Genomic DNA, 112,936 nt, shown 5'->3' on the forward strand with positions numbered 1-112,936 from the left:
GGGCGCCGCCCACGTGCAGAACGTCAATGCGTATCACAGCCGTTTGCGGCAATGGCTGGGGCCGTTTCACGGCGTAGCGACGCGCTACCTGCCAAATTATCTGGGGTGGCGCTGGATACTCGACGCCAGGCGCATCCGCTCGCCAGAAACGTTATTGAGAGCAACGCTGGGCGCGTTCCCACATCTGACGGTGACATAGCCTTTTTTATGCGCGAAACGGACTGTGTTCGTTCAACTCGTCGAGGTAGGCATCGATGCCGCCCCGTTCGCGTTCAAGGAAGCGCTGCACGGCGTCGGCAAAGGCCGGGTGCGCCAGCCAGTGGGCGGACCACGTCTTTTGCGGCAGGAAGCCGCGCGCCATCTTGTGCTCGCCCTGGGCGCCCCCTTCGAAGGTGGCGATGCCATTGGCGATGCAAAATTCCAGCGGCTGGTAGTATGCCGTCTCGAAATGCAGACAGGGCACGTGCTCGAGCGCGCCCCAGTAGCGGCCATATAACGTGTCTGCCGTGTGTATCACCAGCGAGGCGGCAATGGCCCGCTCTTCGCGCTCGGCGATCACCAACAAGATGTTCTGCGGCATGCTGGTGCCCAGGCGCTGGAAGAAGTCCAGCGACAGATAGGGCGAGGAGCGGTGTTCCGCATAGGTATTGCTGTAGCAGCGGTGGAACAGTTTCCAGTCCGCGTCCGTGGCGTTCGCTCCGCGCACCTGGCGCATGGTGACGCTCGCTTCCCGCACCTTGCGCCGCTCGGCGCGGATATTCTTGCGCTTCTTGTGTTCCAGGGTAGAGAGGAATTGCTCGAAATCCGTGTAGCCGGGATTGAGCCAGTGAAACTGCACGCCACTACGCATCAGGTAACCAGCTTGCTCCAGTTGGCACGCTTCGCTTTCTGGCGGGAACAGGATGTGGCAGGACGATACTTCGGCCGCTTGCTGCTGCGCCTGCAGAAAGGCCAGCAGGGCAGCGCGCGCCTCGCCATCGCGGGCCAGCAGGCGCGTGCCGCTGACGGGTGTAAACGGTATCGCGGACAGCAGTTTCGGGTAATATTCAAGGCCATGTTGCCGATAGGCGTCGGCCCAGGCCCAGTCGAACACGTATTCGCCATACGAGTGCATTTTGAGGTACAGGGGCAGGGCGGCGGCCAAGGTTTCGCCTTGCCACAGCACCAGGTAATTGGGCTGCCAGCCCGTGTCCGCGCTGGCGCAGCCGGACTCGTGCAGCGCGTGCAAGAAGGCGTAGGAAAGGAAGGGATTGGCCTCCGCCTGGCTTGCCAGCAGTTCAGACCAGGCCGCTTCGCCAATTTCAGCCAGGGTAGTGACGATAGCCGTGCGATAATTCATTGTTGTAGTGTGCATTCATCACTCTCGGGGCGCCGCCACCGGCCTGCGCGCCCCTGTCTTGTTTAATAGAACGAAAATATCCATCATCATCATGACAGTCAAAGTCGCAATTGCTCAAATGAATAGTACGGTCGGCGATCTGGCCGGCAACCGTGCCAAGATCTTCGATCTTTCCCGCCGCGCCTTTGAAGCGGGCGCCGATATCGTGCTCACGCCGGAACTGTCGCTGGTCGGCTATCCACCCGAGGACTTATTGCTGCGCAATGCATTCTACGCAAAAACGCAGGAAGCGTTTGCGGGACTGGCTGCCGACCTGGCCCAGTTCAAGGATCTGCACGTGGTGGTGGGCTTGCCCCTGCAAGACGAGAAGGGCGTGCGCCACAACGCCGCCTCCGTGCTGCTGAACGGCGAAGTACTGGGCACCTACCGCAAGCACGACTTGCCGAACACGACCGTGTTCGATGAAAAGCGTTACTTCACGTCGTCGGACCAGGCTTTCGTGTTTGGCGTGAAAGGTGTGCGTTTCGGCATCAATATCTGCGAAGACACGTGGTTCGAGCATGCGCCGATGCGCGCCCGCGCGGCCGGCGCGCAAGTGCTGCTGGTGCCGAACGGCTCGCCCTACCACATGAACAAGCAGCATCTGCGCTATGACACCATGCGCAGGAACGTCAGCGCGCAAGGCATGGCCCTGGTCTACGCCAACCTCGTCGGCGGCCAGGATGAACTGATTTTCGACGGCGACTCCTTCGTGATGGATGCGGCCGGCACGATGTGCGCCCAGCTGCGTCACTTCGAGGAAGACTTGCAACTGGTCGAATTCGACGGCGCCACGCCCGTGCCGCAGCCGCTGGCCGCGCCGTTGACGACCGAGGCGCAGGTGTACCAGGCGCTGGTGCTGGGCGTGCGCGACTATATCGGCAAGAACGGTTTCCCTGGCGTGCTGATCGGCATGTCGGGCGGCGTCGATTCCGCCCTGACCCTGGCGATTGCCGTCGATGCGCTGGGCGCCGACAAGGTGCGCGCCGTCATGATGCCATCGCAATTTACGGCCGATATCTCGTGGATCGATTCGCGCGACATGGTAAAACGCCTCAATGTGCGCTACGATGAAATTCCGATCAAGCACACCTTCGATGCCTTCCGCGCCACCCTGGCTGACGAGTTCGCCGGACTGGCGGAAGACGCGACGGAAGAAAACATCCAGGCGCGTATCCGCGGCACCTTGCTGATGGCCCTGTCGAACAAGCATGGCAGCATCGTGCTAACGACGGGCAACAAGAGCGAGATGGCGGTCGGTTATTGCACTTTGTACGGCGACATGGCGGGCGGCTTTGCCGTGATCAAGGATATCGCCAAGACCCTCGTCTACCGGCTGTGCGCGTACCGCAACAGCGTGTCGGACGTGATACCCGAGCGCATCCTGACGCGCGGACCGTCGGCTGAATTGCGCGCCGACCAGCTGGACCAGGATTCCTTGCCGCCATACGACGTACTCGACGGCATCATGCAGCTGTACATGGAAGAAAACCGGCCGATCGCCGAGATTATCGAGGCTGGCTACCCGCCGGCCGACGTGGCGAAAATCACGCGCCTGATCAAGATCAATGAATACAAGCGGCGCCAGTCGCCGGTAGGCATCCGCGTCACGCACCGTGGCTTTGGCCGCGACTGGCGCTACCCGATCACGTCGAAGTTTTACGAATAAGCAGCCATCTGTCCACAATCTAACAATTTTAAGGAGTAGCCATGAAACAGATTACCGCCATCATCAAACCATTCAAGCTCGACGAAGTGCGCGAAGCGCTGGCCGACGTGAACGTGACGGGCTTGACCGTGACGGAAGTGAAGGGCTTTGGCCGCCAGAAGGGCCATACCGAGCTGTACCGTGGTGCCGAGTACGTGGTCGACTTCCTGCCGAAGGTCAAAGTCGAAGTGGTGGTGGACGACAGCGTGTCGGAACTGGTGGTCGACGCCATCATCAAGGCAGCCCGCACAGGCAAGATCGGCGATGGCAAGATTTTCGTGCGCGATGTGGAGCAGGTGATCCGCATCCGTACGGGTGAAACCGGCCCGGACGCGGTGTAAGTCTGGCCAACAATGGTGTCGGATTACGGTCCTCCGGACCTGATCCGACCTACGCGTAGCAATGGGTGTCGTGCCGTAGGTCGGCTTAGCGCGCCAGCGCGTAAGCCGACATGCGCCGCCAACAACGTTGCCGGTTGACGTATCAGCGCCCCAGCCGCATATCGAATTTCCAGCAAATCAGGCGCAGAATCGTGATGCCGCTGGCGCTGGTCCACAGCGCGAAGTCGTGCTCGGCGCCGAAGTGCATCTGCAGCAGATAAGCCCAGCAGCCGAAGAACGCGCAGATTGCGTACGGTTTGCCGTCGCGAAATACCATCGGCACTTCGTTGCAGACGATGTCGCGCATCACGCCGCCAAAAATCCCCGTAATCACCCCCATCATCGACGCGATGAAGAGCGGCATGCCGGCGCGCGTCGCTTCGGCCACGCCCGCGATGGCGAACATGCCCAGGCCGATGGCGTCGGCGATGACGATCAGGCGTTCCGAGACGATTTGGCGCAAGTGCTGGATCAAGGGCGCGGCCGTCAGGGCTAGCACGAAGATGAGAATCGCGTATTCCTGGTGCGAGACCCAGAACAATGGCCGCTTGTCGAGCAGGATGTCGCGCAAAGTGCCCCCGCCAAATGCCGTGATGAAGGCCACCACGAACACGCCGACCAGGTCCATGCGCTTGCGGCGCGCTTCGATGAAGCCGGAAAACGCGCCCACCAGGATGGCGATGACCTCAATGATCTTGATCAGCGAGCCAGGCGGCAATTGGGGTGGCATCATGGGTGGAGCGCGTGAACGAGACGCTAAGCAGGAAATAATTGTCACAGGTTAACATGACACGGCCCCGAATGGTGACAAACGGGGCCGTGCGCATGAGCTAACTTGTTACTGAATTGTAATTTCTTGCTGCGGTGCTCAGCGGATGGGCTGCAGGGCGGAAGAAAGCAATACGACCAGCGCGCCATCGCCCCCTTCAGAGCGGCGCGCCTGGCAAAAGGCGATGACTTCATCCTTTTGCACGAGCCAGCTGTGCACCATCGATTTCAAGACCGGTTCCTGGCCTTTCGAGCCGAAACCCTTGCCGTGGATCACGCGCACGCAGCGCAGCTTGCGCCGCGTCGCCTGGTTCAAAAAGGCGCCGATGCCGTCGCGCGCCTCGTCGCGGCGCAAGCCGTGCAAGTCCAGCTCATCCTGGATGGGCCAGTGGCCCTTGCGCATCTTTTTCACCACGTCCGCTCCCACGCCGGGGCGGGCGTAGTTCAGGGCCGGATCGTTTTCCAGGTAATGGTCGACTTCGAACAAATCCGACAGCGACTCGCGCAGCACGGCCGCATCGTCCTCTTCCGGAGACAACTTGCGCGCCGGCTGCTGGGCCGCCATGGCGCCCGCCTTGGGCAGGCTGGGCACGTAGCGGTCCGACTCGGGCAGGCGCTTGACGCCGCCGATGCTGGCCTTGAACAGATTGCTCTCCACGGCCTGCACCTTGACCTGCTGGGCGCGCTCCGCTTCAGCCTGGGCGCGCGCGTCGGCCTGCTCCTTGAGCTGCTTGCTGACCGCTTTCAGGTCGGCAAAGTCTTTCATCGACGCCATGCGACGCTTACTCCTGGCCTTCCAGGTAGCGCTGGGCGTCCAGTGCTGCCATGCAACCCGTGCCGGCGCTGGTGATGGCCTGGCGGTAGATATGGTCTTGCACGTCGCCGGCGGCAAACACGCCCGGTGCGCTGGTGGCGGTGGCCATGCCTTCCAAGCCCGTCTTGGTCTTGATGTAGCCGTTGTGCATGTCCAGCTGGCCTTCGAAGATGCCCGTGTTCGGCTTGTGGCCGATGGCGATGAACACGCCATGCACGCTCAAGGCTTCGACCTTGCCGTCGATGGTCGACTTGATGTTCAGACCCGTCACGCCGCCTTCGTTGCCCGTCACTTCGTCCAGAGTGTGGTTATATTTCAACACAATCTTGCCTTCGGCAACCTTGGCGTTCAGGCGGTCGATCAGGATCGCTTCCGCGCGGAACTTGTCGCGGCGGTGGATCAGCGTGACTTTATTGGCGATGTTCGACAGGTACAGCGCTTCTTCGACGGCCGTGTTGCCACCGCCGACGACGGCCACTTCCTGGTTGCGGTAGAAGAAACCATCGCAGGTGGCGCAGGCGGACACTCCCTTGCCCATGAATTCCGCTTCCGATGGCAGGCCCAGGTATTGCGCGGATGCGCCCGTGGCGATGATCAGCGTGTCGCACGTGTATTCGTGGCTGTCGCCCTTCAGGCGGATCGGCTTTTCATTGAGGAACGTCGTGTGGATGTGGTCAAACACGATTTCCGTATTGAAACGCTCGGCGTGCTGCAGCAAGCGCTGCATCAGGTCCGGGCCTTGCACGCCCATCGGGTCGCCAGGCCAGTTTTCCACGTCGGTGGTGGTCATCAACTGGCCGCCTTGTTCCACGCCGGTGACCAGCATCGGGTTCAGGTTGGCGCGGGCGGCGTAGACGGCGGCGCTGTAGCCGGCTGGGCCGGAGCCGAGGATCAAAACGCGGGCGTGTTTGGTAGTGGTCATGGGAGGCTTCTCTATGAGTGGGGTCTATCCGAATTGGGGGCATACGCGCGAAGAACAAGGGCGTATTGCGCTTGCGCAAGCAATCCACGATTATAGACCAAGCCGCCTGTAGCGACGAATCGTGGGGCCGTCCGGGGCATATATGGCTTAGAATACTTCCTTATTATGGGAAATTCCCTTTCAGAAACATTTTTCACCTTGCAGCGCTTCCCAGAATGACTAAACCAGCCCAGGCCAATCAAAATAGCTACACCCGAAAACCGGTCGAACGCCGCCCGCTGCCCAACCGGCTGGTGCGGCTGCTGTCCGAGGCGCGCTGGTTCGCGCTGGCCGCGTTTGCCTTGTATTTCGTGCTGATCCTGGCCAGCTTCAACAAGCTCGACCCCGGCTGGTCGCACGCCACCAATGTCGACAAGGTGGCCAACCTGGGCGGCAAGCTCGGCGCGACCTTTTCCGATTTGCTGCTGTATATCTTCGGCTTTTCCGCCTGGTGGTGGTGCGTGTGGCTGCTGCGCACGGTATGGCATGGCTATCGCCGCCTGAGTAAGCGCTTCCTGCTGGAAGAGGAAGAGGTGGAGCGCGAGCACCATGTCGAGATGCTGATTCGCATCGTCGGCTTCTCCATCATGCTGATCGGCAGCATGGGACTCGAATACTTGCGCATGGCAAAAAGCTTGCACGTGCAGCTGCCGCGTGATCCGGGCGGCGTGCTGGGCCAGCTGGTCGGGCACTCGGCCCACGTGGCCTTTGGCTTTACGGGCGCGACCTTGCTGCTGTTGCTGCTGTTCGGCCTGGGTTTCAGCTTGTTCTTCCACGTATCCTGGCTGCAAGTGGCCGAACGCATCGGTGGCGCCATCGAAGACGCCGTCAACTGGTTCGTACTGCGCTACCAGGACCGCGAAGACCGCCGCCAGGGCGAAGTGGCCGCCGTGCGCCGCGACGAAGTGGTGGTCATCGAGCGGGCCAAGCATGTAGAGAAACATGTGGCCGCGCCGCCCGTGAAGATTGAACCGCAGGTGGTGACGGTGGTGAAATCGGAGCGCGTGGAAAAGGAGCGCCAGGCCCATTTGTTCGAGAACCTGGGCGATGGCAAGCTGCCGCCGCTGTCTTTGCTCGATGAAGCGCCGCCCGTGGTGGAAACCGTCTCCGTGGAAACCTTGGAATTCACGAGCCGCCTGATCGAAAAGAAATTGTCGGACTTTGGCGTCGATGCCAAGGTAGTGGCCGCTTACCCCGGCCCCGTCGTCACGCGCTATGAAATCGAGCCGGCCACGGGTGTCAAAGGTAGCCAGATCGTGGGCCTGGCGCGCGACCTGGCCCGTTCACTGTCGCTGACTTCCATCCGCGTGGTGGAAACCATTCCAGGCAAGAATTACATGGCGCTGGAACTGCCGAACACCAAGCGCCAGATCGTGCGCCTGACGGAAATCCTCGGTTCCAAGGTCTACAACGATGGCGTCTCCAGCCTGACGATTGCGCTGGGCAAGGATATCGCGGGTAAACCCGTCGTGGCCGATCTGGCAAAGATGCCCCACTTGCTGGTGGCCGGTACGACCGGTTCCGGTAAATCCGTGGGCATCAATGCGACGATTTTGTCGCTGCTGTACAAATCCGACCCACTCGACGTACGGCTGATTTTGATCGATCCGAAGATGCTGGAAATGTCCGTCTACGAAGGCATTCCGCACTTGCTGGCGCCCGTCGTCACCGACATGCGCCAGGCCGGCCACGCGCTGAACTGGGCCGTGAACGAGATGGAACGCCGCTACAAGCTGATGAGCAAGATGGGCGTGCGTAACCTGGCTGGCTACAACGCGAAGATTGCCGACGCGAAAAAGCGTGAAGAACACATCCCGAATCCGTTCAGCCTGACGCCGGATTCGCCGGAGCCGCTGGAAAAACTGCCGACCATCGTCATCATCATCGACGAGCTGGCCGACTTGATGATGGTGGTGGGTAAAAAAGTCGAGGAATTGATCGCACGTATCGCGCAAAAGGCGCGCGCCGCCGGTCTGCACTTGATTCTGGCCACGCAGCGCCCATCTGTAGACGTGATCACGGGCTTGATCAAGGCGAACATCCCGACGCGTATCGCCTTCCAGGTATCGTCGAAGATCGACTCGCGCACCATTCTCGACCAGATGGGCGCGGAAACCCTGCTGGGTATGGGCGACATGCTGTACATGCCGCCCGGCACCGGTTTGCCGATGCGCGTGCACGGCGCGTTCGTGTCCGATGAAGAAGTCCACCGCGTTGTCAGCCATCTGAAGCTGCAGGGCGAACCGAATTACATCGAGGGCATCCTCGAAGGCGGCACCCTGGAAGGCGACGGCGCCGAAGGCGGCGTGCCTGGCGAGGGCGGCGGCGAGGCCGATGCCCTGTACGACCAGGCGGTGGCGGTGGTGCTGAAAAACCGCCGCGCCTCGATTTCGCTGGTGCAGCGTCATTTGCGCATCGGCTACAACCGCGCCGCCCGTCTGCTCGAGCAGATGGAGCAGAGCGGGGTGGTATCAACCATGCAATCCAATGGCAACCGGGAAATCCTGGTGCCGGCGGCCAGTAGTGAACAAGGGTAAATAGAATGAAGAACACGACTTTCGCAGCAAAAATGATGATCGGCGCGGCCAGCGTTGCCTGCAGCCTGCTGTTCGCGGCCAGTGCCTCGGCCAGTGCGCTCGAGCAATTCAAGAGCTTTGCGGCCGGCACCAAGTCGGCCAAGGGCGAGTTCGTGCAGCGCCAGGTCAAGAAGGCGGACGCCAAGGCGGGAGCCAGCGGCAAGGCCAAAGTGTCGACGCCGGCCAGCGGCACGTTCGAGTTTGCCCGCCCAGGCAAGTTCATCTGGACCTATCTGAAGCCGTACGAGCAGCTGCTGCAAGCCGATGGCGACAAGCTGTACATCTACGACAAGGACTTGAGCCAGGTGACGGTCAAGAAACTGGGCGACGCGCTCGGTTCCTCGCCAGCAGCCATCCTGTTCGGCAGCAATGACCTGGAAAAGAATTTTACGTTGGCCGAAGCGGGCACGCGCGATGGCCTGGAATGGCTGAAAGCGACGCCGAAAGCCAAGGATACGACGTTCGATGAAATCACCATCGGCTTGCGCAATGGCGTGCCGGAAGCGATGGAGTTGCGCGATTCGTTCGGCCAGACGTCGGTACTGGCGTTCAAGAACTTCCAGAAGAATCCCGCCTTATCTGCCGATCACTTTAAATTTGTCATGCCCAAGGGCGCCGACGTCATCAACAATTAAGACTGTCGCGCCTTGCGTATGAGCCGGCCTCGCAGCAATGCGGGGCCTTTGCATTCTTATTAGGTAACTCAATATGGCGGATCTCTTTTCCACCGCACCGCGCCAGCCCTTGGCCGAAGCCTTGCGGCCAGCCACCCTGAACGAAGTCATCGGCCAGACGCATCTGCTGGGCGTGGGCAAGCCGCTGCGCCTCGCGTTCGAGGCGGGCAAGGCCCATTCGATGATCTTATGGGGGCCGCCCGGCGTGGGCAAGACGACCCTGGCGCGCCTGATGGCCAATGCCTTCGACAGCGAGTTCATCGCCCTGTCGGCCGTGTTCGCGGGTGTAAAAGATATCCGCGCAGCCATGGACCAGGCACGCCATAGCCTCGACCAGTTCGGCAAGCACACTTTATTGTTCGTCGACGAAATCCACAGGTTCAACAAATCGCAGCAGGACGCCTTGCTGCCCTTCGTCGAATCTGGCCTGGTGACGTTCATCGGCGCCACCACGGAAAACCCCAGCTTCGAAGTCAATTCGGCACTGCTGTCGCGCGCGCAAGTGTATGTGTTGAAATCGCTTAACGAAGACGAGATGAAGCAGTTGCTGGCCAAGGCGCAGTCCACGGCCCTGACGCACTTGAGCTTTGATGAGGCGGCCGCCGATACTCTGATCGGCTATGCGGACGGCGATGCGCGGCGTTTCCTGAATTTGCTGGAACAGGCCGAGACGGCCGCCAGCTCGACGGGTACGACCAAGATCGACGCGGCCTTCGTCGACAATGCGCTGACCCTCAATTCGCGCCGCTTCGACAAGGGTGGCGACAATTTCTATGACCAGATTTCCGCGCTGCATAAATCCGTGCGTGGCTCCAACCCCGATGCTGCCCTGTACTGGTTTTGCCGCATGATCGACGGCGGCGCCGACCCCCGCTATTTGTCGCGGCGCATCGTACGCATGGCCTGGGAAGACATCGGCCTGGCCGACCCGCGTGCCCTGACCATGGTCAATGATGCGGCCGAAACGTATGAACGCTTGGGTTCGCCCGAAGGCGAACTGGCCCTGGGCCAGGCGGTCATCTACCTGGCGATTGCAGCGAAAAGCAATGCCGGCTACAACGCGTTCAATACGGCGATGGCGTTTGTCAAGAAAGACAAGTCGAAGGAAGTGCCCGTGCACTTGCGCAATGCACCGACGAAGCTGATGAAGGAACTCGGCTACGGCCATGCCTACCGCTACGCGCACGACGAGCCGGACGCGTACGCGGCCGGTGAAACCTATTTCCCGGACGGCATGGCCGAACCGGGCTGGTACCAGCCCGTGCCGCGCGGTCTGGAAAGCAAGATCGCCGATAAATTGGCGTGGCTGCGCGAGCTGGACAGAAAAGCAGGAAAACCAGCGGGCAAGGGCTGAGGTTACAGCCCCAGCAGGGTAAAACCGTCATCCTGCGGCGCATAGCCGACCAGCTGGCGCGTCGCCGCAATCGACAGCCGCTTGTAGCGGTTGTCCGACACCCCATGCACGACGTGGTAGCCGGCCGGCACGTCCGCCGTCACGCAGCGGGCCAGCAGTTGCACCACGTCACGCTCGCTGATGAAGGCGGCGATGTCGCGTGCGCTGTGCTGTTGACCTGGCGCAAAGTTGGCCACGTTGGCGATGCGCACGGCGATCGCCGTCATGCCGTGCTGGTGCGCAAAGGCCGAGGCCACGCCTTCACCGAAGGCCTTGCTGGCGCCATACATGTTCGCGGGGCGCGCCGGCATGCTTTCCTGTACTTGCACGTCCAGCGGGTAACCCTCGATGGCTTGCGCGCTGCTGGCAAGCACCACCCTTTTCACTCCCTGTTCCTGTGCCGCGCGGAAGATGTTGTGCGTGCCGACGATGTTCGGCTGCAGCAATTGCGCATCGAAATCGGCGCCGACGTGCGGCACGCCGGCCAGGTGCAGCACCACGTCGACGCCGGCGCAGGCGGCCAGGCAGGCGGCATAGTCGGCGACGTCGAGCTTGATGGATGGGCAGGGTGCTTCGGCCAGCTTGCCTGTGTGCAGGTCGGCCAGGCGCAGGGAGAATTCCCCGTGCCGGCGCTTCCAGAAAGCGGTGCCGATGATGCCGGCGGCGCCCGTGACGAGGACGCACAGTGGAGCTTGATGTAGTGTTGCTTGACTCATGTATTCCTTGTGAGCAGTGTGTGAGGCAGTGCCAGGTTCAGCCAGCGCAGCAGGGTGGGACGCGGGGCGGCCGTCCCATGCACACGGATGTGTCCGCTACCCACGGCTTCGACGAGCACCAGGCCGTCGTTCGGTATCGTGTAGCGTTCGCCGCTGCGCAGCACGCAATCCTCGAACTGGGCGTAGGCCGTGACCCACGCCGTGCCGGACAGGCATTCGATGACCCTGGCGTGCGCTTTTTCCAGGCGCAAAGGCCGTTCGCTGCGTAATTCGTGGTCGGTATGCATGGCATCGCTCCTGTTGTGCTGACAGGAACAGCTTAGGCGCTTGCCGCGAACCATGACAGATGCAGGAAAACGAAATTGTGATGCATACAGTGTCCTTTGTCGTACACTGTGCTTGTCAAAAAACTTGGCAACTGTATCTGTGCCGGCCACGCGCGCGAGCCGCATACTGAAGGGATGAACATGAGCGCGCATTTGAATCTGTACGAGCACCTGGCCAACGAACTGGGCGCCTTGATCGACTCGCGCGTGTTCGCGCCCGGCGACCGCCTGCCATCGATCCGCCACCTGGCGCAGCAAAAGCGCATTTCCGTCAGCACGGTGATGCAAGCCTTGCGCCTGATGGAAGACCGGGCGCAAGTCGATGCGCGGCCCCAGTCCGGCTATTTCGTGCGCCACCGCGCGCCGCGCCGCCCGTGCAGCGCGGACGCCCAGCATTTGAAGGAGCCGGCCTTTGTCGGCATCAACAACCTGTTGATGCGCGTGCTGAAGGAAAACGAGGCGCCCGATATCGTGCAGCTGGGCACGGCCTGGCCGCCCGACGAGATACTGCCCATCAAGCGCATGCAGCGCACCATCAGCGCCGTGGCGCGGCGCGAGCCCGCTTTATTGAGCAAGGTCAGCTGTTACGACGTCAGCGAAAGCAATTTCCTGCGCCAGGTGACGCGCCGCGCGCTGGACTGGGGCAAGCTGGACCCGCACGAGATCGTCGTGACGAATTCCTGCACGGAAGCGATCAGCCTGTGCCTGCGCGCCGTCGCCAAGCCCGGCGACACGATTGCCATCGAGTCGGCCACGTATTTCGTGCTGCTGCAGATGATCGAAAGCCTGGGCATGAAGGCGCTGGAAATTCCCACCGACCCGAAGACGGGACCGTCGCTCGACGCGCTGGAGCTTGCCTTGCGCGCCGGTCTCGTGCAAGCGTGTTTGTTCGTGCCGAACGCCAACAACCCGCTCGGTTGCGTCATGCCGGAAGAAAACAAGAAGCGGCTGGCGGGGCTGCTGTCGGAATTCAATATTCCGCTGGTGGAAGACGATGTATATGGCGACCTGTGCTTTGCCCCGCAGCGGCCGTGGCCCGTGAAAGCCTACGATACGAGCGGCAATGTGCTGCTGTGCTCCTCGTTTTCCAAGGCGATTACCCCTGCGTCGCGCGTCGGCTACGTGCTGGCCGGCCGCTTCGCGCAGGAAGTGGCTTTGCTGAAAACCGTGTCGAGCGGCGCCACCAGCCATTTCTTCCAGGCCGTGCTGGCCGACTTTCTGGAGGGCAGCAGCTACGACCAGCAACTGCGCAAGATGCGGCGCACCCTGGTGCAGCGCATCGCCCGCATGTCCGACGCCGTGGCTGCCAGCTTTCCGGCCGACTGCATGCTGTCCGAGCCGCAGGGCGGTTTCGTGCTGTGGGTGCAGATGCCGCCGCAAATCGATGCGCTGGCCCTGCACGGCCAGGCTATCGCGGACGGCGTGGCGTACATGCCGGGCCAGTTGTTCTCGGCCTCGGGCAAGTTCGGCAATTATCTGCGCCTCAATTGCGGCAATCCGTGGACGCCGCGCATCGAGCAGGCTATAAGCCGCCTTGGTCGCCTGGTCAAGGAAGCCTTGTAACTATTCTCCACGTTTCAGTCCCCGTTTTTCACCGTTCGCTCCCTGTTTTTCGCCGCTGGTCGCAAGCCGGTGGCCTTGTTTGTGGCCGTTGGCTAAAGTACCACCATACCAGCAGCAGTCAACCACACAAACCAACCAGGAGTCACATCATGAAAGCACTGAAAAACATGGAAATCACCTTTGTCGCCGCCGCCATCATCGCCATCGGCGCCAGCTTCGCCACCGCCGGCGCGAACACCGTGGAAGTGAGCGCCACCTCCACCGTGATTGCCCAAGCCGCCGACAGCACGATGCCTGTCGTCACCGTCAGCGCCCGCCGCCTGACCGCTGCCGAAAAAGCCGCCTTTATCTAAGCGCTGGATGTAAAGCGGGCGCGAGTGTCCAGCCATGCCGCCATGACGATGGTCGGCCATGTGCAAAACTCATAAAGAACTGAACGGGTCTTGGTACAATGAGTGCTTTCGATACATCGGCACCGCCATCCACCCATGATAGATATCCAACTTCTCCGTAAAGACATCGCCACCGTCGCAGAACGCCTGGCGACGCGCAAATTCCAGCTCGACGTGGCAGGTTTTACCGCCCTTGAAGCCGAACGCAAGGCGATCCAGACGCGCACCGAAGAGCTGCAGGGCAAGCGCAATGCGCTGTCCAAGCAAATCGGCATGCTGAAAGGCAAGGGGGAAGACACCTCGGCCGTGATGGCGCAAGTGGCCGGCCTGGGCGATGAGCTGAAAGCCGATGAAGCGGCCTTGACCGTGGTGCAAGCCAAGCTGAGCGACTTCATCATGGCCGTGCCGAATTTGCCACACGAATCGTCGCCTGTGGGCACGGACGAGTCGGGCAACGTGGAAGTGCGCAAGGTCGGAACGCCGCGCACCTTCGATTTCGAAGTCAAGGATCACGTCGATGTGGGCGGCCCGCTGGGCCTCGATTTCGAAGTGGCCACCAAGCTGACCGGTTCGCGCTTTTCCGTCATGAAGGGCGGCATCGCCCGTCTGCACCGCGCGCTGGCGCAATTCATGCTCAACACGCACGTGGACGAGCACGGCTACACGGAATGCTATACGCCGTACATGGTCAATGCCGATTCCTTGCGCGGCACGGGCCAGCTGCCGAAATTCGAAGCTGATCTGTTCTCGGTGAAAAAAGGCGGCGCGGAAGGCGAGGGCGAGACCTTCTACCTGATCCCGACGTCGGAAGTATCGCTGACGAATATCGCGCGCGATGAAATCCTCGCGCTCGACCAGTTGCCGCTGAAAATGACGGCCCATACGCCATGCTTCCGTTCGGAAGCGGGCAGCTATGGCCGCGACACGCGCGGCATGATCCGCCAGCACCAGTTCGATAAAGTCGAAATGGTGCAAGTGGTGCATCCGGACACCTCGTACCAGGTGCTCGATGAAATGGTCGGCCACGCGGAAACGATTCTGCAACGCCTGGGCCTGCCATACCGCGTGATGTCGCTGTGCACGGGCGACATGGGTTTTGGCGCCACCAAGACCTTCGACCTGGAAGTGTGGCTGCCGGCGCAAAACACCTATCGCGAAATCTCGTCCCTGTCGAACTGCGAAGCCTTCCAGTCCCGCCGCATGCAGGCGCGTTTCCGCAACGCCGCCGGCAAGCCGGAACTGGCGCATACCCTGAACGGTTCCGGCCTGGCAGTGGGCCGCACTCTGGTGGCCGTGCTGGAAAACTACCAGCAAGCGGACGGCAGCGTCGAGATCCCGGCCGTGCTGCGCCCGTACATGGGCGGCCTGACGCATCTGAAGGCCTAAAATAGTCCTTTTCTTTTCGCTGCGGGCTGCTATAATCTTGCCTTCTCGCAGCAATGCGGGAAAGACCGCAGCAAATGGAGAGGTGGCAGAGTGGTCGAATGTACTTGACTCGAAATCAAGCGTACGTTAAATCGTACCGTGGGTTCGAATCCCACCCTCTCCGCCAGAACAAATAGAGAAAGCTCCCGCAAGGGAGCTTTTTTTATTTGTGGCGGCGGAAAGGAGTACGCCCCCTGCGGGGCGTACGCGTGGGATTCGAAGACGAGCGCGTACTTGCGCGAGGCTCCCCGAATCGTCAAATTGGGTTTGGTTCTAAATGCCAGCCCTCAGTTGCAAATCACCAATAAACCCCTACCCAACCCAACAACACCCATGCTAAAATAGCGCCTCGTTCAAACCGGCACGCCAGTTTGAATGAATAGACCGCAGTAAACGGAGAGGTGGCAGAGTGGTCGAATGTACTTGACTCGAAATCAAGCGTACGTTAAATCGTACCGTGGGTTCGAATCCCACCCTCTCCGCCAGAATACATAAGAGAAGCTCCCGCAAGGGAGCTTTTTTTATTAGTGATGCAAAAAAGCCTGCGACGTATCAATGCAGGTAGAAAAACCGCCCAAAGCGCGCAGCGCAAGGCGTTTTTTCCTCCATTCAGCTTTGAATGCCAGCACCCCCACCAACGCAAGCTAGTGCACCAGCCGCGCCACCGCAAACGCCACACCTGCCAGCGCAATCATCGTCCCCACGCACGACAGGATGACAGTCGACTTCGCCTCAGCCACATCAGATCTGGTCGCATAATTGGAGCGCACCACCGCCAAGTCCAGTTTCAAGCTGCTGACATCCGTCGTGAGGACAGTGACATCCGTTTTCAGGCCGGCGACATCCGTTTTCAGGTCTGCCACATCCACCTTGAGGCCAGCCACATCCGTTTTCAGACCGGCCACATCCACCTTGATGCCAGCCACATCCACCTTCAAATCAGCAACATCCAGTTTCACACCAGCCATGTCTTTTGCCAGTGTATTGACCTGCTCGTCCATGGTGCAATCCTCCATGCTTTTCACTCGATGCTCCTCGCATTTTTCACCCCTGTCAAACAGTGTCCCGAGGGTATCGTGCATGGCCTTGCTATTCCTCGCCAAGCGTTGCGCCAGTGCCATCGCGCGTTGCAGGTCGGCCATTCCTTCGCCCTGTAGCTGGTCTGTTGCAGTCTGCAATTCGGCAGCGATTTGTTCGCTGAGGCTGGCGGCAACCTGCAGCCATGCATTGATCTTGCGCTGGCGTGTCTGTCGCTCCAGCGCGTCAGGCCGCAGCCACGGATCGCTCAGATTGTGCATGCTATTCATGCTGCGTCCTCTTCAGCTTCGGCCGATGCCGATGCCGTCCACGCTACCCCTCGCCGTCGCCACCCACCTTGACCCCGCTCAGCCTATGGTAATCTACCCCCTCCCATCCCGACCCCACCAATAAAAGCAATGAGCCGATTCTGGAGCAACATCGTCAGCGAGCTGACCCCCTATATCCCTGGCGAGCAACCGAAACTGCCCGACCTGGTCAAACTCAACACCAACGAAAACCCCTACGGCCCATCGCCGCAAGTCCTGGCCGCGCTGCGCGAAGCTAGTAACGACAGCCTGCGCCTCTACCCCGATCCCACGGCCAGCGAACTGAAGCAAACCCTGGCCGGCTACCACGGCCTGAACAGCGCGCAGGTGTTCGTCGGCAACGGTTCCGACGAAGTGCTGGCGCTGGCCTTCATGGCCTTGCTCAAGCACGATGCACCGCTGCTGTTTCCGGACATCAGCTACAGTTTCTACCCCGTGTATTGCAAGCTGTACGGTATCGATTACCGCACGGTAGCGCTCGACGATGCCATGCGCATCCGCCCGCAAGACTATCAGGAGCCGTGCGGCGCCATCATCTTCCCGAATCCCAACGCGCCGACGGGTGTGGACTTGCCGCTGGCCGATGTGGAAACCTTGCTGCGCGACCATCCTGACGCCGTGGTGGTGGTCGATGAAGCGTATGTGGATTTCGGCGGCGAGAGCGCCGTGACCCTGGTCGAACGGTATCCGAACTTGCTGGTGGTGCAGACGTTCTCGAAATCGCGCTCGCTGGCCGGCTTGCGCGTCGGCTGTGCCTTCGGGCATCCTGATCTGATCGAGGCACTGGAAAGGGTGAAGAACAGTTTCAACTCGTATCCGCTGGATCGGCTGGCGCTGGCCGGTGCCGTTGCGTCGCTGCACGACGAAGCGTATTTCCAGCAGACGCGCCAGGCCGTGATTGCCAGCCGCGAACAGCTGACGGCGGATCTGGCGGCGCTGGGTTTCGAGGTGCTGCCGTCGGTGGCCAACTTTGTCTTTGCGCGCCACCCGCAGCATGATGCGGCGCAACTGGCGGCGGGCCTGCGCGCCCGTTCCGTGATCGTGCGCCATTTCAATGCACCGCGTATCAATCAGTATTTGCGCATCAGCATCGGCAACGTGGGCGAGTGCGCGGCCTTGATGGCGGCCTTGCGCGAGATATTGTCGTGATGGCAGGCCTGATACGGCTGCCGGCAGCCGTATCAGGTGCCACTTTGCTTACTGCTGGCTGGACCGGCGGCGGCGCGCCATGAAGCCCAGCAAGCCCAGGCCGCCCAGCAGCATGCCGTAGGTGGCTGGCTCCGGTACGGCCGACACGGACAGATTATTGATGGTCGGCCAGATGCCGATCTGTCCGGCCGTGCTGACGGCCAGGTCCGAGAAGGCGCCCGTCGACAGGAAGCCGACAAACGATGCCTGTGTCGGCAATACCAGTTCGTAGGTGAGCAGCTCGCCCAGCGCATTGCGCGCGGTCAGCGTGATGCTCTGGGCACTGGCATATTCGCCGGAAAAGTTCGATCCGAAGAAGAATCCCCCCACACCGCGTACGGCACTGGAAAAGTTGGAGAACACCACGCTGTCGTCACGGTTATTGGTGCTCAGCCAATTGTCGCTGCCCGTGCCTGCGCCGTACAGGATGGGCGAGACGCCAACGCTGCTTGCCGTGTAGGCATAGCTGCCGGCGCTGCGGAACAGCGGACCATCGAGTGCATCGATGGGCAAATCATCAAAGGTATCGACGCCGGTATTGCCGGCCGCTGCCAGATAGGCGGACTGGCTGGTAAAGACCGTGATGTCGGCGTGTGCGGCGCTGGCGGCGAACAGCAGGGCGGCGGCGCTGATGATTTTCATGCGGGTAAGTGAGGTTTGCAAGATCGACTCCTTAACGAGGGTTGGGAAAAGGATGCGGCAAAAAGTTTCCTTATTTGTAATGCCAGTTCAATGTAATATTAAATAGAAAAAAATACAACATAAATTATTTATGATAATTTTGATCTTGCATATGTAAATCGCTGATGTTTGCCAATTGCTAATGCCTGGCGGTCTGAGTTGGCGCCTGGCGGCACGATGCTGCTGGCGCGGGACATTTGTGCAACAATAATCGGATTCACACATCGACAGGACGGACAATATGGCAAAAGTGGCATTCATCGGTTTGGGCGTCATGGGTTTCCCTATGGCAGGCCATCTGGCGGCGGGCGGGCACGACGTCACCGTGTACAACCGCAATCCGGCCCGCGCGGCCGCTTGGCTGGAGCAATACAAGGGCAGCAGCGCCGCCACGCCGGCCGCCGCCGCTGCGGGCGCCGAGTTCGTCTTCACCTGCATCGGCAACGATAACGACCTGTATCAAGTGATCCTGGAAGAGGGCGGCCTGCTGTCCGCCATGGCGCCGGGCAGCATCCTGATCGACCACACGACGGCTTCCGCCGAAGCGGCGCGCACCATCCACGCGGCGGCAAAAGAAAAGGGCGTGTTCTTCCTCGACGCACCCGTGTCCGGCGGCCAGGCGGGCGCGGAAAACGGCAAGCTGACCGTGATGGTGGGTGGCGACGCGGAAGCGTACGCGCGCGCCGAGCCCGTCATCGCGCTGTTCTCGCGCGCCGTCACCTATATGGGCGCCTCCGGTTCCGGCCAGCTCACAAAAATGGTCAACCAGATCTGCATCGCCGGTCTCGTGCAAGCCTTGAGCGAAGGCATCGCCTTTGCGGAAAACGCGGGTCTCGATGCGGCGCTGGTGGTCGACGTGATTTCCAAGGGCGCGGCGCAGTCGTGGCAGCTGGAAAACCGGGGCAAGACCATGATCGAACGCAAGTTCGACTTCGGTTTCGCCGTCGACCTGATGCGCAAGGACCTCGGTATCTGCCTCGCCGAAGCCAAGCGCAACGGCAGCGACCTGCCCGTGACGACCTTGACGGACCAGTTCTATGGCGAAGTGCAGCAGGCGGGCGGTAACCGTTACGACACGTCCAGCCTGATTACCCGCCTGAACAAAAAGTAAAATTTAACTCGTCAGTAGCGAGCGGCGCGTCCCTGCAAAGGGCCGCGCCGTTTGTCGTTTACGGTGCTGACATCATTAAAACGTCAGTTTCCGGAACATCCGGTTTCGATTTTCATGGAAAAGCATGGACTTCGCTAGCTCATCGTGTATTATTAAAAAACGAGATGAAATGTCCCAATTTTTAAAACATTATGAGCGGACCCGCATGAAAACCAACTCCTCAGCGATAACACGCGTTGTCGACAAGAATATCCCCTACCTGTCTTCCGCCGTTGCCATCTGGCGTCCCCGCGCCGTGCTGCGCAGCTGGCCCGGCGTGGCCATCGCACTGGTGATCGCCCTGTCGGCCACCTTTATTTCCAGCAATTACGGCGGCCCGCAACTGCTGTACGCGCTGTTCTTCGGCCTGGCTTTTCACTTCCTCGCGTCGGACCCCACCTGCAAGCCCGGCATCGAGTTCTGCAGCAAGGTGCTGCTGCGCACGGGCGTGGCCCTGCTGGGCGCGCGCATCACCTTCAACCAGATCGCCTCGGTCGGTGTGACGCCGTTATTGATCGTTGTCGGCGGCCTGGTGGCCACTTTGGGCTTTGGCTATCTGCTGGCCAGGTGGCTGAAACGCCCCATCACGGAAGGGATATTGTCCGGCGGCTCGGTCGCCATCTGCGGCGCGTCGGCCGCGCTGGCCATTTCCGCCGTGCTGCCGCAAACCAAGGAAAACGAAAAATTCACCCTGCTGACGGTGGTCGGCGTGACGACCTTGTCCACCCTGGCCATGATCGTCTACCCGCTGCTGGTCAAGCTGCTGGGTTTTGACCCGACCGAGGCGGGCGTGTTTATCGGCGGCACCATCCATGACGTGGCGCAAGTGGTGGGCGCCGGCTACCTGGTCAGCAACCATACGGGCGACGTCGCCACCTTCGTCAAACTGACGCGCGTGGCTTGCCTCGTGCCTGTCGTGCTGGGCCTGTCGATCATGTTCAAGCGCAAGGAAGGCAAGAGCGAAGTCGACGCGCCGCCGCTCGTGCCCTTTTTCCTGATCGGCTTTGTCTGGCTCGTCATTACCAACAGCCTGGGCCTGATTCCGCAGGAAGTGAATGGCTGGATCAACAATGCCTCGCGCGCCTGCCTCGTCATCGCCATTGCCGCGCTGGGCGTCAAAACGTCGTTCCAGTCGCTGGCCTCGCTGGGCTGGCGCCCCGTGATCATGCTGGTGATGGAAACCGTGTGGATCGCCGCCTTCGTTGCCATCGCCGTCCTGCTGACCCGTTAAGCGAGCCGAGCCCGCCATGAAGATCCTTGTCCTCGGCGCCGGCGTGGTCGGCACGGCATCGGCCTGGTACTTGCGCCAGGCGGGCCACGACGTGCGCGTGCTCGAGCGCCAGGCGGGCGCCGCGCAGGAAACGAGCTTCGGCAATGGCGGGCAGATTTCCGTCTCGCACGCGGAGCCGTGGGCCAATCCCGCCACCCTGTGCAAGGTCGTGCGCTGGCTGGGCAAGGACGATGCGCCGTTGCTGTTCCGTCCCCGCCTCGATACGCTGCAATGGCAGTGGGCGCTGCATTATCTGCGCGAATGTCTGCCATCGCGGGTGTCGCGCAATATGCGCCAGATCGTCGTGCTGGCCGAGTACAGCCGCCAGAGTCTGCAAGCCCTCCGGCGCGAAACGGGCATAGCCTATGACCACCTCGAGCGGGGGATATTGCATTTCTATACGGACCAGCAGGAGTTCAATAAATCGCAGTCGGGCGCCGCGCTCTTGCGCGAACTGGGCTGCCCGCGCAACACCGTCAGCGCCGATGAAGTGGTCCGGCTGGAACCGGCCCTGCGCCACGCGCGCAGCCAGATCGTCGGCGGCGATTTCACGGCCAGCGACGAGTCCGGCGACGTGCATTTGTTTACCACGGCCTTGGCGGCCCGCGCGGCCGCGGCCGGCGTCGATTTTCAGTACGGCACGACGGTGACGCGCTTGCTGGCGGACGGCGAACGCATCACGGGCGTGGAATGCATCGATGCGCGAGGGAGGCATCGCCTTGAGCATGCGGACGCCGTGGTGGTGGCCATGGGCAGCTTTTCCGCGCCCTTGCTGCAGCCGCTCGGCATCCGCCTGATGCTGTATCCGGGCAAAGGTTATTCCGCCACATATCCGATACGTGACCCCGCCAGCGCACCGTCCGTGTCGCTGACGGACGATGGCCACAAACTGGTGTTTTCGCGCCTGGGCGAGCGCCTGCGCGTGGCTGGCACGTGCGAGCTGAGCGGCTACACGCGCGAATTGAACCCCGTGCGTTGCGCCGCCATCACGCGCAGAGTGCAGGCGCTGTTCCCTGACGCCTGCGATTACAGCGACCCCGTCTACTGGGCCGGCTTGCGTCCCCTGACGCCATCGAACATGCCGTACATCGGCACCACACGCTACCGCCAGCTGTTCCTCAACACGGGCCACGGCACCCTGGGCTGGACCATGGGCTGCGGCGCGGGCAGGGCGATCGCCGACCTTGTGTCGGGGCGGCGGCCGGAAGTCGATTTTGCGTTTTGCGGGCAACGTTTGGCACCGCAGTCTGCGGCAGAGGCATTCCGGGGTCAGACCCGCCGGGTCTGACCCCAGCTTTAACTTAGGAGAGCACCACGATGAGAGACGACGCCACCCCCAGCCAACCACCGGCCGGGCTGACCCTGGCCGGCACCACTTACCAGTCGCGCCTGCTGGTGGGCACGGGTAAATACAAGGATTTCGAGGAGACGCGCCTAGCCATCGAAGAGAGCGGCGCCGAGATCGTCACCGTCACCATACGGCGTGTGAATATCGGCCAGGAAAAGGGCGAGCCGAACTTGCTCGATTTCATACCGCCATCGAAATACACGATCTTGCCCAACACGGGCGGCTGCTACAACGCGCGCGACGCCGTCTATACCTTGCAGCTGGCGCGCGAGCTGCTGGGCGGGCACCAGCTGTGCAAGCTGGAAGTGCTCGGCGATGAAAAGACCCTGTTCCCGAACATGCCGGAAACATTGAAGGCGGCGCAGGAACTGGTGCGCGACGGCTTCCAGGTGATGGTGTATTGCAGCGACGACCCCATCCAGGCGCGCATGCTGGAAGACATCGGCTGCATCGCCGTCATGCCGCTGGCGTCCCTGATTGGCTCGGGCATGGGCATTCTGAATCCGTGGAATCTATCGCTGATCATCGAGCAAGCCAGGGTCCCCGTGCTGGTCGACGCCGGTGTCGGCACGGCGTCGGACGCGGCCATCGCCATGGAACTCGGTTGCGACGGCATCCTGATGAATACCGCCATCGCGGCGGCGCGCGAACCGGTACGCATGGCGCGCGCCATGAAACTGGCAGTGCAGGGCGGACGCGAGGCCTATCTGGCCGGACGCATGCCCCGGAGAGCAGGCGTCATGAGCGCCTCGCCGTCGTCGCCGATGGCCGGGCTGATCGCCTGAGCCCGATTTGTAGCAAGGCAGTTGATGATTGTTTCAAGCGTTTATAAAAACCACAATACCTGGAGATGACATGAAACACACACTCGTAGCGGCAGCCATCCTGGCCTCCTCCTTCGCCGGCAGCGCCAGCGCCCAATCGTCCGTCACCGTGTACGGCTTGCTCGACGCGGGCCTGACGTCCGAACACGGCGGCGCGGAAGGCTCCGTCACCAAGCTGGCTACCGGCGTGCAATCGGGCAGCCGCATCGGCTTCAAGGGCACGGAAGACCTGGGCAACAACCTGAAAGCCAATTTCGTGCTGGAAAATGGCCTCGACGTGGATACGGGCGCCAACCGCCAGGGCGCCCTGTTCGGGCGCAAGGCTTACGTGGGCCTGTCGGGCGGCTTCGGCGCCGTGAACCTGGGCTTGCAGCACAACCCGCTGTTTACCGCGCTGGACAATATCGACCCCTTCGAGACGGGCATGACGGGCGCCTCGATCAACCTGATGAGCGTGGCCAGCCTGCGCACGAAAAACTCGATCATGTACGAGACACCCAAGGTGAACGGCTTGTCGGCCGCCATCATGTATGGCCTCGGCGAAAAGCCGGACAGCAATACCCTGGGCCGCACCATCGACTTTTCCATCGACTACGCGAATGGCCCGCTGGTATTGACCCTGGCGCACGACAACCGCAAGGACACGCCGCTGAACACGGCCAAGGTCACCTTGCTGGGCGGCACCTACGACTTCGGCCCCGCCAAGCTGCACGCCGCGTATGAAACGGACAAGGATGACGCGGGCACGGATTTCCGCAGCTACATGCTGGGCGCGTCGGCCCCCGTGGGCGCGGCGGGCAGCGTGATGGCGTCCTACATCAAGAAGGATGACCGCACGAATGCGCGCCGCGGCGGGCGCCAGCTGGCCATCGGCTACACCTATGCCTTGTCCAAGCGCACGAATCTGTACACCTCGTACGGGCGCATCAACAACGATGGCGCTGGCACCAATTTTGTCGGCGACGCATCGAGCGGCGGCAGCGTGCCCTTGCTTGGGCATAACTCGAGCGCCTTTACGGCCGGCATGCGTTTGAAGTTCTAAGACGCGGCGCAGGACGAAGCAATGGCGGGCTGTCTGTTGCGGACAGCCCGCCATTGTTGTTTCAGGGGTGGCTCAAAGTCACGGATTCCGGATTCAGGAATGAAACAGTCCGATTTTTCATGAATTTTCATTGACAGCGCATTTCGCAACCGTTAAATTGAACACGTATTTCAAATATCGGAACAAAATATACCGATTTTTTATAAAACCGTAAGGAGACTGAGCCATGACCGATTTGTCCGACCAAAAAGCCGCCGCAGCCGCGATACCTGTTGGCCCGCAAAAAATGACGCCTTCCGAAGCGTTCGTGGAAACCCTGGCCGCCAATGGCGTGACCGACATGTTCGGCATCATGGGCTCGGCCTTCATGGACCCGATGGACATTTTTGCGCCCGCCGGCATCCGCCTGATTCCTGTCGTGCACGAGCAGGGCGCCGGCCACATGGCCGACGGTTACGCCCGCGTCTCGGGCCGCCATGGCGTCGTCATCGGCCAGAACGGTCCCGGCATCAGTAATTGCGTGACAGCCATCGCCGCCGCCTACTGGGCGCATACCCCGGTCGTCATCATCACGCCGGAAACCGGCACCATGAGCATGGGCCTGGGCGGCTTCCAGGAAGCGAACCAGTTGCCGATGTTCGAGGAATTCACCAAGTATCAGGGCCACGTCACCAACCCTGCCCGCATGGCGGAATTCACGGGCCGCTGCTTTGACCGCGCGATGTCGGAAATGGGCCCGACGCAACTGAACATCCCGCGCGACTATTTCTATGGCGAAATCAAGGCCGAAATTCCAAAGCCGAACCGCCTGGACCGTGGCGCCGGCGGCGAACAAAGTCTCAATGACGCGGCCGAGCTGCTGGCGAAAGCCAAGTTCCCCGTCATCATTTCGGGCGGCGGCGTCGTCATGGGTGAAGCCATCGAGGAGTGCAAGGCGCTGGCCGAGCGCCTCGGTGCCCCCGTCGTCAACAGCTACCTGCACAACGACTCCTTCCCCGCCAGCCATCCGCTGTGGTGCGGTCCGCTCGGTTATCAAGGTTCGAAAGCTGCCATGAAACTGATCGCCAAGGCCGACGTCGTCGTCGCTTTGGGCTCGCGCCTGGGCCCGTTCGGCACCTTGCCGCAGCACGGCATGGATTACTGGCCGAAGAACGCCAAGATCATCCAGATCGATGCGGACAACAAGATGCTGGGCCTGGTCAAGAAAATCTCTGTGGGTATCTGCGGCGACGCCAAGGCAGCCGCGAAAGCCATCCTGGCTCGCCTCGATGGCAAGGCACTCGACTGCGACGCCACGCGCGACGAGCGCTACGCCACCGTGCAAGCGGAAAAGGCGGCGTGGGAAGAGGAGCTGACGAACTGGACGCACGAAAAAGATGCGTACAGCCTGGACATGATCGAAGAGCAAAAGAAAGAGCCGGGCAACTACCTGCACCCGCGCCAGGTGCTGCGCGAGCTGGAAAAAGCCATGCCGGAAGACGTGATGGTGTCGACCGACATCGGCAACATCAATTCGGTGGCCAACAGCTATCTGCGCTTTGAAAAGCCGCGCAGCTTCTTTGCGGCGATGAGCTTTGGCAACTGCGGCTATGCGTTCCCGACCATCATCGGCGCCAAGGTGGCCGCGCCGCACCGTCCGGCCGTGTCGTATGCGGGCGATGGCGCCTGGGGCATGAGCCTGATGGAAACGATGACCTGCGTGCGCCACAACATTCCCGTCACGGCCGTGGTGTTCCATAACCGCCAGTGGGGCGCGGAAAAGAAAAACCAGGTCGATTTCTACAACCGCCGCTTCGTTGCCGGTGAGCTCGACAACCAGAGCTTCGCGGAAATCGCGCGGGCCATGGGCGCCGAAGGCATCACGGTCGACAAGCTGGAAGACGTGGGCCCGGCCTTGAAAAAGGCGATCGACATGCAGATGAATGAAGGCAAGACGACCATCATCGAAATCATGTGCACGCGCGAGCTGGGCGACCCGTTCCGTCGCGATGCGCTGAGCAAGCCTGTGCGGCATTTGGATAAATATAAAGATTACGTTTGATTGCTTGAGCCAGCGGCAAAAAGCTGGGGTCAGACCCGGCGGGTCTGACCCCGGAATTTAGCCTCGATCCGGCGTAATCCGACACCACCCTGACCGATCCTTGTATGACCCCGGCCATGCCGGGTTTTATGTGCCGGAACCATGCCTCATGCTTCCATGGTTCCGGCATTTTTTTACCGAATTGGAGTCGCCATGAAAGCCCTGCACCGCATCATCGCGCAAGCCCGCGCCGTGCCGAAACATATCGTCTTGTGCGAGGGCGGCGATGCGCGCGTGCTGCAGGCGGCCGCGCGTGCCGCTGCCGAAGGCCTGGCGCACATCACCATCGTCGGCAATCCCGCCGCCATCCTGGCCCTGGCGCAGGAATACGCGCTGGACCTGGACGCCGTGCGCCTGGTCGACCCGGCCGAGTCCAGCGAGTCGGAACATTACGCCCAGCAATTGTTCGTGTTGCGCCAGGCCAAGGGCATGACGGTGGAGCAGGCGAGGAAAGCCGTGCAAGAACCGCTGTGCTACGCCAACCTGATGGTGCGCCTGGGCGACGCGGATGGCTGCGTGGCGGGAGCCGTGCACACGACGGCCGACGTGGTGCGCAGCGCCATCCAGATCATCGGCGTCGACCCGGCTTTCAAGCTGGTGTCGAGCTTTTTCCTGATGATGCTGTGCGAACCTTTTCACAGCCTCAAGGGCGGTTTCATCTTTTCCGACTGCGCCCTCGTTGTTGATCCGAAAGCCGAGGAATTGGCCGACATCGCCATGGCGGCCGCCGACAGCGCCCAAGCCTTGCTGATGGAAGAGCCGCGCGTGGCCATGCTGTCGTTTTCCACCAGCGGCAGCGCCCACCACGCGGCCGTCGACAAGGTGCATGCGGCAACAGACCGGGTCAAGGCCCAGCGTCCGCTGCTCGCCATCGATGGCGACGTGCAGCTCGATGCGGCCATCGTGGCCGAGATTTCCCAGCGCAAGGTCAAGGATTCCGTCGTCAACGGCCGCGCGAACGTGCTGGTGTTCCCGAACCTCGACGCGGGCAATATCGGCTACAAGCTGGCCGAACGCATGGGCGGCGCCGTCGCCATCGGCCCCTTGCTGCAAGGCTTGAAGAAGCCCGCCAACGATTTGTCGCGCGGCTGCAGCGCCGACGATGTCTATAACGTGATTGCGGTCACGTCCGTGCAGGCTCAGGGTGGGCGCTGAGTTGTTCAGCTGGCCCGTGCTGGCGCTGCTGGGCGTGGTGGCGGCGGGCACGTATTTCCAGACCGTCACGGGCTTTGGCCTGGGCATGATCGTCATGGGCGTGGCCAGCGGCCTGGGCCTGGCGCCCGTGCCGGCGCTGGCGGCCCTCGTCAGCCTGCTGTCCCTGGCCAATTGCCTCGTGGCCTTGCTGGGCGCCTTGCACCACCTGGACTGGCGCGCCATCCGCGCCGCCAGCATCGGCTTGCTGCCGGCCATGGCGGCCGGCGTCTTGCTGCTCGGCTACCTGGACCAGGCGTATGCGCCGCTGCTGCACCTGTTGCTGGGCGGGGCCATCGTGTATGGCGGCGTCAGCATTTTGCTGCAAGCGCCGCCTGGCCCCGGCGCGGCCGACAAGCGAAGCTTCTTCATCAGCGGCGTGTGCGGCGGCCTGTTCTCGGGCCTGTTTTCGCTGGCCGGACCACCGCTCGTGTACCAGTTCTACCGCCAGGAAATGAGCTTGAAGACCATCCGCTACAGCCTGATCTTTTTATTTGCCATCAGTGCGGGCGGGCGCTCGCTGATGGCGGGCAGCCAGGGCCAGCTCGACACGAAAGTGCTGCTGCTGTGTGCGCTGGCCCTGCCCGTGGGCGTGCTGGCCACGATGGCCGGCAAGCGCTACCCGCCGCCGATCGCCCAGCGCGGTATGCGCCGCATCGCGTTTGCCGTGCTGACCGCCATCGGTCTTTCCCTGATGGCGGCGGCCGTGCCGCAATTGCTCGGCTAATCTCCAAGCGTGCGGCGCTTGCAAAATAGTCAAACTGCCGTTATATTCCCCGTTCTTTCTAGAACCTCTTCCTTATTGGAGCCAAAAGTGCCTCGCTACTTCGCCATCACCTGCTAACGCTGACGAAATGCTCTTTGCAGCATCGTTCGGCGCGTTGACGCCCCCGATTGCTGCGGCACTGCTTTTGCTCTTCCCGTACACGTATCCGAGACCCTGGTCTTGATCGTCCACGCCCGAACACGTCGTCAGCACCCCTGACCCTGTATGGACACGCCCCGGTGAACGCGGCGTGGGACGCTATGTTTTTACAATCTTTACCCTTATTCAAATACCCGCGCACGCCGCACCTGGAAGGCTCGCGCCTGCAGGATGGCGACGACGGTTCCGACCAGATGCCCCTGAAAAAGCTGGCCGGCCAGTATGTCGTCATCGAGGAGAAAATCGATGGCGCCAACTCCGCCGTGTCGTTCAGCGATGCGGGCGAGGTGCTGCTGCAGTCGCGCGGCCACTACCTGGCGGGCGGCGGCAGCGAACGCCAGTTCAACCTGTTGAAACCGTGGGCGCATGCGCATGAACACGCCTTGCTGTCCATGCTGGAAGACCAGTATGTGCTGTTTGGCGAATGGTCGTACAGCAAGCATTCCGTGTTTTACGACCGCTTGCCCCATTACTTCAACGAGTTCGACGTGTATTGCCGCCGCAGCCAGATGTTTTTGTCGACGGCGCGCCGCCACGCCATACTGGCCGGCTCACCCGTGCTGTCCGTCCCCGTGCTGTATGCGGGGTTGATGCCAGCCACGCCGAAGCAGCTGTGGCAGCTGCTGCGCCATTCGCTGGCCAAGTCCAGTCTGTGGCGCGACGCTTTTGAACACGCCGTGGCGCGCGAGCGCCTGCCGCTGGACCTGTGCTGGAAGCAGACGGACAAGTCCGACCACGCGGAAGGCCTATATCTGAAGGTGGAAGACGACGAGCAGGTGCTGGCCCGCTACAAGCTGGTGCGCCATGACTTCACGCAAACCATCCTCGACAGCGGTTCGCACCACAGCACGCGGCCCTTGATCCCCAACCAGCTGGCCGAGGGCGTCGACCTGTACGCGCCGCAGCCGCTCGTCACGTGGGAAAGCCTGGGCTTGCATACCTGCCGTTCGCTCGACGAACTGGCAGCTTTCTCAAGGAGTACAAAATGATGAACTGGAAAACCCTGCAGCAACTGGTGCCGCCAGCGGGCCAGTCGCCCGATTTCAACGCCTGCCTGGCCGCCTTCCCGCAGCTGGAACTGGCGAAGACGACGCCGCAAAACCCCGTCTATCACGCGGAAGGCGATGTGTGGACGCATACGATGATGGTGGTGGAGTCCTTGCTGGCCATGCCCGACTACCAGCAAGCCACGCGCGCGGAACAGGAAATCGTGTTTCTTGCCGCCTTGCTGCACGACGTGGCCAAGTGCAGCACCACGGTGATCGACCCGGTGACGGGGGCCATCGGCCAGCCCGGCCACTCGCGCAAGGGCGCCCTCGATGCGCGCATCGCCTTGTGGGATTGCGACGTGCCGTTTGCCGCGCGCGAGGAGATCTGCCGCCTGATCAATGTGCACCAGGTGCCGTTCTTTGCGCTGGAAACGTCGCGGCGCGGCGTCACGCCCGAGTTCACCGTACGCGAACTGTCGTGGCAAGTCGATATCCGCTTGCTGGCCATGCTGGCCGAGGCCGATATCCGCGGACGTATCTGCCCCGATCCGCAGCGCATTCTGGACGCCATCGAGCTGTTCCGCGAACTGGCGCGCGAGGAAGGATGCTATGGCCAGCGGCGCGCTTTCGTTGACGATCACACGCGCGTCAAATATTTTCGCGGCGCCGAGGCGCATCCCGATTATTCCCTGTTCCAGGAGCCGGGTTCGCACGTGATCGTCATGTCGGGCTTGCCCGCGTCGGGCAAGAACACGTGGGTGGACAAGCACCATCCGCGCCTGCCCGTCGTGTCGTTTGACGATGCGCGCACGGCCCTGGGCTTGAAGCATGGCAAGAACGAGGGGCAGGTAGGCGACTATGCGGAAGAGCGGGCGCGCGAATTGTTGCGCAAGGGCGAACCGTTCGTGTGGAATGCCACGCATCTGTCCAAGCTGATGCGCGAAAAGACGCTCAACCTGCTGTACAAATACCACGCGCAGGTGGAGCTCGTGTACTTGGAGCAGCCGCGCAAGGAATTACTGCGGCGCAACGGCCAGCGCGACACGTCGCTGAGTAACAAAAAGCTGCAGGGCATGCTGTGGAACTGGGAAATCCCGCTGCCGATGGAAGCGCACACGGTGCGCTACGAGGTGGGCTGAAGGCTTAACGTTTGCGGCCACCAAGCAACTGCGCGATCTCGCTGAACAGCTCATTGTTCAGCGAGGCGGGCAGGGTGGTAGCCAGGCTGCGGCTGTAGTAGGCGCCCAGGTCCAGGCCCAGGCCCAGCCCGCAAATCTCGATGGCGCCCTGCGCTTCGCGGCGCGCCACCACTTGTTTCAGATGTTGCGCGAGGTAAAACTCGTCGTTGGCGAGATTCGTGGCCGTATCCATCGGGCAACCGTCGGACACGACGAGCAGGATGCGCCGCCGTTCCGGGCGCGCCAGCATGCGCGTGCACGCCCAGTCCACGGCTTCGCCATCGACGCCTTCGCGGTACAAGTCCGCTTTCAGCAGGGCGGCGATATCGGGCCGCGCGCGGCGCCAGCGCGTGTCGCCATCCTTGAAGACCATGTGCACAAGTTCATTCAAGCGGCCTGGATTCGCCGGCGAGCGGGCGCGCATCCAGTCGCGCTTGGCTCTTCCCCCGTTCCACGCGCCCGTCGTAAAGCCCAGCAACTCCGTGGCAACGCCGGCCTGGTCCAGTGCGCGCAGCACAATGTCGAGCAGCACGGCCACGGATTCCGCATGCGTCTTCATGGAGCCGGAGCAATCGACGAGAAAGGTGACGAGGCAATCAGCTTGCGGCAGGAATTGTTCCTTGCGAAACAGCCTGCGCTCGGATGGCGAGCAGATCAGTTGCGCCAGGCGGCGGCCATCGATATATCCTTCTTCTTCGCCAAACGACCAGCCGTCGCGCTCGGGCACGGCCAGCAATTGCGTGAACCGTCGGGCCAGGCGGGCCGTGTTGATACCCAGGCTGGCGATGCGGGCATCCATGCGTTCGCGGTATTCGAGCAGCAGGGCGCGGCGCACGAGTTCGCCCGCTTTTTCTTCGCGGTCGTACGCCGTGGAATAGGCACGGTAGCCGCCATCGCCATCGCTGAAGGCGCGGCTCTCGCCCAACGGGGCGGCATCGGGCAGGTTGTCGTTATCGCTGTCGAAATCGAGCAGCAGCTTGAACGCGGCCTGCGCCTTGGCGTCGCCCGCATCGTCCTCGCCGCCATCGCGCGCGGCCTGAGCGTCTTTCAGCATGGCGTCGACAGCGTGGCTGATGGCCAGCGCATGGCGCGCAAAGGCGGCCTGGTCGGTGCGGTGGCGGCGCAATCCTGCCAGGTCGCCGCTCAATTGCGACGACACCGACCAGCGTGTCGCTTCAATAAAATCTTCCGTCTTTTCCAGTACGGGCCTGGCCGTCAGACGCGACCAGCACATCTGGAATACCGTGTACAGCAGCAAGCCCGAAGCGCCCTCGGCCAGGCCGGAATCGTAGAACGCGTGCGACCAGGCCGTGAAACGGTGGCGCAGGTTGCCGATCACGCCAGCGTGCTGCTCGGGCGCCAGGGTTTCCACCCTTAACTGTTCCAGCAATTCAAACACGAGCCGCGCCACGGGTTCGAGCGGGCAGAAGGACTTGTGCAGGGCCGCATCCGTATGCAGCAGGCGCAGGGCCACGCTGTCGGCCGCGCCGCGCAAGGATGGCAAATCCTGCAGCGCCGCATCGGACTGCAGATGGGCCGCGTGGATGGGCAGGGGACGGTGGCCGTCGTGCAGGCGCCGGCCCCGGTAGCGTATCGAGGGAGCAGCGCTGAGGGCGCGGATGGCGCCCGCGCACAGCTCATCCGTTTCCTGCTGCTCGCGCGTGTAGGCGGCAGGCGCCGTCGTTTCGGCACTCATGCCTGGCTCGCCAGCAATTCCTCATTGAAGCAGCGCTGGTAATACTCGGCCACCATGGGCCGCTCGGCCTCGTCGCATTTGTTGAGGAAGGACAGGCGGAAGGCCAGCGCCGGGTCGCGGAAGATCTGGCAGTTTTCCGCCCAGGTAATGACGGTCCTTGGCGACATCAGACAAGCCAGGTCGCCCGCCGCATAGCCGTGGCGCGTGAGGCTGGCCACGGCCACCATGGCGGCGGCCAGCTGGCGGCCTGCCTCGTCGTTCATGGCGGGGACACGCGCCAGCACGATCTGCGTCTCTTCCGCCTGCGGCAGATAGTTCAAGGTGGCAACGATGTTCCAGCGGTCGATTTGCGCGTGATTGAGCACTTGCGTGCCGTGGTACATGCCGTTCAAGTTGCCCAGGCCAACCGTGTTCGAGGTGGCGAACAGACGGAAGTGAGGATGGGGCGTGATAACCCGGTTCTGGTCGAGCAGGGTGAACTTGCCGTCGCGCTCGAGGATGCGCTGGATGACGAACATCACGTCGGGGCGGCCCGCGTCGTACTCGTCGAAGATCAGGGCCACGGGCCGTTGCAGGGACCAGGGCACGATGCCTTCCTGGAATTCCGTGACTTGCTGCTGTTCACGCAGCACGATGGCGTCCTTGCCGACCAGATCCAGGCGGCTGATGTGGCCATCGAGGTTGACCCGCACGCAAGGCCAGTTCAGGCGCGCCGCCACCTGCTCGATATGCGTGGACTTGCCCGTGCCGTGCAAGCCCTGCACCATCACGCGGCGGTTGTGGGTGAAGCCGGCGAGGATTGCCAGGGTCACATCCTTGTTGAAGCGGTAGGCGGGATCGATGTCGGGCACGTGCGGATCGCGTTCCGTGAAGACGGGCACGAGCAGGTCGCTGTCGATATCGAACAGGCTGCGCACGGACTGCAAGGTTTGCGCCGCTGCGGCGGGGGGATGTTGGCGTGAATCTGGCACCTTGTTCTCCTGTGAAACCGCAGCATGGGCGCTACGGCGGTTATGAATGACCGGTTTGCAATGCGTCGTCGTCCCCGCCCGTCGTCGGCATGGTTTCCGATTCGATGGCGGCCAGGGCTTGCGCGGCGCGTTGCAGTGCTGGCAAGAAATGTAAAGCCTTGTCGTGCGTCAAACGGATGATGGGCGCCTGGATGGCCACGGCCAAGTTCGAGCGGCCGTTCGGGTTCGGCACCAGCACAGCCACGCACAGCAGGCCGGGCAGGAATTCCTCGTCGTCCAGCGCATAGCCGTTGCGGCGCACCAGTTCCAGTTCGCGCTCGAGCTTGACGGGGTCCGTTTCCGTCTTGTCCGTAAAGCGCGTCAATTCCATATGGCCCAGCAGGCGGCGCCGTTGCACGGGCGTCATTTGCGCCAGGAACAGCTTGCCGCTCGACGAGCAGTGGGCCGGCACGCGCGAACCGGGATGCAGGTAGAAGCGCAGCGGGGCCGCCGTTTCCACGCGGTCCAGGTACACCACTTCGCTGCCGCTGAAGGCCGTCAGGTTGCAGCTTTCGCCCACTTCCTCGACCAGCTGGCGCAAGACCATGCGGCGGGCGCCATGGAACGTGTTGTTAATCAAGAGGTTCGACGCCAGGCGGCGCAGGCGCACGCCCGTGCTGTAGTGGCGGCCATCGCTTTCGCGCTGCAGCACGCCCACGCTTTCCAGCTGTTGCAGCATGCGGTGCAGAGTGGGCTTGGGCAAGCCCGTTTCTTCCACCAGCGCTTGCAGCGACAGCAACTGGTCTTTTTCGGCAATCACTTCCAGCAAAGCAAACAAACGCATCGTGGGCGTGTCGCCTTCCAGTTTTTCCGGCTCAAGTTTTGGGGATGAAATCATGTCCATGGTGGCCTCGGTTGTCTGTCTGAGTGTTATTTCATTTTCGAACTCAAATTGTACCGTTTCCTCGAAATTCTGTTTGACTTTTGATTACCAAACGCTTAAATTGAATTGTATATCAAATTTCGGAACAAAATATACCGTTTTTTGATAAATAAGTTACCCACTACACTGCAGTTCATTACAACAGACCAGGAGACACCCATGAATGACATGACCGACCAAAAAGCCGCCGCCGCAGCGGCCATCCCCACCGGCCCGCAAAAGATGACGCCTTCCGAAGCGTTCGTGGAAACCCTGGCCGCCAATGGCGTGACCGACATGTTCGGCATCATGGGCTCGGCCTTCATGGACCCGATGGATATCTTCGCCCCGGCCGGCATCCGCTTGATTCCCGTCGTGCACGAGCAGGGCGCCGGCCACATGGCCGACGGTTACGCCCGCGTCTCTGGCCGCCATGGCGTCGTCATCGGCCAGAACGGCCCCGGCATCAGTAATTGCGTGACAGCCATCGCCGCCGCCTACTGGGCGCACACGCCTGTCGTCATCATTACGCCGGAAACTGGCACCATGAGCATGGGCCTGGGCGGCTTCCAGGAAGCGAACCAGTTGCCGATGTTCGAGGAATTCACCAAGTATCAGGGCCACGTGACCAATCCCGCCCGCATGGCGGAATTCACGGGCCGCTGCTTTGACCGCGCCATGTCCGAAATGGGTCCGACGCAACTGAACATCCCGCGCGACTATTTCTATGGCGAAATCAAAGCGGAAATCCCGAAACCTAACCGCTTGGACCGTGGCGCCGGCGGCGAACAAAGCCTCAACGATGCGGCCGAACTGCTGGCGAAAGCCAAGTTTCCCGTCATCATCTCGGGCGGCGGCGTCGTCATGGGCGAAGCGATCGAAGAGTGCAAGGCCCTGGCCGAGCGCCTGGGTGCCCCCGTCGTCAACAGCTATCTGCACAACGACTCCTTCCCCGCCAGCCATCCGCTGTGGTGCGGCCCGCTCGGTTATCAAGGTTCGAAAGCGGCCATGAAACTGATCGCCAAGGCCGACGTCGTCGTCGCTTTGGGTTCGCGCCTGGGCCCGTTCGGCACCTTGCCGCAGCACGGCATGGATTACTGGCCAAAGAACGCCAAGATCATCCAGATCGATGCGGACAACAAGATGCTGGGCCTGGTCAAAAAGATTTCGGTCGGCATCTGCGGCGACGCCAAGGCGGCCGCGAAAGCCATCCTGTCCCGCCTGGACGGCAAGAGCCTCGACTGCGACGCGACGCGCGACGAGCGCTACGCCACCGTGCAAGCGGAAAAATCGGCATGGGAAGAGGAGCTGACGAACTGGACGCACGAAAAAGATGCGTACAGCCTGGACATGATCGAAGAGCAAAAGAAAGAGCCGGGCAACTACCTGCACCCGCGCCAGGTCTTGCGCGAACTGGAAAAAGCCATGCCGGAAGACGTGATGGTGTCGACCGACATCGGCAACATCAACTCGGTGGCGAACAGCTATCTGCGCTTTGAAAAGCCGCGCAGCTTCTTTGCGGCGATGAGCTTTGGCAACTGCGGCTATGCGTTCCCGACCATCATCGGCGCCAAGGTGGCCGCGCCGCACCGTCCGGCCGTGTCGTATGCGGGCGATGGCGCCTGGGGCATGAGCCTGATGGAAACGATGACCTGCGTGCGCCACAACATTCCCGTCACGGCCGTCGTGTTCCACAACCGCCAGTGGGGCGCGGAAAAGAAAAACCAGGTCGATTTCTACAACCGCCGCTTCGTTGCCGGTGAACTCGACAACCAGAGTTTCGCCGAGATCGCGCGCGCCATGGGTGCCGAAGGCATCACGGTCGACAAGCTGGAAGACGTGGGCCCGGCCTTGAAAAAGGCGATCGACATGCAGATGAATGAAGGCAAGACCACCATCATTGAAATCATGTGCACGCGCGAGCTGGGCGACCCGTTCCGCCGCGATGCGCTGAGCAAACCTGTGCGGCATCTGGATAAATATAAAGATTACGTTTGATTGCTTGAGCCAGCGGCAAAAAGCTGGGGTCAGACCCGGCGGGTCTGACCCCGGAATTTGCGACTTTGGTGTTGTGACGAAATTCTCACACATTGTCACGGAAGTATCATAATTTCACTAAAGAATACAAGGCGTCCCGTTTTTTGAATTATTTGATTTGACAAGCCCATGCTTAAGGCTTAAATTCAATAAAAGACAAAAAACGGAACGTAGCGTATCAAAAACGATTTACGGAGACCACCATGAACCACCCTGTACCGCACACCGACGCCGTCACCACTGATTTCCTGCAAGCGTTCGGCGATGCCTGGAACCGCCACGATATCGAGGCCCTGATGGCCGCCATGGCCGACGATTGCGAATTCCACGCCGTGGCCGGGCCTGATCTGCTGGGCAAAAGCTTCATCGGCCGCGACGCCGTGCGCGCCGGCTTCGAGCTGGCCTGGAAAACCTTCCCCGACGCCGCCTGGCTGAATCCAGAACACTTTGTCAGCGGCGAGCGCGGCGTGACGGAATCGACGTTTGCCGGCACCAAGGCGGACGGCACGCGCATCGAAGCGCGCATGGTCGACATCTTCACTTTCCGCGACGGCAAGATCGCCGTGAAGAATGCCTTCCGCAAGGATCGCCCACCGGTCGCTACCGGCAACAAAGCCTGAGCCAGCACGTTCACCGGGAATGATCATGAACAAACCTGTCGACACCCCATCTGACGTACTGGGCACCAGCACCGCCGCCCGCACGTCCTACGATCCCGCCTACGATCCGCTGGTGGCCCAGCGCCCCGGCCATGGCAATGCCTACGCGCCCACCTACTGGATCGGCACGGCCGGCGAGCCGCCCGCCGACGACGGCCCCATCACGCATGACATCGACGTCGACGTGGCCATCATCGGTTCCGGTTTCACGGGCCTGTCCTGCGCCATCTTCCTTGCCCAGGAACACGGCATCAAGGCGACCGTGCTGGAAGCGAACCGGGTCAGCTGGGGCTGCAGCACGCGCAACGGCGGCCAGGCGCAATGCACGACGGGCCGCCTGAAGCGCTCGCAGTGGATAGACCGCTACGGCATGGACACGGCCCTGAAACTGCACGCGGAAGTGTGCGACGCGATGGAAACGTTCAAGAAGATCACGGCCGACATCGATTGCGACCCGCAGCCGGGCGGCCACCTGTATATCGCCCACAAGGCGAAAGCCATGCCCGCGCTGGAAAAAGAAGCCAAGATCATGCGCGAGATCTTCAAGTACGACGCACGCATCCTCGACGCCGACACCGTCAAGCGCGAATTCGTCGACGACAAGGAAGCGGCCGGCGCGCTGCACGAGCCGGAAGGCATCGGCATCCACGCAGGCAAGCTGGCGTTCGGCTACCTGCGCAAGGCCCGTGCGCTGGGCGCCAAGGTGCATCCGTCCAGCCCCGTGATGGGCTGGGAAACGCGCAACGGCGTGCATTATCTGCAAACGCCGGGCGGCGTGGTGCGTGCCCGTTCCGTGGCCGTGGCCACGGGCGGCTACACCTCGCCCCACTTGCATCCGCAAGTGAAGAACCGCCTGCTGCCGATTCTGTCGAACTCGCTCGTCACGCGTCCGTTGACGCCGGCGGAAATCGAGGCGTGCAACTTCCGCACCCACCAAGTGATTACGGATACGCGCATCCTGCGCCACTACTACCGCTTGATGCCGGACAACCGCGTGCAGATCGGCAGCCGCAGCGCCATCACGGGCGCCGACGCGCCGGACGACAAGTACAAACAGTTTTTGATCAACGATCTGCACCGCAAGTTCCCCGCGCTGACCGGCATCGCCATCGATTATTCGTGGTGGGGCTGGGTCGACGTCAGCCACGACATGATGCCGCGCATCGTGCAACCGGATCCGAAGCAATCGATCTTCTATTCGCTCGGTTACGGCGGCAACGGCGTCATGTATTCGGCGCAGGCGGGCCGGCGCATGGCCGAACGCATCGCGGGCAAGGCCAGCGACACGGGCTTGCCGATCTTCAATTCGAAACTGCCGTACCCGAACATGATGGAACTGGTCGAGTCGCAAGCGTTCGCCCCGTTCCGCCGCCTGGGCCAGCGCTTCCTGTACCGCTGGTATCACTTGAAAGATGAAGTTTTCTAAAAGCAGCACTGCAGTTCAAGTCGTCGCATGAGCTGGCATAGACCGGCCAGCGACGCCATCCGCAAGGATGTTATTGCCCGAACGTTCACACATAACAATAACTTGGAGTGAGACATGAACACTAATACGAGCAAAACAGGTTTTTCAACGATGCGCCGCGCCGTCCTCGGCACCCTGGTGCTGGGTGCCGCCCTGGCTTCCAGCGGTACCGCCTTCGCGCAAAGCAAGGAAGTGACGATTGCCTATCAGGAAATCAACGGTCCCTTCCTGGTGGCGATCGCCAGCGGCGAAGTGGAAAAAACCACCGGCTATAAAATTAACTGGCGCAAGTTCGACTCGGGCGCCAAGGTAGCCACCGGCATGGCGTCCGGCGACGTGCAGATCGGCGTCATCGGCTCCAGTCCCTTGACGGCGGCCGTCAGCCGCGGCGTCGACCTGCAGCTGTTCTGGATCATCGACGACATCAATGAAGCGGAAGCGATGGTGGCCCGCAATGGCGCCGGCATCACCAAGCCGACGGACTTGCGCGGCAAGAAAATCGCCGTGCCTTTCGTTTCCACCACGCACTTCCACACCATGTTCGCGCTCGAAACGTGGGGCATCAAGCCCACGGAAGTGAAATTGCTCAACATGCAGCCGAACCAGATCGCTGCCGCCTGGGAGCGCGGCGACATCGATGCGGCCTTCGTGTGGGACCCGGCCTTGAGCAAGCTCAAGCAAAACGGCAAGGTGCTCGTCACGTCCGGCGAATTGAGCAAGAAGGGCAAGGCCACGTTTGACGGCATGGCCGTCGAGCGCGCCTGGGGCGAAGCGAACGCCGACTTCATGGCCAAGTTCGTCAAGGTGATGGCCGCCGCCGACGCCGACTACCGCGCCAATCCGAAGGCGTGGACCATCGATTCCCCGCAAGTGAAAGCCAACGTCAAGCATTCGGGCGCGGCCGCCAAGGACGTGGCCGCTTCCGTGGCCCTGTACGCCTACCCATCGCTGCAGGAGCAGGCGTCGCCAGCCTGGCTCGGCGGCGGCGCCAAGGGCGGCGTGGCGCAAGCCTTGCTGGCCACGGCGCAATTTTTGAAGGGCGAAGGCAAGATCGACACCCTGGCAACAGATTACGCCAAGTATGTGACACCCAGGTATGCACAGGCCGCCGGCCTGCTGAAGTAAACGTTGTGCGATGGCGCGCCTGCGGGCGCGCTGACTGAACAGAATGCGTTGAACTGAAGTGACTACACCTATGCGGGGCACATGATGGAAAATCTCTACGTCAAGGATGTCAGCGTGATTTATCCGGGCAAGACGGCCGGTGAACGCGTACATGCCTTAAATAATATCAATCTCACCATCAATAGCGGCGACTTCGTCGTCGCGCTCGGTGCCTCGGGCTGCGGCAAGACCACCTTGCTGAGCCTGATGGCGGGCTTTATCGCCCCATCCAAGGGCGAGATCATGTTGGGCAGCAACAAGGTGGAAGGGCCGGGTGCCGACCGTGGCGTCGTGTTCCAGAAACATGCCTTGCTGCCATGGCTGAACGTGATGGAAAACGTGGAATTCGGCTTGAAGCTGCAAGGCGTGCCGAAAGCCGTGCGGCGCGAACAGGCGGCAAAAAACCTCGCGCTGGTCGGCTTGAAGGACTTTCACGACAATATGATTTATCAGTTGTCGGGCGGAATGCAGCAAAGGGTGGGCATCGCCCGCGCCCTGACCAGCAATCCCGCCATGCTGCTGATGGATGAGCCGATGGCCGCGCTCGATGCGCTGACCCGCGAAACCATCCAGGAGTTGCTGCTCGATATCTGGGCCAAATCCAGCACCATGTTTTTCTTCATTACCCACAGCGTCGACGAGGCCCTGTTCCTGGCGAACCGGCTGATCGTCATGTCGCCCCGTCCGGGCCGCATCACGCACACGTATGAACTCGATTTCAACAAGCGCTTCCTCGAATGCCGCGATGCGCGCGCCGTGAAATCGAGCCCGGACTTCATCAAGATGCGCGAAACGGTGCTCAACATCATTTATGGCGACGAGCGCGCTGTCAATAAAGAGCTGGAGGTGTCCCATGCATAGCCCATCCGCCGTGGGATTTCCTCCCGCTGCCGCCAAGCGCGCCGGCTTCTTTGGCCGCCTGTTCGCTCCCCGCTGCGCCATGCCCGGCGAAGCGTTCGGCGCGCCGGGGCAGGGCAATTCCAGCCGCATCGCTACAGTCACCGTCATCGCTGTATTGCTGTTGTGGTTTGGCGTGACGGCCAGCGGCATGGTCAAGCCGCTGTTCCTGCCGTCGCCGCAAGCCGTCTATGAAAAGTTCATCATGGCGGCCACCACCGGTTTCGGCGGCGCCACCCTGTGGGAACACACTGTCGCCAGTCTGGTGCGTGTGTTCGGCGCCTTCGGCCTGGCGTGCCTGTTCGCCATTCCCATCGGCGTGATGATGGGCGTCAACCGCGTGGCACGCGGTATCTTCGATCCCTTGATCGAGTTCTACCGCCCGCTGCCGCCGCTCGCTTACTTGCCACTGGTCATCATCTGGTTCGGCATCGGCGAGTTTTCGAAGGTCTACCTGATCTTCCTGGCCATCTTCGCACCGATGGCCATCGCGGCCCGCGCCGGCGTCAGCTCCGTGTCGCTGGAGCAAATCCACGCGGCGTACTCGATGGGCGCCACGCGTTTCCAGGTCATCGTGCACGTGATTTTGCGGGCCGCGATTCCGGAAATCCTCACCGGCATGCGTATCGGCATCGGCGTGGGCTGGACCACCCTGGTGGCCGGCGAAATGGTGGCGGCCACGCGCGGCCTCGGCTACATGGTGCTCAGCGCTTCCGAGTTCCTGGCCAGCGATGTGGTGATCATGGGCATTATCGTGATCGGCTTCTTCGCTTTCCTGTTTGATTTGATGATGCGTTACCTCGAACGTACCCTCGTGCCATGGAAGGGCAAGGTGTAAGACGTTCTTGGGAGTGGCGCGCACGCCACAAGTGTTGCCGCCGCTCCCATTTTTTTAACCAGTAATAACCCAGCAATACCCCGTACTTACTCTCCAGCGCGCTTGCCCCTTGGCGACCGCGCCGGGCCGCTGCATTTCCAGATTGACTTATGGCATGCAGCCAACCAGACTGATTTGATGATGTATCGATGCTGCTTGACGGTGTGCCTAAATAAAAAAAGCCGCGCGGCAGAAACATGCCGCAGCAGGCCAGGGCGCACCGAGCTTCAGATATTACTAGGAGACACAAATGATTAGCGAATCGCATAACAGTACCGGCTTGCAGCACTCGCTGAAGCAACGCCACATGAGCATGATCGCCATTGGCGGCGTGATCGGCGCCGGCCTCTTTGTCGGCAGCGGCGTCATCGCCAAGGCCGCCGGCCCGGCCGCCATCCTGTCCTTCCTGCTCACGGGCGGCCTGGTCGTCCTGATCATGCGCATGCTGGGCGAGCTGGCTTCGTCCTTGCCCGTGGTCGGCTCCTTTTACGAATATGCGCGCCTGGCCTTCGACGATAAGCCGAAGGTCTCGAAATTCCTCGGCTTCATGAGCGGCTGGATGTACTGGTATTTCTGGGTCGTCGTCGTGGCACTGGAAGCCATCGCCGGCGCCAAGCTCGTCAACTTCTGGCTGCCCGACGTGCCGTCATGGTCGATCAGCCTGGTGCTGCTCGTCTCGATGACCATCCTTAACCTGTTCTCCGTGAAAGCGTTCGGCGAATTCGAATTCTGGTTCGCTTCGATCAAGGTGGTCGCCATCATCGTCTTCCTGTTCGTCGGCGCCCTGTTCATCACGGGCAGCTTGCCCAACAGCATCCCGACCCTGGGCTTTTTGACGAGCAACGGCGGCTTCATGCCCCACGGCTGGGGACCGGTGCTCAGTGGCGCCGTCGCCGCCACGGCCTTTTATTCGGGCGCCGAGATCGTCACCATCGCCGCCGCCGAAACGTCGGACCCGGCCAAGGCCATCGCCCGCGCCACCAATTCCGTCATCACGCGCGTGCTGATGTTCTATGTCGGTTCCATGTTTGTTGTCGTGTGCATCGTACCCTGGGATTCGCCGGCCATCGCCACGCCCTTCGTCAGCGCCCTGACCGTCATGAACATCCCGTACGCGGCCCACATCATGAACGCCATCATTTTGACGGCCGTGCTGTCAGCCCTCAATTCCAGCCTGTACGCCTCGTCGCGCATGATCTTTGCACTGACGCGCCGCGGCGATGCCCCGACGGGCCTGGTCAAGCTGAGCAAGAACGGCGTGCCGATCCGCGCCATTTTGTTCAGCACCTTGTTCGCCTATTTCGCCATTGCCGTATCGTATGTGTCGGCCGACCTCGTGTTCCCCTTCATCGTCAATTCCTACGGCATCCTGATCCTGTTCGTCTACCTGCTCATTGCGATATCTCAATTGCGTTTGCGCCGCCGCTTGGAACGCGAATGCCCGGAACGCATCAAGGTGCGCATGTGGCTGTTCCCCTACCTGACGTATTTCACCATCATCGCCATGCTGGTGATCCTCGGCGCCATGAGCGTGTCGTCCGATACGGAGCAGCGCGTGTCGTTCTGGTTCGGCCTGTTGAGCGTGGTCATCATGAGCGTCATGTACTACATCAAGAAGCTCGTCAATGATGATCGCAACGGCGACAACGAAGCCAAAGTGGAGCTCAAACATGTCTGACACGACCTTGTTGCCCGCAGGCCGGCGCCGCTTCCTGCGCACGACGGCTGCCCTGGGCGCCGCTGCCGTGGCGGGGCCGGCCTTGGCGGAGTCCGCTTCAGTGACTTTGCCGTTTGAAAATGGCGAGCGCGAACTGGTGGCTTTCCCGCAAAAGCGTCCGCTGATCCTGCTGACCAGCCGTCCGCCCCAGTTGGAAACGCCGTTCAGCGTCTTCAGCGAAGGCGCGATCACGCCCAACGATGCGTTCTTCGTGCGCTACCACTGGAGCGGCTTGCCCGCCAGCATAGACGGCGGCAGCTACCGCCTTCGCATCGGCGGCCTCGTGAAGACGCCTTTGGAACTGTCGCTGGCCGAACTGAAGCAGCTGGCCGATCCGGTCGACGTGGTGGCTGTCACGCAATGTTCGGGCAACAGCCGCGGTTTCTTTACGCCGCGCGCCAACGGCGGGCAGCTGGGCAATGGCGCCATGGGCAATGCCCGCTGGACGGGCATCCCACTGAAAACCGTGCTGGAAAAGGCCGGTATCGCGGCCAGCGCCGTGCAGGTCGCATTCAATGGCCTGGAAACGCCGCCCGTGGGCGATGGTCCCGATTTTCAAAAAGCCTTGTCCGTCGAGCACATCATGGCTGGCGACGTCATGCTGGCCTGGGCCATGAATGGCGAGGACATTCCTTTCCTCAACGGCTACCCGCTGCGCCTGATCGTGCCGGGCTTCTATGGCACCTACTGGGTCAAGCACCTGAGCGACATCACGGTGCTCGACAAACCGTTCGACGGCTTCTGGATGAGTACGGGCTACCGCATTCCCGACAATGGCTCCGGCTTCATCGAGCCTGGTACGCCCGTGGGCAAGACGACGCCGATCAGCCGCCTCAACGTGCGCTCCTTCATCACCAGCGTGCACGATGGCGCGCAAGTGAAGGCGGGGCGCGACCTGGCCCTGCGCGGCATCGCTTTTGACGGCGGCCAGGGCATCAGCGAGGTAGCTGTATCGGTGGACGGTGGCCAGACGTGGCAGGAAGCGAAGCTGGGCAAGGACCTGGGACGTTTTTCGTTCCGCGAGTGGACGATGGTCATGAAGGCGCCACGCAAGGGCAAGCACGTGCTGATGGTGCGCGCCGTCAACCGCATCGGCCAGAGCCAGCCCATGAAAGCCCTGTGGAATCCCATGGGTTATATGCGCAACGTGGTGGAAGCCACGCGCATCCAGGCAGTCTGAGGAGAACCATATGAAGATCTTGTTTGCCGCGCTGGCACTGTCGGCGGCGGGCGGCGCGTGTGCGCTGGAAATCCATTTGCCGCCGGAAACGGCGACCTACAAAGCCAGCGAATTGCCCGGCTACCAGCTGGTGCAACGCAACTGCATGACGTGCCACGCGGCCCAGTATGCATCGAGCCAGCCGCCCGCTTCGCCGCGCGCCTACTGGGAAGCGACCGTCAAGAAGATGAAAAAGCCGTTTGGCGCCCAGTTTGACGACGCGGACGTGCCGGCCATGGTCGATTACCTGGTGAAAACCTATGGCGTCGAGCGGGGCGCCGCAGCAACGGGCGCGGCCGTCGCCAAACCCGTGGCAGCCGCTGTCCCGGCCGCCAGCGGCAAGGATGTCAAGACCTTGCTGGCGGCGAACGGCTGCATGGCTTGCCACGCGCTTGACCAGAAAGTGGTCGGTCCCGGCTTTGCGGAAGTGGCGGCCAGCTACAAGGGCAAGGATGGGGTCGCCACCGTGGCGGCCAACATCCGCAGTGGCGGCACCGGCAAATGGGGTCCCGTACCCATGCCGCCGTTCAGCCAGCTCAGTGCAGCCGATGCGGCGGCCCTGGCGAGGTACGTGCTGAACCGATAAGTTCGTCCCGGACGCGCGGCAACCCGTAATACCACTTGCCGCCACCCATACTGCGCGGTATTGCCCGCTGCCATTGCGCAGCGGGCTTTTTTTTACCTGTCCCATTCGCCGCCGCATCGCTTGCCAATATAGCGGTCAATAGCACTGGTACTGTAAAAAACACCGTTATATAAAACCACTTGACTACCAATTTGGGGCGTCGCATTCTCTGTGCAGAAAGCCGATGCTTCGCTGTGCTTTCTTTACGTACAACATAAAAAGCTACTTCGATAGTTTTCGTATAACGTTCAGGAGACATTGTGAAGACACGGCAAATTAGCCGGCTGGCCTCGCCTTTGATGGCTGGCCTGCTGGGCAGCGCGCTGCTCGCTTGCGGCGGCAATTCCACCACCGAACCCCCATCGACCCTGCTGGCCGCCACGGCCGCCAGCGACAGTTGCGTGGCCTGGAGCGCCGCTGCCGTCTACACGGCCGGCCAGTGCGCCGTCTATGACGGCAAGGTGTACCGCGCCAAATGGTGGGTGCAGGGCACGGCGCCGAACAACGACCAGTGGGGGCCGTGGAGCCTCGATAGCAGCACGCCCACCCCGACGCCGACCCCGACTCCTACGCCTACTCCAACACCCACGCCAACGCCGACACCAACGCCAGGCGTGCCTACCAAGGCCCAGGCCGAAGCGAACGAGGCGGCGCTGACGAACAACGATTTCTTCCGCAAGGTCAAGGCGTCGATCCGCACCCTGGGCAATGCGGCCGTCGAGGCCGTGCAGCCTGGCCTGGCCAGCAATCCGCTCAACGTCAAGCGGGTCGAGCGCCTGTTGCCGGCGGCGAAGTGGGACTACTATTTTGCCGCGCGCGACGCCAGCTATACGTATCAACGTTTCCTGCAAGCAGTGGCCAAGTTCCCCGCCGTGTGCGACGACTACAGCGATGGGCGCAATGCGGACGCCATCTGCCGCCACAGCCTCGCCACCATGTTCGCCCACTTCGTGCAGGAAACGGGCGACCATAACGCCAGCAGCCCGCTGCCGCAATGGCGCCAGGGCTTGAAGTATTTGCGCGAACTGGGCTGCGACGAGACGGGCGCCGGCTGCGGCTACAACGTCGAGTGCGCCGACCCCGTCTTCAACAAGGTGTGGACCTGCGGCAAAAATGCCGACGGCAGCTTCAAGAAATATTTCGGCCGCGGCGCCAAGCAGCTGTCGTACAACTACAACTACGGTCCCTTCTCGCAAGCCATGCATGACGGCGACCAGTCCGTGCTGCTGAAGAATCCGGACCTGGTGGCCTCGACCTGGCTGAACCTGGCGTCGGCCACGTTCTTCTTTGTCTATCCGCAACCGCCGAAACCGTCGATGCTGCACGTGCTTGACGGCACGTGGGTGCCGAACGCGGCCGATACGACGGCGGGCGCCGGCAATAACTTCGCCACCACCATCATGATCATCAACGCCGAATGCGGGCAGGGCACGGAAAAACAGGCCGCGCAAAACCGCATCGATTACTACAAGCAGTTTGCCGCCGACATGGGCTGGGATTATTCCGGCGAACAATTGTCTTGCGCCAACATGCAGCGCTTCACCCCGGCCAGTTCCGCTTCCTACAACATCTATTGGGAAAAAAACTGGAGCGCCGGTGGCGAGAACCAATGCCAGCTGGTCAGCTATCAAACCCCGTACAGCGCATTGCTGGCCGGGAACTACGTGAAATGCGTGGAAGCCAACTGGAATGTGAAGTTGCAGTAGCAGTAAAGGCAGGACCAGCCAGCCAGGGATAACAGTTGACAAGAGCCCCTCGAGGGGCCTGCAACAGCTCTCGATGTAAAACCATAACGGAGACCAATACAACATGAAATCGAATGCATTATTGATGGCCCTGCTCAGCAGCGTGCTCGTCGCTTGCGGAGGCGGCGGCCAGGACGGTACGACCGCCACCCCGAACACCTTGCTCGCCGCCGTCGAAGCGTGCGCCGTCTGGGATGCCGCCACCGTCTACACGGGCGGCCAGTGCGTGCTTTACCAGGGTGTCACCTACAAGGCCAAGTGGTGGACGCAGGGCAATGTCCCCAGCGCCACCGATCAGTGGGGCCCCTGGGCCGTGATGGATACGACGCCAACGCCAACGCCGACACCAACCCCGACGCCAACCCCGACCCCGACACCAACGCCGACACCAACGCCGACACCAACGCCGACACCGACACCGACACCAACGCCAACACCGACGCCAACACCGACGCCCACGCCCACGGCTTGCCGTCCGGACGGCCTGATTTCGGCCGTGCCGAATGTGCCGTATTGCAAGGTGTACGACGCGAATGGCCGCGAAGTGCTGAGCAATGGCTTGAACCGGCGCATCGTCGGCTACTTTGCCAGCTGGCGCACGGGCGTCGATGGCAGCCCAACGTATCTGGTAAATAACCTGCCGTGGGACAAGATCACTCATTTGAACTATGCGTTCGCCACCGTCGATCCGGCCACGTCAAAAATCGCCATCGGCAGCGGCGCGGCCAATCCCGATACGGGCTTGACGTGGCCAAACGTACCGGCCGCGGCCATGGACCCGTCCTTGCCGTACAAGGGCCACTTCAACTTGCTGTCGCAATACAAGAAGAAGTATCCAGGCGTGAAACTGATGATTTCCGTGGGTGGCTGGGCCGGCAGCGGCGGCTTCTATACGGCCACGACGAACGCGGACGGCAGCATCAACACGGCCGGCATCAATACCCTGGCCGATTCCATGGTGGCCTTCGTGCGCCAGTACAACTTCTTCGATGGCGTCGACGTCGATTACGAACACCCGACCACCAACAATGAAGCGGGTAATCCGAACGACTTCGCCGTCTCGAAGCCGCGCCTGGCCGGCTTGATGACGAGCTACAACCTGCTGCTGAAAGTGCTGCGTCAGAAGCTCGACGAAGCGGCCGTGCAAGACAATAAATACTATCTGCTGACCATCGCCGGCTCCGCCTCGGGCTGGGTCTTGCGTGGCGAGGAAAACATGTCGGGATTAAAATATCTCGATTATGCCAGCCTGATGAGCTACGACTTGCACGGCGCATGGAACCAGTACGTGGGACCGAACGCGGCGCTGTTTGACGACGGCAACGATGGCGAACTGCGGGCCGGCAATGCCTATCAGTTCCAGAACATCGGCTACCTGAACACGGACTGGGCTTACCGCTACTACCGGGGCGCCATGCAGGCGGGACGCATCAATATCGGCGTGCCGTTCTACACGCGGGGCTGGAAGGATGTGACGGGCGGCACCAACGGCCTGTGGGGCACGACGCCGCTGATCAGTTCCACGGTCACCTGCGCCGGCACCAAGACCTGCGGCACGGGCGCAACGGGCATCGACAACGTGTGGTTCGATCTTGATTCCCAGGGCAAACCAACGCCGGGCGGCGGCAATCCGATCTGGCATGCGCTGAACTTGCAGAATGGTATCGTGCCGAGCTACCTGGACGCCTATAAAGTCACGGACAAGGCGCTGGTGGGCACCTATGTGCCGCATTACAGCAGCACCATGGTGGCGCCGTGGCTGTGGAATGCAACCAAGAAAGTGTTCATTTCCACGGAAACCACGCAGTCGATCGCGGCCAAGGCCCAGTACATCGTCAACAACAATATCGGCGGCGTGATGATCTGGGAAATGGCGGGCGACTATGCCTGGGATGCCACGCGCAATGGCGGCAAGGGCGAGTATTTCATGGGCACCACTCTGACAGATGTGCTGTACCAGGCCTTCCGCACGGCTGGCGCGTATGGCAACAAGCGCGCCGAAATCGCCATGCCGGGCACGGCGGCCAACGTCAGCATCACCCTCGGCGGCTGGAAGCTGGGCGACAGCAACTTCCCCATCAATCCCGTGATGACGGTGAAGAACAACACGGCCACGACCTTGCCGGGCGGTACCGTGGTGGAGTTCGACTATCCCGTGTCGGCGCCATCGGACATGAGCGACCAGTCCGGCTTCGGCTTGACGGTCATCAACGCCGGCTACACGGGGCCGAACAATATCGGCGGCTTCACGAAGAACTACAACCGGGCCCGCTTCGCGATTCCCGCCTGGCAATCGCTGGCGCCGGGCGGCTCCGTGGCGCTGACCTTGAACTACCGCCTGCCGATCTCGGGACCGGCCAACTATACGGTTACCGTGGGCGGCACCAAGTACGCGCTGACGCAGGAGTACCCGGAATTGCCGGTGGCCTTGCCGTAATGATCGACGCGGCAGGGTAAACAGAAAAGGGCGGAACCGAAGTTCCGCCCTTTTTTCGGGGTCAGACCCGTTGGGTCTGACCCCAGCCTTTGCTTCTGGGTTGTTTCAGCTTAAAACCAAGTTTCAACTTGGAAACCATACGAGGTGCCGCTCGTATTGTTGTTGTAGATCGGGCCGCCGTTGTTCGACGCATTGACCGAGGCGGTGGCCGCGTCGTTCCATTTGCCGTACGTCACGAAAGCGCGCAGTTCAGGACGCGACCACAGGCCAGGACCTGCCGAGATCGTCGGTGCGATGGTCAGCTTGGTCAAGCGCTTGGCTGGCTGGCCGCCCGATTGCGTCACGCGGTCCGTGCCCAGTTCGCCCACCAGCTTGAAGTTGTTGGTGAACGCGTACACAGGACGCACGCCGACCGAGGTCCAGGTCGAGGAACCGGTAGCATTCGACTCGTCTTTTTGCCACAGGGCGACAAATTCCATGCCGAAGTTGGCCATCGGCTGGATCGCCATGTCATTGAAGACGCGCGTGCGCTTGCGGTCCGAACCGAAACCGGTGTCGCCCGAAGCGCCGAACTGGCCGTTGCCGGCACCGCCGACACCAGGACCGACGCCGTACTGCACGCCGAAGGTGTTGCCGCCGCCGAAGACTTTCGCTTGACGGTGGAATGCCGACAGCTGCCAGCCATTGTGCTTTTGGCCATAAGCGTCGTTGTCCTTGCCTTCGCCGATGATGTAGGTCGCGGCCAGGTCCAGGGTGCCGTTTTCATTGACGGGAATCTCGCCGTAGATGAAGTTCTGGCGCACGGCAGACTTGGTGCTGACGACGCCGGTCGGCGACACGGTGTTGACGTCGTTGTCCTTGAAGAAGGCATACGAGAATTTACCCGGGCCCGCAGGAATGCGGTCCAGGCCGGCGCCCGTGCCGTTCATGTTGATGTATTGCAGATCCAGCATGTGGATGTCAGGACGGTAGTAGAAGCGTTTACCGACCCAGGCCGTGCCGCCGTTCAGGAAATCGAGTCCCTGCGCTTCGACATAGGCTTTGACGATGCCCAGTTTGTTGTCGCCGAAATCCGAGTTTGGCGCGTAAGCGTTGACCCAGATGGTGGCCAGGAAGTTCACGCCGCCGGACTGGGCAACGGACTTGGTGTAGCCGAATTCCGTGTAGGCGTCGCACTCATTGCCCAGACGATATTTCATGGTGTTGCCACCGAGGCCGAAGCAGCCTTGCGAACCGCCGTCGCCCGACGTGTTGCTGCCGGCGCCAGCGCGCAGGTAGCCGTGGAAGCCTTCGGAGTCGGATGGGTACATCGGGTCGGCCATGGCGGAAGCGCTGGCGATGGCCAGCAGCAGGGCAGGTAAAGTTTTCAATGCAGTGCGATTCATGCGGTCTCCAGAAGAATGTTGGTGGTAGCGGTGATGCCCAGGAAGGCGGCCACCGCACACGGTCTAATGCCGAAAACCAAGTCTAGCAGCGCTTTTTTGACCACCCTGATACAAAACGTGCAAGTACTGATACTTTCTTTCAGAGTGTTGTTTTTGCTACATATCGATACTCTTGCGCATGATGGGCTTGCAAAAGAGTATCGAATTGCGGTTTTGGAGTATCAGAAAGTATCAAAGGCCGGTGCTACATTGTGGTCGTGGTGCCAAGTAATCGGGCATTGCCAACGACAAAAAACACTGGAGACACACAATGAAACGTTCCGCCATTGCCGCGCTGATCGCCGGCTGCCTCAGCTCGTCCGCTTTTGCCGCCACCGACCTGGTCATCGCGACCGTCAACAACGGCCACATGATCGAAATGCAAAAGCTCGGCAAGTTCTTCGAGCAAGCCAATCCCGACATCAAGCTCAAATGGGTGACCCTGGAAGAGGGCGTCTTGCGCCAGCGCATGACCACCGATATCGCCACCAAAGGCGGCCAGTTCGACGTGATGACCATCGGCCTGTATGAAACACCCATCTGGGGCAAGAAAAACTGGCTGATCCCCATCAAGCCGGACGCCAAATACGATATCGACGACTTGCTGCCCGCCATCCGCGAAGGCCTGTCCGGCGACGGCAAGCTGTACGCGTCGCCGTTCTATGGCGAAAGCTCGATGATCATGTACCGCAGCGACCTCGTCAAAAAGGCGGGCGTGACGATCGAGGACCGTCCGTCCTGGAACCAGCTGCGCGACGTGGCGGCCAAGCTGCACGATCCTGCCAACGGCGTGTACGGCATCTGCCTGCGCGGCAAGCCGGGCTGGGGCGATAACATGGCGCTGATCACCACCATGGCCAATTCCTACGGCGGCCAGCTGTTCGACATGAAATGGAAGCCGCAATTTACCAGCAAGCCGTGGAAGGACGCGGTCACCATGTATGTCGACCTGATGAAGAAATACGGCCCGCCGGGTGCGGCCGCCAACAGCTTCAATGAAAACCTGGCCCTGTTCAACCAGGGCAAGTGCGGCATCTGGATCGACGCGACGATTGCCGCCTCCTTCATCACGGACCCCAAGCAAAGCAAGGTGGCCGACAAGGTGGCGTTCGCCCAGTCGCCCGTGGGCGTGACGGAGCGGGGCGCCAACTGGCTGTGGATCTGGTCGCTGGCCATTCCTTCGAGCTCGAAGCACCCAAGTGAAGCGCAGCGCTTCATCAACTGGGCCACGTCGCCCGACTACGTGAAACTGGTGGCCAAGGAAACGAGCTGGGCCAACGTGCCGACGGGCACGCGCAAGTCGACGTATGCGAGCCCCGAGTTCCAGAAAGTGGCGAAATTTGCCGCCGCCGAAGGCAAGGCGCTGGCCACCACGCGCGCCGTGCAAAGCACCTTGCCGCCATCGCCATATGTAGGCGTGCAATTCGCATCGATTCCCGAATTCCAGGTGATCGGCGTGGCGGCCGGCCAGCAGATGGCGGCAGCGCTGCTGGGCAAGGTGACGGTGGACCAGGCGCTGGAGTTGTCGCAGCAGACGGCGGAAAGAGAAATGCGCAAGGGCGGCTACTACAAATAACGCAGCGTCCTTGTCGAGTAGTTTGCTTACCCCAACGGCGTAAAGCAGGGGTCAGACCCGCCGGGTCTGACCCCAGATTTCCCCTTGCCCCAAGAGAACACTATGAAACGCATTATCCCCCGGACTTTGCTGACGCCGGCCGTGCTTGCCGTCTCCGTCATTTCCGTGATCCCGCTGCTGATCACCTTGTATTACGCGTTCGTGCGCTATTCCATGCTCGATCCGAGCGGCCATCCTTTCCATGGCCTCGCCAATTTCCACTTTTTCTTTACCGATGCCTCGTTCCTGCCGGCCTTGCAGAACACGTTCACCCTGCTGTTTTCCGTCATGCTGATCACGGTGGTGCTGGGCACGGCGCTGGGGCTGCTGATCAATGAAGCGTTCCCCGGGCGCGCCATCGTGCGCGTGCTCCTGATTTCACCTTTCCTCATCATGCCGGCCGTGAATGCCCTGATGTGGAAGAACATGCTGCTCAATCCGATCTACGGCCTGTTCGCACAAATCAGTATTTTCTTTGGCGCCACGCCCGTCGACTGGCTGTCGGCCCACCCGCTGTTTTCCATCATCATGATGGTCTCGTGGCAATGGCTGCCGTTTGCCTGCCTGATCTTCATGACGGCCCTGCAATCGATGGACCGCGAGCAGCTGGAAGCGGCGCGCATGGATGGCGCCACGTATCTGCAGCAGTTGCGCTACCTCTATATCCCCCACCTGGGCCGCGCCGTCTCGGTGGTGCTGATGATCGAGATGATTTTCCTGCTGTCGATCTTTGCGGAAATCTTTACCACGACGGGCGGCGGTCCCGGCTTCGACACGACCACCATCACCTTCATGATCTATCAGCAGGCGCTGCTGTCGTATGACGTCGGAGCGGCCTCGGCCGGCGCCCTGTTCGCCGTGCTCATCGCCAACATCGCCGCCTTCTTCCTGATGCGCGTCATCGGCAAGAATCTGTCGAAATAAGGAGACCTTGATGCATAGCAAACTCAATTTGTATGGCCGCACAGCCGCCGCCTGGCTGTTCGCGCTGCTGCTGTTCTTTCCCATCTTCTGGCTGGGCCTGATGGCCTTCAAGACGGAAGGGCAAGCCATTTCCACACCGCCGCTGCTGTTCTTCACACCGACCCTGGACAGCTTCCGCGAAGTGCTGGCGCGCGACAATTACTTCGGCTACGCGTCGAACTCGCTGTTTACCAGCGTGCTGTCGACGGCCATTGGCCTCTTGATCGCCATTCCGGCAGCGTATTCGATGGCTTTCTTTCCCACGAGCGGCACCATCGGCTTGCTGAAATTCATGCTCAGCTCGCGCTACATGCCCGGCGTGGGCGCCCTGATGCCGATCTATATCTGCTACCAGTACTTCGGCCTGCTCGATACGCGCATCGGCCTGACCATCATGTTCATGCTGATGAATTTGCCCATCATGATCTGGCTGCTGTACACGAGCATGAAGGAGCTGCCGCGCGAAATCCTCGAAGCGTCGCGCATGGATGGCGCCACCGTGTGGGATGAATTCCGCCACGTCGTGCTGCCCTTGTCCGTGGGCGGCATCGCGTCCACGGCGCTGGTCTGCATGGTGTGGTCGTGGAATGAATCGTTCTGGTCGCTGAACCTGGGCGCGTCCAACGCGGGCACCCTGGCCTGGCTCATCGCCTCGTATTCGAGCCCGGAAGGCCTGTTCTGGGCCAAATTGTCGGCCGCTTCGCTGATGGCGATTGCGCCCATCATGGCGCTGGGCTGGTTCTGCCAAAAACAACTGGTCCAGGGGATGACCTTCGGCGCAGTCAAATAAACTACAGAATAGAGACACAATCATGGCTTACCTTCAACTGAGCAATATCGAAAAATTCTTTGGCGAGCACCGCGCCATCAAGGGCATCGACCTGGAAATCCAACAGGGCGAGTTCGTCGTCTTCGTCGGGCCGTCCGGCTGCGGCAAGTCCACCTTGCTGCGCCTGATCGCGGGCCTGGAGCCGATCGACGGCGGCAAGCTGTCGCTCGACGGGCGCGACATCACGGCCTTGCCATCGTCGAAGCGCGACCTGGCGATGGTCTTTCAATCGTATGCGCTGTATCCGCACATGACGGTGTTCCAGAACATGTCGTTCGCGCTGAAACTGGCTGGCGTCGATCCCGCCATCATCCGCGAGAAAGTCGACAAGGCGGCCACCATCCTCGATCTGGGGAAATACCTGGAGCGTACGCCGAAGGAACTGTCGGGCGGCCAGCGCCAGCGGGTGGCCATCGGCCGCGCCATCGTGCGCGATCCGAAAGTGTTTTTGTTCGATGAACCGCTGTCGAACCTCGATGCGGCACTGCGCGTGCAGACGCGCATCGAGATCGCCAAGCTGCACCGCGAACTGGGCGCCACCACGATTTATGTGACCCACGACCAGGTCGAAGCGATGACCCTGGCCGACCGGGTCGTGGTGCTGCGCGACGGGCAGATCGAGCAGCATGGCTCGCCATTGGAACTGTATGACCGCCCCGCCAACCGCTTTGTCGCGCAATTCATCGGCACGCCCAGCATGAACGTGGTGCCGGCCGATGCGGCGCCTCAGTTGCTGGCGCAAGCGGGCAGCGCGGCGCAGGCGGACGGTTTTGTCGGCATCCGCCCCGAGCACGTGCACCTGGGCGCGGCGCAGCCGGGCAGCGTGCCCGTCACCGTCGACCTGGTGGAGTCCTTGGGCGTGGAAACCCTGACCTATGTGCGCCTGCCGAACAACGTGCAGGTGGTGTCGCGCGGCGCCGAGCGCAGCAGCCTGCAGCCGGGCCAGCAGACGCATCTGACGTTCGAGCCGGGCTTCGTCCATTATTTTGACCGCGCCGGCAAGACCTATGCGGCGGCGAAAGGAGCGCTGTAATGGAATCGATCGCATTGAACCAGGCGAACCTGGCCAAGCTGCCAGGGAACGTGGCCGTGCCCGCATACGTGCGCGAGACGCTCGTGCCCAGCATCGTGCATATCGGCGTGGGCGGTTTTTTCCGCGCCCACCAGGCCGTCTACCTCGACGATTTGCTGGCCTTGCCCGGCAACGTGGAATGGGGATACTGCGGCGTGGGCTTGCTGGCGATTGATGCGGCCATGCGCGACGCCATGCGGTCGCAGGATGGCTTGTACACGGTGGTCGAGCGCAGCGCGGCGGGCGATTCTGCCCGCGTCATCGGCTGCGTCGGCGAATACCTGTATGCGCCCGACGACCCGCAAGCCGTGCTGGAAAAGCTGGCAGACCCCGGCACGCGCATCGTCGCGCTGACCATCACCGAGGGCGGTTATTATGTGAACCAGGGCACGGGCGAATTCGATGCGGCCCACCCCGACATCGTGCATGAACTGGCGCATCCGGAATCGCCGCGCTGCTCGTTCGGCTACCTGGCCACCGCGCTGGCCTTGCGCCACCAGCGGGGACTGGCGCCGTTTACCATCATGTCCTGCGATAACCTGCAAAACAATGGCGACGTGACGCGCAAGATGCTGCTGGCTTTTGTCGCCCTGCGCGACCTTGAGCTGGCGCGCTGGCTGGCCACCGATGGCAGCTTCCCCAACAGCATGGTCGACCGCATCACGCCGGCCACCACCGATGAACACCGGGCACTCGTGCGCGGGAGCTTCGGCATCATCGACGCCTGGCCCGTCGTGTGCGAGCCATTCCGCCAGTGGGTCATCGAAGACGAATTCCCGCAGGGCCGGCCGGCTTGGGAAAAGGTGGGTGCGCAGATGACGCACGACGTGCTGCCGTATGAAAAGATGAAGCTGCGCCTCTTGAATGCCAGCCACCAGGCACTGTGCTACATCGGCATGCAGCTCGGTTACACGTTTGCGCACGAAGCGATGAACGATCCTGGCATCCGCGAACTGGTGCGGCGCATGATGGATGACGAGGTGACGCCGCTGCTGGATGAAGTGGAAGGCATCGAACTGGCCCGCTATAAAGATACGCTGATCGAGCGCTTTTCGAATCCGGCCGTGCGCGACCAGCTGGCGCGCATCGGCACGGAAGGTTCCGCGCGTATCCCGAAATTCGTGCTGCCCTCCGTGCGCGAAGCGCTGGCGCAGGGCGGCGCCATCAAGCTGCTGGCGTTTACCGTGGCGTGCTGGTTCCGCTACCTGGAAGGCCATGATGAGCAGGGGCGCGACATGCCCTTGAACGACCCGTATGCGGTGCGTCTGCGCGCGCTGGCGCTGCAGGGCGGCGCGGACGCCGCGGCGCTGCTGTCCCTGCGCGAGCTGTTCGGCGACTTGAGCGACACGCCAGCGTTTGCGCAGGCGGTGGCGCAAGCGCTGGCCAGCCTGTATGGACTGGGTGCGCGCGGGGCGCTGGAACAGATCGTCGCCTGACGGGGAGGGCGCGCCATGCCACGCAAGGCCGATGCCACACTGCCGCAGATGGAGCTGGAACAGCAGCGCGACGCCACGCCCGGCTTCGAGCCGAAAGGCAGTTTCGGCTTCATCCGCTACCTCGAGCACGGCTTTCCGAATGCGCTGGTGCGCTGGCATTACCATGACGAGTACGAACTGCACCTGATCGTCGAGAGCAGCGGCAAGGTCTTTGTCGGCGACTATATCGGCCAGTTCACGCCTGGCCACCTGGTGCTGACGGGGCCGCGCGTGCCGCACAACTGGGTCTCGCTCGACACGCCGCCCGAAGGCGTGGCCTTGCGCGACATGGTGGTCCAGTTTTCGCATGCGCCGCTGGCGTCGATGGCCGCCGCCATTCCCGAATTGAAGGATGTTTTCCCGCTGCTGCAGCGCGCCTTGCACGGCGTGGAATTCTTTGGGGTCAGCGAGCAATCGCTGCGGCGCTTCCGGCGCATCCGCGACAGCAGCGGCCTGCCGCGCTTCATCGAATTTCTGACCTTGCTGGGCGAGCTGGCGCAGACCAGCGACTACCAGCTGCTGTCGACGGTGCCCATGCAGTCGAGCGATGACGACGTGGCCCTGGCGCGCATCAGTTCCGCCATCAACTTCATCGTGCACAATTACAGCAGCCAGTTCTCGCTGAAGCAGCTGGCCGAGCAGGTGGACATGCCCGAGCGGACGTTTTCGCGCTTCTTTCGCCACGCCACGGGCAACAGCTTCACAGACTTCGTCAACCGCCTGCGCATCAACAAGGCGTGCCAGCTGCTGATGGAGACGGAGCGCTATGTCAGCAACATCTGCTACGAGGCGGGGTTCAATAACGTGGCCAATTTCAACCGCCGCTTCCTGGAATTGAAGGGCATGACGCCGAAGGAATTTCGCCAGCAGGCGCTGGGCCGCTTTGGCGAGTGACGCTTTTTGAGGTACATTGGATGGCACAGGCGGGGACAGCCTGGGAGAGACAAGCATGGAATACCGATGGCAGAAGGACAGCGAGCGCAAGGCGCCCGAACTGGAACGCGAAAGCTACGACGGCATCATCAATTACCTGGAACATGGTTATCCCAGCTCGCGCGTGCGCTGGCACTGCCATGAAGAGTATGAGCTGCACCTGATCGTCGCCACCAGCGGGCGCTTGTTCGTGGGCGACTATATCGGCGAGTTTTCACCGGGCCACCTGGTGCTGACGGGACCGCGCCTGCCGCACAACTGGATATCCAACGTGATGCCGGAAGGCGGCGTGGCCCTGCGCGACATGATCGTGCAATTCGCCCATGCGCCGCTGGCCGGCGCCGCGCGCGTCATTCCCGAATTGCGCGAGCTGCTGCCGCTGCTCGAGCGCTCCAGCTATGGCGTGGAGTTTTTCGACATGGGCCACGAGGCCGAACAGCATCTGGCGCGCATCCGCGCCACGCACGGCGCCGAGCGCTTCGCCGAATTCGTGCAATTAATGAGCAAGCTGGCGCGCACGGCCAACTACCGCTTGCTGTCGAGCGCCTCCTTGCGTTCCTACGACGATGACGCCACCCTGGCCAAGGTCAATGCCGTCCTCAACTACATCACGGACAATTACCGCGAGCCGATTTCGGCGGAAATGCTGGCCGAGCAGGTGGGCATGTCGCTGAGTAAATTCTCGCGCTTCTTCCGCAAGGCGACGGGCAACAGCTTCACGGATTTCATGAACCGCCTGCGCATCAACAAGGCTTGCCAGCTGCTGATGGATACGGATCAATACGTATCGAATGTCTGCTACGACGTGGGTTTCCAGAACGTGGCCAATTTCAACCGGCGCTTTTTGCAGGTGAAGGGCGTCACGCCGAAGGAATTCCGGCGCCAGGCCGATGGGCGCTTTGGCGGCATCGGCGGACCTGTTGCTGATACGCCACCGCCGTAACGGCTGTCATGGGCTTGTCACTTTGAGCAGTTATCCTCCACGGCTTCAATCCCACCCTAGCCGAGGAATGCATGAAGACTGCCGTAACGTCCACCCCGAAACTGACCCTGCTGGCCATCGCCGCCGGCCTGGCCCTGGCCGCCTGTGGCGGCAGCGACAGCCACAATGAGCCGGCCAAGCCCGTGGCGCAGACGGGAGTGTTCCTCGACGGCGCGGTGGAAGGGCTCGATTACGTGGCCGGCAGCGCGGCCAAGGCCAGCACCAATGCCAAGGGCGAGTTCATTTGCAACCCGGGCGATACGGTCGCCTTCAGCGTGGGCGGCCTGGCCCTGGGTTCGGCCCCATGCGGCCCCGTCGTCACGCCGCTGGCGCTGGCCGCCAGCACCAACGTGGGGGACGACAAGGTCGTCAACCGCCTGCTGGCGCTGCAATTGCTGGACGAGGACAGCGATCCGTCGAACGGCATCAAATTGACGGCGGAAGTGAAGGCCGCGCTGGCCGGCAAGACCTTGGACTTTGCCGCCGTTCCGGCCGTCTTCAACGCGGCCCTGTCCGCGCATCTGGCGGCCGTGGGCGCGAAGTTCGCCGGCCGCACGGTCGATGCAGAACGCCGCGCCCTCGTGCGCGAGCATTTCGAAGACACCCTGGCCTCGAAAGCGGGCGCGCCCGTCAACGAGGCGCTGACGCAAGCCAACCCGGTCGGCGAAGTGAAAGTGACCGTGACGCGCTACCAGATCCAGGCGGACAGCAAGTTCTACGTGCCGTACGAAGGCGCGAACGCCAAGATCAAGGGCGAATTCCCGAACGGCTTTTTGCCATCGTATGGTTCGGGCCTGGCCTATAAGGGCAAGAATGCGGCGGGCGACCTGGAATTCTATGGCTTGACGGACCGCGGTCCGAACGGCGACGGCCCGCTGGTGCCCGATCCATCGGGCAAGGGTACGATCGGCAGCAAGATCTTCCCGTCGCCGAGCTTCACGCCTTCGTTCGGCGTGCTCACGGTGGGCAAGAACGGCGCCGTGCTGTCGTCGAGCACACCGATCAAGGTATCGGCCACCGTCAACAGCTCGGGCTTGCCCGTGCCCGTGGGCGCCGTCGGCAATTCGGCCGAGATTCCCGTCATGGATGCGATGAAGTTCGACGCGGCAGGCAAGGCTGTCTTCAATGCGGGCGGTCTCGATTCGGAGTCCATCGTCGTCGATGCCAAGCGCAACGCGCTGTGGGTGTCCGACGAATACGGCCCGTTCATCGTCAGGATTGATGCGGCCACGGGCATCATCCAGGCCAAGTACGAGCCGGGCAAGGGCTTGCCGGCGCTGTTCGCCAAGCGCCGCGCCAACCGCGGCATGGAAGGCATGACGCTCGATACGAGCAACGACAAGCTGTATGCGTTCCTGCAAAGCCCTCTGTCCGACGGTACTGCGCCGTATTCGGTGACGAAGAAGAATGAACAGGTCGAGCGTTTCGCCCGCTTCACGCGCTGGATCGAATTCGACCCGGTGACGGGCACCAGCGGCAAGATGTATGCGTATCCGCTCAATGCAGCCGACTACCAGGATGGCCGCACGGGCAATGCCAAGCTGGGCGACATGGTGGCGCTGGGCGGCGGCAAATTCCTCGTCATCGAGCAGGGCGCCGCGCCATCGGGCAAGGTGTTCAATAAACTGATGCTGGTCGAACTGAAGGGCGCCACGGACATCGCGGCCGCCGCCTTCAACGCGGCGACGTCGGACCTGGAAAAAAGCAGCATGGGCGGCGCGGCCGTCAATGGCGCCGACTGGACGGCCGTCACGCCGTTGAAAAAAACCATGTTGCTGGACTTGAACGCCATCGGCTGGGCGGCGGAGAAGGCCGAAGGCCTGACCCTGATCGACGACTCCACCATTGCGCTGGCCAACGACAATGACTTCGGCCTGAAAACCAAGGTCTTTGACGCGAATGGCGTGGAAGTCGATGGCGCCGACGTGACCAAGTGCACGGTCGATGCGAACGGCACCATTATCACCAGCAGCGCGGCCGGCTGCAACGCCGCCAACACCATCCGCGTGGCGCGCGGCAACGACCGCGAGCGTCCAAGCCGCTTGTGGATCGTGAAGTTTGCCAAGGCGCTTAATACGTATTGATGTGCTGCTGTGTCGGATTACGCGGCGCTGCGCGCCGCTAATCCGACCTACATGATAAAAAGCCGCGCGGTGCATCTCTGCATCGCGCGGCTTTTTTACGTAGGTCGGATTAGGCGGGGCCGCCGAGGCCGAAGGCCGTAATCCGACATGTATCCGTTTACTTCTTGGTGTAGGTATTCAACCAATCCAAAACGGTGTGATGCCACAGCAGCGAATTGGCCGGTTTCAGTACCCAGTGGTTTTCGTCCGGGAAGACCAGCAGCTTGCTCGGGATGCCCTGGCGCTGCAGCGCCGTGAAGGTGCCCAGGCCTTGCGCGGTGGGGATGCGGAAATCGAGGTCGCCCTGGACCACCAGCATCGGCGTCTTCCAGTTTTTCACGAAGTTCACGGGATTGAACTGCTCGTGTTTGGCCGGTGCGTCGTAGTACGGGCCGCCGTTTTCCCATTCCGTGAACCACAGTTCTTCCGTCGCGTACGCCATGCCGCGGTTGTCGAACACGCCGTCGTGGTTGACCAGGCACTTGAAGCCGTCCGGCCAGTTACCGGCGATCCAGTTCATCATGTAGCCGCCGTACGACGCGCCCAGCGCGCAGCTGCGCTCGCGGTCCAGCCACGGGAATTTCTTGGTGGCCGCTTCCAGGCCCTTCTGCAAGTCGACCAGCGGCTTGCCGCCCCAGTCGCCGCTGATGGAGTCCGTGAACTTCTGGCCATAGCCGGTCGAACCGTGGAAGTCGATGAAGACGGTGGCGTAGCCGGCGCCCGCATACACTTGCGGATTCCAGCGGTAGCTCCAGCTGTTGCCGAAGCTGCCTTGCGGGCCGCCGTGAACGAGGAAAGCGATTGGATATTTTTCACCGGCCTTGGCATTCCACGGTTTCATGACGTGGCCGTAGACGGTCTCGCCATTCGCGCCGGCGAACGAGAACTGTTCATATTCGCCGAAACGCACGTCGGCCAGGGCTGCCGCATTCTGTTTCGTCAGCTGCACCATCGGTGCGTTTTCCGACTTGGCGTCAAGCTTGCGCGTGTACAGCTGCGCGCCCGAAGCCAGGTTGGCCTGCGCCAGCACGATGGTGTTGCCGCGTACGTCGAAGTCGCCCACGGCGCCCTTGCCCGTCAGCGCTGCGACCTTGCCGCTGGCCGCGTCGATGTGGAACAGACGGTGCTGGCCCACGTCATCGGCGGAAACGAGGAAGGCCTTGCTATCCGGCGTCCAGCGGAAGTCGGCCACGGAACGGTCCCAGTCGTCGGCCACGGTGCGCTTCTTGCCGGTCGCAACATCCATCAGCACCAGATGAAAACGGTCCGCTTCGAAGCCCGGCTTGGTCATGGCGACATAGGCCAGGGTGCGGCCATCGGGTGACCAGGTGGCTTTCGCGTCCCAGGCCGGATTGTCGGCCGTGAGGTTGCGCGGCGCCTGGCCGCCGGCGGCGGGAATCGTGTAGACGTCGAAGTTGGTCGACCACGATTCCGTGCGGCCGGCCACGCGCACGGAGAAGGCCACGGTCTTGCCGTCCGGGCTGAAGTGGTATTCCCCGTTGTCGCCGAACGGTTTCGATGGCGCGTCGCCATCGAGGGTGCCGCTCAGGCTGACGGGTGCGGCGCTGACCTTGCCGGTCGAATCGATCGGCGCCGAGTACAGCGCGTTGCGGCGGCCATCGGCCCAGGTATCCCAGTGGCGCACGAACATCTGGTCGTAGACCATGCCGCTCGCCTTGTTCTTGGCTTTGTCATCGAGGCGCTTTTTCGTGCAGGCGAGGTCCGCGCAATCGAGGAAGACGCCCATGCTGAAGGCCAGGCGGTCGCCCTGCGGCGACAAACGGTAGCTGTCGACGTCCAGCGCCAGGTCGGTGACCTTGGCCGCTTCGCCGCCGTTCAGGGGCAGCTGCCACACTTGCGATGAGCCGGAACGGCCGGAGAGGAAGTAGATGGCGTCGCCGTTCGGCGACCATTGCGGGTCGCTGGCGCTGGCATCGCCGCGCGTGAGCTGGCGTGGCGCCGCGTTCGGCGCGCGCAGGTCGATCATCCACAGCTGCGTGTTGCCACGGTTTTTGTCCAGGTTGGTGGTGCGCACCGTGTAGACGACGCGCGTGGCGTCCGGCGACAGCACGGGGCTGCCCACGCGTTCCATGGCCACCATGTCTTCCACGGTGAAACCGCGCGGCGCGGCCAATGCCGGCACGGCGGCAGTGGTGGCCATGGCGGCACTGAATGCTCCCAAGAGCAGCAGACGTAAACTCATTCAAACTCCCGTTTTATATTGCGACGTTATCGATATGGTATTGACGTGGCCGGCTGTACCGCCGGCAGCCCGACATCATAGCAATAAAGACGCGCCTGCTGCGGGAGTTGACCGCCGGTTAGCCGGCCTTTGCTGCCAGTTGGTCGAGCGCCACGTGGCCGAGGAAACCGCCGCGGCTGGCGGCCGGCAAGCCGTCTTCGATGGCGTGGGCAAAGCGGATGCCGGGGTCTTGTTCCAGCGCGGCCAGCACGCGCGCCGTGTTCGGATAATCGGCCAGGCTGGCCAGTTGCAGCGGTTCGGCCCAGCGCGCCGTGGCGGCCAGGTAGGCGTCGGCGATGGTGGGCGCGGCATCGGAGGCGAGCCATGCGCGGCCCTCGAGCAGGCGCTCCAGGTGGGCCAGGCTTTTGTTCACCTTCTCGACGGCCATCTCGCGCCAGACGGCCGCGCGCGCATCGTCCGGTGACGCGCGCGCGGCCTGGAAGGCGGGCATGAAGGCCGCGTGAAACGTCGTGTGCAAAAAGGACAGCACGCTGTTCAGGCGGTCGTAGTCTGGCGTGCCTTGCGCAAAGCCCAGGCCGCTGCCTGGTGCGCGGGCGGCCAGGTGCAGCAGGATCGCCATGCTTTCCAGCAGCGGCGTGCCCGTGTGCGTGAGCAGGGCCGGCGTCTGGCTCAGCGGATTGATGGCGAGAAAGGCCGGATGCTGCTTGCTGGCCGGGTCGCGCGCTTCCACGCGGGCCAGACGATACGGCAAGCCGCTCCATTCGAGGGCGGCGATGGCGGCAAACGAGCAGCCGAACGGCACGCTGTAGATCAGGGTGGTTTCCAAGTCAAACTCCGATGAGGTGAGGGAAGAGCAGTCTAATCGCGATGGTTACTATTTGGAAGAAGGCAGAATAATGTGGTATAGGTACATTTTTTATACCAGGTTGGAAGCGAACCATGAAAGACAATGTCTCCGGCTGCGCCGTGGAAGAAGCGATGCGCTTGCTGGGCGGGCGCTGGCGGGTGGTGCTGCTCAGCTATCTGATGGCGGGGCCGAAGCGCTTCAGCGAAATCCGCCGCGCCGTGCCGAATATCTCGCAGCGCATGCTGACCCTAGACTTGCGCGCGCTGGAAGAAGCGGGCTTGCTGACGCGCACGATCTACGCGGAAGTGCCCGTCAAGGTGGAATACCGGCTGACGGACGAGGGCTTGCGTCTGCGCGAACTGGTCGAGATGCTGCGGGCCATCGGCTTGCGCCTGCGCGGACAGGCGGACGCGGGCGGGGCCTTTCTCGCGCCCGATGCAGTGGATAATTCTCTATAGAAACAGCTGTTTTTATGCAAAGTGCTAGACTGCCGGCCTTAGCTCACTACACTCGATACCCATGCGCCTGACTTCCATCGCCCTGACCGCCGCCGCCCTGTTCGCCGCCCTGCCGGCCCATGCCGCCACCATGCCCACGCTCGACCAAATTCACGCCGCCGTGCAGGCAGGCGTAGCCAAGACACAAGCGAAGACGCAGTCGAGCATGCCGTTCGTCATCAAGGTCACCAGCCTGGCCGGCTGCCAGGACTCGCAGGAAGTGCCGGGCGAAGTGGTGTGCCTGGTGGGGATGAGCGCCGGCATGCGCGATGCCTTTAATGTACTGCCTCTGCGTAAAGAGGGCGATACCTGGGTCGGCGTCGAGCGCAAGAACGCCAAGTTCACGGGGCCGTCGCCGGCCGAGGCGCAAGCGATGATACGCGCGTGGGCCAAGGAAGAAGTGGCGCGCAATCCGGAAGCGGCCAAGGACGTGCAGATGCAGGAAGCGCAAAGCACCATGCAGGTCAAGGCCGTTAACGAATGCGACGTCAAGCGCAAGACGGGCTACCTCGTGTGCGATACGGAATTGAGCGTGCCGAGCCGTCCGGAAGCCATCAAGACGGAACTGACCTTCATGCTCGAGAGCGGCAACTGGCGCTACGTGCCCCGTTAAACGTTTTTCCTCCGGGACAGCCACGCTGTTCCGGCATCATTCCCGCCATCACCCGCAGCCACGCCGCCGTCTGCAATATTTGCAGATCCACAAGGCAATCTCCTCCGTGAAAATTGCCGATTTAAATTAATAATTAAATATTAAAATTAATGTATCGGTGCAGATTGCAGCCGGCATGCTGCCGTGCCGCATTTGACCGTTCCCCCGTGCCAGCAAGGGCTACAGCCAAGGATCCGACCATGCGACTCAATCTTCCCGTCAGCGATACCGAAATCAATTTGAGTGATAGCGAGACCATCGTCTCGACTACCGACTTGCAAGGCAATATCACCTATGCCAACCCGTATTTCATCGCCGTCAGCGGTTACAGCGCGGAAGAATTGATCGGTGCGCCGCAAAACATCCTCCGGCATCCGGACATGCCGGTCGAGGCGTTCGCCGATTTCTGGGCCACCATCCGCTCGGGGCGCTCGTGGAGCGGCATGGTGAAAAACCGCTGCAAGAACGGCGATTATTACTGGGTGCTGGCGAACGTGACGCCCGTGGTCGAGGATGGCGTGGCTGTCGGCTACATGTCCGTGCGCACCAAGCCCACGCGCCAGCAGGTGGCGCAGGCATCCGCCCTGTACGCGCGCATCAGGGCGGGGCAGGCAGATGGCATTGTCATCAGCCAGGGCGCGGCCGTGCGCACGGGCTGGCTGGCCAGGCTGGCGAGCTTGCGCGACCTGCCGCTGGGCAAGCGCATCGGCTGGAATCTGGGCTTGCTGAGCCTGGTATTGCTGCTGCAGCTGGCGTGGAATGCGGGCGTGCTGCCGGCCGGCGCGGGCGGCTGGCTGACGGGCCTGTCCGTGCTGGCCTTGGGCGCAACCCTGTATTTCTGGCACAGCTTGCACCGCGCCGTGCTGCAACCGTTGCAGCAGGCGCGCCAGGCCTGTGACGTGATGGCGGGCGGCGACCTGACGGGCGAGCTCGACACGACACGGCGCGACGAGATGGGGCAGCTGCTGCGTTCCTTGCGCCAGCTGCGCGTGAATTTGCACTCCATCGTTGGCGACGTGCGCGGCAATTTCCTGCGCATCAGCATGGCCAGCCAGGAAATCGCCGCCGGCAATATGGACTTGTCGGGCCGCACGGAAGCGCAGGCGTCGGCCCTGCAGCAGACGGCGTCGAGCATGGAGCAGCTGGCGGCCACGGTGCAGCAAAACAGCGGCAACGCCGTGCAAGCGAGCGACATGGCGGGCAAAGTCCACGGCCTGGCCGGGCGCGGCGGCGAACTCGTCGGCCAGATGGTGAGCATGATGGCGGACATTAACGCTTCATCGAAGAAAATCGGCGACATTACGGGCATTATCGAAGGCATTGCCTTCCAGACGAATATCCTCGCTTTGAACGCGGCCGTGGAAGCGGCGCGCGCGGGCGACCAGGGTCGCGGCTTTGCCGTCGTGGCGGGCGAAGTGCGCAGCCTGGCGCACCGCAGCGCGGCGGCCGCCACGGAAATCAAGCAATTGATCACGGCGTCTTTGGCGCAGGTGGAGGCGGGCGCGAAGCTGGCGCAGCAGGCGGGCGCGAGCAGCGCCGAAATGCTGGGCGCCGTGCAGGGCGTGCACGGCATCATGGAAGAGATCGCCTCGGCTTCGCGCGAGCAAAGCCACGGCATCGGCCAGGTCAACATGGCCGTCACGCAGATGGATGAAGTGACGCAGCAGAACGCGGCGCTGGTTGAGGAATCGGCGGCCGCTTCGGCGTCGCTGCAAGACCAGACCCTGCAGCTGGAGCAGGCGATGGCCCTGTTCAAACTGGAGCGGCGGCGCGGCGGCCCGGCCACGCCTGTACGACCAGCCGAGCGCCGCCGCGCTACAGCAGACGCTCTGACAGCGCCTTGAAGGCAACCTCGGGCACGAGAAAGGCAAACGGGGTTGACAGGGGCGGCAGCTGGCCCAGCAAGCCGCAGTCGGCGCGCAAGGCCGTCAGCGCCTGCACTTGATCCACATCGACGGGCAAGTCGATTTCACCGAAGACCAGCTTGCCGTTGCGCGGCACGTGCGCGATGGCCGCATCCTGGCAGGCGAGGAAGGCGACGGCATCGTGCCAGTTGCCGAACGGCGCTTGCCAGTCGGCATCGAGGCCATGCTCCGCCATGATGTCCGCCTGCATATCGAGCAGTGGGGCGCTGCCGACACCGGGCGTGATCGTGCAGCGCGCCTGCGTGGCAGTGACTTCCAGCGCCATGTTGTCGGCCAGGTGGCTCGGCAGGATGTCGCTGAACAGCCGCGTGCCCAGCGCATGGGGCAAGCTGTCCATGATATTTTTCAAGAAATACACGCAGGGCACGGCCGGCGCGCCCGCTGGCGTGTGGTCCAGGTACAAGCGCCAGTTGCTTTGCAGCGGAGACGGCAGCAGCTTGCGTAAGGGACCGAGCAGGGCCGGGCCGAAATGCCCGTGGCGGTAGGTCAGCACCGTGAATGGCGTCTTGCCATCGCGCTGCCACAGGGTCACGCCGGCGGGCAGCAGCCGCTGCGCGGCAGCGGCATCGACCAGCCAGCTCACGTAGACGACGTCGCGCACGTCGCTGTGCAAGGTCAGGAAGGGCAGGCGTGACATGACGGCCTGGCGCACCTTGGCAAAGCGCGTGCAATTGGCGAGCGCGGCAAAGAGCCGCCCCGGCCAGCCCGCGCGCGGGTGGCGGTAAGTGTTGTCTTGCAATTGGGGACTTTCAGATGCGGTGATGCAGGCGGACGGCGCCGCCTGCCGGAGACGCTGCGTGTTTACTGCATATGCCAGCCGTGGCTGACGACAATCGATTGGCCGCTCAAGGCCGTCGACGGGAATGCCGCCAGGAAGACGGCCGTTTGCGCCACGTCTTGCGTGGTGGTGAATTCGCCGTCGATGGTGTCTTTCAGCATCACTTTCTTGATCACGTCTTCTTCGCTGATGTTCAGCTGGGCCGCCTGTTCGGGGATTTGCTTGTCGACCAGCGGCGTGCGCACGAAGCCCGGGCAGATGACGTTGGCGCGGATGCCGTCCTTCGCGCCTTCCTTGGCCACCACCTTGGCCAGGCCCAGCAAGCCGTGCTTGGCGGCCACGTAGGCGCTCTTGAACGGCGAGCCTTCGTGCGAGTGCACGGAACCCATGTAGATGATGGCGCCGCCGCGGCCGGCCTTGATCATTTCGCGCATGCAGGCGCGCGTGGTGAGGAAGGCGCCGTCCATGTGAATGGCCAGCATCTTTTTCCATTGGTCGAACGGGTAGTCGACGACGGGGCTGATGATCTGGATACCCGCATTGCTGATCAGGATATCGATGCCGCCGAAGTGGGCCACGGCATCGGCCACGCCCTTGTCGACCTGTTCTTCGCTCGAGACATCCATGGCGACGGCAAACGCCTGGCCGCCCGACTGCTTGATTTCCTCGGCCGTCTTGCTGGCCGCTTCCAGGACCAGGTCGGCGATGACGACCTTGGCGCCCTGTTTTGCGTATTCGATGGCCATTTCCTTGCCGATGCCACTGGCGGCGCCGGTAATCAGTGCGACTTTGTCTTTGAGTTGCATATTAATCCTTTGCATTGCGGGTTGGAGTGATCGTGGAAAATCTGACTTTGCCAGTATAGCGAGAAAACGCGGTGTACATGCCCCGCGCACGTCTATGGGGCTTGCTGCCTGTCAAGGATTTCCTGCAGCCGCCAGGCGCCGGGATTGGTGCCCGCCCAGGTGCGAAACGCGTGGTTGAACGCGCTTTGTTCCTGGTAGCCGAGCAGGAAGGCGATGTCGACCAGCGATAAATGCGGCTCGCGCAGATAGTCGCGTGCCAGGCCGTACCTGGCCTGGTCCAGCAGGGCCTGGAAGCTGGTGCCGGCGTCGGCCAGCTTGCGCTGCAAGGTGCGCGGCGTCATCGCCAGCGCGGCGGCAACGGTCGCCAGCCGCGCAGAACCCTGGCGCAAGCCTGCCACGATGGCCGCGTGCACTTGCGCGTCGATGGCGCCGCCGGTGTCCGTTTCAGCCTCGCGCTGCGCCAGCAACTGTTCCGCATGCTGGCACAGCACGGGGTAGAGGCTGACGTCGGCGTTCGGCACGGGCCAGTCCAGCAATTGCGCGTCGAAAGTGGCCGTGTTGGCACCCGCGCCAAAGGCGGGCAGGCTGCCCAGCACGCGCACGTATTCGTCGCGGTGGGCCGCGTGGCGCAGCAAGTCGCCGCCGCCATCGTGGGTGAATGCCAGTTTGGCCGGCGGCAGCGGCATGCCGGCCAGCCAGTCGCCGCTGACACGGATGCCGGCAAAGACGCTGTCGACCAGGTGCCGGCTGGCGCCCGGGTAGTTGCTGGTCCAGCGGTAGTGCGCGACGGCGCCATCGCGCTGCAGGGCCGACTGGCCCAGGTCGTGCGCCAGCCGTTCATAGCGGGCCGTCTGTTCCAGCACCTGGCCCACGTTGCTGCAGCTGAGTAAAATCAAGCCATAGGCGCTGTACGTGCCCATGCGCACCCGCTGGCCCACGTGCAGGCCGAAATGCGCATCGCCCGCCAGCATCGCGCCCGCATCGAGCAGGCGCACGTAGTCGCGCGCGGCCAGGCCGGGCGTGGACGCTTCCAGGCTGTGCGGCGCCACGCCGGCCGCTTGCGCCAGGGTGACGCCATCGATGCCGTGCGCGCCGGCCGCTTCGAGCAGCGGCAGCAGATAGGCGCCGGCGACCCGGCCGTCAGTGCTTGTCATGATGGAACAATGCGATTGTCATGAAAAACCAATACCCTTCGTCTGTGGCGGCATATGCTATTGATCTAGCAAGAAAATCAGGCAAGAACAGTATAGCAAGCCGCCGTGGCGCGCAACTGGCCGAATATAGGGGATGTCGATGCAACGCTGGAATGGCTGGGGAGACGAGAGCATCACGTATGCGCTGAGCGGGGACGCGCTGGCGTTTTTGCGCGAGCGCCTGGGGCCTGGCAGCGGCATCGTCGATGCCACCTTCGACGACGCCTGCGCGCAAGTACCCGCTTCGCGCCTGGCGCCGCATCCGCTGATCGACACCCAGCCTGCCACGCGCGTGCGCCATGCGCTCGGCCAAAGCCTGCCCGACTGGTTCAAATTGCGCCATGGCCGCATCGGCGCGGTGCCCGATGGCGTGGCCTTTCCCGACAGCGCGCTGCAGGTGCGCCAGCTGCTCGCGTATGCGCGCCAGGCCTGCGTGGCCGTCATCCCGCACGGCGGCGGCACCAGCGTGGCCGGGCATTTGACGGTAGCGGCGGGACCGCGCCCGGTGCTGTCGGTCAGCCTCGCGCGCCTGCGCGCGCTGGGCCACCTGGACCGCGAAGCGCAGCTGGCCACGTTCGGCGCCGGCGTGTATGGCCCCGACCTGGAAGCGCAGCTGCGCGCGCACGGCTATACCCTGGGCCACTATCCGCAGTCGTTCGAGTATTCGACCCTGGGCGGCTGGATCGCCACGCGCTCGTCGGGCCAGCAATCGTTGCGCTATGGCCGTATCGAGCAGCTGTTCGCGGGCGGCGAAGTGGAAACGCCGGCCGGCACCTTGCGCATCCCCACGTTTCCCGCGTCGGCGGCCGGCATCGACCTGCGCGAAATGGTGCTCGGCTCCGAAGGGCGGCTGGGTATCCTGACGCAGGCGACGGTGCGCGTCTCGCCGCTGCCGCCATACGAGGCGTTCCATGCCGTGTTTTTCGCGGACTGGGGCCAGGCGCAGGCGGCCGTGCGGGCGCTGGCCCAGTCGCGCCTGCCCTTGTGCATGCTGCGCCTGTCGAACGCCCTGGAAACGCAAACCATGCTGACCCTGGCCGGACACAAGAAACTGGTGGGACTGCTGGAACGTTATTTGTCGCTGCGCGGCTGCGGCGACGGCAAGTGCATGCTGATGCTGGGCGTCAGCGGAGAGGAAAAACTGGCCCGTGCGGCCCTGCGCGGCGCGCTGGCGCTGGCGCGGCGGCACGGCGGCGTGCACGTGGGACGCCACATGGGCGACAAGTGGAAGCAGGGGCGTTTTCGCAACGTTTACCTGCGCAACGGCGCGTGGGAGCATGGCTATGTGATCGACACGGTGGAAACGGCCGTCGACTGGCCCCGCGTGGCACTGATGATGGCGGCGCTCGAGCAGGCGGGTGTCAATGCGCTGGCCGCGCATGGCGAGCAGGTGCACGCGTACACGCATCTGTCGCACGTATACGCGCAGGGCGCCAGTGTCTACACCACCTATGTGTACCGGCTGGCGTCCACCTTTGAAGAAAACATGGCGCGCTGGCGTGCGCTGAAAGACGCGGCCGGTGCCGCCATCGTCGCCAACGGCGGCACCATCAGCCACCAGCACGGCGTGGGCACGGACCACGCGCCGTGGCTGGCGGCGGAAAAGGGAGAGCTGGGCATCGCCGCCATGCGCGCGCTGCTGCGCCAGTTCGATCCGCAAGGCATGATGAATCCGGGCAAACTGCTGCCTGACACGGGCAGCGGATTGTGAACAGGGACGATTTGCCCGGCCTCCTGGCGCGCGAGTGGGACGTGCTGATCGTCGGCGGCGGCATCACGGGCGCCGGCATCTTGCTGGAAGCGGCGCGGCGCGGTTTGACGGCGCTGCTGGTGGAGCAGCGCGATTTCGCCTGGGGCACCTCGAGCCGTTCCTCGAAGCTCGTGCATGGCGGCTTGCGCTACCTGAAGCAGGGCCAGTTCGCGCTGACGCGCGAATCGGTGCACGAGCGGCAAACCTTGCTGACGGATGCGGCCGGGCTGGTCGAGCCGCAAGGCTTTGCCTTTGGCGATTACACGGGCAGGAAGCCGGGGCGGCGCCAGTTCATGCTGGGGCTGGCCATCTACGACGTGATGGCGGGCCGGCGCGCGCGCCGCTATGTCGATGCGGCGGATTTCGCCATGCTGGCGCCGCACATCCGACGCGACGGCCTGCAGGGCGGCATGCTGTACCAGGACGCCAAGACGGACGATGCGCGCCTGGTACTGCGCGTACTGCAGGAAGCGCGCCGCCATGGCGGCGTGGCCGTCAATTACCTGGGCGTGGCGTCCTTGCTGCGCGACGGTGGCAAGGTCGCCGGCGCCACCTTGACCGATGCGCTCGATGGCAGGGCATTCACCGTGCGTGCGCGCCTGGTGATCAGCGCCACGGGCGCCTGGGCCGACGCCTTGCGGGGCCAGGTGGGAGAAACGCCAAAACTGCGGCCCCTGCGCGGCAGCCATCTGCTGCTGCCCGCCTGGCGGCTGCCGCTGGCGCAAGCCGTCAGCCTGATGCACCCGCACGATGGCCGCCCTGTGTTTGCGTATCCGTGGGAGGGCGTGACGCTGGTGGGCACCACCGATGTCGACCACGGCGCCAGCCTGGACGTGGAGCCGGCCATCACGCGCGGCGAACTTGCGTATCTGCTGGCCGCCTTGCAGTGGCAGTTCCCGCAACTGGCGCTGGGCGAAGGCGATGTGCTGGCCACGTTTGCCGGCGTGCGTCCCGTGATCGGCAGCGGCCAGCTTGACCCGTCGAAGGAAGCGCGCGAACATGCGCTATGGCTGGAAAACGGCTTGCTGACGGTGGCGGGCGGCAAGCTGACGACGTTTCGCGTGATCGCCCTCGACGCATTGCGCCGCGCCGCGCCGCTGCTGCCGGGCTGGCAGGCGGAGCTGCGCCCCTTGCCGATTTTCGATGCCACGCCGCCGTTGTCGGGCAAGGCCCTGGCGCTCGATGGCGAGCAGCGCGAACGGCTGCTGGGCCGTCATGGCGCGGGGGCGCAGGCGCTGTGCGATGCGGCGCAGGACGGCGAGCTGGCGCCGATTCCCGGCACGCAGACGCTGTGGGCGCAGCTGCGCTGGGGCGCGCGCATGGAAGACGTGCAGCACCTGGACGACTTGCTGCTGCGGCGCACGCGCCTCGGTTTGCAGCTGGCCGGCGGCGCGCTTGCTATCATGCCGCGCCTGCGCGCCATCTGCCAGCGTGAACTGGGCTGGGACGACGCGCGCTGGGAAGAAGAGCAGCAGCGCTACCTGGCCCTGTGGCGCCGCCATTACAGCGTGCCGCAGGGTGAATGAAAACCATAAAAAAGGAGAGCATCATCGAGACCATCCTGTTTGGCCAGTCCCTGGAACTGGGCGACGCGCGCATCACCTACGACAGCCTGTCGCCGCTGGACTTGCGCCAGAGCGTGGACGTCCTCCTCGACGACCTGGGCGAAGACCTGCTGCAAATCACGTGCGCGAATGGCGACATCGTCGACGTGGGCTGGTATCCGGCATGGAACGAACAGGGGCGCTTGCGCGTAGTGGCAGTGCGCGGGCAGGACTGGGAAGCGCCTGTCTTCAGCGCGCTGCCGGAAAAAGATCCGCAAGCGCTGCTGCAGGCGCTGCGCGCTGCGCTGGCCAGCCTGGCATAAGCCATGGCCAGCGCAGCCGGCCCCGGGCCGTACATTCTCGCCATCGACAATGGCACGCAAAGCGTGCGCGCGCTGCTGTTCGACCGCGATGGCAATCTGGCGGCAAAGGCGCAAGTGTTCCTCGAAGCGTACTATTCCGATCACCCCGGCTGGGCCGAGCATGACGCCGACGGCTACTGGCAAGCCGTGTGCGCAGCGTGCCAGCAGCTGTGGCGCGGCACGGACATCAATAAATCCTTGGTGGCCGGCGTGGCCGTGACGACGCAGCGCGGCACGGTCGTCAACGTGGATGAAGAGGGCCAGCCCTTGCGGTCCGCCATCACGTGGCTGGACCAGCGCAGCACGCGCGACATTCCCCCGCTGGCGCCATGGTGGCGCGCCGCCTTCCGGGCCACGCGCCTCGATGGCACGATTAGCTACTTCCGCCGGGAGGCCGAGATCAACTGGATCAGCGCGCACCAGCCCGACATCTGGCGCCGCACGCACAAATTCCTGCTGCTGTCGGGCTTTTTGAACCACCGCCTTTGCGGGTGCTACGTCGATTCGACGGGCTCGCAAGTGGCGTACATCCCGTTCGACTACAAGCGCCACGCGTGGGCCGGGCGCTTCGACTGGAAGTGGCAGGCGCTGGCAATTCAACGCTCGATGCTGCCGGAACTGGTGGCGCCGGGCACGCGCATGGGCGCCATCACGGCATCGGCCGCCGCGGCGACGGGCATCCCCGAGGGCACGCCGCTGCTGGCGGCGGCCGCCGACAAGGCCTGCGAAGTGCTGGGTGCCGGCTGCGTCGAACCGCACGTGGCCTGTCTGAGTTACGGCACCACGGCCACCATCAACACGACCAACCGCAAGTACGTGGAAGTGACGCGCTTCATTCCGCCGTATCCGGCGGCCATGCCGGGCGCCTACAGCACGGAAGTGCAGATCTTCCGCGGCTACTGGATGGTCAACTGGTTCAAGGAGCAGTTCGGCGACCGCGAACGGGCGGCGGCGGCCGAAGATGGCACGGGCTTGTCCGCCGAAGCGCTTTTCGACCGCCTGGTCGACGCCGTGCCGCCCGGCTCCATGGGCCTGATGCTGCAGCCGTACTGGAGTCCCGGCATCAAGGTGCCGGGCCCGGAAGCGAAGGGCGCCATGATCGGTTTTGGCGACGTGCACACGCGCGCGCACATCTACCGCGCCATTCTCGAAGGCCTCGCGTATGCGCTGCGCGAAGGCAAGGAGCGCATCGAGCGGCGCAGCGGCATCGCGATCACGGAGCTGCGCATCGCGGGCGGTGGTTCGCAAAGCGACGCCGCCATGCAGCTGACGGCCGACATCTTCGGCTTGCCGGCCGCGCGCGCCCACGTGTATGAAAGTTCGGGCCTGGGCGCGGCCATCGCCGCCAGCGTGGGTCTGGGCTGGCACGCGGATTTCCCCGCCGCCGTGCAGGCGATGACGCGCAAGGGCAAGGTATTCCAGCCCCATCCCGAGCACCGCAAGATCTACGAGCAGCTGTATCGGCGCGTGTACCAGAAGATGTATGCGCGGCTGCAGCCCCTGTACCGCGAGATCGCCGACATCACCGGCTATCCGGAATAGCTAGTTATTAAATCGTATTGCGAATCATTCGCATCCGATATATGATGTGTTCCGCATTTCACTAAGGCAACTTATCCCGGTGACTGCAGTGCGCCGCCGGCCATGCGCCGGCGGCGTTTCCGCGCGGGCAGAGTTCCGCCGCAACGCTTCCTTCAACGCCGCCGCTTGATCGTGCACAGCTGTCCTCTGCCCCTGCATTTTTTCATTCCACAAGCATCGAGCAGCAAGCAAACCCAGGCAAGGATAGCGATGAAGAGCAGCAGCAAACAACGATTGACCCCGCTGGCCGCCGCGCTGGCGCTGGCATTGGGTGGCGCGCACGGCCACGCGTGGGCGGCGGCGATGGCCGACAAGATCGAGAAGGCCGACGCCGTGCAGATGCCCGCCATCAGCGTGTTCGGCGACGCCATCAGCGCCGGCACGGCCGGACGCTCGTACATCAACAGCGCCGACATCGAACGCCAGCAGGCCGACAATGTCGCGTCCTTGCTCGACACCTTGCCCGGCGTGGACCTGGCCGGTACGGCCCGCCCCAGCGGACAAAGTTTGAATATCTGGGGCTTCAATAAAGTGCAGGACGTGAAAGTCATCCTCGATGGCGTGCCCAAGGGCTTCGAGAAATACCGCCAGGGTTCCATCTTCATCGAGCCGGAACTGATCAAGCAGATCGAAGTGAACAAGGGCGCGCATACGAGCTTGTATGGCAATGGCGGTTTCGGCGGCGTCATCACGGTCGAGACCAAGGATGCGCAGGACTTGCTGGAAGGCGGCGAGAAAGTGGGCGCCATGCTCAAGTATTCGCGCCACTCGAACAATGGGGAAAACGACGCTACCGTGGCCGTCTACGGCCGCACGGAAGATGGCCGCTTCGATGCCATGGCCTTCACGACGCAGCGCAAGTCCGACGATTTGCGCAAACCCGATGGCAAGCCATTCCGCTTTTCCGCCATCGACGCGCCATCGAGCCTGGCCAAGCTGAATATCCGGCTGACGCCGGAGCAGCTCTTGACCCTGACGGCCATGAAGAGCGGAAGCTCGGGCTGGGGCCCGTTTGCCGCCATGGGCGAGGACGTGCCCACGCCGACCGAGGCGGAAATCAAAAAATATGGACTGGAAGAGGCGTGGCAGCGCAAGGCCGTGTACCGCGACCAGGACGACGATACGTATTCCGTGAAGTGGCAGTACGCGCCGCAAAATAATCGATGGATCAAGCTGACGGCCAGCGCCGGCTATTCGCACACGGACCAGCATGACAAGCGTTTGCCATCGGCGTCGCTCGGTTCCTACCTGGGGTCCCTGGGCAACGAGAGCTGGGCTTCGTACGTGGACCGCATCGCGGAAGTGCGCAACGAAAGCGTGTTTACGACTGGCGCCGTGTCGCACGTGCTGCTGACGGGCTTGCAATGGCACAAGAACGTGCGCGACACTCTGATGTACTACCCGTCGTCGACGGCGCTGAAGGACCCCAGCTACAACTACGGCTACTTCCAGCCCTACTACATGCCGGCCGGGCGCCAGGAAACCACGGGCCTGTATCTGCAGGATGCGATGACGTATGGCGACGTGACGGTGACGGCGGCGCTGCGCCACGACAGAGTCGTTTCCGAGGGCGTGCCGAACAAGGCGTCGCGCTACAACAGCCCGCTGGCGGCGGCTGGCCACGACTTCAGCGAAAAGGCGCACGAAGACTGGTCGCCGCGCCTGGGCCTGTTCTGGAAGGCATCCAGCACGCTGGCCTTGTTCGGCGACTTGAGCCGCACCTGGCGCGCGCCGACGATCGACGAGATGTATTCGAATGAATATTATGTGTCGTCCAGGCTCGGTTCATCGACGCCGGGTACCAGCCGCGACCTGGCCGTCGAACGGGTGACGGCCGTGCGCACGGGCGTCATGCTGCATCGGCAAAACGTGTTCATGGAACGCGACGACGTGCAGCTGCGCCTGACGGCGTACCAGAACCGCGTCAGCGACAATATCGGTCCGCGCCTGGGTATCCTGATCGAAGGCTATGTGCCGGGATCGGGCAAGGTGCCGCCGGCCCTGTCGTCCTACCGCAACCTGGCCGGTTTCCGCACGCAGGGCGTGGAGGTCGAGTCCTATTACAACTCGCCGCGCCTGTTTGCCAGCGCCTCGCTGTCGAAGCAGCGCGGCACGCGCACCGGTTCCCAGCGCGACCCGTGGGGCCAGGACGAACCCGTGTCGACCATCGCGCCCGATAAGTTGATGGCGGGCCTGGGTTGGCGCATGCCCGACCTTGGCGCCAGCATCGGCTGGCAGGGACGTTTCGTGGCGAAGCAGGAGCGCGTCTTGCCGGTGGGGAGTGTCTACCGCCTGCCGCCATCGAAAGGCTATGCGCTGCATACCGTGTTTGCGTCGTGGATTGGCCGGCAAGGCATGTGGCGCGGCACGGAGGTGCGGTTGACGGTTGATAATGTTTTCAACCGCAATTACATGCCCTACCTGAGCGAAGCCGTTACCGGCGTGGGGAGGAATGCGAAGTTGAGTGTGTCTAGAAAATTCTGATTACTTCTGAAAATGGCGGGCCGGAGACGCGGGCCTGAGAAAATGCCGATGGCGGCGTTGCAGCTTCCTTGCCGTACATTCGTACTGTCTGCGTCGCTGCGCCTTGCCCTCGACATTTTTCAGGCCCGCTTGGCCCCGGGGTGCCTTTGCGTGGGACGTGGGCCTACTCTTTGTTTGCCGCATGTCTTGCTAAGCTTTAACGCAGTACGATCGCCTTGACCGTTTCCCAGGCCGTGCTGCCCGAGTGCGTGGCGCGGACCTGGTTGCGGCCCGCTTCCTTGGCCACGTACAGGGCGCGGTCGGCGGCGACGAACAGGGCTTCGCGGTCGTCCAGCTGGTGCGGGCGGATGGTGGCCACGCCGATGCTGACGGTGATCCATGGCGACGTGCTTGACCGCGGATGCGGCAGTTGCAGCGCTTCGATGCTGGCGCGGATGGCCTCGGCCAGGTGCAGGGCGCTGTCGGCATCCGTGTCGGCGAACAGCAAGACGAATTCCTCGCCGCCGTAGCGGGCCGCCAGGTCGCCGGAGCGGCTGGCGTGGGCGGCGATCGCCTGCGCCACCTGCTGCAGGCAGAGGTCGCCGGCCGGGTGGCCCAGGCTGTCGTTGTACAGCTTGAAGTGGTCGACGTCGAGCACCACCAGCGACAGGGCACCGCCGCCGCGCACGGCGCGCTGCCATTCTTTTTCCAGGAAGCTGTCGAAATGCCGGCGGTTGGCGATCTGCGTCAGCGGGTCGAGATAGGCGGCGCGCTGCAGCGCGTCTTCCGACTGCTTGTGGTGCGTGATGTCGTGCAGCAGGCCGATATACAGGGGCTGGCGCAGATACATGGGCGTCAAGGTCAGGTCCATGCTCAGCGCCGCGCCGTTGCGGTGGCGGATCGCCACTTCGCGCGTGCCGTGGTTGTGCGCCTTTTCCGGATTGGCCGCGTGCATGGCGAAATAATCGAGGTATTCCTGCGTCACGAGGGGGCTGAGCAGCTCGCCGATGAAGCGCCCGGCCAGTTCGTTTTCTCGGTAGCCCAGGTACTGGTCGCAGGCCGGATTGGTGTACTGGATGCGGCCATCGGCCTCGATGATCAGCAAGCCCTCGGCCATGTTGTTGACGATGGTGCGCAGGCGCTCGGCCTGTTCCTGCTGGGTTTCATTGTTACTGCGGATTTTCAGCTGGGCGCGCACGCGCGCACACACTTCGGCCATGCGCAGCGGCTTGCTGATGTAGTCGACGGCGCCGCAGTCGAGACCGGCCACCACGTCTTCCGTTTCCGTCTTGGCGCTCATGAAGATGACGGGGATGCGCTGCGTCAGCGGATGCTGCTTGAGGCGGCGGCACGTTTCGATGCCGTCCATGTCCGGCATCAGCACGTCGAGCAGGATCAGGTCGGGCTGGGCGCGCTGGGCGATCGCCAGCGCCCGCTCGCCGGACGTGGCGACATAGGTTTGATAACCCTGTTCGCTCATCAGCTTGCGCAGCAGCTCAAGGTTGGCCGGCGCATCGTCGACAATCAAAATGGCGGCTTCATGCCGCTGGGAATGCTCCACACTGCCTGGACTCATTGCTTCCGGCCTTCTCGATGTACTCTGCGCTGCCTGCGTTTGCTGCATATTCGGTGATGCTGACCGGGTTCAAATCTGATACAGCCGTCAAATCATACCGCCTCGCCATTTTTTTGGGTGAAAAAATCGATGTTACGCGAGCAATGAAAGTATTATTTTTATGATATTTTTAAAAATAAATACACGCAATTGCTATCATGAAAGCGGTTTTTAGGCGGAAAAGACGCGTGCCCCTGGTGCAGGGGCAGCGGGGGACACGTCCCGCGTCAGGCGGGGCGTGGAGAATGCAATTACATTTTTGCGGCGATCAGTTTGCCCAGGATGGCGATGCCTTCGCGGATGCGTTCCGGCGGTACTGTCACGAACGACAGGCGCAGAGTGTGCGTGTCGGGCGTGTTCGCGTAGAACGGCGCGCCCGGTACGAAGGCGACCTTGTTGGCGATGGCTTCATCGAGCAGTTTCATCGCGTCGATGTGTTTCGGCAGGGTGACCCAGATGAACATGCCGCCTTCCGGCTTGGTCCACGTGACGCCGGCCGGGAAGTGTTCTTCCAGCGCCGACAGCATGGCCTGGCACTGGTTGCCGTACAAGCTGCGGATGCTGGGGATGTGCCGGTCCAGGAAGCCATCCTTGATCACTTCATGCACGACCATCTGCGTCAGCTGCGAGGTGTGCAGGTCGGCCGCCTGCTTGGCCAGTTCCAGGCGGCGTACGAGCGGCATCGGCGCCACCACGTAGCCGAGGCGGATGCCGGGCGTGAGCACTTTCGAGAACGAGCCCATGTAGATGACGCCGTCCGGATTCATGTTGATCATCTTCGGATACGGCTCGCCGCTGTAGCTGAGGGCGCCGTACGGATCATCCTCGATCAGCGGCAGGCCGTGGCGGGCGCAGGTTTCCACCAGCTCCACGCGGCGCGCCACGGACAGGCTGCGGCCCGTCGGGTTCTGGAAGTTCGGCAGCGCATACAACAGGCGGGCACCATCGGCGACGGGGTTGATCGACGACGGCACCAGGCCTTCGTCATCGGTATCGACGGAAACGAATTCGGGACGGTAGACGGAGAACGCTTGCAGGGCGCCCAGGTAGCTGGGGGTTTCCACCAACACTTTGCTGCCTTCGTCGATCAGGACCTTGCCCAGCAAGTCCAGCGCCTGCTGCGAGCCGGACGTCATCAGCACCTGTTCCGGCAGGATGGTGCTGCCATTGCTCGACAGCGAGTCGGCGATCCACTGGCGCAGCGGCAGGTAGCCGTCGGTCGGGCCGTATTGCAGGGCCACCTTGCCATTGTTCGACAGGACCTTGTCGAAGGCGATCTTCATTTCTTCCACGGGGAAGGTGGCGGGCGAGGGCAGGCCGCCGGCAAACGAGATGATCTCGGGACGCTGCGTGATCTTCAGGATTTCGCGGATGAACGAGCTTTGCAGCTGTTCCGCGCGTTCGGCAAAGCGCCATTGGATCGGATTCGGATTTTCAATTTTCATACGAGTCTCACAGAAGATGCCGAGCTGCGCTGGCTGGATTTGTTGGCCCGCTTGTGGCGGTGCGTTCGCAAGCGGCGCCGGATAGGCGCCGCCATGGTGCTGCGGTATTGTACGGCTTGCACGCCGCCGTGCCCATGTGCACGCGCAACGGCGTTGCAAATGGGCGTCAAGAAACCTTACTTCAGCTTGCGCCCGATGGTCACCACGGCGATCACGGCGCCGGCAAACAGCAGGCTTTCGCCCGTCAATGGCTCGTTCAGCAGCACGGCGGCACCCAGCAAGGTAAGGAAGGGTTGCAGCAGCTGCGTCTGCCCCACACGGGCCACGCCCCCCAGCGCCATGCCCCGGTACCAGAAAAAGAAGGCGATAAACATGGAAAACACGGAGATGTAGGCAAAACCCAGCCAGGCCGCGCCGCTGGCCTGCGCCATCAGCGCGCGCTGGGGCCACGCGTTCCATAGGACCACGGGCAAGACAAAAGGCACGGCCAGCAGCAGCGCCCAGCAAATCACATGCTGGCCCGGCATGGCTTGCGCCAGGCGCCCGCCTTCCGCATAGCCGAGTGCGGCGAGCAGCACGGCGGCAAAGATCAGCCAGTCGGCCAGGTGGAAGCTGCCGCCGCCCTGGCGCAGCGCGAACGCCACCACCAGCGCCGTGCCGAGCAGGGCCATCAGCCAGAATCCCGGGGAAGGGCGCTCCTTGCCGCGCAGTACGGCAAACACGGCAGTGGCCAGCGGCAAAATACCCACCAGCACGGCGCCGTGCGAGGCGGGCAGGCTGCGCATGGCGATCGACGTCAGCCACGGAAAACCCACCACGCAGCCCAGCGACACCAGGGCCAGCGGCAGCCATTGTTTGCGGCGCGGCAGCGGTGCGCGCTGCTGCCACAGCCACAGGCCGGCCAGGCAGGCGGCGACTAGGGCGCGGCCCAGGGCGACAAAGGTGGGATCGAGTTCGGCCACGGCCAGGCGCGTAAAGGGCAGGGTCAGGCTGAAGAGGGTGACGGCGATCAAGCCCAGCAGCAGGCCTTTGCGGTCGGCGCCGAGGCGCAGGTAATGGCTGGGGGAGGGTGTGGCGTGCGATGGCATGGCTGTCCTGGTGCGGGTGGTGTGGAATAAAGGCGGGCAGATGTGGATGAATGCGCCCGGTACTGCTATCCTAGGGCGCAATAGCAATACAGTACAAATACACTTTTACGCATAATTCCACATACTGTGATGGTCATATGAGCAATACACTCGCCTCTCCGTCCCTGCCTTTGCTGTCGCGCGCCTCGGGCGAAACCCTGATCGACCAGATCGCGCGCTCGCTGGCGGCGCGCATCGATGACAAGCTGCTGCGCGGTGGCGTACGCATGCCGTCGATCCGCCAGTGCGCGGCCGGCCTGGACGTGTCGTGCGCCACGGTGGTGGGCAGCTACGACAAGCTGGTGGCGCGCGGCTACCTGGAATCGCGGCGCGGCGCCGGCTTTTTCGTGCGCGAGCGCTCGCCCCTGAACACGCCGGCGGCGCCCGCTGGCGCGCAGGAAGCAGCGGCGCAGCCGATGGACGTGGTGTGGCTGATCCGTAACATGTTCCGCCAGACGCCGGCCATTCCCGCGCCCGGCATCGGCATGTTGCCCGCCGAGTGGCTCGATGGCGACCTCGTGGCGCGCGCCTTGCGCGAAGTCAGCCGCCAGCCCGGCAGTTTGTTGCTCGGCTATGGCATGCCGCAAGGTTTCTTGCCGCTGCGCCAGCAATTGCAGCTGAAGCTGGCGGGGCTGGAAATCGCCTGCCCGCCCGAACAGATCGTCACCACGGTGGGCGTGATGCAGGCGCTGGACCTGGTGGCGCGCGAGTTTGCCCGCCCCGGCGACACCATTTTCGTCGACGATCCCGCGTACTGGCTGATGTTCGGCGCCTTTGCCGCCATGGGCGTGAATGTCATCGGCATCCCGCGCCTCGGCGACGGCCCCGATATCGCCGTGCTGGCCGAGCTGGCGGCCCTGCACCGTCCGAAGCTGTACGTGATCAACTCGGTGCTGCACAACCCCAGCTCGACGTCGCTGTCGGCGGCCAAGGCATTCCAGGTGCTGCGTCTGGCCGAACAGCACGATTTCCTCATCGTCGAGGATGACATCTATTGCGACATGCACCCGGGTGGCGCGGTGCAGCCGGCCACGCGCCTGGCCGCGCTGGACCAGCTGCGCCGCGTGATTTACCTGGGCGGCTTTTCCAAGAGCCTGGCGGCGAACCTGCGCGTGGGCTTCATCGCCACATCAAATGAGCGGGCGCAGCGCCTGGCCGACCGCAAGATGCTGGCGACCCTCACCACCAGCGACATCGGCGAAAGGGTCGTGTATAAAATCCTCTCGCAGGGGCTGTACCGCAAGCATGTGGAGCGCCTGCGCGCGCGGCTCGACAAGGTGCGCGAGGGTACGTATCGCAAGGTCGAACAGGCAGGCTTGCGCTTCGATCCCGCGCCGGCCGGCATGTTCGTGTGGGCCGATGCGGGCTGCGACACGAATGTATTGGCCGAAAAGGCGCTGGCCGAGGGGCTGGTGCTGGCGCCGGGCAGCCTGTTCTCGCCGCGCCAGCTGCCGTCGACCCGCATGCGCCTGAACCTGGCCACGGTGCAGGACGAGCGGGTGTGGGCGTTTTTCGCCCGCGCGCTGGGTTAGAGGCGACTTTCGGCAGCCGCTCTTGAAATCGCTGGCACCATCCCCAACTCCGTAGAATCCGTCCCATCCACAAGACTATGAGGTAAAAATGGCTGTCTCCGAAAAGCAAACCCTGGGTTTTCAGACCGAAGTGAAGCAAATGCTGCACCTGATGATCCATTCCCTGTACTCGAACAAGGAAATCTTCCTGCGCGAATTGATTTCGAACGCGTCCGACGCGGCCGACAAATTGCGCTTTGAAGCGATCGATAACGACGCTCTGTACGGCAACGATCACGAATTGAAGATCAAGGTCAGCTTCGACAAGGATGCGCGCACCATCACCATTTCCGACAACGGCATCGGCATGACCCGCGACGAGGCGATCTCGCACCTGGGTACCATCGCCAAGTCGGGCACCAAGGAATTCTTCGGCAAGCTGTCGGGCGACCAGCAGCAGGATGCGGCCCTGATCGGCCAGTTCGGCGTGGGCTTCTATTCGGGCTTCATCGTCGCCGACAAGATCACCGTCGAAACGCGCCGCGCCGGCGTGGACGCCTCCGAGGGCGTGCGCTGGGAGTCGGCCGGCGAAGGCGATTACAGCATCGAGACCATCGAAAAAACGGGCCGTGGCACGGACATCATCCTGCACCTGCGCGAAGGCGAGGACGAACTGCTGTCGAGCTGGAAGATCAAATCCATCATCCGCAAATATTCGGACCATATCTCGCTGCCGATCGTGATGCAGAAAGAAGAGTGGGACGAAGAGAAAAAAGAAACCGTCCTGAAAGACGAATTCGAAACCGTCAACCAGGCCAGCGCCCTGTGGGCTCGCAACAAGGCCGACATCACGCCGGAACAGTACGACGAATTCTACAAGCACGTGTCGCACGACTTCCAGTCGCCGCTCACGCACACGCATAACCGCGTGGAAGGCCGCAGCGAATACACGCAGCTGCTGTACATCCCGGCCAAGGCACCGTTCGACATGTGGGACCGCAACAAGCGCGGCGGCATCAAGCTGTACGTCAAGCGCGTCTTCATCATGGACGATGCCGAGCAGCTGATGCCGACCTATTTGCGCTTCGTGCGCGGGGTGATCGACTCGGCCGACCTGCCGCTGAACGTGTCGCGTGAAATCCTGCAGGAGTCGCGCGACGTCAAGGTCATCCGCGAAGGCTCGACCAAGCGCGTGCTGGGCATGCTGGAAGAACTGGCGAACGCGGACGAGCAGGACAAGAAGGACAAGTACGCCGTCTTCTGGAAGGAATTCGGCCAGGTGCTGAAAGAAGGCATCGGCGAAGACGCGGCCAACAAGGAACGCCTGGCCAAGCTGCTGCGCTTTGCGTCGACGGCCAACGACAGCGACGAGCAAATCACGTCGTTCGCCGACTACGTGGCGCGCATGAAGGAAGGCCAGGACAAGATCTATTACGTCACGGCCGACAACTACGCCGCAGCGAAAAACAGCCCGCACCTGGAAATCTTCCGCAAGAAGGGCGTCGAAGTGCTGCTGCTGACGGACCGTGTCGATGAATGGATGCTGTCGTTTATCCAGGACTTCGAAGGCAAGGAACTGGTCTCCGTCGCCAAGGGTGGCCTGGACCTGGGCGCGCTGGAAGACGAAGCGGAAAAGAAGGAGCACGAAGAAACGGAAACCTCGTACGCCGACCTGGTGGGCAAGATGAAGACGGTGCTGGCCGACAAGGCCAAGGACGTGCGCGTCACGTTCCGCCTGACCGATTCGCCAGCCTGCCTGGTGGCCGATGAAAACGAATTGTCGGGCAACCTGCTGCGCATGCTCAAAGCGGCGGGCCAGAGCGCGCCGGAATCGAAGCCGATTTTGGAAATCAACCCGAACCACCCGCTGGTGACGCGCCTGAAATACGAAGACGCGGAAGGCGGCAAGTTCGGCGACTGGGCCAACATCCTGTTCGACCAGGCCATGCTGGCCGAAGGCGGCTCGCTGGCCGACCCGGCCAGTTTCGTGAAACGCCTGAACGAATTGCTGCTCAATTCGGCGAAGTAGTCACCACTGCGGACATCGGACGTAGGTCGGATTAGCGCAGCGTAATCCGACACGGCGGCGGTGGCCGATGTACTGAAGCCGGCCCTTTCCTCCCGAAAGGGCCGGCTTTTTCATGCGCATGCCCCAAGCCCTGGCCGCGGCGACTTCAGGCATAATTGGCCCTTGTTGAATTTAATCCGTCAATGGCCGGCATGGCCGTTGATGCAGGAGCCTGTCATGTCAGTGAGTACCCGCGACGCCCTTTTGAAAAGCGCAGAGATCCACCTGCGTTCGAAAGGCTACGCCGCTTTCAGTTATGCCGATTTGTCGGAAGAAATCGGCATACGCAAGGCCAGTATCCACCACCATTTCCCCACCAAGGAAAACCTCGGCGTGGCCTTGATCACGCAATATATCGACGTGTTTACCGAAAAGCTGCAGGCGATCGATGCGGCGCATGCCGATCCGGTCGAACGCCTGCGCGAGTTCGGCGGGCTGTTCCTGGCCAGCGCCAACGACCATTTGCTGCCGCTGTGCGGCGCGCTCGCGGCCGAAATGGCGGCGCTGCCCGAATCGCTGCAGGCTCTGGGCCGGCAGCTGATGGCGCAGCAGCTGGACTGGATGGAAAACAATCTCGTGCAGGCGGCGCAGCTGCATGGCTGGACCTTGCGGAAAGCGCCGAAGGATTATGCCTTCATGCTGCTCAGCGCTCTGGAAGGCGCCAGCTTTATCGGCTGGGCCCTGGGGCCGTCGACCGATCCGCTGGCCGCTTTCCATTACATGCTCGACAATCTGGCGTAGCGCGGGTCAGCCCGCTCAGGCAAACAGGGCGGGCTTGGCAATCATGAGCGCGCAGATGGTCAAAAACACGGCCAGCTTGATGCACAGCCAGGTTTTCAGCCTGGCGACCGCCTGCGCGTATCCCTGTTCCACCTTCTCTTCCACCTTGTCCGCCCAAAAATGATCGATGGCTTGCGCGCCGATAAAAAGCGCGAGGGACAGCCGCATCCAGCCCATGTGCAGCCAGGCCCATTCTTGCTGGTACAGCAGGACCAGCCCGCCGGCAAGCAGTATCGAGCCTGCGACGGCGATCTGCTGGTGGAGCTTATGCAAGGTGTCGCGGCCGGCAGGCTCGCGCATCAGGTTCAGCAGGCGCGGCGTCAGCATCATCGGCCCAATGAAGGCGATGGCGGCGACAACGTGCAGTATTCGCAGGAATGTGTAGGTGTGCATGGCGTTCTCGTATCGGCAAGGACGGTTGTTTGTGGAACGTTTAGAATAAGTTTTACTACCCACTTCCGCTACTCGCATTCATGGCAAAAACTGCAGCGCATGGAGAACCCCGCAAGCGGCCGTCCCAGGCCAGATCGGCCGCCACCGTCGCGGCGATGGTGGAGGCGGCTGCTCGCATTATCGAGGTGCGGGGCTGGGCCGCGTTGACGACGAATCACGTTGCCGAGCTGTCCGGCGTCAGCATCGGCTCCCTGTACCAGTACTTCCCGTCGAAAGAGGCGCTGCTGGCCGAACTGGTGCGCCGCGAACGCGCAGTGCTGCTGCACGACGTGGGTCTAGCCATGGCGCTGGAGGGAGAATTGCCGTTCGCGATAGAACAGGGTGTGATGGCCGGCCTGGCGCACCAGTTCAGGCGCCCCGCGCTTGCCCTCGCGCTGGAATCGGCGCCGTCGTCGCCATCGTTGCAGCATGAGGACGAGACCTTGCGGCAGGCGCTATCGGGCCAGCTTACGGGGCTGCTGGCGCGTCATGGCGTCGCCGATCCTGATATGGCCGCCGCCGACGTGATTGCGCTATGCCGCGGCATCATCGACGCCGCGGCGTTGCGGGGAGAAACGGATATGGCGTCGCTTGCGCGGCGCCTGGGGCGCGCCGTCCATGGCTACCTGGACACGGCGGGACCTGCCAGGGAAGCTGCCGCCAGCGCTTAAGGGAGGATGCAGCCGTCCAGGCCACACATTTCCCCGGCCGATGCGGCCAGATCCTCCTGGGACCTGGCATGCATTTTTTCCAGTGCCTGCAGGAATACCTCTTGCGGCTGCGCGCCGGAAATGTGCGTCCCATTGCCAAAGACGAACAGCGGCACGCCGGAAGCGATGCGCGAGGCGCTGCGCTCATCGTCCTGCACCTGCTGGCGCAATTGCGGTGTCGACCACGCGCGCTGCACCGCCTCGGCAGGCACGCCCGCCTGCGCCGCGAGCAGGGCGAGGGAATCGCGGTCGAACAGCGACTTGCCGTGCGAAATACTCTGCGCATACAGCACTTCGACCAGGCGCTGTTGCAAAGCCGTGTCGCCGGCGGCCTTGACGAGCATGTGCGCGTCCATGGTGTCGCCAAACAGCATGGTGTCGAAGCGGTAGTCCAGGCCTTCGGCCGCTCCATGCGACTGCACCGAATACAGCATGCCCTCGGCGGCCATCGGATCGCGAAATTTTTTCAGCAAGGCTGCCTTGATCGGTTCGGCCTGATGGTTCGGTGCGATGCGGTAGGCGCGCAGCCTGACCTGCACGGTGTCCCTGTGTTCGAAAGCGGCAAGGGCCTTCTCGAAGCGGCGCTTGGCGATCCAGCACCAGGGGCAGACGAAATCGGACCAGATGTCGACGACCAGCGCTTGTGTGTTGTTTTTCATGGTTGCTCCTTGAGTGGCCGGCCCGGCGTGCACGCATGCCAGGCCGGCTGATGCGTCAGTTCAAGCCTTGTCGAACGCGTCCAGCACGTGGGTGCTGTACACAACGGCGGCGCCGGCATTGAGGTTGATCGCCACGCCGAGCGCCTCGGCGATTTCCTCGGTGGTGATGCCCAGTTTCTTGGCGGCGGCAGCGTGGAAGGCGATGCAGCCGTCGCAGCGCGTCGTGACGGCCACTGCCAGCGAGATCAGTTCCCGCGTTTTCGCGTCGAGATGGTTGGTCTTGTCGCCGGCGCCGCCCAGTGCGGCGATGCCTTTCATGGTGTCGGGCGTCAGTGCGTTCAGTTGCAACGCACGTGTGTTGATATCTTGCCGAGCTTGTTTCCAGTCTTCCATGATTTCCTCGCTATGTAGGCGCTTGCGCGCGGGTTGGTGGTTCGATGATTCCAGGGATGGGTATCAGGCCTCGATAATTTCCAGGGTGGGCAGCATGCGGATGGCCTTCGAGAAATTGGCCAGGTTGACCGACGTTTTGGTGACGGCCTGGTGCAGCGCCTCGACGCGCTCGCGCGAGGCATCCGTGCGCAGCCGCACCACGTAGCTGACTTCGTCGTAGCCGGGATTGACGTTCTCGTCCAGGCCGAGGAAGCCGCGCAGGTCCAGCTTGCCGTCCGTTTCGATTTCCAGGCTGTGCACGGTGATACCCATGGCCGCCGCATTGGCTGCGTAACCGACTGACAGGCAGGCGTTGAGGGCTGCCATCAGCAGTTCTTGCGGATTGGGCGCCGTGTTTTGGCCCAGCAATTCATGCGGTTCGTCCGAGGCGATCTCGAAATGGCGCGCATGCTTTTCACCGCCCAGCACATAGTGGCTGACGGTGGCCACGCTGCGCGTCTGGTGTTGCCACCGGGTCTTGACGTTGAAACGCGCCTCGCCCTTGCCGGGATGCCCTGCCACGCCCTGGGCGAATTGCTGCAATGCCGCCACATTGATGCCATTGAGCATATTGCTGGCAGGCGCCGCACCATACGCGGGATAGTCGGTATAACCGTGGGACGGGGCGCCGCTGGCGCCGTAATAGGTCGAACGGTCGCTGTCGGCCAGCGGCCAGTTGTTTTGCATGCGCTCCACCAGATCCGGGTTGGAGATGAACGGCATGCCGAAGGCGATCAGGTCGAGGTCGCCTTTTTCCAGCTCGCTGCGCGCCAGTTCCTGCGTGAAGCCGCCCGCGCCGATCAGGGTGCCGTGGTAGTCCTGGCGGAATTGCGCGCCAAAGCCGGGTGGCACTTGCGCCGCCGTGATGGTCGGCTGGTAGTTCAGGTGCACATAGGCCAGCTTCCTGGTGTTGAGGGCCTGGGCCACGCTGCTCCACACCTGCGCTTCATCGGCATAGGCGCGCATGTCGTACAGGCGGCCGAACGGCGAGACGCGTACGCCGACCTTGCCGCTGCCGATGGCGGCCGACAGGGCGTCTATGGTCTCGAGCAAAAAGCGCTGGCGGTTGGCGATGCTGCCTCCATACTGGTCGGTGCGCGTATTGACGGCGCTGCTGAGGAACTGGTCGAACAGGAAGCCGTTGGCTGCCATGATTTCGATCCCGTCAAAGCCAGCGTCGATAGCAACTTTTGCCGCATGCACGAAGTCGGCGGTGACGCGCGCGATCTCGTCGACGCTCAGCGCGCGCGGCACGCTGGGCAGCACCGGCCCCGCCTTGCCTGGCTCGATCCAGGCGTAGACGGTGGTGTTTTCCGCCGCCACGTCGCTGGGGCCCACGGGCGCCGCGTTGCCCGGCTGGATAGACACATGCGACATGCGGCCCACGTGCCACAGCTGGGCGAAGATCTTGCCGCCCTTGGCATGCACGGCATCGGTGACCTGGCGCCAGCCCTGGCCCTGCGTGCTGCTGTAGATGCCGGGCGTGTACAAATAGCCGCGGCCTTCATCGGAGACGGGCAAGCCCTCGGTGACGATCAGGCCTGCCGAGGCGCGCTGGGCGTAATACAGCGCGGTGAGCGCATCGGGATTGTTTTCGAGCGTGCGCGTGCGCGTCATCGGCGCCATGACGACGCGGTTGGCCAGGGAAATGCCGGACAGGTCATAGGGGGTGAACAGTTGATGCATGTAATGCCTCGCAAAGGTCGAATGCGCCGTGGCGCGAAAAGATTGCCGGGTGAAATACCGGGTTCGAAATAAGTCTACCATCTAGTAGGTAGGCAAGTCAACCGGTCGCATTGCCGGCAAAATCGCTATGATGCGGCTTTGCACGGGACGATACGGATGATGGCCATGAAGAAGCGCCTGATGGCGGGCCTGGGCGCGCATGCGCTGGGCTGCCTGTTGTTTATTGTGTTGAGCTGGCTGGGATTTTTCCTGTACACGCAGCTGTTCGGCAGCCTGGGCTCGCGCGGCGTGGCCGGCGGCCTGGCCTTGCTGCTGGTGTTTTACGTGTACGCGGGCACGAATCTGCTGCTGGCGCTGCTGCCGCCTGGCTGGTGGAAGCCTGCGCTGTGCGGCTTGCTGGGTGCGGCCGTGCTCGCGTATCTGTTGCCCCAGCATCCGCTGCGGGCCATCTACTTCAGCGTGCTGGCGGGCGGCTTGAGCTGGCTGGCCGTGCTGGCCAGCGCGCGTTTAAGCCGATATTTGCGCGGCTGACAGGCCCGTAATAAAAGCGGCGACGGCGACGGCGGCCGCTTCCGGCGCCGCCTGCAGCAGCATGTGCGGCGCGGCAATGTCAATCACTTGCGCGCCCGGCGCCTGCCGCAGTATCTGCACGGCGTTCGCGGGCGGCACCAGGCGGTCGTGGCGGGCGCGCAGATACAGCACGGGCAGGCTGCCGCGCGCGAAGCTGCGCGAGGCGTTCGTTTCCAGCACGGCGCGCAGGCGCTGGCGCAGCGTTGCCGGCGGCACTTGCGCCAGCGCCGCGGCCAGTTCATTCTGCAACTGCGGCGTGGAGAAGGGCGCCAGCAGCGCCTGGCGCAGGGCGAAGCCGGGCATGGCGCCAAAGGGCACGAGGCCGAGCAGGTGGCGCAGCGGCGCCAGCATCGGGCGCGGATTGCGCACGAACGAACAGCACAGGACCAGGGCGCGCATGTCAGGCGGCGGATCGGCGCGCAAAGCCGCCCCCAGCGGTCCGGAAAACGATTCGGCCAGCACGACGAAAGGGCGGTCCCGCGGCAGGCGCTCGCGCACGAATGCTTCCAGCGCCGCATAGTCGAGTGGCGCGGACGGATAGGCGATGGCCAAGGTGTCGATGGCGCTGTGCGCGCGCAAGGCGGCGTCGAAATGGTGGAACAGACTGGCCGTGCCATCCATGCCGGGCAGGAGGACGAGCAGTGTCGAAGCGGTAGGAGAGATCGTCATTGCAGCCATGATAACAGCCGCGCCGGCGCACGCGCCGCCCGCCAGCCGCACGGCATGGGGGCTGGCGCCATGCTAGAATCGCCGGCGCGCCATGCGTGGCCGCAAGAGCGGCCAAATCCCCGACAGACAGAATCATGCATATCATTTTTTCGAATTACCGCACCCTGGGCGGCGCCTTGCTGGCAGCGGCCTGCATCCTTTCCCAGCCCGCCCGCGCCACGGCGGCGCCCTCGGCGCCGGCCGGGAAAAGCCTGTCGTCCTTGCTGGCCGGCGGTCCCTTGCCGCGCCTGAGCGAAGACCCGCAGGTGCGCGCGGCCCTGTTCGATTTCTTCGGTTACGCGCGCGGCAGTTACACGGAGGACGATGAACTGCTGCTGGCGCAGGCGCTCGAAGCGATCAGCGAAAAGCGCGACGCCACGCGCACCGTGCTGGCCGACGGCCGCCAGTTGCTGGCGTCGATGAATGACCGCAAGCAGGGCCGCGAACGCGGTGCCATGCTGCTCGACAAGCGCGGCGCCATCATCGCCTTTGGCCTCGTCAACGGGCATTGCCGCCTGGAGGGCCAGCCGCTGGCGAAGGTCTGCAATCCCGATCCGAACGCCGTACTGACCGTGTTCCACCGCAAGGGCATGCTGGTTGGCGATGCGGCGCCCTTGCTGGCCTGGGCCCGGCAATTGCCGCCCATGCTGGCGCTGATCGCGGGCGACAAGGAAGCGGGCGCCGACGGGCAAAAGATCGCCACCGTCGAATATGTGCTGGCGCAGCCGGCCCTGCCGGGCTGGAACCGTGCCCAGCTGCCGCCCGCGTATCCGCCGGCGCTGCTGCCGCTGCTGCTCGATAAATCCACGGTGCTGACGTCGGCCGGCGCGGGCGTGTTTGCCTATCCGCTCACCTTGAAGGGCAAGAAACAGAATAATGTGCTCGACCATGCGGAAGGCCGCCCGCCGCGCGACCTGGAAGTGGCGCTGCGCAGCTATGCCAGTTTCGACACGGTGGTCGAGCGCTATCGCCAGCTGGCCAAGGGCGCCCGGCTGCAGCGCAATGAGCGCACGGCCTACCTCGATGGCAACATGGGGCAGGGCAGCTACCGCGTCTATATCCGCAACACGGGCGCCGATGGCGTGATGATCGACGTGGCTTTGTGGCAGCGCAAGCTGGCCGCCAGCCGCTGATCTAGCAGGGACCTGGCTGCTCGTAGCCTAGTTGCGCCAGCTGCGCGGCGATGGCGTCGTCGCGGGTTTTTTTGCCCGTTCGCAGGCGCGCATGCGTGAGGGACGCGGGCAAGCCATGCGCCAGCAGGGCGTCGATGTCGAGCATGGTTTCCGATGCCGACAGCTGGCGCAGGGCGGGCAGGGCGGCGAGGCCGGGCAGGCTCTCGAGCGTCTTGCAGGTGTGCAGATGCAGGCGCTCAAGCACGGGATTGGGCCCCAGCGCGATTTGCCGCAGCTTGATCTGGTCTTCCACCCATAGCGCCTGCAGCAGCGGGAAGCGGCCGATGTCGCCCAGGGTTTCCAGGCCGCGCACGCGTATCACTTCCAGTTTCCGCAGCAGGGGCGCCTCGATGTGCGCGAGCGATTCGCGCCCGCCCAGTTGCAACAGCAGCCGGTCCAGGCGGGCCATCTCCGAGATGAAATCCAATGGCACCTTGTTCTTGATGCGGTACAGCGACAGCTCGTGCAGCGCCGGCAGGCCGGCCACAGTGTCGATATGCTGGTCGTGGCCCTCGATGACCAGGCTGGCCAGCTGCGTGTAGTGGCGCAGCGGCGCCAGGTCGATATTGTTTTTGGCCGACTCGCCCAGGTTCAGGTATTCGAGGCCGCGCAAATTATCGAGCTGCAGGATGTCGGCCTGCGCCAGCTTGTACACGCCCAGGCTCAGGCGCTTCAGGTGGCGCAGCTCGCCCAGGGTTTCCAGATGGATGGCTTGCCAGTGGCAGTCGATGGACAGGCTGGCCACATGCGGCAGCGCGCGCAGGATGCGGGCGTCGAACACCCTCGGGTCGTAACCGTAGATGCGGATGGTCAGCGCCGTGCCGCAGGTGGCGGCCAGGGCGTCGAGGTCGGCCAGCAGCGGCTCCGGCTCGCCCAGGGTATCGAACTGCACCAGTACCTGCTGGCCGCCCGCGATGGCGGCGCGGATCGCCCTGGCGTCGATGCGTTCGGGATTTTGGATGCGTAGCGGCTGTGTTGCTTGCGTCATGGTCATAGTCCTATCGGGTAGTCCACTTTCCTGGGAGGAGGGCAGCCTTCCGGCCCCGGAAACGTTTGCTTGCCCGTGTCGTCGTAGCGCTTGCCGCACTCCACGAGCACGCGCTTGCGGAAGGTGTAGATGCTGGCCACCTTGCCATTCGGGTGGTAGCAGATATTGTCGCCGTCGCGGTCGGACGAAGCATAGCTGATCATGGTCTCGCCGTTGACCGTGCGCGTGCTGTGGCCGCTGCGCGGCTCCGTGCATTTGAGCTGGCCGCTTTCGTAATAGACGTTCAAGACCGAGGTGTCGGCGGTGCGGTCGACCAGCAGTTCATCCTTGCGCTTGCCGTTCGGGTAATTCGAATAGCCTTCCTGGCGCTGGCCGTACTGGAAGGCGTAGTAATACTGCGGCTTGCCGTCCGGGTAGTACATATGGTGGTACTCGCACACGTCGTCGCGCGTGCTGCCGTATTCCTTGAAGGTGCAGCGGTGGATGTCGTTGAGCAGCTGGCCGTCTTCATAGTATTCGCGCAGGTGCGTGAGCAGGCGGCCCTGGTCGATGACGGCCAGGCGCTCCGGCTTGCCGTTCGGGTAGTAGCGCGCGTCCAGGCCCTGCTTCTTGCCCATCTCCCACAAGGTATCGAGGCGCAGGATCTTGCCGCTGTCGTCGAATGCCTGTTCACGCCCATCGAGCTGGCCGTTGCGGTAGGTGGCCGTGTAGACCACGTATTCCTTGCCGGCCGGGCCCAGATAGCGCGTGCGGCTGCCTTCGAGCACGCCGGCCTGGTAATGGTCGCGCAGGCGCAGCGCGCCCTGCGCATCCGTGTCGATCGCTTCGCCCTGTTTTTTGCCTTGCACGAAAGTGACGCTTTGCGTGGCCTTGTCCTTGAGCTTGAGTTTCCACGGACCGTCGCGCAAGCCTTCGATGAAGCTGCCGTCGCCGTCTTCCGTGATCCACGCGCCATGGCGCGAGCCGTTCACGTAGTTGCCGCGCGTTTGCAGCTTGCCGCCCATGCGGCGTTCGTGCGGGCCGTTCAGCTGGCCGCCCGCGTAGGTGTCGAAGCCCGTCACTTCCTCCGCATCGGCATAGTTGACGACCGTCCAGCGGCCTTCGCGCTTGCCGGCCCGGTACATGCCGCTCTCGCTCTGTTTTGGGTAATTGAAGTACCACATGCCTTCCTGCAGGCCGTCGACGAAATGGCCTTTTTCGCTGCCTTCATGCATGCCTTCGCGCACCCACAGGCCCTGGCGCTTGCCCTTTGCGTACTGACCCCGCTCGACCACCGAGCCGTCGTCCCAGGCCAGGCTGTAGATGACGGAAGGGCCTTCCTGGCTGCCCGTGAACTGCTTCGGCGCCGTTTCCCACGTCACTTGCCACAGGCGGTAATTGCGCAGGATGCCGGCGCCCGCATCGCTGTACAGGGTGTAGCTGGCGGTAAGAAAACGGTCGCCTTTCTTCTCGAAGGTTTTCTTGTAGATGATGGCGTCCTGGCTGCCAGCCTCCACGGGCTTGCCCTCGTCGCTGTAGTAGCCGACGACGGTGCCCTGCGTATGGTCGATGGCGTCGAAGTCCGCATTGCCGCTCTTGCCGCGCGCGACGCTGTAGTCCATCGGCGCCAGCTTGGCCAGCGCCGCCTTGACCTGGCCCGCGTTGGGCGAGGCGCTTTGCGCCACGATGCGGTTCAGGGCCGGCTGCAAGCCGTCGAGGCGCCGGTATTTTCCGGAACTACGGTGGTAGCGGTAGGCGCGCAAGCCGTTCTTGCCGTCCTGGCGGAACAGCACCAGCATGGTTTGCACGCTGTCGTCCGACTCCTTGTCCAGCGAGGCGTAGAAGACGGATCGGATAACGGCGTTGCCGAACTGGTCGAGCAAAATGGGTTTCGATGTGTCGCTCTTGCATTCGCAGTAATAGCCGTTGACGCCCTCTTTTTCCTTGAGAAAGGCGATGTCGAAGCCGCTGTCCTGCGACGCGGTGATGGCGGGATGGGCGAGGGTCTTGCCTTCGTAGAAGGGCGCGCCGTGGGCGAAGGCGGAGCAGAGCAGCAAGGGCAGAAGCAGACGTTTCATCGTGAGGCTGGCGCCGGGGCGCCGCAATGGAAAGGCCACGATTCTGCCTGCGTTCTTACTTGCGGGCAAATGGGCGCGCGTCTATCGTGTGCGCGCCCTTGTTCAGGGCTGGTGCGCGGCGCAGAAGTCCAGCAGCAGCTGTTCGCCGTCCGGCCACGGGCCGTAGCCGGCGTCGCCGTTGATATGGCCGGCGTCGCCGATCATGGTGAAATCGCTGCCCCAGGCGGCGGCAAACGCGCGTGCCCGCGCGAAGCTGACGTAGGGATCATCGCCGCTGGCGACCACCAGGCTGGGAAACGGCAAGGCTTGCAGCGGCATCGGTGCAAAGCCCGTCGTGCCGGCGGGGTAGGAGGGCGCTTCCACATCGCTGGGGGCGACGAGGAAGGCGCCGGCGATCTTGTGCGGCGAGCCGCTGGCAGCCCAATGGGCCACCAGCGTGCAGGCCAGGCTGTGCGCTGCCAGCACGGGCGGGCGCTCGCAGGCGGCGATGGCGCGGTCGAGCTCCGCCACCCATTCGTCCTTATCCGGCGTCTGCCATTCCCGGTGCGGCACGCGCGACCATTGCGGGTGGCGCGCTTCCCAATGGGTTTGCCAGTGCTGCGGCCCGGAATTCCACAGGCCGGCCAGGGTCAGGACCAGAGGCGACATCATTTCTCCTTTTGAAATTGAAATCAGAGCTCCGTGCGTAAGGCGAAGAGCTCAGGGAACAATACCACGTCGAGCATCTTGCGCAAATAGCTGACGCCCGCCGTGCCGCCCGTACCCGTCTTGAAGCCGATGATGCGCTCGACCGTCGTCACATGGCGGAAGCGCCAGAAGCGGAAGGCCGTTTCCAGGTCGACCAGCTTTTCGGCCAGCTCGTACAGGGCCCAGTGTTTCGACGGGTCGCGGTAGACTTCCAGCCACGCCGCCTTGACGGAGGCGTCGGTGCTGGTCGGCAAGGTCCAGTCGGCATCCAGGCGCTCGGGGGCGATATACAGGCCGCTGCGCGCCAGCAGCTTGATCGACTCGTCGTAGACGGAGGGCGTGCGCAGGGCGGCGTCGAGCACCTTGTAGGTGTCCGGCGCCGTCGTGTGCACGTTGAGCAGGGCGGCGTTCTTGTTTCCCAGGATGAATTCGATCTCGCGGTACTGGAAGGACTGGAAGCCGGACGAGGCGCCCAGGTAGGGACGGATGGCCGTGTATTCGGGCGGTGTCATGGTGGCCAGCACGTCCCAGGCGTGCACCAGCTGGTCCATGATGCGCGCCACGCGGGCCAGCATTTTAAAGGCGGGCGCCAGGTCGCCGCTTTGCAGGTTGGCGCGCACGGCATGCATTTCGTGCAGCATCAGCTTCATCCACAATTCGCTCGTCTGGTGCTGCACGATGAACAGCATTTCGTTGTGATTCGGTGACAGCGGATGCTGGGCCGTGAGGATGCGGTCCAGCGCCAGGTAGTTGCCGTAGCTCATCGATTCGCTGAAGTCCATCTGCGCGCCATGCCACTGCGCATCCTGGCCGCCCGCATGCATGGGGCAGCCGCTGGTGTTTTCCTTGTTCATATTCTTGTCGTCGCTCATGGGGGGATTCAGGTGACGGCATCGCGCTTGGCGGCGATGTCGTAGGCTAGTGTGTCGAGGATGTCGCGCAGGATTTCCACGGCATCCCACACGTCGGCAAAGCTCGTGTACAGGGGCGTGAAGCCGAAGCGCATGATGGCCGGTTCGCGGTAGTCGCCGATCACGCCGCGCGCGATCAGTGCCTGCATCACGGCATAGCCATGCGGGTGCGTGAAGCTGACCTGGCTGCCGCGGCGCGCATGCTCGCGCGGCGTGACGAGACCCAGCGGATGGCTGGCGCAGCGCTGCTCCACCAGCGCGATGAACAGGTCTGTCAGGGCCAGCGACTTGCGCCGGATGGCTTCCATGCTTGTTTGCGCAAAGATATCGAGGCCGCATTCGACGAGGGCCAGCGAGAGTATCGGCTGCGTGCCGCACAGGGCGCGGGCGATGCCGTCGGCGGGCGCGAAGCCCGGGTCCATGGCGAACGGCGTGGCGTGGCCCCACCAGCCGGACAAAGGCTGGCGGAAGCGTGCCTGGTGTTTTTGCGGCACCCAGATGAAGGCGGGCGAGCCGGGGCCGCCATTCAGGTATTTGTAGGTGCAGCCGACGGCCAGGTCGGCGCCGGCGCCGTTCAGGTCCAGCGGCACGGCGCCGGCCGAATGGGCCAGGTCCCACAGCGCCAGCGTGCCTTGCGCGTGGCAATGGCTGCTGATGGCGGCCATGTCGTGCTGGTAGCCGGTGCGGTAGTTGACGTGCGTGAGCATGGCGACGGCGCAATCGGTATCGATGGCCTGCGCCAGTTCCTCGGGACTGTCGACCAGGCGCAGCTGGTAACCGCGATCGAGCCAGGCGGCCAGGCCTTGCGCCATGTACAGGTCGGTGGGGAAGTTGCTGCGTTCGCTGACGATGATGCGCCGCGCGGCATGCGCGGGATCGCTGGCCTGCATCTGCAGGGCGGCGGCCAGGGCCTTGAACAGGTTGACGGAAGTGGTGTCGGTGATCACCACTTCGCCCGTGCCGGCGCCCAGTAGCGGGGCCAGGCGGTCGCCCAGGCGCTTTGGCAGGTCGAACCAGCCGGCCGTATTCCAGCTGCGGATCAGGTCCGTGCCCCATTCTGCCGTGATGACGTGCTGGGCGCGGGCCAGGGCCGCTTTCGGCCGCGCGCCCAGGGAATTGCCGTCGAGGTAAATCACGCCTTGCGGCAAGTCGAATTGCTGGCGCAAGGGCGCCAGGGGATCGTCGAGGTCGCGTGCGCTGCAGTCATGTCGAGAAATCATGGTGGCTTTCATATTGATACTTATCTCATGGCACGATATTGCTTGAAGCTTAAAGGATTGTGCGGGAGCAGGCAGTGTAGCAAATCCACGCCGGAAAGCGGCATTTCCGCGTTCGAGGAGGCGCGCGAAGTGCCAGCCTGCGGGGCGCCAACGAGAAAAATCACGATTTTTAAAAATATTTTCAAATAACCCTAAAGTTTCGCCAAGCGCCGCCGTCAACGATTACATGAACGGTGTCAAACCGGCCAAAAAAGAATGCAGGTTTTTGAAATATTTTTCAAAAAAGCCCTAAAGTTCCTGCCAAGGCAGCCGTTATCTAAGTAGACAGGCTTGATTCCGATCAAGTTGTTGTAAAAAAGTGATATTTTTTACAGGCCAAAAATTGGCTAAATCCGGCATGCAGCCAACCACCGACATCCGCGCCGTTACTGGCGTGCGACCATGATCGAGCAGTGTTTGTCAGACAAACACCTACGATCCCATCCGCTATTCCCCGACCAAAAATACAGCGCTGCGCCTCTGTTGCGTTTAATGTTGCTCCTGCAGAATGTATCTCACTGGCAACAAACAATGCCAGCTGAATTCAACGGATTGAGGAGATGGAAATGACTGCTAACGACATGATGGCTGAGATTCGCGACGCTAACCTGAGCTACCTGATGCTGGCCCAGCAAATGATTCGTGCGGACAAGGTAACGGCCATCTTCCGTTTGGGCATCGCCGCCGAAATCGCCGAACTGATCGAAGGCATGAGCAATGCGCAGATCCTCAAGCTTGCTGGCGGCAACATGATGCTGGCCCGCTTCCGCTTCGACGACAGCGCCATCCTGGGCATGTTGACGAACTACAATAAAGACCGCTCGCTGGCCCAGTCGCACGCAGCCATTCTGATGGCTGGTCAGGGCGTCGAAGAAATCGCTTGATGCAACAACCTTCAGTCAGTATCAGTCAGTAGCGGAGTACACAGCATGGCCAAGAAAAGTGTCGTATCGGAAGCGCAGGAAATCCAGCTGGCCATCGAATTGATACAGCTGGGCGCCCGTTTGCAACTGCTGGAGACGGAAGTCTCGCTGTCGCGCGAACGCCTGCTGAATCTGTACAAGGAATTGAAGGGCGTCTCGCCGCCCAAGGGCATGCTGCCGTTTTCCACCGACTGGTTCATCACCTGGCAACCGAATATCCATTCCTCGCTGTTCATCAATATCCACAAATTCCTCGTCGATCACGCCGGCGCCACGGGCATCGAAGCCGTGATGAAGGCGTATAAACTGTATCTGGAACAGATGCCGCCCGAAGCGGGCGAAGAGCCGCTGCTGTCGCTGACGCGGGCCTGGACCCTCGTGCGCTTTTTCAGCAGCAAGATGCTGGACATGGCGCCCTGCGGCAAGTGCGGCGGCAAGTTCGTCGTCAACTGCCTCGACCTGAACGCCGATTATGTGTGCGGCCTGTGCCACATGCCTTCGCGTGCCGGCAAGACCAAGAAGGCGCGCGATGAAGCGGCCGCTGGTGCATCGCCGAGTGTCGCCGCCTGATACTGCCCGAATTATTGTCCCAATATAGCCTCAGTAAAAACCGGAGCGGTCGCCAGACCGGACTCCGGTTTTTTCATGGTGCTTTCGCTTACACTGGCGTTTTCCTCCTTTAACTTGCCCATGCTACAACAAATCCTGCGCGCGCCCGCGCTCAAGGCCATCCTGATCCAGGTGCTGGCCTTTCCCTTGATGTTGCTATTGGTATATTGCCTGGCGCGCGCCGGCGTCGCCATGTCGCTGCCGGTCGTGGCGCTGGTGCAGGGCGTGCTGGCGGCGCTCATCACGTGGCGCGCGGGACTGGCGCGCTGGTGGTGCGCCATCGGCCTGCTGTTTGCGCCCGCCTTGCTGGCCGCCAGCCTGCTTGATTTGCCCCCGGCCGTGTTCTTGGCGGCCTTTGTTTTCCTGCTGAGCCTGTATTGGTCCACATTTCGCACGCAAGTGCCGTTTTATCCGTCGGGGCCGAAGGTGTGGCAGGCCGTGGCCGAGCTGATCGCGGACCGTCCCGGCGTGCGCCTGATCGATATCGGCAGCGGCCTGGGCGGCCTGGTGCTGGACCTGGCGCGGCGCCGGTCCGACGGGCAGTTCTCCGGCATCGAACTGGCGCCGCTGCCGTGGCTGGCAAGCCGCTTGCGCGCGAAGCTGGCGGGCAGCCGCGCGCGCTTCCTGCGCGGCGACTACGAAGCGCTCGATTTCGGCCGCTACGACGTGGTGTTTGCCTACCTGTCGCCGGCGGCGATGGCAGCCCTGTGGAGCAAGGCGGAAAGGGAAATGTTGCCCGGTAGCATGCTTCTTAGTTACGAATTCCAGATTGCGGCACGCAAGCCCGATAAGACCATCGCCGCCACAGAGGGTGGTCCTTTGCTTTACATATGGTGCTTTTAAGCAATTGTCTGCGTTATTTGCTTGCCCGTGGGGCAATCTCACGTTATTGTAGTTCCACACGGCATTTTCTCGGAATTGCGTTGAAAAGCGGGGCATTTCAATTAACTTTCGGTTACTTTTTTGCCACTGTCCTTGCCGGCGGCGCAGCCGCCAGAAGACAGGAACAGGTTTGAACATGCCGGGCACACAGGCCCGGCCATTATTGGGAGTCAGGGCACTTGTTAGTCATAATCGGATACATCATCGTTTGCGCCTCGGTCTTTGGCGGCTTCGCAATGGCCGGCGGCCATCTGGCGGCGCTGTTCCAGCCGCTGGAGTTGCTGATGATCGGCGGCGCCGCCCTGGGCGCCTTCCTTGTTGGTAACAATAACAAGGCCATCAAGGCAACGATCGCAGCCTTGCCGAGCCTGTTCAAGGGTTCGCGCTATACCAAAGAGCTGTACATGGAACTGATGTCCTTGCTGTTCGAAGTGCTCAGCAAGGTGCGCAAGGAAGGCTTGATGTCGATCGAAGGCGATATCGACAAGCCCGAGGAAAGCCCGCTGTTTTCCAAGTACCCGGCCGTGCTGGCCGACCACCACATCGTCGAATTCATGACCGATTACCTGCGCCTGATGGTGTCGGGCAATATGGACGCGTTCCAGATCGAAAACCTGATGGACAACGAAATCGAGACGCACCATCACGAAGGCGCCGTGCCGGCCCACGTGATCGCCAAGGTGGGCGATGGCTTGCCCGCGTTCGGTATCGTCGCCGCCGTGATGGGCGTGGTGCACACGATGGAGTCGGTGGGCATCCCGCCGGCCGAGCTGGGCATGCTGATCGCACACGCGCTGGTCGGCACCTTCCTCGGCATCTTGCTGGCGTATGGTTTCGTCGGCCCGCTGGCCAGCCTGCTCGAGCAGAAGCTGGAAGAGTCGAGCAAGATGTTCCAGTGCGTGAAAGTGACCTTGCTGGCCAGCCTGAACGGCTACGCGCCGGCGCTGGCCGTGGAGTTCGGCCGCAAGGTGCTGTTCTCGACCGAGCGCCCGACGTTCAACGAGCTCGAAGACCATATCAAGAAATCGAAAACGAAGTAAGCAGTGAATATACGCCTGGATACCATGAGTCATTTGCAGCACACGGAAGGGGGACGCCATGGCCGATGAAGGCATGCGCCCGATTATCGTCAAGCGTATCAAGAAGACGGCTGGCGGGCACCATGGCGGGGCGTGGAAAATCGCCTACGCCGACTTTGTCACGGCCATGATGGCCTTCTTCCTGCTGATGTGGCTGCTGGGCTCCACCTCGAAGGGCGACTTGAACGGCATTTCCGAATTCTTCAAGACGCCGCTGAAAGTGGCGATGGCAGGCGGCTCAGGCAGCGGCGAGAGCAATTCCGTGATCCAGGGCGGCGGCCAGGACTTGTCGCGCCAGGATGGGCAGGTGCGCAAGGCGCAGGAAGAGCAGCAGCGCAAATCGTTCGACCTCAATTCCGCCAAGGCCGCGCTCGAGCGCGAAGAGGGCAAGCGCCTGCAGGCGCTCAAGGCGCGCATCGAAGCGACCATCGACGCCAATCCCCTGCTGAAAAAATACAAGAACCAGTTGCTGCTCGATATCACCAGCGAAGGCTTGCGCATCCAGATCGTCGACGAGCAGAACCGTCCGATGTTTGCGCTCGCCAATGCGAATCTGCAACCGTACACCAAGGAAATCCTGCACGCGATCGGCTTCGTGCTCAATGAAGTGCCAAACCGCATCGGCCTGTCCGGCCATACGGATTCGACGCCCTACATGAGCGATGCCGGCTACAGCAACTGGGAATTGTCGGCCGACCGCGCGAATGCGTCGCGGCGCGAACTGGTGATCGGCGGCATGAAGGAAGAAAAAGTCTTGCGCGTGGTGGGCCTCGGTTCGGCCGCCCACCTGGACAAGCTCGATCCCTTCAATCCGATCAACCGGCGCATCAGTATCATCGTCATGAACAAACGCACGGAAGAAAATGTCCTGCGCGATGGTTCGGCGATCGAGCTGCCGGTGACCGATGCCGCTTCCGCCGCTGTCGCGTCAGGGCTGGCGGCCGGTGCGCCGCCCGCGGCGCCAGTCCCCGCCCCGGCAGCGGCGAAAAAATAACACGCAAGGCTGTCGACGCGTGGTGTATTGAAACAATGAGACCTTTATGACAAGAAAGAAAATACTTGGCTCGCATGTAAAGCGCCTGCTGTCTGGCGTGTCGGACCATGGCCGCAAGCACTTGACGGAGGTGGAAACCGACCTGGTGCAGACCGGCATCTTGCTGGAAGAGGCGATCGAGAAGCTGTCCTTCAATTTCATGGCGATACACGCAGCCGTCGCTGCGCAGCAAGACACCATCGCCTTGCTGCTCGACGGCGGTATTCCGGCCGAGCAGCAGCGCGAAAAACTGCTGGCGTTGCAGGATGAGGTGGGGGGCTATGTGAATGCGGCCATCACCAGCCTGCAGTTCCAGGACATGACCAGCCAGCTGATCGAGCGCACCTTGAAGCGCGTGACGGGCTTGCGCGAGTTCCTCGGGACCCTGGGCGAGCATGGCGCGGAGATGTTGCCGGAGAGCGACAATGAAGAAATTGTCGCCTTGCTGGGGCGGGTCAGCATGGCGCTGGCGATTCAAAGCCTGGAGTTGCGCAGCGTGCTGCGCAAGGCTGTCAGTCAACAGCATTTGGAAAGTGGCGACATCGAGCTGTTCTAGCATGCCAGTGCGGAGCGCTTGTGGTTGCATGGATTGATTAATCAAATACTCGGGCAGGATGCCCGGAATAAGTGGGAGCAAAGATGGCCAAAACGATACTTGCAGTGGACGATTCCAGCTCATTGCGCCAGATGGTGGCGTTCAGCCTGAAAGCCGCCGGTTACCAGGTGGTGGAGGCCGTCGACGGCCAGGACGGACTGGAAAAAGCCAAGCTGCAAACCGTGGACCTGGTATTGACGGACCAGAACATGCCGCGCATGGATGGCCTGGAACTGATCAAGCTGTTACGCGAACTGCCGACCTACCAGAAGGTACCCATCCTGATGCTGACGACGGAGTCGTCGGACGAGATGAAATCGAAAGGACGTGTCGCCGGCGCCAATGGCTGGCTGGTCAAGCCGTTCGATCCGCAACGCCTGATCGAAGTGGTCAAGAAGGTGATCGGCTGATGCCAGCCGCGCAGTGCAACGATGCAATTGACGGAGTCACCCTATGACCATCGATATTAGCCAGTTTTTTCAGGTCTTTTTCGATGAGGCCGAAGAACTGCTGGCTGAAAAAGAACGGCTGCTGCTGGCCGTTGATATTGCGGCGCCCGACGCCGAAGACCTGAATGCCATTTTCCGTACCGCCCATTCGATCAAGGGCGGCGCATCGACGTTCGGCCTCTCCGACATGAGCGAGGTGACGCACATCCTCGAGTCGCTGCTCGACCGCATCCGCCAGGGCCAGATGGCCCTGACGGCGGAACACGTCGACGCCTTCCTGGCGGCCAAGGATATCCTCAAGATGCAGCTCGACGGCCACCGTCTGGGCAGTGCCGTCGACCAGGATGCCGTGGCCAATGTGCGCATGATGCTGCAGTCGTTTTCGCAGGACGTGCCCGTGGCTGCGCTTACGCCCGTCGCACCGGCCTTCCATACGGCGGAAAAAGCCGCCGTCAGCCATGCCGGCGGCCATCGCATCCGCCTGGAACTGCCGGCCATGGAGCCGCGCGAAGTCGATGCGCTGGCGGCCGAACTGGGTTTGCTGGGCGATGTCGCCGTGTCCGCCTTGCCCGGCGCGCGCAAGGTGCTGGAAGTGACGACGCATGAAAGCCTCGATGACATCCTGGCCATCTGCTCGTTCGTGCTCAATCCCGACGACATGGTGATCACGCAAGCGCCACCACTGGCGCCAGGCGAAGCCGAAGCGGCCCGCGCGGCGCAGGAAAAAGCCCAGGGCTACGGTTTCTTCGACCCGCTGCCAGGCACGCCAGCCGCGACGGACCCCGGCTATGGCTTCTTCCAGCCGCTCGAGGATATCCGCGCCGCCGCCGGCGTGCAGAGCGACGCCGAACAGGGCTACGGTTTCTTCCAGCCCCTCGAACAGATACGCGCCGATGCCGCCAAGGCGGGCAACGCCAGCGCTGCCGCCGCGCCAGCCGTGGCTAGCGCCGTGGCCGAAGCGGAGCAGGAAAAGAAACCGGCCAAGAAAGAAGGCGACAAGGCCGGCGCCGAATCGTCGTCGATCCGCGTCTCGATCGAGAAAGTCGACCAGCTGATCAACCTGGTGGGCGAACTGGTGATTACACAGGCGATGATCGAGCAGCGCGCCAGCGCGCTCGACCCGATGCTGCATGAAAAGCTGCTCGACAGCGTCAGCCACCTGACGCGCAACACGCGCGACTTGCAGGAAGCGGTGATGTCGATCCGCATGATGCCGATGGATTTCGTCTTTTCGCGCTTCCCGCGCATGGTGCGCGACCTGGCGACGAAACTGGGCAAGAAGGTCGATTTCATCACGAATGGCGCCGCCACGGAACTCGACAAGGGTCTCATCGAGCGCATCGTCGATCCGCTCACGCACCTGGTGCGCAACAGTATCGACCACGGCGTGGAAATGCCGGCCGCCCGCGTGGCCGCCGGCAAGACCGAGGCCGGCCGCTTGTTCCTCTCGGCCAGCCACCAGGGCGGCAACATCATCATCGAGGTATCCGATGACGGCGCGGGCTTGAACCGCGAACGCATCCTGGCCAAGGCCGCGCAGCAGGGGTTGGACGTGTCCGAGACGATGAGCGACGCCGACGTGTGGCAGCTGATTTTCGCGCCCGGCTTTTCCACCGCCGAAGCCGTTACCGACGTGTCGGGCCGCGGCGTGGGCATGGATGTCGTCAAGCGCAATATCAGCGCCATGGGCGGCGTCGTCGACATCCGTTCCGCGAAAGGCTTCGGCACGACGATTTCCATCTCGCTGCCGCTGACCCTGGCGATCCTCGACGGCATGTCGATCCGAGTCGGCGACGAAGTGTATATTTTACCGCTGGGCTTTGTCATCGAATCGCTGCAGCCAGCCGTTGAAGACATCAAGGACATCAGCGGCAAGGGGCAGGTGGTGAAAGTGCGCGGCGAATACCTGCCATTGATCCCGCTGTACCAGATGTTCGACATCGCGCCGCGCTTTACCAGCCCTTCGGAAGGCATCTGCGTGATCCTCGAGACGGAAGGGCGCAAGGCGGCCCTGTTTGTCGACGACCTGGTGGGACAGCAGCAAGTCGTGGTGAAAAACCTCGAATCGAATTACCGCAAGGTGGTGGGCATTTCCGGCGCCACCATCCTGGGCGATGGCGGCGTGTCGCTGATTCTCGATGTCGCCGCCCTGATCCGTTCCTCGCGCCAGCTGGCTGACGAGTCCATTTTTTCGTAATACCGATAGATAAAGATAGGAAAACGCACCATGTCAGATACTCAACAAACATCCGGAAGCAATGCGGGCGACGGCAAGGACATCGCCGGCCGTGAATTCCTGGCCTTCACCCTGGGCTCCGAAGAGTACGGCATCGATATCCTGAAGGTCCAGGAAATCCGCGGTTACGAAGCGGTCACCCGCATCGCCAACGCGCCTGAATTCATCAAGGGCGTGATCAACCTGCGCGGCATCATCATCCCCGTGGTCGACATGCGCATCAAGTTCAATCTGGGCACGCCCGTGTACGACCAGTTCACGGTGGTGATCATCCTGAACATCGGCGGCCGTATCGTCGGCATGGTGGTCGACAGCGTTTCCGACGTCACCACCCTGACGCCCGAGCAGGTGAAACCGGCGCCGGAAATGGGCACCGCCTTCTCGACCGACTACATGATCGGCCTGGGCACCATCGACGAGCGCATGCTGATCCTGGTCGACATCGACAAGCTGATGTCGAGCAGCGAGATGGGCCTGATCGACAAGCTGGCGGCGTAAGCCACCGCATGGCAGCAAGGCGGCGCCCGGTGCGCCGCCGTTTTACCACGCAAAGAATCACTACAGATATGCATGTACCGGCGCGAATAGTATTTAGAGGCGCGCCGGCAGGCTGCAAGGTCCGACAGAGACCAGGCCACAACACGGCGCCGTCCGGTTGAACGGGCGCCGTTCACATAAATATTGGAGACTGTAATGAGTTTGCGCGATTTCAAGATAGGCACCCGGCTGGGGATAGGTTTTGGCAGCATTCTCGCCATCCTGGTGGTGGTGATCGTTTCGGCGAATGCACTGAATTACCGTAACAAGGCCCAGCTGCTCACGGGCCTGGAGCTGGCAAGCGAAAAGAATACGCAGGCGTCGCTGATGAAAAGCGCGATGCTGGAAACCGGTATCGCCATGCGCAATATCGGCTTGCAGGGCGATGTGGCCCTGATGCAGGCGGAAGAGGGCAAGGTGCGCGCGCAGCGCAAGCTGTACGACGGCGCGCGCGGCAAGCTGGCCACCCTGGGCCTGTCCGATGGCGAGAAGGCGCTGCTGGCCAATATCGCCAAGGTCGACGGCGAAGTTGATGCCGCCTTCAAGGAAGCGATGGGGCAGGTGCTGGCGTTTAACAGCGAGGGCGCGGCGAAGGTGATCGCCACCCGCATCGATCCCTTGAACAAGATGACCCTGGCCGATATCAACAAGCTGCTCGACTTGCAGCACGTGGCGCAGCAAAGCTTCATGGACGACTCGCTGGCGGCCGATGCGCGCCTGATGACGGTACTGTTCATCCTGGGCGGCGCGGCGGTGGCGATCGGCGCCTGGTGCGCCATCTTCATCACGCGCTCGATCACGGTGCCGCTGTCCGGCGCAGTGGCCGTGGCGCAGAAGGTGGCGGCCGGCGAACTGACGTCGCGCGTGGTGGTCGAAGGCAAGGATGAAACGAGCGCGCTGCAGCAGGCATTGAAGGACATGAACGAGAGCCTGGTGCAGACCGTCAGCGACGTACGCAAGGGAACGGAAACCATCACCGTAGCCTCGCGCGAGATCGCCAGCGGCAATGCGGACCTGTCGGCGCGCACGGAAACGCAGGCCAGTTCGCTCGAAGAGACGGCGTCGTCGATGGAAGAGCTGACGTCGACCGTGAAGCAGAACGCGGACAACGCGCGCCAGGCCAACCAGCTGGCCGTGTCGGCATCGTCGGTGGCGGAGCAGGGCGGCAAGGTGGTGGCGCAAGTGGTCGATACCATGGGTTCCATCAAGGACAGCTCGCGCAAGATTGTCGACATCATCGGCGTCATCGACGGCATTGCGTTCCAGACGAATATCCTGGCGTTGAATGCGGCCGTCGAAGCGGCGCGCGCAGGCGAGCAGGGACGCGGTTTTGCGGTGGTGGCGTCGGAAGTGCGCAATCTGGCGCAACGATCGGCCGGCGCAGCCAAGGAAATCAAGGGCCTGATCGGCGACTCGGTCGACAAGGTCGATGCCGGCAGCCGCCTGGTGGACGAGGCGGGGCAGACCATGGGCCTGATCGTCACGTCGATCCGGCAGGTGGCCGACATCATGGGCGAGATCACGGCGGCGACGCAGGAACAGAGCCACGGTATCGAGGAAGTGAACCAGGCCATCGCGCAGATGGACCAGATGACGCAGCAAAATGCGGCGCTGGTCGAGGAAGCGGCGGCGGCCGCCGAAAGCATGCAGGAGCAGGCGCAGAATCTGGGCGACGCCGTCAGCATCTTCAAGCTCGATGGCGAGAGCGCGGCGCAAGCGGCCATGCCCGCACCCGTGCCAGCGCCGGTAGTAAAAGCGGCGGCACGGCCGGCACCGAGTGTGGCGGCAAATACACGGCGGTTGGCACAGACGGCGCAAGCCGGCTCGCCACCGCCCGCGAAAAAGCTGGCGGCGGCCGGCGGCGACGATTGGGAAGAGTTCTAACGCCAACCCGGTCCCGCTAGTTATACTTGCAAAGGCATTGGTCAGAGTAGTCATAGAGAGGTAAAAACAAATGCCGCAAACTAAAACGGATTCGGTCAAGGAATTTGATTTCACTGGCAAGGACTTCGAACGGGTCCGCGCCATGATTTACAAGCGGGCCGGCATCGCGCTGGCCGACAGCAAGCAGGAAATGGTCTACAGCCGCCTGGCCAGGCGATTGCGCGCGACCGGCATCTCCTCGTTCGTCCGCTACCTGGATGACCTGGAAGCGGGCCGCATGGGCGACGAGTGGGAAGCGTTCACGAATGCGCTGACGACCAACCTGACGTCGTTCTTCCGCGAGGCGCATCACTTCCCGCTGCTGGCCGAGCATGTGAAAAAATTGAGCGGGCCGATCACCATCTGGTGTTCGGCCAGTTCCACTGGCGAGGAGCCGTATTCGATCGCCATGACGGTATGCGAGGCGTTCAATACGCTCACGCCGCCCGTCACCATCATCGCCACGGACATCGACACGAACGTGCTGGCCACGGCCGCCAATGGCGTCTACAACCTGGACCGGCTCGACAAGATGCCGGCCGACCGTGCGCGGCGCTTTTTCTTGCGCGGCAAGGGCGACCGCGAAGGACAGGTGCGGGTGCGCCCGGAACTGCGCCAGATGATCACCTTCAAGCCGCTCAACCTGCTGGCCGATGGCTGGCCATTGACGGGGCAGTTCGACGTCATCTTTTGCCGCAACGTGATGATTTATTTTGACAAGGCGACGCAGCGCAAGATCCTGTCGCGCTTTGTGCCACTGATGAAGCCTGATGCCCTGCTGTTTGCGGGCCATTCGGAGAATTTTCTGTACGTGTCGGATTCATTGAAGCTGCGCGGTAAAACAGTCTATGAGCTCGACCAGCCCCGGGGCGCCGCGCCCAAGGCAACGTCGCATCGTACATGAGAGTGAAATATGAGCCTGGAATCCAAAGAGCAATTCGCCACTAACGTCTATTACGACAGGACGTTCAACTGTGACGCCGCCAAGATCTTGCCTGGTGAGTACTACTTTACCAACAAGGACATGCTGATCGTCACCGTGCTCGGCTCCTGCGTCTCGGCCTGCATCCGCGACCGCGTCACGGGCCTGGGCGGCATGAACCATTTCATGCTGCCAGATGGCGGCAGCGATCCGAACAGCCCGATTTCCGCGTCGATGCGCTATGGCACCTACGCCATGGAAATCCTGATCAATGATTTGCTGAAGGCGGGCGCGCGGCGCGAGAACATGGAAGCGAAAGTGTTCGGCGGCGGCGCCGTGCTGCGCGGCTTCACGGCGATCAACGTCGGCGAACGCAATGCGGCCTTCGTCATCAACTACCTGAAAGCGGAAAAGATGCGCGTGGTGGCCGAAGACCTCAACGACATCCACCCGCGCAAGGTCTACTTCTTCCCCCGCAGCGGCAAGGTGCTGGTGAAAAAGCTGATGCAGACGCATAACGATACGCTGGTGCGCCGCGAACTCGATTACGCCAGCCGCCTCAAGGTCGCGCCGGTGGGCGGCGAAGTCGAACTGTTCTGACAAACACCCGACCAAACCTGCTGCGCGTCGCGCTGTGCGGCTTGCGGCGGTTTGTCCGGTGTACTAATTTATAAAGAATACGGGCCGCAAGGCCTGGAAGGATAACTATGAAGATCAAGGTATTGATCGTGGATGACTCGGCGCTGATCCGCAGCGTCATGACGGAAATCGTAAACAGCCAGCCCGACATGGAAGTGGTGGGCGCGGCGCCCGATCCGCTGGTGGCGCGCGAGATGATCAAGCAGACCAATCCCGACGTGCTGACCCTCGACGTCGAGATGCCGAAGATGGATGGCCTGGACTTCCTGGAAAAACTGATGCGCTTGCGCCCGATGCCGGTACTGATGGTGTCGTCCTTGACCGAGCGCGGCTCGGAAATCACCATGCGCGCGCTGGAACTGGGCGCCGTCGATTTCGTCACCAAGCCGAAGATTTCGATCCAGAGTGGCATGCGCGAGTACACGGACATGATCGCCGACAAGATCCGCGCCGCCTCGAAGGCGCGCATCCGCGCGCGCACCCTGCCGTCGGCCGGCGACAAGGTGGCCGCGCCGCTGCCTGCCCTGCGCAGTCCATTGACGTCGAGCGAAAAGCTGATCATCGTGGGCGCCTCGACGGGCGGCACGGAAGCGATCCGCGAATTCCTCATGCAGATGCCGTCCGATTGCCCCGGCATCCTGATCACGCAGCACATGCCGGAAGGCTTTACGCGCTCGTTCGCGCGCCGCCTCGATTCGCTGTGCAAGATTTCGGTGCAGGAAGCGGCAGGCGGCGAACGCGTGCTGCCCGGCCACGCCTACATCGCGCCCGGCCATTCGCACCTGACCCTGACGCGCAGCGGCGCCAACTACATGACCAAGATCGACCAGGGCGAACCGGTGAACCGCCACCGCCCGTCCGTCGATGTGCTGTTCCGTTCGGCCGCGCAATCGGCCGGTAAAAATGCCGTCGGCGTGATCCTCACCGGCATGGGCAAGGATGGCGCACAAGGCATGTTGGAGATGAAGGCCGCAGGAGCGTATAATTTTGCGCAGGATGAAGCCAGTTGCGTGGTGTTCGGCATGCCGCGCGAGGCGATCGCTGTCGGTGCTACGCATGAGGTCGGCGCTTTGACGGCGCTGCCTGGCATGGTGCTGGGACACCTGGCGGCGCATGGTATGCGTGCTTTGCGCGTGTAAGCCACGTTTTATATGATCTGAGGCAAGTTTGTTCGCCTAAAAGCAACGAAAATGCTATCCTACAACTTGCTGCCGTAGTGTCGACCATAATGTCGGCATTCATGTCGATATTATTAACAAACCGCTACAGAAACAACGGAGTTATTCATGGCTGATCCAAAGATGAAATTTTTAGTCGTTGACGATTTTTCGACGATGCGCCGCATTGTCCGGAATCTGTTGAAGGAACTGGGTTATGCCAACGTCGATGAGGCGGAAGACGGCGTGATGGGCCTGGCCAAGCTGCGCGCGGAATCGTTTGATTTCGTCGTGTCGGACTGGAACATGCCAAACATGGATGGCCTGACGATGCTGCAGCATATCCGCGCCGATCCCGCACTGGCCAAGCTGCCCGTGCTGATGGTCACCGCCGAAGCGAAAAAAGAAAACATCATCGCCGCCGCGCAAGCTGGCGCCAGCGGTTATGTCGTCAAGCCGTTCACGGCCGCGACCCTTGATGAAAAGCTGAACAAGATTTTTGAGAAGCTGGAAAAAGCCGGCGCCTGATCCAGGCTTGACCGTTATCAAGAAAAACGCTGCCCGTGCAAACCGGCAGCGTTTTTTTCGTCAGTTCGCGCCTTGCTTACACCAGGCCGCCATTCGCACGTAACGTTTGTCCATTCACCCAGCGGCCATCCGGCCCGGCCAAAAAAGCCACGGCCGCGGCGATATCGTCCGGCGTACCCAGGCGTTCAAGGGGCGCCATCTTGGCCATGCGCGCTATCGTTTCTTCCGTCTTGCCGTTCAAGAACAGGGCCGTGGCCGTGGGGCCGGGGGCGATGGCATTGACGGTGATGTTCTTGCCGCGTAGTTCCTTGGCAAAGATATTCGTCATCGTCTCGATGGCCGCCTTGGTGGCGGCGTAGACGGCATAGCCGGGCAGGGCCAGGCCGATCACGCTGGTCGAGAAATTGACGACGCTGCCGCCGTGGCGCAAGCGCGTCGCCGCCTGGCGCATGGTGTTGAAGCTGCCCTTGACGTTGATGGCGAACAGGCTGTCGAAGGTGACGTCGTCGGTCTCGGCCAGGGTGGGCAGCGCGGGCGGCATGATGCCGGCGTTGTTGAGCAGCACATCGACGCCGCCGTAAGCCGCTTCGGCCGCATCGAACAGCGCTTGCACGTCGCCCGCATCGGCCACGTTGGCCTTGACGGCGATGGCGGCGCCGCCTTCGGCCATGATGGCTGCCACCAGCTCGTCCGCCGCATCCTTGCCGCTGGCGTAGTTGACGACGACCTGGATGCCGTCGCGCGCCAGGCGGCGGGCGATGGCCGCGCCGATGCCGCGCGAGGCGCCCGTGACGATGGCTACCTTGGCAGAGTTGGATGTTGTGTTCATGGGCGTTCTCCTGTCATGGTGGGAGGCCCGCATGCTGTTGCCGCGAGCCAGTGCCATCATTTTGATCTTTATTCATGGATGGATAAAGATGGCAGTTTTGATTTCAATGTGCAAATTACATTAACAATGATGCCTGGCCTGCCTGGCGGGACAGGCAAGATCCCGCAGGTTTCAGGAGATTGCGCAAAGGAATGAAATATTTCCTAAAGTTAACTTTACACGTCAAATAATTTGGCCCATGATCGCTGCAGTATTCCACCTCTGTCCCCGACCCCGACACGAAGGAGCGCACGATGCGCCGAGCACCCGTATTATTTTTCGCCCTGAGCACGGCCCTGTTGGCGGCCTGTGGCGTGAGCCTTGAACAAACCACCGCTGCGCCTGTCGCGTCTGTCGAGATGCAGGAGCCGGCCGCGCAGCCGCCTGCCGAGGCCGATGGCCGGCATGCCTATTTGCACCGTGTGGGCGGCCAGGATTATGTCAGCCTGAGCCAGAGTGGCCCCGAGGGTGGCTTGCCCATCCTCACGGGTACGCAGCGCCATGCGCGCGCCATTCGCCTGCTGGCGGCCGATCCTGCCCAGGTACGGGCCATCCTGCGCAGCCTGAGGCTGCCTGCCAACCAGCGCAAGCTGTGGGCGGGAGAGGAAATCGTGCTCGACGCGGCCAGCTATGACATGTTGCAAGCGGCCCGCGGCAGCAACAAGCCGCTGTTTGCCGAACTGAAATTGGTAGGGATGGAGAAGTAGAGAAAGAAACGGGGCCGAATGGCCCCGTTGTGACAATGCTTAAATTTCGAGGTTGTCGATCAATCTGGTTTGACCCAGCTTGGCTGCGGCCAGCACCACCAGCGGCTCGCCGGCGGCCAGTTCGGCGGCGCTCGGTGCTTGCAGGTTGGCGCGCTTGCGCACGGCGATGTAGTCCGATTTCCAGCCGCGGCTGTTCAACAGCTGCATGCTGGCCTGTTCCAGTTCGCCCACGGCCAGATTGCCCTTGCGCACTTCCTCGGCCACGAAATTAAGTCCCTTGTACAGTTCCGGTGCTTCCGTGCGTTCGCTTTCCGATAAA

The 112,936-nt window shown here is 62.7% G+C and carries 99 protein-coding genes, 2 tRNA genes and 2 pseudogenes (1 of these 103 cut by a window edge); 70 read left to right on the plus strand and 33 right to left on the minus strand.

Features of this window, described 5'->3' with window-relative positions; all coding sequences use genetic code 11:
* A pseudogene (locus AC54AG_RS14215) lies at window positions 1-199 on the plus strand (IS1595 family transposase); the annotation flags it as partial.
* Window positions 200-205: 6 nt separating this feature from the next.
* Here the strand turns inward: AC54AG_RS14215 and AC54AG_RS14220 are convergent.
* Window positions 206-1,339: a GNAT family N-acetyltransferase gene (locus tag AC54AG_RS14220; RefSeq protein ID WP_496631002.1), complete on the minus strand. Its 1,134-nt coding sequence runs from the start codon at window positions 1,337-1,339 to the stop codon at window positions 206-208.
* A 91-nt stretch (window positions 1,340-1,430) separates the two neighbouring features.
* Here AC54AG_RS14220 and AC54AG_RS14225 point away from each other — a divergent pair, with 91 nt between their 5' ends.
* A complete protein-coding gene (locus AC54AG_RS14225; protein ID WP_070304044.1) occupies window positions 1,431-3,047 on the plus strand; it encodes an NAD+ synthase in 1,617 nt (538 codons plus the stop codon).
* Window positions 3,048-3,088: 41 nt separating this feature from the next.
* A complete protein-coding gene (locus tag AC54AG_RS14230; RefSeq protein ID WP_034758685.1) occupies window positions 3,089-3,427 on the plus strand; it encodes a P-II family nitrogen regulator in 339 nt (112 codons plus the stop codon).
* A gap of 142 nt (window positions 3,428-3,569) precedes the next feature.
* Here AC54AG_RS14230 and AC54AG_RS14235 read toward each other — a convergent pair whose 3' ends face one another.
* The 3 genes from AC54AG_RS14235 to trxB all read right to left on the minus strand — a co-directional run bounded on the left by AC54AG_RS14235 (window position 3,570) and on the right by trxB (window position 5,970).
* A complete protein-coding gene (locus tag AC54AG_RS14235) occupies window positions 3,570-4,199 on the minus strand; it encodes a trimeric intracellular cation channel family protein (RefSeq protein WP_034758680.1) in 630 nt (209 codons plus the stop codon).
* A gap of 135 nt (window positions 4,200-4,334) precedes the next feature.
* Window positions 4,335-5,009, minus strand: coding sequence for a Smr/MutS family protein (locus AC54AG_RS14240; RefSeq protein WP_496630717.1), 675 nt, complete (start codon window positions 5,007-5,009; stop codon window positions 4,335-4,337).
* Window positions 5,010-5,016: 7 nt separating this feature from the next.
* Window positions 5,017-5,970 (minus strand): thioredoxin-disulfide reductase, encoded by a 954-nt coding sequence (trxB, locus tag AC54AG_RS14245; RefSeq protein WP_034758671.1) that lies wholly within the window; start codon window positions 5,968-5,970, stop codon window positions 5,017-5,019.
* A gap of 215 nt (window positions 5,971-6,185) precedes the next feature.
* Here trxB and AC54AG_RS14250 point away from each other — a divergent pair, with 215 nt between their 5' ends.
* The 3 genes from AC54AG_RS14250 (at window position 6,186) to AC54AG_RS14260 (ending at window position 10,613) form a co-directional block, all read left to right on the plus strand.
* On the plus strand, window positions 6,186-8,546 hold the full coding sequence (locus tag AC54AG_RS14250) for a DNA translocase FtsK (protein WP_070304042.1): 2,361 nt from the start codon (window positions 6,186-6,188) through the stop codon (window positions 8,544-8,546).
* A 5-nt stretch (window positions 8,547-8,551) separates the two neighbouring features.
* Complete coding sequence (lolA, locus tag AC54AG_RS14255; RefSeq protein WP_034758664.1) at window positions 8,552-9,220, plus strand: outer membrane lipoprotein chaperone LolA; 669 nt, start codon at window positions 8,552-8,554, stop codon at window positions 9,218-9,220.
* 73 nt (window positions 9,221-9,293) lie between these two features.
* Window positions 9,294-10,613, plus strand: a complete 1,320-nt coding sequence (locus tag AC54AG_RS14260; RefSeq protein WP_425252029.1) for a replication-associated recombination protein A — start codon at window positions 9,294-9,296, stop codon at window positions 10,611-10,613.
* 2 nt (window positions 10,614-10,615) lie between these two features.
* Here the strand turns inward: AC54AG_RS14260 and AC54AG_RS14265 are convergent, their stop codons facing one another.
* Together AC54AG_RS14265 and AC54AG_RS14270 are read right to left on the minus strand one after the other, a co-directional pair.
* Window positions 10,616-11,368, minus strand: coding sequence for an NAD-dependent epimerase/dehydratase family protein (locus tag AC54AG_RS14265; protein ID WP_496630718.1), 753 nt, complete (start codon window positions 11,366-11,368; stop codon window positions 10,616-10,618).
* Entirely contained in the window at window positions 11,365-11,655 is a 291-nt protein-coding gene (locus tag AC54AG_RS14270) for a DUF2917 domain-containing protein (RefSeq protein ID WP_496630719.1), read from the minus strand. Before AC54AG_RS14270 ends, AC54AG_RS14265 begins: the two co-directional genes overlap by 4 nt.
* Window positions 11,656-11,835: 180 nt before the next feature.
* Here AC54AG_RS14270 and AC54AG_RS14275 point away from each other — a divergent pair, with 180 nt between their 5' ends.
* The 5 genes from AC54AG_RS14275 (at window position 11,836) to AC54AG_RS14295 (ending at window position 15,559) form a co-directional block, all read left to right on the plus strand.
* Window positions 11,836-13,257: an aminotransferase-like domain-containing protein gene (locus tag AC54AG_RS14275; RefSeq protein ID WP_496630720.1), complete on the plus strand. Its 1,422-nt coding sequence runs from the start codon at window positions 11,836-11,838 to the stop codon at window positions 13,255-13,257.
* Window positions 13,258-13,406: 149 nt separating this feature from the next.
* On the plus strand, window positions 13,407-13,610 hold the full coding sequence (locus AC54AG_RS14280; RefSeq protein ID WP_496630721.1) for a hypothetical protein: 204 nt from the start codon (window positions 13,407-13,409) through the stop codon (window positions 13,608-13,610).
* Window positions 13,611-13,745: 135 nt separating this feature from the next.
* On the plus strand, window positions 13,746-15,035 hold the full coding sequence (serS, locus tag AC54AG_RS14285) for a serine--tRNA ligase (RefSeq protein WP_331778865.1): 1,290 nt from the start codon (window positions 13,746-13,748) through the stop codon (window positions 15,033-15,035).
* Window positions 15,036-15,111: 76 nt separating this feature from the next.
* Window positions 15,112-15,201 (plus strand) — tRNA-Ser (locus AC54AG_RS14290).
* A gap of 268 nt (window positions 15,202-15,469) precedes the next feature.
* Window positions 15,470-15,559 (plus strand) — tRNA-Ser (locus AC54AG_RS14295).
* A gap of 159 nt (window positions 15,560-15,718) precedes the next feature.
* Here the strand turns inward: AC54AG_RS14295 and AC54AG_RS14300 are convergent.
* Entirely contained in the window at window positions 15,719-16,381 is a 663-nt protein-coding gene (locus AC54AG_RS14300) for a hypothetical protein (protein WP_331778866.1), read from the minus strand.
* 129 nt (window positions 16,382-16,510) lie between these two features.
* Between AC54AG_RS14300 and hisC the strand changes: the two genes are divergently transcribed.
* Window positions 16,511-17,569 carry a histidinol-phosphate transaminase gene (gene hisC / locus AC54AG_RS14305; RefSeq protein WP_331778867.1) on the plus strand — a complete coding sequence of 353 codons (1,059 nt, stop codon included), beginning with the start codon at window positions 16,511-16,513 and terminating at the stop codon, window positions 17,567-17,569.
* Between the two features lie 48 nt (window positions 17,570-17,617).
* Here the strand turns inward: hisC and AC54AG_RS14310 are convergent, their stop codons facing one another.
* A complete protein-coding gene (locus AC54AG_RS14310) occupies window positions 17,618-18,271 on the minus strand; it encodes an FxDxF family PEP-CTERM protein (protein ID WP_331778868.1) in 654 nt (217 codons plus the stop codon).
* A 259-nt stretch (window positions 18,272-18,530) separates the two neighbouring features.
* Here AC54AG_RS14310 and AC54AG_RS14315 point away from each other — a divergent pair, with 259 nt between their 5' ends.
* The 10 genes from AC54AG_RS14315 (at window position 18,531) to AC54AG_RS14360 (ending at window position 30,247) form a co-directional block, all read left to right on the plus strand.
* Window positions 18,531-19,400 carry an NAD(P)-dependent oxidoreductase gene (locus tag AC54AG_RS14315; RefSeq protein ID WP_070304032.1) on the plus strand — a complete coding sequence of 290 codons (870 nt, stop codon included), beginning with the start codon at window positions 18,531-18,533 and terminating at the stop codon, window positions 19,398-19,400.
* A 205-nt stretch (window positions 19,401-19,605) separates the two neighbouring features.
* Entirely contained in the window at window positions 19,606-20,670 is a 1,065-nt protein-coding gene (locus AC54AG_RS14320) for a YeiH family protein (protein WP_082654522.1), read from the plus strand.
* 16 nt (window positions 20,671-20,686) lie between these two features.
* Window positions 20,687-21,997 (plus strand): D-amino acid dehydrogenase, encoded by a 1,311-nt coding sequence (locus tag AC54AG_RS14325; RefSeq protein ID WP_496630722.1) that lies wholly within the window; start codon window positions 20,687-20,689, stop codon window positions 21,995-21,997.
* A gap of 29 nt (window positions 21,998-22,026) precedes the next feature.
* Window positions 22,027-22,842 (plus strand): thiazole synthase, encoded by an 816-nt coding sequence (locus tag AC54AG_RS14330; RefSeq protein WP_034758622.1) that lies wholly within the window; start codon window positions 22,027-22,029, stop codon window positions 22,840-22,842.
* 70 nt (window positions 22,843-22,912) lie between these two features.
* A complete protein-coding gene (locus tag AC54AG_RS14335) occupies window positions 22,913-23,923 on the plus strand; it encodes a porin (protein ID WP_496630723.1) in 1,011 nt (336 codons plus the stop codon).
* A gap of 226 nt (window positions 23,924-24,149) precedes the next feature.
* Window positions 24,150-25,964 carry a sulfoacetaldehyde acetyltransferase gene (gene xsc, locus AC54AG_RS14340; protein ID WP_496630724.1) on the plus strand — a complete coding sequence of 605 codons (1,815 nt, stop codon included), beginning with the start codon at window positions 24,150-24,152 and terminating at the stop codon, window positions 25,962-25,964.
* 192 nt (window positions 25,965-26,156) lie between these two features.
* Window positions 26,157-27,158: a phosphate acetyltransferase gene (pta, locus tag AC54AG_RS14345; RefSeq protein ID WP_496630726.1), complete on the plus strand. Its 1,002-nt coding sequence runs from the start codon at window positions 26,157-26,159 to the stop codon at window positions 27,156-27,158.
* A gap of 1 nt (window position 27,159) precedes the next feature.
* Complete coding sequence (locus AC54AG_RS14350) at window positions 27,160-27,921, plus strand: TSUP family transporter (protein ID WP_496630727.1); 762 nt, start codon at window positions 27,160-27,162, stop codon at window positions 27,919-27,921.
* 299 nt (window positions 27,922-28,220) lie between these two features.
* The gene (locus AC54AG_RS14355) at window positions 28,221-29,108 is read left to right on the plus strand and encodes an RNA ligase family protein (RefSeq protein ID WP_496630728.1); all 888 of its coding nucleotides are present in this window, start codon (window positions 28,221-28,223) and stop codon (window positions 29,106-29,108) included.
* The gene (locus tag AC54AG_RS14360) at window positions 29,105-30,247 is read left to right on the plus strand and encodes an AAA family ATPase (protein WP_496630729.1); all 1,143 of its coding nucleotides are present in this window, start codon (window positions 29,105-29,107) and stop codon (window positions 30,245-30,247) included. Before AC54AG_RS14355 ends, AC54AG_RS14360 begins: the two co-directional genes overlap by 4 nt.
* A 4-nt stretch (window positions 30,248-30,251) precedes the next feature.
* Here AC54AG_RS14360 and AC54AG_RS14365 read toward each other — a convergent pair whose 3' ends face one another.
* From AC54AG_RS14365 to AC54AG_RS14375, 3 genes are read right to left on the minus strand one after another with little or no spacing between them, the layout of a single operon-like run.
* Window positions 30,252-31,982, minus strand: coding sequence for a cobaltochelatase CobT-related protein (locus AC54AG_RS14365; RefSeq protein ID WP_496630730.1), 1,731 nt, complete (start codon window positions 31,980-31,982; stop codon window positions 30,252-30,254).
* Window positions 31,979-32,953, minus strand: coding sequence for an AAA family ATPase (locus AC54AG_RS14370; protein ID WP_331779147.1), 975 nt, complete (start codon window positions 32,951-32,953; stop codon window positions 31,979-31,981). The genes AC54AG_RS14365 and AC54AG_RS14370 overlap by 4 nt, the downstream gene beginning before the upstream one ends.
* A gap of 40 nt (window positions 32,954-32,993) precedes the next feature.
* Entirely contained in the window at window positions 32,994-33,830 is an 837-nt protein-coding gene (locus tag AC54AG_RS14375; protein ID WP_374106902.1) for an IclR family transcriptional regulator, read from the minus strand.
* A gap of 213 nt (window positions 33,831-34,043) precedes the next feature.
* Between AC54AG_RS14375 and xsc (AC54AG_RS14380) the strand changes: the two genes are divergently transcribed.
* The 11 genes from xsc (AC54AG_RS14380) (at window position 34,044) to AC54AG_RS14430 (ending at window position 48,696) form a co-directional block, all read left to right on the plus strand.
* On the plus strand, window positions 34,044-35,852 hold the full coding sequence (xsc, locus tag AC54AG_RS14380) for a sulfoacetaldehyde acetyltransferase (protein WP_496631004.1): 1,809 nt from the start codon (window positions 34,044-34,046) through the stop codon (window positions 35,850-35,852).
* 242 nt (window positions 35,853-36,094) lie between these two features.
* Window positions 36,095-36,511 (plus strand): nuclear transport factor 2 family protein, encoded by a 417-nt coding sequence (locus tag AC54AG_RS14385; RefSeq protein ID WP_496630731.1) that lies wholly within the window; start codon window positions 36,095-36,097, stop codon window positions 36,509-36,511.
* Window positions 36,512-36,536: 25 nt separating this feature from the next.
* Window positions 36,537-37,976: an NAD(P)/FAD-dependent oxidoreductase gene (locus AC54AG_RS14390; protein ID WP_070305093.1), complete on the plus strand. Its 1,440-nt coding sequence runs from the start codon at window positions 36,537-36,539 to the stop codon at window positions 37,974-37,976.
* Between the two features lie 114 nt (window positions 37,977-38,090).
* Window positions 38,091-39,140 (plus strand): taurine ABC transporter substrate-binding protein, encoded by a 1,050-nt coding sequence (tauA, locus tag AC54AG_RS14395; protein WP_496630732.1) that lies wholly within the window; start codon window positions 38,091-38,093, stop codon window positions 39,138-39,140.
* 84 nt (window positions 39,141-39,224) lie between these two features.
* Complete coding sequence (locus tag AC54AG_RS14400) at window positions 39,225-40,040, plus strand: taurine ABC transporter ATP-binding protein (protein WP_071324509.1); 816 nt, start codon at window positions 39,225-39,227, stop codon at window positions 40,038-40,040.
* Window positions 40,041-40,119: 79 nt separating this feature from the next.
* A complete protein-coding gene (locus AC54AG_RS14405) occupies window positions 40,120-40,914 on the plus strand; it encodes an ABC transporter permease subunit (protein ID WP_051959683.1) in 795 nt (264 codons plus the stop codon).
* 289 nt (window positions 40,915-41,203) lie between these two features.
* A complete protein-coding gene (locus AC54AG_RS14410) occupies window positions 41,204-42,631 on the plus strand; it encodes an amino acid permease (protein ID WP_046683319.1) in 1,428 nt (475 codons plus the stop codon).
* Complete coding sequence (gene sorA / locus AC54AG_RS14415) at window positions 42,624-43,850, plus strand: SorA family sulfite dehydrogenase catalytic subunit (protein WP_496630733.1); 1,227 nt, start codon at window positions 42,624-42,626, stop codon at window positions 43,848-43,850. Before AC54AG_RS14410 ends, sorA begins: the two co-directional genes overlap by 8 nt.
* A 10-nt stretch (window positions 43,851-43,860) precedes the next feature.
* Window positions 43,861-44,475: a SorB family sulfite dehydrogenase c-type cytochrome subunit gene (gene sorB, locus AC54AG_RS14420; protein ID WP_496630734.1), complete on the plus strand. Its 615-nt coding sequence runs from the start codon at window positions 43,861-43,863 to the stop codon at window positions 44,473-44,475.
* A 299-nt stretch (window positions 44,476-44,774) separates the two neighbouring features.
* The gene (locus tag AC54AG_RS14425; RefSeq protein WP_496630735.1) at window positions 44,775-46,220 is read left to right on the plus strand and encodes a glycoside hydrolase family 19 protein; all 1,446 of its coding nucleotides are present in this window, start codon (window positions 44,775-44,777) and stop codon (window positions 46,218-46,220) included.
* Between the two features lie 103 nt (window positions 46,221-46,323).
* The gene (locus AC54AG_RS14430; protein ID WP_496630736.1) at window positions 46,324-48,696 is read left to right on the plus strand and encodes a chitinase C-terminal domain-containing protein; all 2,373 of its coding nucleotides are present in this window, start codon (window positions 46,324-46,326) and stop codon (window positions 48,694-48,696) included.
* 110 nt (window positions 48,697-48,806) lie between these two features.
* On the opposite strand, the gene AC54AG_RS14435 is transcribed toward AC54AG_RS14430, so the two are convergent.
* Window positions 48,807-50,081: a maltoporin gene (locus AC54AG_RS14435; RefSeq protein WP_496630737.1), complete on the minus strand. Its 1,275-nt coding sequence runs from the start codon at window positions 50,079-50,081 to the stop codon at window positions 48,807-48,809.
* A gap of 310 nt (window positions 50,082-50,391) precedes the next feature.
* Between AC54AG_RS14435 and AC54AG_RS14440 the strand changes: the two genes are divergently transcribed.
* The 8 genes from AC54AG_RS14440 to AC54AG_RS14475 all read left to right on the plus strand — a co-directional run bounded on the left by AC54AG_RS14440 (window position 50,392) and on the right by AC54AG_RS14475 (window position 60,073).
* A complete protein-coding gene (locus AC54AG_RS14440; RefSeq protein WP_034758460.1) occupies window positions 50,392-51,696 on the plus strand; it encodes an ABC transporter substrate-binding protein in 1,305 nt (434 codons plus the stop codon).
* Window positions 51,697-51,798: 102 nt separating this feature from the next.
* Window positions 51,799-52,659: a carbohydrate ABC transporter permease gene (locus AC54AG_RS14445; protein ID WP_496630738.1), complete on the plus strand. Its 861-nt coding sequence runs from the start codon at window positions 51,799-51,801 to the stop codon at window positions 52,657-52,659.
* A 10-nt stretch (window positions 52,660-52,669) separates the two neighbouring features.
* Window positions 52,670-53,488, plus strand: a complete 819-nt coding sequence (locus AC54AG_RS14450; protein WP_496630739.1) for a carbohydrate ABC transporter permease — start codon at window positions 52,670-52,672, stop codon at window positions 53,486-53,488.
* A 22-nt stretch (window positions 53,489-53,510) separates the two neighbouring features.
* Window positions 53,511-54,560, plus strand: coding sequence for an ABC transporter ATP-binding protein (locus tag AC54AG_RS14455; RefSeq protein ID WP_331777628.1), 1,050 nt, complete (start codon window positions 53,511-53,513; stop codon window positions 54,558-54,560).
* Entirely contained in the window at window positions 54,560-56,035 is a 1,476-nt protein-coding gene (locus tag AC54AG_RS14460) for a mannitol dehydrogenase family protein (RefSeq protein ID WP_496630740.1), read from the plus strand. The genes AC54AG_RS14455 and AC54AG_RS14460 overlap by 1 nt, the downstream gene beginning before the upstream one ends.
* 15 nt (window positions 56,036-56,050) lie before the next feature.
* Complete coding sequence (locus AC54AG_RS14465; protein WP_496630741.1) at window positions 56,051-56,968, plus strand: helix-turn-helix domain-containing protein; 918 nt, start codon at window positions 56,051-56,053, stop codon at window positions 56,966-56,968.
* 55 nt (window positions 56,969-57,023) lie between these two features.
* A complete protein-coding gene (locus AC54AG_RS14470) occupies window positions 57,024-57,950 on the plus strand; it encodes a helix-turn-helix domain-containing protein (protein WP_046684811.1) in 927 nt (308 codons plus the stop codon).
* 71 nt (window positions 57,951-58,021) lie between these two features.
* Window positions 58,022-60,073 carry an esterase-like activity of phytase family protein gene (locus tag AC54AG_RS14475; RefSeq protein WP_496630742.1) on the plus strand — a complete coding sequence of 684 codons (2,052 nt, stop codon included), beginning with the start codon at window positions 58,022-58,024 and terminating at the stop codon, window positions 60,071-60,073.
* Between the two features lie 157 nt (window positions 60,074-60,230).
* Here the strand turns inward: AC54AG_RS14475 and AC54AG_RS14480 are convergent, their stop codons facing one another.
* Together AC54AG_RS14480 and AC54AG_RS14485 are read right to left on the minus strand one after the other, a co-directional pair.
* Entirely contained in the window at window positions 60,231-62,315 is a 2,085-nt protein-coding gene (locus AC54AG_RS14480; RefSeq protein WP_496630743.1) for a S9 family peptidase, read from the minus strand.
* A gap of 118 nt (window positions 62,316-62,433) precedes the next feature.
* Window positions 62,434-63,141: a glutathione S-transferase family protein gene (locus AC54AG_RS14485; protein ID WP_331777631.1), complete on the minus strand. Its 708-nt coding sequence runs from the start codon at window positions 63,139-63,141 to the stop codon at window positions 62,434-62,436.
* Window positions 63,142-63,254: 113 nt separating this feature from the next.
* Here AC54AG_RS14485 and AC54AG_RS14490 point away from each other — a divergent pair, with 113 nt between their 5' ends.
* The 3 genes from AC54AG_RS14490 (at window position 63,255) to AC54AG_RS14500 (ending at window position 66,155) form a co-directional block, all read left to right on the plus strand.
* Window positions 63,255-63,620 (plus strand): winged helix-turn-helix transcriptional regulator, encoded by a 366-nt coding sequence (locus AC54AG_RS14490; RefSeq protein ID WP_034758434.1) that lies wholly within the window; start codon window positions 63,255-63,257, stop codon window positions 63,618-63,620.
* A 61-nt stretch (window positions 63,621-63,681) separates the two neighbouring features.
* Complete coding sequence (locus AC54AG_RS14495; RefSeq protein ID WP_331777632.1) at window positions 63,682-64,272, plus strand: hypothetical protein; 591 nt, start codon at window positions 63,682-63,684, stop codon at window positions 64,270-64,272.
* A 239-nt stretch (window positions 64,273-64,511) separates the two neighbouring features.
* Window positions 64,512-66,155 carry a methyl-accepting chemotaxis protein gene (locus AC54AG_RS14500; protein ID WP_331777633.1) on the plus strand — a complete coding sequence of 548 codons (1,644 nt, stop codon included), beginning with the start codon at window positions 64,512-64,514 and terminating at the stop codon, window positions 66,153-66,155.
* Here the strand turns inward: AC54AG_RS14500 and AC54AG_RS14505 are convergent.
* From AC54AG_RS14505 to AC54AG_RS14515, 3 genes are all read right to left on the minus strand, one after another.
* A complete protein-coding gene (locus tag AC54AG_RS14505; RefSeq protein ID WP_219329854.1) occupies window positions 66,127-66,975 on the minus strand; it encodes a DUF2071 domain-containing protein in 849 nt (282 codons plus the stop codon). The genes AC54AG_RS14500 and AC54AG_RS14505 overlap by 29 nt on opposite strands.
* Window positions 66,976-67,037: 62 nt before the next feature.
* The gene (locus AC54AG_RS14510) at window positions 67,038-67,820 is read right to left on the minus strand and encodes a 3-hydroxybutyrate dehydrogenase (protein ID WP_046684805.1); all 783 of its coding nucleotides are present in this window, start codon (window positions 67,818-67,820) and stop codon (window positions 67,038-67,040) included.
* A 92-nt stretch (window positions 67,821-67,912) separates the two neighbouring features.
* Window positions 67,913-68,974 carry an AraC family transcriptional regulator gene (locus tag AC54AG_RS14515; protein WP_496630744.1) on the minus strand — a complete coding sequence of 354 codons (1,062 nt, stop codon included), beginning with the start codon at window positions 68,972-68,974 and terminating at the stop codon, window positions 67,913-67,915.
* A gap of 139 nt (window positions 68,975-69,113) precedes the next feature.
* Here AC54AG_RS14515 and AC54AG_RS14520 point away from each other — a divergent pair, with 139 nt between their 5' ends.
* The 5 genes from AC54AG_RS14520 (at window position 69,114) to AC54AG_RS14540 (ending at window position 76,734) form a co-directional block, all read left to right on the plus strand.
* Window positions 69,114-70,724, plus strand: coding sequence for an FAD-binding oxidoreductase (locus AC54AG_RS14520; RefSeq protein ID WP_496630745.1), 1,611 nt, complete (start codon window positions 69,114-69,116; stop codon window positions 70,722-70,724).
* On the plus strand, window positions 70,721-72,289 hold the full coding sequence (locus tag AC54AG_RS14525) for a glycerol-3-phosphate dehydrogenase/oxidase (protein WP_496630747.1): 1,569 nt from the start codon (window positions 70,721-70,723) through the stop codon (window positions 72,287-72,289). The genes AC54AG_RS14520 and AC54AG_RS14525 overlap by 4 nt, the downstream gene beginning before the upstream one ends.
* The gene (locus tag AC54AG_RS14530) at window positions 72,286-72,630 is read left to right on the plus strand and encodes a hypothetical protein (protein ID WP_496630749.1); all 345 of its coding nucleotides are present in this window, start codon (window positions 72,286-72,288) and stop codon (window positions 72,628-72,630) included. The genes AC54AG_RS14525 and AC54AG_RS14530 overlap by 4 nt, the downstream gene beginning before the upstream one ends.
* Window positions 72,631-72,633: 3 nt before the next feature.
* A complete protein-coding gene (locus AC54AG_RS14535) occupies window positions 72,634-74,211 on the plus strand; it encodes an FGGY-family carbohydrate kinase (RefSeq protein ID WP_496630750.1) in 1,578 nt (525 codons plus the stop codon).
* Between the two features lie 249 nt (window positions 74,212-74,460).
* On the plus strand, window positions 74,461-76,734 hold the full coding sequence (locus AC54AG_RS14540) for a TonB-dependent hemoglobin/transferrin/lactoferrin family receptor (RefSeq protein WP_496630751.1): 2,274 nt from the start codon (window positions 74,461-74,463) through the stop codon (window positions 76,732-76,734).
* 196 nt (window positions 76,735-76,930) lie between these two features.
* On the opposite strand, the gene AC54AG_RS14545 is transcribed toward AC54AG_RS14540, so the two are convergent.
* The 3 genes from AC54AG_RS14545 to AC54AG_RS14555 all read right to left on the minus strand — a co-directional run bounded on the left by AC54AG_RS14545 (window position 76,931) and on the right by AC54AG_RS14555 (window position 80,861).
* Complete coding sequence (locus tag AC54AG_RS14545) at window positions 76,931-78,289, minus strand: diguanylate cyclase (protein WP_072454801.1); 1,359 nt, start codon at window positions 78,287-78,289, stop codon at window positions 76,931-76,933.
* A gap of 290 nt (window positions 78,290-78,579) precedes the next feature.
* Entirely contained in the window at window positions 78,580-79,773 is a 1,194-nt protein-coding gene (locus tag AC54AG_RS14550) for an aminotransferase-like domain-containing protein (protein ID WP_496630753.1), read from the minus strand.
* A gap of 176 nt (window positions 79,774-79,949) precedes the next feature.
* Entirely contained in the window at window positions 79,950-80,861 is a 912-nt protein-coding gene (locus AC54AG_RS14555; protein WP_496630754.1) for a DMT family transporter, read from the minus strand.
* 137 nt (window positions 80,862-80,998) lie between these two features.
* Here AC54AG_RS14555 and AC54AG_RS14560 point away from each other — a divergent pair, with 137 nt between their 5' ends.
* From AC54AG_RS14560 to AC54AG_RS14570, 3 genes are all read left to right on the plus strand, one after another.
* A complete protein-coding gene (locus AC54AG_RS14560; RefSeq protein WP_496630756.1) occupies window positions 80,999-82,432 on the plus strand; it encodes an aminotransferase-like domain-containing protein in 1,434 nt (477 codons plus the stop codon).
* An 88-nt stretch (window positions 82,433-82,520) separates the two neighbouring features.
* Window positions 82,521-84,440, plus strand: coding sequence for a molecular chaperone HtpG (gene htpG / locus AC54AG_RS14565; RefSeq protein WP_496630757.1), 1,920 nt, complete (start codon window positions 82,521-82,523; stop codon window positions 84,438-84,440).
* Between the two features lie 216 nt (window positions 84,441-84,656).
* Window positions 84,657-85,220, plus strand: coding sequence for a TetR/AcrR family transcriptional regulator (locus tag AC54AG_RS14570; protein ID WP_070306130.1), 564 nt, complete (start codon window positions 84,657-84,659; stop codon window positions 85,218-85,220).
* A gap of 15 nt (window positions 85,221-85,235) precedes the next feature.
* Here the strand turns inward: AC54AG_RS14570 and AC54AG_RS14575 are convergent, their stop codons facing one another.
* Window positions 85,236-85,652 carry a hypothetical protein gene (locus AC54AG_RS14575; protein ID WP_496630758.1) on the minus strand — a complete coding sequence of 139 codons (417 nt, stop codon included), beginning with the start codon at window positions 85,650-85,652 and terminating at the stop codon, window positions 85,236-85,238.
* A 155-nt stretch (window positions 85,653-85,807) separates the two neighbouring features.
* Here AC54AG_RS14575 and AC54AG_RS14580 point away from each other — a divergent pair, with 155 nt between their 5' ends.
* Window positions 85,808-86,362, plus strand: a complete 555-nt coding sequence (locus AC54AG_RS14580; protein WP_496631005.1) for a TetR family transcriptional regulator — start codon at window positions 85,808-85,810, stop codon at window positions 86,360-86,362.
* Here the strand turns inward: AC54AG_RS14580 and AC54AG_RS14585 are convergent.
* The 4 genes and pseudogenes from AC54AG_RS14585 to AC54AG_RS14600 all read right to left on the minus strand — a co-directional run.
* On the minus strand, window positions 86,359-87,060 hold the full coding sequence (locus AC54AG_RS14585) for a DsbA family oxidoreductase (RefSeq protein ID WP_496630759.1): 702 nt from the start codon (window positions 87,058-87,060) through the stop codon (window positions 86,359-86,361). The genes AC54AG_RS14580 and AC54AG_RS14585 overlap by 4 nt on opposite strands.
* A 60-nt stretch (window positions 87,061-87,120) precedes the next feature.
* Window positions 87,121-87,453 carry a carboxymuconolactone decarboxylase family protein gene (locus tag AC54AG_RS14590; protein ID WP_319992594.1) on the minus strand — a complete coding sequence of 111 codons (333 nt, stop codon included), beginning with the start codon at window positions 87,451-87,453 and terminating at the stop codon, window positions 87,121-87,123.
* Window positions 87,454-87,516: 63 nt separating this feature from the next.
* Window positions 87,517-88,062, minus strand: coding sequence for an OsmC family protein (locus tag AC54AG_RS14595; RefSeq protein ID WP_436482043.1), 546 nt, complete (start codon window positions 88,060-88,062; stop codon window positions 87,517-87,519).
* A gap of 21 nt (window positions 88,063-88,083) precedes the next feature.
* Window positions 88,084-89,178 (minus strand): annotated as a pseudogene (locus tag AC54AG_RS14600) (alkene reductase); the annotation flags it as partial.
* Window positions 89,179-89,343: 165 nt separating this feature from the next.
* Here AC54AG_RS14600 and AC54AG_RS14605 point away from each other — a divergent pair.
* Window positions 89,344-89,709 carry a hypothetical protein gene (locus tag AC54AG_RS14605; protein WP_072454881.1) on the plus strand — a complete coding sequence of 122 codons (366 nt, stop codon included), beginning with the start codon at window positions 89,344-89,346 and terminating at the stop codon, window positions 89,707-89,709.
* On the opposite strand, the gene AC54AG_RS14610 is transcribed toward AC54AG_RS14605, so the two are convergent.
* Window positions 89,686-90,426 carry an alpha/beta fold hydrolase gene (locus tag AC54AG_RS14610; protein WP_496630760.1) on the minus strand — a complete coding sequence of 247 codons (741 nt, stop codon included), beginning with the start codon at window positions 90,424-90,426 and terminating at the stop codon, window positions 89,686-89,688. The two genes, AC54AG_RS14605 and AC54AG_RS14610, sit on opposite strands and share 24 nt — an antisense overlap.
* Before the next feature lie 125 nt (window positions 90,427-90,551).
* Here AC54AG_RS14610 and AC54AG_RS14615 point away from each other — a divergent pair, with 125 nt between their 5' ends.
* A complete protein-coding gene (locus tag AC54AG_RS14615; protein ID WP_051991956.1) occupies window positions 90,552-91,589 on the plus strand; it encodes a hypothetical protein in 1,038 nt (345 codons plus the stop codon).
* 1 nt (window position 91,590) lies between these two features.
* On the opposite strand, the gene AC54AG_RS14620 is transcribed toward AC54AG_RS14615, so the two are convergent.
* The 5 genes from AC54AG_RS14620 to kynU all read right to left on the minus strand — a co-directional run bounded on the left by AC54AG_RS14620 (window position 91,591) and on the right by kynU (window position 97,491).
* On the minus strand, window positions 91,591-92,616 hold the full coding sequence (locus AC54AG_RS14620) for a leucine-rich repeat domain-containing protein (protein WP_331777643.1): 1,026 nt from the start codon (window positions 92,614-92,616) through the stop codon (window positions 91,591-91,593).
* Window positions 92,617-92,618: 2 nt separating this feature from the next.
* Complete coding sequence (locus tag AC54AG_RS14625; RefSeq protein WP_496630762.1) at window positions 92,619-94,673, minus strand: hypothetical protein; 2,055 nt, start codon at window positions 94,671-94,673, stop codon at window positions 92,619-92,621.
* Between the two features lie 102 nt (window positions 94,674-94,775).
* A complete protein-coding gene (locus tag AC54AG_RS14630; protein WP_166449266.1) occupies window positions 94,776-95,321 on the minus strand; it encodes an RBBP9/YdeN family alpha/beta hydrolase in 546 nt (181 codons plus the stop codon).
* A 23-nt stretch (window positions 95,322-95,344) separates the two neighbouring features.
* Window positions 95,345-96,232 (minus strand): tryptophan 2,3-dioxygenase, encoded by an 888-nt coding sequence (gene kynA, locus AC54AG_RS14635; protein WP_070306140.1) that lies wholly within the window; start codon window positions 96,230-96,232, stop codon window positions 95,345-95,347.
* Between the two features lie 8 nt (window positions 96,233-96,240).
* Window positions 96,241-97,491 (minus strand): kynureninase, encoded by a 1,251-nt coding sequence (gene kynU, locus AC54AG_RS14640; RefSeq protein WP_034758495.1) that lies wholly within the window; start codon window positions 97,489-97,491, stop codon window positions 96,241-96,243.
* Between the two features lie 605 nt (window positions 97,492-98,096).
* Here kynU and flhD point away from each other — a divergent pair.
* The 14 genes from flhD to cheY all read left to right on the plus strand — a co-directional run bounded on the left by flhD (window position 98,097) and on the right by cheY (window position 111,042).
* Window positions 98,097-98,414, plus strand: coding sequence for a flagellar transcriptional regulator FlhD (gene flhD, locus AC54AG_RS14645; protein WP_034758381.1), 318 nt, complete (start codon window positions 98,097-98,099; stop codon window positions 98,412-98,414).
* Between the two features lie 45 nt (window positions 98,415-98,459).
* Window positions 98,460-99,023 (plus strand): flagellar transcriptional regulator FlhC, encoded by a 564-nt coding sequence (gene flhC, locus AC54AG_RS14650; protein ID WP_496630763.1) that lies wholly within the window; start codon window positions 98,460-98,462, stop codon window positions 99,021-99,023.
* Between the two features lie 120 nt (window positions 99,024-99,143).
* Entirely contained in the window at window positions 99,144-99,905 is a 762-nt protein-coding gene (locus tag AC54AG_RS14655; RefSeq protein ID WP_496630764.1) for a class I SAM-dependent methyltransferase, read from the plus strand.
* A gap of 218 nt (window positions 99,906-100,123) precedes the next feature.
* On the plus strand, window positions 100,124-100,984 hold the full coding sequence (motA, locus tag AC54AG_RS14660) for a flagellar motor stator protein MotA (protein ID WP_034758373.1): 861 nt from the start codon (window positions 100,124-100,126) through the stop codon (window positions 100,982-100,984).
* 58 nt (window positions 100,985-101,042) lie between these two features.
* On the plus strand, window positions 101,043-102,017 hold the full coding sequence (motB, locus tag AC54AG_RS14665; RefSeq protein WP_034758370.1) for a flagellar motor protein MotB: 975 nt from the start codon (window positions 101,043-101,045) through the stop codon (window positions 102,015-102,017).
* Between the two features lie 46 nt (window positions 102,018-102,063).
* On the plus strand, window positions 102,064-102,612 hold the full coding sequence (locus AC54AG_RS14670) for a hypothetical protein (RefSeq protein ID WP_034758366.1): 549 nt from the start codon (window positions 102,064-102,066) through the stop codon (window positions 102,610-102,612).
* Window positions 102,613-102,695: 83 nt separating this feature from the next.
* Entirely contained in the window at window positions 102,696-103,061 is a 366-nt protein-coding gene (locus AC54AG_RS14675; RefSeq protein ID WP_496630765.1) for a response regulator, read from the plus strand.
* Between the two features lie 43 nt (window positions 103,062-103,104).
* The gene (gene cheA / locus AC54AG_RS14680) at window positions 103,105-105,297 is read left to right on the plus strand and encodes a chemotaxis protein CheA (protein WP_496630766.1); all 2,193 of its coding nucleotides are present in this window, start codon (window positions 103,105-103,107) and stop codon (window positions 105,295-105,297) included.
* Window positions 105,298-105,327: 30 nt separating this feature from the next.
* Window positions 105,328-105,834 (plus strand): chemotaxis protein CheW, encoded by a 507-nt coding sequence (locus tag AC54AG_RS14685; RefSeq protein WP_034758356.1) that lies wholly within the window; start codon window positions 105,328-105,330, stop codon window positions 105,832-105,834.
* Between the two features lie 195 nt (window positions 105,835-106,029).
* Entirely contained in the window at window positions 106,030-107,757 is a 1,728-nt protein-coding gene (locus tag AC54AG_RS14690; protein WP_496630767.1) for a methyl-accepting chemotaxis protein, read from the plus strand.
* Between the two features lie 70 nt (window positions 107,758-107,827).
* A complete protein-coding gene (locus AC54AG_RS14695; RefSeq protein WP_319992604.1) occupies window positions 107,828-108,700 on the plus strand; it encodes a CheR family methyltransferase in 873 nt (290 codons plus the stop codon).
* A 9-nt stretch (window positions 108,701-108,709) separates the two neighbouring features.
* Window positions 108,710-109,318, plus strand: coding sequence for a chemoreceptor glutamine deamidase CheD (gene cheD, locus AC54AG_RS14700; protein WP_034758343.1), 609 nt, complete (start codon window positions 108,710-108,712; stop codon window positions 109,316-109,318).
* Between the two features lie 107 nt (window positions 109,319-109,425).
* Complete coding sequence (locus AC54AG_RS14705; protein ID WP_035826603.1) at window positions 109,426-110,496, plus strand: protein-glutamate methylesterase/protein-glutamine glutaminase; 1,071 nt, start codon at window positions 109,426-109,428, stop codon at window positions 110,494-110,496.
* A 147-nt stretch (window positions 110,497-110,643) separates the two neighbouring features.
* Complete coding sequence (gene cheY, locus AC54AG_RS14710; RefSeq protein WP_026132837.1) at window positions 110,644-111,042, plus strand: chemotaxis response regulator CheY; 399 nt, start codon at window positions 110,644-110,646, stop codon at window positions 111,040-111,042.
* Window positions 111,043-111,118: 76 nt separating this feature from the next.
* On the opposite strand, the gene AC54AG_RS14715 is transcribed toward cheY, so the two are convergent.
* Window positions 111,119-111,871, minus strand: coding sequence for an SDR family oxidoreductase (locus AC54AG_RS14715; RefSeq protein ID WP_496630769.1), 753 nt, complete (start codon window positions 111,869-111,871; stop codon window positions 111,119-111,121).
* A 293-nt stretch (window positions 111,872-112,164) separates the two neighbouring features.
* Between AC54AG_RS14715 and AC54AG_RS14720 the strand changes: the two genes are divergently transcribed.
* Window positions 112,165-112,617, plus strand: a complete 453-nt coding sequence (locus AC54AG_RS14720) for a hypothetical protein (RefSeq protein WP_331777652.1) — start codon at window positions 112,165-112,167, stop codon at window positions 112,615-112,617.
* 39 nt (window positions 112,618-112,656) lie between these two features.
* Here AC54AG_RS14720 and panC read toward each other — a convergent pair whose 3' ends face one another.
* Window positions 112,657-112,936 carry the final stretch of a pantoate--beta-alanine ligase gene (gene panC / locus AC54AG_RS14725; protein ID WP_034758326.1) on the minus strand. It continues 560 nt past the right edge of the window, so the window shows 280 of its 840 coding nt (coding positions 561-840); its start codon lies beyond the right edge, outside the window; it ends in the stop codon at window positions 112,657-112,659.

The organism is Janthinobacterium sp. BCJ23 (genome assembly GCF_059617945.1).

What these genes read in the sequence shown, in the direction of transcription:
- AC54AG_RS14220 (WP_496631002.1), bottom strand. Translation starts at nt 1,339, where the DNA reads ATGAATTATCGCACGGCTATCGTCACTACCCTGGCTGAAATTGGCGAA.
- AC54AG_RS14225 (WP_070304044.1), top strand. Translation starts at nt 1,431, where the DNA reads ATGACAGTCAAAGTCGCAATTGCTCAAATGAATAGTACGGTCGGCGAT.
- AC54AG_RS14230 (WP_034758685.1), top strand. Translation starts at nt 3,089, where the DNA reads ATGAAACAGATTACCGCCATCATCAAACCATTCAAGCTCGACGAAGTG.
- AC54AG_RS14235 (WP_034758680.1), bottom strand. Translation starts at nt 4,199, where the DNA reads ATGATGCCACCCCAATTGCCGCCTGGCTCGCTGATCAAGATCATTGAG.
- AC54AG_RS14240 (WP_496630717.1), bottom strand. Translation starts at nt 5,009, where the DNA reads ATGGCGTCGATGAAAGACTTTGCCGACCTGAAAGCGGTCAGCAAGCAG.
- trxB (WP_034758671.1), bottom strand. Translation starts at nt 5,970, where the DNA reads ATGACCACTACCAAACACGCCCGCGTTTTGATCCTCGGCTCCGGCCCA.
- AC54AG_RS14250 (WP_070304042.1), top strand. Translation starts at nt 6,186, where the DNA reads ATGACTAAACCAGCCCAGGCCAATCAAAATAGCTACACCCGAAAACCG.
- lolA (WP_034758664.1), top strand. Translation starts at nt 8,552, where the DNA reads ATGAAGAACACGACTTTCGCAGCAAAAATGATGATCGGCGCGGCCAGC.
- AC54AG_RS14260 (WP_425252029.1), top strand. Translation starts at nt 9,294, where the DNA reads ATGGCGGATCTCTTTTCCACCGCACCGCGCCAGCCCTTGGCCGAAGCC.
- AC54AG_RS14265 (WP_496630718.1), bottom strand. Translation starts at nt 11,368, where the DNA reads ATGAGTCAAGCAACACTACATCAAGCTCCACTGTGCGTCCTCGTCACG.
- AC54AG_RS14270 (WP_496630719.1), bottom strand. Translation starts at nt 11,655, where the DNA reads ATGCATACCGACCACGAATTACGCAGCGAACGGCCTTTGCGCCTGGAA.
- AC54AG_RS14275 (WP_496630720.1), top strand. Translation starts at nt 11,836, where the DNA reads ATGAGCGCGCATTTGAATCTGTACGAGCACCTGGCCAACGAACTGGGC.
- AC54AG_RS14280 (WP_496630721.1), top strand. Translation starts at nt 13,407, where the DNA reads ATGAAAGCACTGAAAAACATGGAAATCACCTTTGTCGCCGCCGCCATC.
- serS (WP_331778865.1), top strand. Translation starts at nt 13,746, where the DNA reads ATGATAGATATCCAACTTCTCCGTAAAGACATCGCCACCGTCGCAGAA.
- AC54AG_RS14300 (WP_331778866.1), bottom strand. Translation starts at nt 16,381, where the DNA reads ATGAATAGCATGCACAATCTGAGCGATCCGTGGCTGCGGCCTGACGCG.
- hisC (WP_331778867.1), top strand. Translation starts at nt 16,511, where the DNA reads ATGAGCCGATTCTGGAGCAACATCGTCAGCGAGCTGACCCCCTATATC.
- AC54AG_RS14315 (WP_070304032.1), top strand. Translation starts at nt 18,531, where the DNA reads ATGGCAAAAGTGGCATTCATCGGTTTGGGCGTCATGGGTTTCCCTATG.
- AC54AG_RS14320 (WP_082654522.1), top strand. Translation starts at nt 19,606, where the DNA reads ATGAAAACCAACTCCTCAGCGATAACACGCGTTGTCGACAAGAATATC.
- AC54AG_RS14325 (WP_496630722.1), top strand. Translation starts at nt 20,687, where the DNA reads ATGAAGATCCTTGTCCTCGGCGCCGGCGTGGTCGGCACGGCATCGGCC.
- AC54AG_RS14330 (WP_034758622.1), top strand. Translation starts at nt 22,027, where the DNA reads ATGAGAGACGACGCCACCCCCAGCCAACCACCGGCCGGGCTGACCCTG.
- AC54AG_RS14335 (WP_496630723.1), top strand. Translation starts at nt 22,913, where the DNA reads ATGAAACACACACTCGTAGCGGCAGCCATCCTGGCCTCCTCCTTCGCC.
- xsc (WP_496630724.1), top strand. Translation starts at nt 24,150, where the DNA reads ATGACCGATTTGTCCGACCAAAAAGCCGCCGCAGCCGCGATACCTGTT.
- pta (WP_496630726.1), top strand. Translation starts at nt 26,157, where the DNA reads ATGAAAGCCCTGCACCGCATCATCGCGCAAGCCCGCGCCGTGCCGAAA.
- AC54AG_RS14355 (WP_496630728.1), top strand. Translation starts at nt 28,221, where the DNA reads ATGTTTTTACAATCTTTACCCTTATTCAAATACCCGCGCACGCCGCAC.
- AC54AG_RS14360 (WP_496630729.1), top strand. Translation starts at nt 29,105, where the DNA reads ATGATGAACTGGAAAACCCTGCAGCAACTGGTGCCGCCAGCGGGCCAG.
- AC54AG_RS14365 (WP_496630730.1), bottom strand. Translation starts at nt 31,982, where the DNA reads ATGAGTGCCGAAACGACGGCGCCTGCCGCCTACACGCGCGAGCAGCAG.
- AC54AG_RS14375 (WP_374106902.1), bottom strand. Translation starts at nt 33,830, where the DNA reads ATGATTTCATCCCCAAAACTTGAGCCGGAAAAACTGGAAGGCGACACG.
- xsc (WP_496631004.1), top strand. Translation starts at nt 34,044, where the DNA reads ATGACCGACCAAAAAGCCGCCGCCGCAGCGGCCATCCCCACCGGCCCG.
- AC54AG_RS14385 (WP_496630731.1), top strand. Translation starts at nt 36,095, where the DNA reads ATGAACCACCCTGTACCGCACACCGACGCCGTCACCACTGATTTCCTG.
- AC54AG_RS14390 (WP_070305093.1), top strand. Translation starts at nt 36,537, where the DNA reads ATGAACAAACCTGTCGACACCCCATCTGACGTACTGGGCACCAGCACC.
- tauA (WP_496630732.1), top strand. Translation starts at nt 38,091, where the DNA reads ATGAACACTAATACGAGCAAAACAGGTTTTTCAACGATGCGCCGCGCC.
- AC54AG_RS14400 (WP_071324509.1), top strand. Translation starts at nt 39,225, where the DNA reads ATGGAAAATCTCTACGTCAAGGATGTCAGCGTGATTTATCCGGGCAAG.
- AC54AG_RS14405 (WP_051959683.1), top strand. Translation starts at nt 40,120, where the DNA reads ATGCCCGGCGAAGCGTTCGGCGCGCCGGGGCAGGGCAATTCCAGCCGC.
- AC54AG_RS14410 (WP_046683319.1), top strand. Translation starts at nt 41,204, where the DNA reads ATGATTAGCGAATCGCATAACAGTACCGGCTTGCAGCACTCGCTGAAG.
- sorA (WP_496630733.1), top strand. Translation starts at nt 42,624, where the DNA reads ATGTCTGACACGACCTTGTTGCCCGCAGGCCGGCGCCGCTTCCTGCGC.
- sorB (WP_496630734.1), top strand. Translation starts at nt 43,861, where the DNA reads ATGAAGATCTTGTTTGCCGCGCTGGCACTGTCGGCGGCGGGCGGCGCG.
- AC54AG_RS14430 (WP_496630736.1), top strand. Translation starts at nt 46,324, where the DNA reads ATGAAATCGAATGCATTATTGATGGCCCTGCTCAGCAGCGTGCTCGTC.
- AC54AG_RS14435 (WP_496630737.1), bottom strand. Translation starts at nt 50,081, where the DNA reads ATGAATCGCACTGCATTGAAAACTTTACCTGCCCTGCTGCTGGCCATC.
- AC54AG_RS14440 (WP_034758460.1), top strand. Translation starts at nt 50,392, where the DNA reads ATGAAACGTTCCGCCATTGCCGCGCTGATCGCCGGCTGCCTCAGCTCG.
- AC54AG_RS14445 (WP_496630738.1), top strand. Translation starts at nt 51,799, where the DNA reads ATGAAACGCATTATCCCCCGGACTTTGCTGACGCCGGCCGTGCTTGCC.
- AC54AG_RS14450 (WP_496630739.1), top strand. Translation starts at nt 52,670, where the DNA reads ATGCATAGCAAACTCAATTTGTATGGCCGCACAGCCGCCGCCTGGCTG.
- AC54AG_RS14455 (WP_331777628.1), top strand. Translation starts at nt 53,511, where the DNA reads ATGGCTTACCTTCAACTGAGCAATATCGAAAAATTCTTTGGCGAGCAC.
- AC54AG_RS14460 (WP_496630740.1), top strand. Translation starts at nt 54,560, where the DNA reads ATGGAATCGATCGCATTGAACCAGGCGAACCTGGCCAAGCTGCCAGGG.
- AC54AG_RS14465 (WP_496630741.1), top strand. Translation starts at nt 56,051, where the DNA reads ATGCCACGCAAGGCCGATGCCACACTGCCGCAGATGGAGCTGGAACAG.
- AC54AG_RS14470 (WP_046684811.1), top strand. Translation starts at nt 57,024, where the DNA reads ATGGAATACCGATGGCAGAAGGACAGCGAGCGCAAGGCGCCCGAACTG.
- AC54AG_RS14475 (WP_496630742.1), top strand. Translation starts at nt 58,022, where the DNA reads ATGAAGACTGCCGTAACGTCCACCCCGAAACTGACCCTGCTGGCCATC.
- AC54AG_RS14480 (WP_496630743.1), bottom strand. Translation starts at nt 62,315, where the DNA reads ATGAGTTTACGTCTGCTGCTCTTGGGAGCATTCAGTGCCGCCATGGCC.
- AC54AG_RS14490 (WP_034758434.1), top strand. Translation starts at nt 63,255, where the DNA reads ATGAAAGACAATGTCTCCGGCTGCGCCGTGGAAGAAGCGATGCGCTTG.
- AC54AG_RS14495 (WP_331777632.1), top strand. Translation starts at nt 63,682, where the DNA reads ATGCGCCTGACTTCCATCGCCCTGACCGCCGCCGCCCTGTTCGCCGCC.
- AC54AG_RS14500 (WP_331777633.1), top strand. Translation starts at nt 64,512, where the DNA reads ATGCGACTCAATCTTCCCGTCAGCGATACCGAAATCAATTTGAGTGAT.
- AC54AG_RS14510 (WP_046684805.1), bottom strand. Translation starts at nt 67,820, where the DNA reads ATGCAACTCAAAGACAAAGTCGCACTGATTACCGGCGCCGCCAGTGGC.
- AC54AG_RS14515 (WP_496630744.1), bottom strand. Translation starts at nt 68,974, where the DNA reads ATGACAAGCACTGACGGCCGGGTCGCCGGCGCCTATCTGCTGCCGCTG.
- AC54AG_RS14520 (WP_496630745.1), top strand. Translation starts at nt 69,114, where the DNA reads ATGCAACGCTGGAATGGCTGGGGAGACGAGAGCATCACGTATGCGCTG.
- AC54AG_RS14530 (WP_496630749.1), top strand. Translation starts at nt 72,286, where the DNA reads ATGAAAACCATAAAAAAGGAGAGCATCATCGAGACCATCCTGTTTGGC.
- AC54AG_RS14535 (WP_496630750.1), top strand. Translation starts at nt 72,634, where the DNA reads ATGGCCAGCGCAGCCGGCCCCGGGCCGTACATTCTCGCCATCGACAAT.
- AC54AG_RS14540 (WP_496630751.1), top strand. Translation starts at nt 74,461, where the DNA reads ATGAAGAGCAGCAGCAAACAACGATTGACCCCGCTGGCCGCCGCGCTG.
- AC54AG_RS14545 (WP_072454801.1), bottom strand. Translation starts at nt 78,289, where the DNA reads ATGAGTCCAGGCAGTGTGGAGCATTCCCAGCGGCATGAAGCCGCCATT.
- AC54AG_RS14550 (WP_496630753.1), bottom strand. Translation starts at nt 79,773, where the DNA reads ATGAAAATTGAAAATCCGAATCCGATCCAATGGCGCTTTGCCGAACGC.
- AC54AG_RS14555 (WP_496630754.1), bottom strand. Translation starts at nt 80,861, where the DNA reads ATGCCATCGCACGCCACACCCTCCCCCAGCCATTACCTGCGCCTCGGC.
- AC54AG_RS14560 (WP_496630756.1), top strand. Translation starts at nt 80,999, where the DNA reads ATGAGCAATACACTCGCCTCTCCGTCCCTGCCTTTGCTGTCGCGCGCC.
- htpG (WP_496630757.1), top strand. Translation starts at nt 82,521, where the DNA reads ATGGCTGTCTCCGAAAAGCAAACCCTGGGTTTTCAGACCGAAGTGAAG.
- AC54AG_RS14570 (WP_070306130.1), top strand. Translation starts at nt 84,657, where the DNA reads ATGTCAGTGAGTACCCGCGACGCCCTTTTGAAAAGCGCAGAGATCCAC.
- AC54AG_RS14575 (WP_496630758.1), bottom strand. Translation starts at nt 85,652, where the DNA reads ATGCACACCTACACATTCCTGCGAATACTGCACGTTGTCGCCGCCATC.
- AC54AG_RS14580 (WP_496631005.1), top strand. Translation starts at nt 85,808, where the DNA reads ATGGTGGAGGCGGCTGCTCGCATTATCGAGGTGCGGGGCTGGGCCGCG.
- AC54AG_RS14585 (WP_496630759.1), bottom strand. Translation starts at nt 87,060, where the DNA reads ATGAAAAACAACACACAAGCGCTGGTCGTCGACATCTGGTCCGATTTC.
- AC54AG_RS14590 (WP_319992594.1), bottom strand. Translation starts at nt 87,453, where the DNA reads ATGGAAGACTGGAAACAAGCTCGGCAAGATATCAACACACGTGCGTTG.
- AC54AG_RS14595 (WP_436482043.1), bottom strand. Translation starts at nt 88,062, where the DNA reads ATGCTCAATGGCATCAATGTGGCGGCATTGCAGCAATTCGCCCAGGGC.
- AC54AG_RS14605 (WP_072454881.1), top strand. Translation starts at nt 89,344, where the DNA reads ATGAAGAAGCGCCTGATGGCGGGCCTGGGCGCGCATGCGCTGGGCTGC.
- AC54AG_RS14610 (WP_496630760.1), bottom strand. Translation starts at nt 90,426, where the DNA reads ATGGCTGCAATGACGATCTCTCCTACCGCTTCGACACTGCTCGTCCTC.
- AC54AG_RS14615 (WP_051991956.1), top strand. Translation starts at nt 90,552, where the DNA reads ATGCATATCATTTTTTCGAATTACCGCACCCTGGGCGGCGCCTTGCTG.
- AC54AG_RS14620 (WP_331777643.1), bottom strand. Translation starts at nt 92,616, where the DNA reads ATGACGCAAGCAACACAGCCGCTACGCATCCAAAATCCCGAACGCATC.
- AC54AG_RS14625 (WP_496630762.1), bottom strand. Translation starts at nt 94,673, where the DNA reads ATGAAACGTCTGCTTCTGCCCTTGCTGCTCTGCTCCGCCTTCGCCCAC.
- AC54AG_RS14630 (WP_166449266.1), bottom strand. Translation starts at nt 95,321, where the DNA reads ATGTCGCCTCTGGTCCTGACCCTGGCCGGCCTGTGGAATTCCGGGCCG.
- kynA (WP_070306140.1), bottom strand. Translation starts at nt 96,232, where the DNA reads ATGAGCGACGACAAGAATATGAACAAGGAAAACACCAGCGGCTGCCCC.
- kynU (WP_034758495.1), bottom strand. Translation starts at nt 97,491, where the DNA reads ATGATTTCTCGACATGACTGCAGCGCACGCGACCTCGACGATCCCCTG.
- flhD (WP_034758381.1), top strand. Translation starts at nt 98,097, where the DNA reads ATGACTGCTAACGACATGATGGCTGAGATTCGCGACGCTAACCTGAGC.
- flhC (WP_496630763.1), top strand. Translation starts at nt 98,460, where the DNA reads ATGGCCAAGAAAAGTGTCGTATCGGAAGCGCAGGAAATCCAGCTGGCC.
- AC54AG_RS14655 (WP_496630764.1), top strand. Translation starts at nt 99,144, where the DNA reads ATGCTACAACAAATCCTGCGCGCGCCCGCGCTCAAGGCCATCCTGATC.
- motB (WP_034758370.1), top strand. Translation starts at nt 101,043, where the DNA reads ATGGCCGATGAAGGCATGCGCCCGATTATCGTCAAGCGTATCAAGAAG.
- AC54AG_RS14670 (WP_034758366.1), top strand. Translation starts at nt 102,064, where the DNA reads ATGACAAGAAAGAAAATACTTGGCTCGCATGTAAAGCGCCTGCTGTCT.
- AC54AG_RS14675 (WP_496630765.1), top strand. Translation starts at nt 102,696, where the DNA reads ATGGCCAAAACGATACTTGCAGTGGACGATTCCAGCTCATTGCGCCAG.
- cheA (WP_496630766.1), top strand. Translation starts at nt 103,105, where the DNA reads ATGACCATCGATATTAGCCAGTTTTTTCAGGTCTTTTTCGATGAGGCC.
- AC54AG_RS14685 (WP_034758356.1), top strand. Translation starts at nt 105,328, where the DNA reads ATGTCAGATACTCAACAAACATCCGGAAGCAATGCGGGCGACGGCAAG.
- AC54AG_RS14690 (WP_496630767.1), top strand. Translation starts at nt 106,030, where the DNA reads ATGAGTTTGCGCGATTTCAAGATAGGCACCCGGCTGGGGATAGGTTTT.
- AC54AG_RS14695 (WP_319992604.1), top strand. Translation starts at nt 107,828, where the DNA reads ATGCCGCAAACTAAAACGGATTCGGTCAAGGAATTTGATTTCACTGGC.
- cheD (WP_034758343.1), top strand. Translation starts at nt 108,710, where the DNA reads ATGAGCCTGGAATCCAAAGAGCAATTCGCCACTAACGTCTATTACGAC.
- AC54AG_RS14705 (WP_035826603.1), top strand. Translation starts at nt 109,426, where the DNA reads ATGAAGATCAAGGTATTGATCGTGGATGACTCGGCGCTGATCCGCAGC.
- cheY (WP_026132837.1), top strand. Translation starts at nt 110,644, where the DNA reads ATGGCTGATCCAAAGATGAAATTTTTAGTCGTTGACGATTTTTCGACG.
- AC54AG_RS14715 (WP_496630769.1), bottom strand. Translation starts at nt 111,871, where the DNA reads ATGAACACAACATCCAACTCTGCCAAGGTAGCCATCGTCACGGGCGCC.
- AC54AG_RS14720 (WP_331777652.1), top strand. Translation starts at nt 112,165, where the DNA reads ATGCGCCGAGCACCCGTATTATTTTTCGCCCTGAGCACGGCCCTGTTG.